This window comes from Stenotrophomonas sp. YJH_SMC_17 (assembly GCF_059371655.1).
Map to the genome: position 1 here is coordinate 1 of NZ_JCAFUU010000007.1, position 111,462 is coordinate 111,462.

Sequence of the window (111,462 nt, forward strand, 5' to 3'; positions counted from 1 at the left end):
CAGGATGTGCTCGCGGGTCTGCGGCATCGGGCCGTCAGCGGCCGAGCACACCAGGATCGCGCCGTCCATCTGGGCGGCACCGGTGATCATGTTCTTGACGTAGTCAGCGTGGCCCGGGCAATCGACGTGGGCGTAGTGACGGACCGGGGATTCGTATTCGACGTGTGCGGTCGAGATCGTGATACCACGAGCCTTTTCTTCCGGAGCGGCGTCGATCGAGGAGTAGTCCTTGAACTCGCCACCGAAGCGCTCGGCACCGATCTTGGTCAGTGCGGCGGTCAGCGTGGTCTTGCCGTGGTCGACGTGACCGATGGTGCCGACGTTGACGTGCGGCTTGGTGCGCTCGAACTTACCCTTGGCCATGGCTGCTTATCTCGAATTCGTCTGAGAGGTGATGCTTAAGATGGTGCTCACGAAAGGAATCGAACCTTCGACCTCTTCCTTACCAAGGAAGTGCTCTACCGACTGAGCTACGTGAGCCGAGTTTTGCATTATGACATGAACTCGATAATATTCAAAGTTCATTCAATGGAGCGGGAGACGGGAATCGAACCCGCACCATCAGCTTGGAAGGCTGAGGTTCTACCATTGAACTACTCCCGCGCCGGGAATGTCACAACGTGAAACTGGTGGAGGGAGGTGGATTCGAACCACCGAAGGCGTAAGCCAGCAGATTTACAGTCTGCCCCCGTTGGCCGCTTGGGTATCCCTCCTTACCACCCCATCCCGTTGCCGCCGAAGCGTTGCGGTGTGTGGTGGTGAGCCGCTTATTCTGCTGATGGGACGGGGGCGTGTCAACGCTTTTTTCCATCTTTTTCACACGTTGTCGCAAACCCATTGATACGCAAGGTTATTGCCCGGGGACCGGCAGGGTCTCGCTGGCGAAAATTGCGACATGGGGGACGCCGTCGGCGCCGATCCAGCCCCGGTACATGCCCTGGGTGTTGAACGGCGTGGCCATTTTTCCGTCTGCGGCAAGCACGATCGCACCGCCATCGCCGCCCATCTGCGGGATCGTCTCGTTGATCACGCCCTTGCCGGCCTGTTCCGGGGTCTGCCCCTGGTAGCGCATGCGCGCGCAGATCTCATGCGCGGCGGCAGTACGGATGTAGTACTCGCCCCAGCCGGTGCCAGACACCGCGCAGCGCGCGTCAGCCCAGGTACCGGCGCCGATGATCGGCGAATCACCCACACGCCCATAGCGCTTGTTGGTCATGCCTCCGGTGGAGGTGCCCGCCGCGAGATGCCCCTGCGCGTCCAATGCGACCGCACCCACGGTGCCGAAGTGCTTTGCGGTCTCCAGGTCGGCATGCGCCTGGCCGCTGGCCTCCTCCTTCAGCGCGCGCTGCAGCTGCTGCCAGCGCTTGTCGGTGCGGAAGTACGACGGATCGACCAGGGTGATGCCCTGCTCCACCGCAAATGCCTCGGCACCCTGCCCGACCATCATCACGTGCTTGGATTTCTGCATCACGGTCTGCGCCAGCAGGATCGGGTTGCGCACCCGCTGCACGCCCGCGACCGCGCCCGCCGCCTGGCTCGCGCCGTCCATGAGAGCCGCATCCAGCTCGTTGCGACCGTCGTGGGTGAACACTGCACCCTTGCCGGCGTTGAAGGTGGGATCGTCCTCCAGCACGGTGATCGCTGCGGTGACCGCAGCGAGCGCCGGACGACCCGCGGCGAGTTCGGCATGCCCCTTCAGCAGCGCCGCCCGCAGCGCGTCGCGTGCCGCCCTCTCTTCGGCCGGCGACAGATCCTTGCGCTCGACGCCGGCGCCACCGTGGATGACCAGCATCGGCGCGGTGGCCGGCGCGGCCTGGGCGAGCAACGGCAGGGACAGCAGCGCGGACAGCGCCAGGCGCAGTTTCATCGGGTACGTCTCCAGCAAGTGGGCAAGGGAGGCATCATGGTAGGGCCGAGCGCATGCTCGGCTGATGCCTCGATTGAAAGGCAGCCGAGCGCGGGCTCGGCTCTACAGCATCCCATGCGTGACCACAGGATCGCCGGGTCACTGGCGGATGACTTCGATCTCGCCATCGCTGACGTCGGCCACGGCCTGGTAGTCAGCCTCGGCCTGGAAGTCATCCAGGCGCATGCGACTGCCGCTGGCGACCACGGTCACCGGGACGGCATGGAAGCGCAGTGGCTCGCCCTCCACCAGGCGGTCGGCATCACGGCCGGGGCTGACCACCCAGACCTTGCCGTCGCCGTCGACGCTGTAGACCTGGGCCTGGCCATCCGGCTCCACGCACAACGCGGTGTCCTCATCGACACCGATGCCGACGATGTCGGGGTCGCCACTGTCCTGTGCGGCGCGCGCCACGAACACGATCAGGCGTCCGAGCCGGTCACGCTTGTCGAAATGGGTGTCGGTGACCACACGCTGCAGGTAGGGCATCTGCAGGAAGCCGCTGTCCATGGTCACCGCACTGCCCATCGGGTCTGCCAGCGCACCGGCAGAGGTGATGCTGCCGCCATCCATCGCGCCGTAGGCATAGCCACCGAGTATCGCCAGGCCAGCACTGGTACCGGCAATCGGCTTGCCTGCGCGCACATGCGCGTTGAGCGCGCGGTTGAGCGCGGTGCCCTTCCAGAAGCGGATGTAGCGCGACTGGTCGCCGCCGGCGATGAAGATGGCATCGGCCGCGGCAACCACGCGCAGCACGGCAGGATCGTCGGCGCCGCGGCGGCTGTCGAAGACCAGGGTCTGTACCGCGGTGGTGCCGCCGATCTCGTGATAGAGCCGCTCCTGAAGTTCGTCGCCGCCGGAGGCGCGCAGGATCAGCACGCGGCCGTTGCCGGCCTGCTTCAGCCACCACCGGAAGGCTTCGGGCACCCATTCGCCACCTCCCATCAGCATCATCGCCGGTGCGCGCGGGCCGGATCTCGGCGCCTCCAGGTCACCCACTTCGTAATAGGCAAGGCCCGGCCCCTGCAGATCCTGCGCAACGGCCGCCAGCGGCCAGGCCAGGACCAGCAGTGCCAGCCAGAGAAAGGGTCCGCGCAGGGGGCTGTGGAGGCGTCGCATCTTGATCTCCCTGAACAAAATCGACTTGCAAGCGTTTTCACTCTTTGCCAGATAGGGACCCAGTAGTCAAGGGCATGAAAAAGGCGTTAAATGCGCGCGCCCATTCCGGAAATCTGAATGGGGGACAGGGCTCCTCCTCTGCGGGCCGGCTTCAATACCGAGAATTCCTCATGCGTAGAAAGGCGATGGCGTGGTCGATCCAGCTGGCGTTGATGGGCGTGGCTGCTTCCGCGGCGGCCCAGGCTCCGGCTTCCTCTTCGGTTCAACAACTGGATGCGGTGCAGGTCACCGGTTCGCGCATTCCCCGCGCCCAGGTGGAAGGTCCTGCCCCGATCACGGTGATCAGCGCCGAGCAGATCCGCTCCAGCGGCTTTACGACCGTGCCGGACGTGCTGCGCGCGATGACCCAGAACGGCGGTGAGACGCAGAGCCAGCAGTCTTCCAGTGGCGCCGACTTCTCGCCGGGCGCCCAGCAGGTGGACCTGCGCGGCCTCGGCCCCAACCACACGCTGGTACTGGTCAACGGCCGCCGCATCGCCGACTTCCCGATGCCGTTCAAGGGCCGCAGCAACTTCACCGACGTCTCCAACATCCCGCTGGGAATGATCGAGCGCATCGAAGTGCTGACCGGCAGTGCCTCGGCCATCTACGGCTCGGACGCGATCGCCGGCGTGGTCAACTTCATCCTGAAGAAAAAGGCCGACGGCACCACGATCGACATGCGCATGGGCACCACCAGCGAAGGCGGTGGCGAGTCGTTCGACATGAGCCTGGCCAGCGGTTTCAGTCGTGGCAACTTCAACGCCGTGTACAGCGTCGAGCTGCAGTCGCAGACGCCATTGTGGGCCTATGAGCGCGACATCCAGGATTCGACCCAGGATGCGCCGACCGAAGGCTCGCGCATCGCGCGCCGCGCCTACCTGCGTACCGATTACAACGATGACTACCTGGACCCGGGCGCCGCCACCTGCGAGGCGCTGGCCGGCCAGAACCAGGGCACCACCTACCATGCCTATCGGCCGAAATACGGCTACTACTGCGGCAGCGACGCGTCGATCGGCTACGGCACCATCCTCAGCAAGCGCCGCGGCGCCAATGGCTACGCCTCGCTGAGCTACGACTTCGACAACGGCCAGCAATGGTTCGCCGACGTGCAGCTGGGTTACCACACGATGTCGCTGATGCGCGACGTCACCAGCTGGGGCCGCATGGACGCCAGCGGTGACGAGTCGGGCTACTTCAACAATGAAGCCACCGGCGAGATCGAATTCTGGCAGCGCCAGTTCTCACCCGAGGAAATGGGCGGGCTGCGCAATGCAATGGTGCGCAGCACGCAGAAGACCTTCAGCGTGACCACCGGCTTCAAGGGCAACCTGACCGGCAACTGGGATTACGAAGCGGCATTGAGCCATTCGCAGTACCAGTCGCGGATCAGCTGGGCGCAGATCATCGCAGCCAAGGCCAATGACCTGTTCCTGGGCCCGCAGCTGGGCGTGGATGACGATGGCTTCCCGATCTACAACGCGGACCTGTCACGCCTGTACCGGCCGCTCACCCGCGCCGAGTACGATTCGATCGCCGCACGCACCACCTATTCGCCCAAGTCGCGCACCGAGACGGCCGCGTTCACCCTGACCAACTCGGCACTGTTCGGCCTGCCGGGCGGTGACGCCGGCTTCGCCGCGACCGTGGAAGTGGGCCAGCAGGCGTACTCGCTGAATCCCGATCCGCTGGCTACCCAGTACTACTACTACAGCTGGAAGGATTCGGACGGCAACGGCTCGCGCAACCGCTGGGCCACGGCGGCCGAGCTGCGCATGCCGCTGCACGAGACGGTCAACCTGAGCGTGGCCGGCCGCTACGACCAGTACCGCTATTCCGGCCACACCATCGGCAAGGCCACCTGGAGCGGCGGCCTGGAATGGCGCCCGATCGATACCCTGCTGGTGCGCGGCTCCTACGGCACTGCATTCCGCGCACCGGACCTGCACTATGTGTTTGCCGGACCGGGCAACGACGAGACCAGCGCCGAGGACCTGTACACCTGCCGCCTCGAGGAAGCCAGCGACTGTTCCGATTACGAGCGCAACCTGATCCGCAGCCGCACTGGCAACCGCCAGCTCGACCCGGAAACCAGCACCTCGTGGAGCGCCGGCTTTGTCTGGTCGCCGGCAATCGGCCTGGACCTCTCGGTGGACTGGTTCGACATCGACATGCGCAAGCAGGTGCAGGACATGGACGTGCGCACGATCCTGGCCAATGAAGCGAACTGCCGGCTCGGCAGCGCGGACATCAACTCGCCGACCTGCGTGGATGCACTCGACCGCATCACCCGCACCAGCGACGGCCGCTTGTATGGCGTGCGCGTGGCCCCGATCAACGTTGCCCGCGAGTCGACCTCCGGCATCGATGTCGGCCTGCGCTACCGCGTGCAGACCGGCATCGGCGACTTCATCCTCAACGGCACCCACACTTGGGTGAAGAAGCACGATTTCCAGCGCTACCCCGGCGATCCGACCCTGGACCAGTTCGCGGTCAACAGCGGCTTCGACATTCCGCGCACCAAGACCAGCCTGAGCGTGACCTGGGAGAAGGACGCGTGGTCGGCCACGGTCTATGGCTCGCGCCTGGGCAAGCTGCCGACTTCGGACAACTACGACCAGTCGTTCGACTGGGACAGCGGCGACAGCCCGTACGTGAAGGCGACGTACCGCTACAACGCCTCGGTGCAGTACCGCTTCGACGACCATTCGCGCCTGTCGCTGGCAGTGGTCAACGTGTTCAACAAGATGCCGCCGAAGGACGCCACGTACACCGCCTACCCGTACTACGACGTGTCCTGGTTCGACAGCGTCGGCCGCACCATCAACCTGCAGTACACCCACAAGTTTGGTGGCAGCGCGTTGTAAGGCACGCCGCACTGCAGAACGTGGACGACAAGGCCCGCCATTGGCGGGCCTTGTCGTTGGGGAACCTGGCTCTGCCAGATGCCCACGTTGGTAGGCACTGATCTGCCACGCCCCGCCAAGGTGGGCGACTACCAGAGCGGGCCACGCGGGTTTTCCACATCGGACGTGGAGAGCGATGGGAACTAGGTGTGGACAAGTGGGCGCGATCGTTGTCCCACAGGCATTTCCGGGCGTGGTGATTTTTTATCCATTCGCTTCGATTGTTTTCCACACCAGACGTGGAGAGCGATGGGAACTTGGTGTGGACAAGTGGGCGCGAGCATTGCCGCGCAGGCGTTTGGAAGCGTGGCGAATATTTGTCCACGCTTCGCGGACAAGCGCCGTATAGCCGAGCCCATGCTCGGCGCCGGCCGGCATCAGCCGATGCATGGGCTCGGCTCTACAGCGGCACACGGGGTTTTCCACACCGCGCGTGGAAAGTGGTGGGGGTTTGGTGTGGACAAGTGTGCGCGAGGCTTGCCGCGCAAGCGTTTCAATGCATGGTCAATTTTTCACCAGCCACCAGCGCGGCGCCGGAAACGCGAACGCCCCGCACAAGGCGGGGCGTCCAGGGTCGATCCGCTACCGCTGGATCAGACGTTGAAGCGGAAGTGCAGGATGTCGCCTTCCTGCACGCGGTATTCCTTGCCTTCCAGGCGCAGGCGACCGGCTTCCTTGGCACCGGCTTCGCCCTTGTACTTGATGAAGTCGTCGTACGCGATGGTTTCGGCGCGGATGAAGCCCTTCTCGAAGTCGGTGTGGATGACCGCGGCGGCCTGCGGGGCGGTAGCGCCCTTGCGCACGGTCCACGCACGGACTTCCTTCACGCCGGCGGTGAAGTAGGTCTGCAGGCCCAGCAGGCTGTAGGCCGCGTTGATCACGCGGTTCAGGCCCGGCTCGCTCAGCCCCAGATCGGCCAGGAAGGTATCGCGGTCCTCATCGTCGAGCTGCGACAGCTCCTCTTCGATGGCGGCCGACACCGGCACCACCTGCGCGCCTTCGGCGGCGGCATGCGCGCGCACGGCTTCCAGGTGCGGGTTGTTCTCGAAACCATCTTCCAGCACGTTGGCGATGTACATCACCGGCTTCAGGGTCAGCAGGAACAGGTCACGCACCAGCGCCTTTTCTTCATCGTCCAGGCCGACCGAACGGCCAGCCTTGCCATCCGACAGCGCCGCCTGCAGCTTGGCCAGCACCGGCTTGCGCGCCGCTGCGTCCTTGTCGCCGCCCTTGGCTGCACGCTCGGCACGGTTCAGCGCCTTCTCGACGCTGTCCAGGTCGGCCAGCGCCAGTTCGGTATCGATGGTTTCGATGTCCGAGATCGGGTCGACCTTGCCGGCCACGTGCACGATGTCGCCGTGCTCGAAGCAGCGCACCACGTGGGTGATCGCATCGACTTCGCGGATGTGCGCCAGGAATTTGTTGCCCAGGCCTTCACCGCTGGCCGCACCGGCCACCAGGCCGGCGATGTCGACGAACTCGACCGCGGTCGGAATGACCTTCTGCGGGTTGATGATCCCTGCCAGTTCGCCCAGGCGCGGATCCGGCACCGGCACGATGCCGACGTTCGGTTCGATGGTGCAGAACGGGAAATTCGCCGCGGCGATACCCGCCTTGGTCAGCGCATTGAACAGGGTCGACTTGCCGACGTTGGGCAGGCCGACGATGCCGCATTTGATACCCATGGGTGACAGCTCTCTGGGGTGAAAGTGATTGGTGAAACAGCGCGCGCGCTGCTTGGCCAATCCATCTCGGTGTGGTCGATCAACAGCGGCGCCAACCACGGTTGGCACCTACCCAAAGCGGGTTATTTCGGGGTGTGCAGGCGCTTCATCGCTTCGCTGAAATCGCCCTGCACCGCCAGCGGCATCACGTCGATCGCATCGTCGATGGCGCGTGCGATCAGCACGTCGTCATCCCTGGACGGGCGGCCGAGCACCCAACCCACCACGCGGTCCTTGTGGCCGGGATGGCCGATGCCCACGCGCAGGCGATGGAACTTGCCGTGACCGAGCAGGCGGATGGTGTCACGCAGGCCGTTCTGGCCACCGTGGCCACCATCGAACTTCAGCCGCGCCACACCGGGCGCCAGGTCCAGTTCGTCGTGGGCCAGCAGGGTTTCTTCCGGTTCGATCTTCCAGAACCGCTGCGCGGCGGTGACCGACTTGCCACTGAGATTCATGAAGGTGGCGGGCTTGAGCAGCCACACCGTCTGCCCGGCAATCTCGACCTTGGCGGTCTCGCCGAACAGTTTGCTGTCCACATTCCATCGTGCACCGGCTTTTTCAGCCAGGGCCTCAACGAAATGAAACCCGGCATTGTGCCGGGTCCGGGCGTGTTCCGATCCGGGGTTGCCCAGACCGACGATCAGTCGCAGTCCTGCCATGGCTCCTTCCAATACGGTGCCTGCCCGGAGGCAGGCACCGTAGCGGTATTACTCGGCGGCAGCCGCTTCTTCGTCGGCCGCGTCGGCCTTGCCGGCCTTGGCGGTGACGATGGCGTCGTCGTGGTCCTTGCCCAGCGCCAGGGCCGGGATTTCCACGCCCTTCGGCAGCTTGATGTTGGACAGGTACACCACGTCACCGGCCTTCAGCTCGCCCAGGTCGACTTCGATCGACTCCGGCAGGTCCTTCGGCAGGCAGGTGATGGTCACTTCCTTCAGTTCGTGGGTGACCACGACGTCGGCAGCCTTGCCAGCCGGCGAGGTGTCTTCGTTGATGAAGTGCAGCGGGACCGAAGCGGTCAGGGCTTCGTTCTCGTTCACGCGCTGGAAGTCCAGGTGCATGATCAGCTGCTTGTACGGATGGCGCTGCATGTCACGCAGCAGGACCTTCTGCACCTGGCCGTCCAGGTTCAGGTCCAGGATCGAGGCATAGAACCACTCGTTCTGCTGGGCCAGCCAGATTTCGTTGTGGTCCAGGCTGATGGCGACCGGCTCGGCGTTGCCGCCGTACACGATGGCCGGGATCACACCGGCGTGACGCAGGCGGCGGCTCGCACCCTTACGCTGCAGTTCACGCTTGGTGACCTTGATTTCATGGGTCTTCGACATTTTCGACTACTCAGGTTGTTGCCCTGCCTTGCGGCCTGGCGGTTGAAGATGCTTCCGCGACCAGAAGCACCCGGGGCATGTCCCCGCCGTTGCCGGCAGGGACGAAAAACTCAGTCGACGTACAGCGAGCTGACCGACTCGCCGAAGGCGATGCGACGCATCGTTTCGGCCAGCATTTCCGCCACGCTCAGCTGGCGGATCTTGCTGCACACCCGCGCTGCGTCCTTCAGCGGGATGGTGTCGGTCACCACCAGCTCGTCGAGCTGGGAATTGGTGATGTTGTCCACCGCCGGGCCCGACAGCACCGCGTGGGTGCAGTAGGCGGCGACCTTGAGCGCACCGCGCGCCTTCAGGGCAGCGGCAGCGGCGCACAGGGTGCCGGCGGTATCGACGATGTCATCGACCATCACGCAGGTCTTGCCTTCGACGTCACCGATGATGTTCATCACGGTGGAGACGTTGGCGCGCGGGCGGCGCTTGTCGATGATCGCCAGGTCGGCGTCATCCAGGCGCTTGGCCACCGCACGGGCGCGGACCACGCCGCCGACGTCCGGCGACACAACGATCAGGTTCTCGGTGCCGTAGGCGCGCCAGATGTCGGCCAGCAGCAGCGGGGACGCATACACGTTGTCCACCGGAATATCGAAGAAGCCCTGGATCTGGTCGGCGTGCAGGTCGACGGTCAGCACGCGATCAGCGCCAGCGGTGCTGAACATCTTCGCCGCCAGCTTGGCGGTGATCGGCACGCGCGAGGAACGCATGCGGCGATCCTGGCGCGAGTAGCCGAAGTACGGCACCACGGCGGTGACGCTGGCCACCGATGCGCGCTTGAGCGCGTCGATCAGCACCAGCAGTTCCATCAGGTTTTCCGCGCTCGGCGCGCAGGTCGGCTGGATCACGAACACGTCCTGCTTGCGGACGTTCTCTTCGATCTCCACCTGCACTTCGCCATCGGAGAAGTGCGAGACCAGCGCCTTGCCCGGGCGGACCCCCAGTTCCTTGCAGATGTTCTGCGCCAGACGTTTGTTGGCGTTGCCGGAAAAGACCAGCAGGTTCGGGGACTCTTGCATCATGATTGTCTCGGGCGGGGACGAGTGGCGGGGATCCGGGGTCGGCAAGGACCCGATGGACCCTTGCTGCTGACAACACCGCGGTTGTTTCCACGTCCCGCGCAGGCGATGCGCTGGAAGGCGCGGACACAGCCGCTATTGGCAGGGGCGGTAGGATTCGAACCTACGAATGCCAGGATCAAAACCTGGTGCCTTGGGCCTCTTGGCGACGCCCCTGCAGTGATGAATCAGTGTTGCTCGAGTGCATCCAGCAGTGGCGAACGCGCAACGCCCGCCGCCACCCTTGCCCGCAACTCCTTCGGCAACTTCGACCGTCCCTGCTCTGCGGCAGACTGCGATGCGAACTCGACGAAACAACCACTTCCCGAACCGGTCAGCCGCGCCGTGCCGATGTCGCTCAACGCGGCGAACGCTGCCTCGACGGCAGGCTCACGGCGGCGCAGCACCGGTTCGAACGCATTCCCGACCAGGGTCCCGGAAGCGAAGTCCTCTATTTTCGCCACTGGGCTGTCGCGCGTCAAATCCGGGTCTGCGAACAGGGCCGGGGTGGGAACATGAACGCCCGGTTCAACCACCACATACCAGGCCGGTTCCAGCAAGATCGGCTGCAGGCGCTCGCCCACCCCTTCGGCCCAGGCATTGCGCCCGCGCACGAACACCGGCACATCCGCGCCCAGGCGCAGGCCCAGCGCGGCCAGGGCATCTTCGTCCAGGCCCGCCCGCCAGAGCCGGTTCAGCACCACCAGCACGGTGGCGGCATCGGACGACCCGCCACCGAAGCCACCGCCAGCCGAAACATGCTTTTCGACGATGATGTCTGCGCCTTGCGCGCTATTGGCCGCATCTTTAAGAAGCCGCGCAGCGCGGACCGCCAGGTCATCCGCCTCGGCCACGCCGGCCAGGCCCTCACCCTGCCGGCGCACCTGGCCATCTTCACGCAGGCGCAGGCCAATGCGGTCACCCCAGTCCAGCAGGCGGAACACAGTCTGCAGCTCGTGGTAGCCGTCGGCCCGGCGGCCGGTGATGTGCAGGAACAGGTTCAGCTTGGCCGGGGCCGGCCACCAGGACCAGCCCGCGTCGTCGGCTGCCCCACTCATGGGCCGCCCTGCCCCCACTGGTCCACCAGCAGGCGCACCTTGGCGTCGCCATTGCTGGCCTCGATTCGGCGCGGCAGCGCCGGGCGCCCAGCCTCGGCGGGATACCAGTCCAGGTACTGCACTTGCCAGCCCATCTGCTGCATGCGGCGCGGCCGGCCTTCACCGTCGCGCTCGACCTTCTCCGGACCGGCAGCATCGCCGGCTACCAGGCCGCGGATCCACTCCGGCAGCTGGTTGACCGGGATGTCCCAGCCAGTCGCCTCCAGCAGCAGCTGCTGGGCATCCTCGCCATCGCGCGGCCCGCCAGCCAGCCCTTCCAAGCGACCTGCTTCGGAATGGGTATCGCCGGTCAGCTTCCAGCTCTGCCGGGTCACCGGCGCACTCAGTTCGACCACGTAGCGGCGGCCTTCCTGCTTCCAGTCGATGCGGCCGCTGCCACCGTCCTTGCCCTTGCTGACCGCGACCCGGCCCTGGAACGTCCAGTCCGACTGTGCCTGCAACGCAGCCACGCGTGCGGCCTCGGTCTGTGCCGCTTCGGCAGACACGGTCTCGACCACGGCCGGCGCAGGGGTCTTCTGCGTGCCCACGCTGGTGCAGGCGGTCACCGCCAGGGTCGCGGCCGCCAACAGCAGCGGCCGGATCAGGGAAACACTCATGGATTGAATTTCTCGCGGGCGCGCAGCAGCGCGCGGTTTTCGGGATCGAGCTTGGCCGCTTCCTCGAAGAAGTGGCGCGCCTCGTCATGCTTGCCCAGCACCCACAACACTTCGCCGACATGGGCGGCGATCTCGGGGTCCTTGGCCAGGGTCCAGGCACGGCGCAGCTGCACCAGCGCCTCTTCCTTGCGACCCAGGCGATACAGCACCCAGCCATAGCTGTCGACGATGGCGGCGTTGTCCGGTTCGGCCACGCGCGCGCGGTCGATCAGCTCCAATGCTTCCTGCAGGCGACCGGTGCGATCGGCCAGCGTGTAGCCCAGCGCGTTCAGCGCCGGCACGTTCTCCGGGTCGGTCACCAGGATCTTGCGCAGGTCGGCCTCGGCGCGCGGGATGTCGTCACGGCGCTCCCAGGTGAGTGCACGGGCGTACAGCAGGCCGTTGTCATCCGGGTAGGCGGCCAGGCCGCGGGCCAGTGCATCCAGTTCGCCGCCGCTGTCGTCGGCGCGCTGGCGCAGTTCGGCTTCCAGCAGGTAGGCGTCGCGACGCACGTCGTCGTCGACCACCGCATCGGATTGGATCGCGTGGACTTCATCCAATGCCTGCGACAGGCGCCCGGCCAGCGCCTGGGCATTGGCCGCGCGCAGGCGCGCCTCGCTCAGCTCATCGCCACCGGGCACGCTGTGGTACCACTGCACGGCCTCGGGGTAACGCTTCAGGTATTCGGCGATCTTGCCCAGCAGCAGGCGCTGTGCCGGGTCTGGCTTGGCCGCCTGCCGGGAAAGTTCGTTGTAGAGATTGGAGAGCGCGGCCTTGTCGCCCTGCTTGGCCAGCAGCGAGGCGCGCATGCCCCAGGTCTGTACGTCCTGCGGGCCGAAGGCCAGTACGCGTTCGGCCGCGGCCGGCTGCCCCAGGCTGTCGTAGGCGATGGCCACCGCGTTGCGCAGTTCCGGATCCTGGCGCGTCTTCGGCTCGACGTCATGCAGCAGCGACAGCGCCTTGTCGGTCTCGCCAGCCTGCTGCAGCTGGCTGGCGCGCAGCAGTGCCACGCGCGGTTCTTCAGGGAAACGCTTGACCACTTCATCGATCATGCGCCGCGCCAGTTCGGGCTTGTCCATGCGCAGGGCAAGGCGGCCGAACTCCTGCCAGGCCTCGATCTTCGGCGGAATGGCGTTGGCATCGACCAGCTCACCCAGCACCTGCGCCGGTACTGCCGGGTCGCGGCCACCGCCAATCAGCGCGGCCAGGGCGAACTTCCAGCCACGTTCATCCGGGTCGGCCAGCAGGGCCTGCAGATCGCCACGCGCGGCCTTCACATCGCCCTGGCGCATGGCCAGCGCAGCAGCGGCGCTGCGCATCGTCAACGAGCTCGGTGCGCGCTGTTGCCACAGGGCCAGGCCCTTGGCGGCGCTGGCATCGTCGTTGGCCAGCATGGAAATGCGGGTGGCACGTTCGGCCAGGCCGGCATCGCCGTCGGTCTGCTGGGCCGCCTGCAGGTACCAGCGCGCAGCCTCGGCCAGCTTGCCGGCCTGCAGGGCGAATTCACCGGCCATCACCGGTTCCAGCGCCAGTTCCTCAGTGGCCGGCGCCCGCACAGGGGCCTTGGCCGGCACCGCCGCCAGGGCCTGGGAACAGGCCAGGGACAGCAGCAGAACACTGGGGATGCGAATCAATGCGGGCATCGTCGGCATCGGGGCCTTAAAATGTCGTCCAATGGCCAGCAGCTTATCGCAAGCAACTGAACAATGACCCTGTGGGTGCTCGGACTGAATCACCAGACCGCACCGGTGGAGCTGCGCGAGCGCGCGGCCTTCGCCGGTGAGGCGCTGCCGCGCGCGCTCGGTTCGCTGCGCGATACCCCGCAGATCGCCGAGGCGGTCCTGCTTTCCACCTGCAACCGCACCGAGCTGTACGCGGTGGCGGATTCGCCGCAGGCGCTGGACCAGTGGCTGCACAGCCAGGCCGGCGACCTGCAGGGCTACCTGTACCAGCATGCCGACGCCGATGCGGTGCGCCACCTGTTCCGGGTCGCCACCGGCCTGGATTCAATGGTGCTGGGCGAGCCGCAGATCCTGGGCCAGGTGAAGGATGCCTGGTCCACCGCGCGCGATCACGGCCTGCTCGGGCAGCGCCTGGACCGGCTGTTCCAGCAGACCTTCTCGGTGGCCAAGCGTGCGCGCACCGATACCCAGGTCGGCGCCAACCCGGTCTCGGTGGCCTCGGCCGCAGTGCGCCTGGCGCAGAACGCCTTCGCGCGCCTGGACGATTCCACCGTGCTGCTGGTCGGTGCCGGCGAGACCATCGAACTGGCTGCACGCCACCTGAGCGAGGGCAAGGTGCGGCGGTTGCTGATCGCCAACCGTACCCTCGCCCATGCCCAGGAGCTGGCCAGCCGACATGGTGGCGTGGCGCTGCCGCTGACCGAGCTGGACCGCCACCTCGGCGAGGCCGACGTGGTGTTCTCGGCCACCGCCGCGCGCGAACCGGTGATCCATCGCGAGATGGTGGCCAAGGCCCTGCGCGCGCGCCGGCACAAGCCGATGCTGCTGTTCGACCTGGCCGTGCCGCGCGACATCGAGGCCGAGGTCGGCACGCTCAATGACGCCTTCCTCTACACCGTCGACGACCTGGAGCGCGCGGTGGAAGACAACCGCCGTGGCCGCCGCGAGGCCGCCGCCGAGGCCGAGGCGATCATCGACCTGCAGGTGTCCCGCTTCGTCGAGACCCAGCAGGCCAGCGCCCACCAGGCACCGCTGCGGCAGTTGCGTGCGTTCGGCGAAGCCACCCGCGCCGAACTGCTGGAGCGCGCGCGCCAGCAGCTGGCCAACGGCAAGCCGGCCGACGAAGTGCTGGAACTGCTGGCGCACGGGCTGACCAATCGATTGCTGCACCCGCCGACCGCTGCCCTGCGCGCCGCCGCGCTGAGCGGCGATGCCGACCTGACCCGCGCCGCCGAGCGCCTGTTCCCGGCCACGCCGGGTTACCGCCACCCACCCGTGAGACCCGATGACGCCGACCCTGCGCCGTAAGCTGGAAGCGCTGGCCGAGCGCCGCGAAGAACTGGAACGCCTGCTCGCCGAACCCGACGTGGTCGCCGACAACACCCGTTTCCGCGACCTTTCGCGCGAATTCGCCCAACTTGAGCCGGTTGCCACCGCACTGGCCGATGAAGCCCGTGCCAAGGCCGACCTGGCCGCCGCCGAAGGCATGCGTGCCGACCCCGACCTGCGCGAGCTGGCCGACGAGGAAATCGCTGCCGCCCAGGCCCGCCTGCAGGAGCTGGAACAGGAACTGGCGCTGCTGCTGGTACCGCGCGACCCGCGCGACGACGGCAACCTCTTCCTGGAAGTGCGTGCCGGTACCGGCGGCGACGAAGCGGCGATCTTCGCCGGCGACCTGTTCCGCATGTATGCCCGCTACGCCGAACGCCAGGGCTGGAAGGTCGAGATCGAATCGGACAATCCCGGTGAGCATGGCGGCTACAAGGAAGTGGTGGCGCGCGTGGTCGGCCGCGGTGCGTTCTCGCGCCTGAAGTTCGAATCCGGCACGCACCGCGTGCAGCGCGTGCCGGCCACCGAATCGCAGGGCCGCATCCATACCTCGGCGGCCACCGTGGCGATCATTCCCGAAGCCGATGAGGTCGAGGACATCGTCATCAACCCGGCCGACCTGAAGGTGGATACGTTCCGCTCCTCCGGCGCCGGTGGCCAGCACGTGAACAAGACCGAATCGGCCATCCGCATCACTCACGTGCCCACCGGCGTGGTGGTGGAATGCCAGACCGAGCGCAGCCAGCACGCCAACCGCGACAAAGCGATGAAGCGCCTGAAGGCACAGCTGCTCGATGCCGAGCGCCAGCGCCAGGACGCGGCGCAGGCCGAATCACGCCGGCTGCAGGTCGGCAGCGGTGACCGCAGCCAGCGCATCCGCACCTACAACTTCCCGCAGGGCCGCATCACCGACCACCGCGTGGAAGGCCTGACCCTGTACGACCTGCCCAACATCCTGGCCGGCGACCTCGACGCGTTGCTGCAGCGGCTCAGCCACGAGCACCAGATCGACGCCCTGGCCCAGCTGTCGGCGGGCTGAGCACGATGTCGGCCTGGCAGCAGCGACAGCACCTGCAGCAGGCGATTGCCCGCCAGCCGGACGACTTCGTCGCCTGGGTGATGCTGGCCGACGTGGAACTGGAAGCCGGCGACATCGCCGCCGGCGAACAGGCCGCGCGGCGCGCGCTGCAGCTGCGCCCGAACCACCCCGAAGCACTGGCGCGGCTGGGCCGCGTGGCGTGGATGGCCGGGGCGCATGGCGATGCGGCCAAGCTGCTCGGCCAAGCCTCGGCGCTGGCACCGCAGCATCCCGGCATCGCGCTGTGGCTGGGCCACGCACTGGAAGATGCCGATGATGCCGAAGGCGCGTCGGCGGCGTATCGACGCGCCCATGCGCTGATGCCGAGCGAACCCTACATCGCCGCCCAGCGCCTGGCCTGGCAGCGCCGCCTGTGTGACTGGCAGGACCTGGACGAACTGGCCGCACAGGTGCGCGGCGCACTCGCCTCGGGACAGGGCGTGGTCGAACCGTTCGCCTTCCTCAGCGAGGATGCCAGCGCCGCCGAACAGCTGGCGTGCGCGCGCGCACGCGCCGCCGCGGTCGCCGCATCGGTACGCCCGTTGCCGCCGGTATCGGTGCGTGCGCGTGGCCCGCTGCGTGTCGGCTTCCTGTCCAATGGATTCGGCGCGCATCCGACCGGGCTGCTGACCGTGGCCCTGTTCGAGCAGCTGCGCCACGATCCGGCGCTGCAACTGCATCTGTTCGCACTGAACCGCGCTGACGGCAGCCGCATCCGCCAGCGCCTGCAGGCAGCGACGCAGCTGCATGATGTGGCCGGCCTGCGCCACGCCGACACCGCCGCACACATCCGCGCAGAGGGCATCGATCTGTTGTTCGACCTGCGTGGCTGGGGCGGTGGCGGCACGCCGGAAGTGCTGGCGATGCGCCCGGCCCCGCTGCAGTTGAACTGGCTGGCCTACCCGGGCACGTCGGGCGCGCCGTGGATGGATGCGGTGGTGGGCGATGCGTTTGCGCTGCCACCGACCCTGGAACCGCACTACAGCGAACGCGTGCTGCGACTGCCGCGCGCCTTCCAGCCATCGGACAACACGCGCGTACTGGAGCCGGCGCCGACCCGCGCCGACTGCGGCCTGCCCGCGCAGGGCGTGGTGTTCTGCTGTTTCAACAACAGCTACAAGCTCAATCCGCGCAGCATGGGCCGCGCCTTCGCGATCCTCCAGGCGGTACCCGACAGCGTGCTGTGGCTGCTGTCCGGGCCCGGACAGGCCGATGCGCGCCTGCGTGCGGCCGCGCAGGCCGCAGGCCTGGATCCAACGCGGCTGGTGTTCATGGCCAAGCTGCCGCATCCGCAGTACCTGGCCCGTTATCGGCTGGCCGACGTGTTCCTGGACACGCATCCGTACAACGCCCACACCACCGCCTCCGATGCGCTGTGGGCCGGCTGCCCGGTACTGACCTGCCCCGGCGACACCTTCGCCGCGCGCGTGGCCGGCAGCCTCAACCATCATCTGGGCCTGGCGCGGATGAATGTCGCCGACGATACCGCGTTCATCGGCACTGCCCGTGCACTGGGCAACGACCCGGCAGCGCTGGCCGCGCTGCGTGCTGAACTGGCGCAGGCACGCGAGGGCAGCGGACTGTTCGACATGGGCGGGTTTGCCGGTGATCTGTCGGCGTTGGTGCAGGAGCTGGCGCGCGAGCACGGATGGCGCGGAACAACCGAACCGGCTGGGTAATGTCGACTGGGTGATGTCGACTGGGTAGAGTCGACTGTCAGTCGACTGCTGTTGGCAAGAAGCAGAAACTCCCGCGCTGCGCGCAATCGTCGACCAGCAGTCGACCCTACCCGGCGTCGACATCGCCTGAGCGATCCCTGCGCTAGGCTTGGGCTTCCTTCCCGCGTGGTGTGACGATGGCCAAGCTCAAGCGCAAGGCGTACGACGAACTGCTGCTGCCACTGCAGTTGGAACTGACCGCGATGGCGCGCTGGGTGCAGCATAGCGGGCAACGCCTGCTGGTGCTGTTCGAAGGACGTGACACGGCGGGCAAGGGCGGCGCGATCCAGGCCATCAGCCAGCACCTCAACCCTCGCCAGTGCCGGGTCGTGGCGTTGCCCAAGCCGACCGACCGCGAATCCACGCAGTGGTACTTCCAGCGCTACGCCTCGCATCTTCCCGCCGCGGGCGAGATCGTGCTGATGGACCGCAGCTGGTACAACCGCGCCGGCGTTGAGCGGGTGATGGGCTACTGCAGCGAAACCGAGTACCAGCAGTTCCTGCGCCAGGCACCGGTGTTCGAACAACTGCTGGTGGACGACGGCATCCTGCTGTTCAAGTACTGGCTGTGCGTGGACCAGGAGCAGCAGGAGAAGCGTTTCTGCGAACGCCATGTCGATCCACTGAAAGGCTGGAAGCTGTCGCCGGTGGACCTGAAGTCGCGCAGCAAGTACAGCGCTTACACCGAGGCCCGCGAGGCGATGCTGCGCGCCACCCATCGTGAGGCGGCGCCGTGGACGCTGGTGGATTTCAACGACCAGCGGCTGGGCCGGCTGACCCTGGTGCGCAACCTGCTGGACCGGTTGCCGGACACGCGCGTGGATGCACCGTTGCCGGAACTGCCGAAGCTGAAGGGCAAGCTGCATCGCGAGCACTACGATGTGCTGAAGCCGATCGAAGACTTCCCGGTCGAGGAATAGGTTGGTCGGCAGGGCCTGCGGCCCTGCACCTGCAGAAGCCTTCAAGCAACGGCAACAGCAACAGCCAGAGCGGGATTTCCGTGGGATGGCGGGGCGGTGTCGGAGTGCGGGGACGCCGCAAGTACGTCCGTGTAGGCTTGGCAGCCGCATCCATGCGGCTGACACCCCGCACTCCGACACCGCCCCACCTCTGACAGATTCCGACGATCTGATGGATCCACGCCATGCGTGGATGAGTCCCAATCGAAATCGAAAATCTCGATATCTGTGAGATCTGAGCCGAGCATGGCTCGGCTCTACAGAAGAGCGGGCAGATCGCGGAGATCTTTCGAAGGCGGGGTGGGTCCGGTGGCGGGAGTGTCCGCGGCATGGATGCCGCGGCCAAGCCCCCATGGACGGGTTTACGGCGTCTCCCGCCACCGGACCCAGCCCGCCATCCCTCAGGAGACCCGCCGTTGCTTCGGCTGTTGCTCTTGCTGTTGCCCTGGCTCGTAGCGGGTGCAGGGCCGCAGGCCCTGCCGACCAACCCCCTACTTTACAGCGGCGATCTGCTTTTCGATGTCGGCGGCAGTCACCGGGCCAAGGAAGCTGTGCGCCAGCTTGCCCTGCGGGTCCAGCAGGTGCGTCAGCGGCAGACCGCGCGGCGTGGCGAAATCAGCCGGCGGGTCGAACGGGTCGACGATCACGATCGGATAGGTCACCGGATGCTTGGTCAGGAATGCCTGCATCTCCGGCGCTTCGATGTCCTCATACGCCAGGCCGACCACTTCGATGTTGCTGCGCATCGCATGCAGCGCCGACAACTCCGGCATCTCCTTGCGGCACGGCGCGCACCAGGTCGCCCAGAAGTTCACCACCACCCACTTGCCGCGGTGCGCGGCCAGGTCGTAGTCGCTGCCATCCACCGCCTTCATCTTCAGTGTCGGGAACTCGGCCGTGGTGCGCTCTGCCGGGGTTTCCTCGACCGGGGCCGGTGCGGCCGGCGTCGGTGCCTGTGCCGGCGGCTGGCTGCTGGACGGGGTCGGTTCCTGCGCCGGCTTGCAGGCGGCAAGGGCCAGCGTCAGGGCCAGCGGGAGCAGCAGCAACGGGGTCTTGCGGGTCATGGCGTGTCTCCGGAATCGGTATAGATATCGCTGACCTTGCGCTTGAGGCGTTCGCGCAGGGGCAGTCGCAGGTCGTCCAGTGCCGCCAGGGCGGCCCGGCCCAGGCTGTCGTCGCGGTACGGCAGGTGCTGCTCGGCCACCGGGATGCGCAGCTGGGTGCATTCGTACAGGTCAGCCAGGCTCACCTGGTCCAGGTCGCGGGACAGCAGCCACTCGCCGCGCTCGTCGCGGCGCAGCAGGCCGATCTCCTGCAGGTTGCAGGCCAGGTCATGCAGCAGGGAGTCGGTCAGCATCGGCTCCAGCCGCAGGATTTCATCATCGGCAAGGCCCCTGCCCTTCAAGCGTGCATGGTGGAAGCGGCCGAGCAGGCGCAGCAGGCCGTAGAACTCGTAGCCCTGCGGCAGCCGCAGCTCCACCGGCTGGTAGCGGAAGGCCGCCATCGACGATGACAGCGACGCGCCCAGCAGCACCGCCACCCAGCACAGGTAGATCCACAGCAACAGGATCGGCACGAACGCCACCGTGCCGTACAGCTTCTGGTAGGACTGGAAGCTGCCGAGGTAGGCGCCGATGCCCCACTTCACCAGTTCCAGGATCACCGCCGCCAGGATCGCGCCGGGGACCGCGTGCCGCCACTTCACCGTGTGGTGCGGCACCACCCGGAACATCAGGGTGATGCAGACGAACTCGATCAGGATCGGCGCCAGCCGCAGCGCCAGCTCGGCCAGCCAGCGGCCCTCCTGGGTGCCGAACAGGGGCATCGCGAACACCCGCGCCGATACCGCCAGCGACGCGGCGGCGAGCATCGCGCCCAGCGTCAGGACGGTCCAGTAGACGAGGAAGCGGGTCAGCTTGGGCCGGGTCGAACCGACCCGCCAGATCTGGTTGAAGGTCTCTTCAACACTGTTGAGGGTGATCAGCAGCGACACCACCAGCGCGATGAAGCCGGCAGCGGTGAGCTGGCCGGCACTGGCCGAGAACTGCCGCAGGTAGCCCTCGGCCGCGCGCGCGGCGTTGGGCACGAAGTTGGAGAAAACGTAATCGCTGAGCTGGTCGCTCCAGCGGTCGAAGACGGGGAAGGCCGAGAGCACGCCGAACACCACGATCGCCAGCGGCACCAGCGCGAACACCGTGGTGTAGGCCAGTGCCGCCGCTGCCTGGAACAGGCGGTCGTCGAGGAAGCGATGCCACAGGAAGCGGCCGAAACTGATGGCCCGTGCGCGATCCCGCGCGCGCTCCATCCACAGGTTGAGCGTATCCAAAGGTTCCATCGGTGGAAGGGTACCCGATGCGGAATGCTGGCAGGATAGCCATACTGATGGCTACACGACGAGGAGAAGCGGGCACGATGGGCGAGATTCTGGTGCTGTACTACAGCCGGGGCGGTTCGGTGGCACGGCTGGCGCGCCAGATCGCGCGGGGCATCGGCGAAGTGCCGGGCATGACCGCGCGGCTGCGCACGGTGCCGCCGGTGGCCGCGGTGACCCAGACCGCACAGCCGCCTGTGCCCGACGATGGGGCTCCCTACGTGAGCGTGCAGGACCTGGTCGAGTGCCAGGGCCTGCTGCTCGGCAGCCCCACCCGCTTCGGCAATATGGCCGCACCGGTGAAGCACTTCCTGGATGGGCTGGGCGCTGAATGGGTCAATGGCACCCTGTCCGGCAAACCGGCCGGCGTGTTCACCTCCACCGCCTCGATGCACGGCGGGCAGGAATCGACCCTGCTGTCGATGCAGGTGCCGCTGCTGCATCACGGCTGCGTGATCGTCGGCATCCCGTTCACCGAGCCGGCGCTGAGCCACACCACCAGCGGCGGCACGCCCTATGGCGCCAGCCACGTGGCCGGCGCCGCCGACGACCCGCAGCCGACCGACGACGAGGCGGTGCTGGCACGCGCGCTGGGCCGCCGGGTGGCCGACATCGCGCAGCGGTTGGCCCGATGAACCGCGCGCCGCGCACGGTCCTGCTGCTGGCCCTGATGGGGCTGGCCGCGCTGTTCGCCGGTTGGTTCATCAATGACAAGCACTGGCTGGCGACCCAGCTGGTGTTCACCGCGCCGCCGCTGGCGCTGGCCTGTGCGCTGCGCCTGGGCTGGCGCAAGGCCGGCTTCTGGGCCTCGGTGCTGGCGCTGGGCTGGTTCAGCCATGGCGTGATGAGCGCCTGGAGCCATCCGGAAACGCGCTGGCTGGCATTGATCGAGATCGCGCTGGCGCTGCTGGTGATCTTCAGCGCCAGCCTGCCCGGGCTGCGCGCCCGCTTCGGCAAGCGACGCTGACGCTGCGCCCGCCGGGCCGTATCATCTGTGTTCCTGGCCCCGCGCCGCTGCACCTGTCCTGGTTTCGCGCATGCACATGATGGAAGAGCTCCTGGTCGTCACCACCGGTGGCACGATCGACAAGATCTACTTCGACGACAAGTCGGACTACCAGATCGGCGACCCCCAGATCGGCATGATCCTGCGCGAGCTGGGCGTCACGTTCCGCTTCAACGTGATTCCGATCCTGCGCAAGGATTCTCTGCACATCAACGATGAAGACCGCGAGCTGATCCGCGCCACCATCGCCGCGCAGCCGACCCGGCATGTACTGGTCACCCACGGCACCGATTCGATGGTGCAGACCGGCAAGGTGCTGGCGACGATTCCGGACAAGACCATCGTGATGACCGGCGCGCTGAGCCCGGCACGCTTCCGGGGTTCGGATGCCGAGTTCAACATCGGCTGCGCGATCGGTGCGGTGCAGTCGCTGCCGAGCGGCGTGTACATCGCCATGAACGGCCGCATTTTCGACCCGCAGCACGTGCGCAAGAACGTGGCCGCGAACCGCTTCGAATCGGTCTGAGCAACAGCGTGCCGACCAGGGTCGGCACCCCACCATGGCGCGGCCGCACGTACCACTGCCGGCCCCATGAGAAAACGCCCCGGCCTGAGCCGGGGCGTGCCCATGGAGAGGGACTTGGGCTCAGTACTGGGCGCTGAGGGTCAGGCCCGAGAAGGTGCTGTACGCCTTCACCCGCACATACCAGGTGCCTGCGGCCGGGCTGTTGATGGTGCAGGTCTCGCTGTTGCCGCTCAGGTACGGACGGCAGGTGTAGGTGGTATCGGTCGGGGCACTGCCCTGGCGCACGTACAGGTCGGCATCACCGCTGCCGCCACTGATCGCCACGCGCAGCTGGGTGCTGCCGGCCGGAACCGCAACGGTGTAGTTCAGCTCGGCACCGGTGGCGGCGCCCAGGCCGGTCACCGGCACGTTGTTCTGCAGCACGTTGCCGCCCGGGTTGGTGCCACCGCCGTTGATCGCGGCAGCCACCGCGGCATTGGCGTCGATGATGCCGGCACCGCAGCCGCCCGAGCAGGCGCCCGGCAGCGGACGTGCCGTGCTCTTGATGATGCTCTCGACCTGCGCCGGGCTCAGCGGGCTCGGGGCGACCGACTGCATCAGCGCGACCACGCCGGCCACGTGCGGCGCCGCCATCGAGGTGCCGTTGTACGACGCGTAGGTCGCGCTGCCCGGCGTGGTGGTGCCGGTGTTGAGGGTGGACAGGATGCTCTGGCCCGGCGCCGAGATGTCGATGCCGGTGCCGTAGTTGGAGAAGCTGGCACGTGCACCGGCCGAGGTGGTCGCGGCCACCGCGATCACGTTCGGGCAGTTGGCCGGCACCGAGCTGGACACGTTGGTGTTGCTGTTGCCGGCAGCGACCACCACGGTGGTGCCACGGCCGACCGCCCCGTTGATCGCATTCTGGTAGGTGGTCGAGCAGCTGCCGCCACCGCCCAGCGAGAGGTTGATGACCTCGGCCGGATTGGCATTGGCCGGCACGCCACTGACGGTGCCACCGGACGCCCACACGATCGCATCAGCGATGTCGGAGGTGTAACCGCCGCACTTGCCGAGCACGCGCACCGGCACGACCTTGGCGTTGAACGCGGTGCCGGCGACGCCGCTGGCGTTGTTGGTCACCGCCGCCACGGTGCCGGCAACGTGGGTGCCGTGCCAGCTGGAGTTGGAGGCCGGGATGCCCGAGCCACACTCATTGGCGCCGTACCAGTCGCCTTCATCGTTCGGGTTGTTGTCGCGGCCGCCACCATCGCGCGCCATCGCGGCGTCGCTGATGAAGTCGTAGCCGGGCAGGATGTTGGCGTTGAGGTCGGGATGGTTGGTGATGCCGGTGTCGATCACCGCCACCACCACGCCGGTGCCGGTGGACTTGTCCCAGGCCTGCTGGATGTTGATGCCTGCGTTGGACGTACCGAAGCCCCACTGCTCGCTGAAGCGGGTGTCGTTCGGGGTCAGCGTCGCGCGCATGATCTGGTCGACTTCGACGTATTCCACGTTCGGGTCGGCCGCCAGCTTGCGCATCAGCAGTTCGGATTCGGCCTGGTCGAGCGGACGGTCGGTCCTGACCAGGGTCGGGCCGACGGCCAGCTTGCGGACCTCCTGCAGGCCCAGCGCGCGGCCCTGGCTGCTGGCCAGGCCAGCGGCGGCCGTCTTCAGCGACGAAGCCAACGCGGTGGTGTTGGCCACGGCGGCGCTGCCGTCGCGGTACTTCACGATGAAACGCTGGTGCGTCGGCGCGGACTGCAGGCCGCTGAGCTGGACATCACCGGCCAGCGCAGGCGTGGCCAGCAGCAGCGATGACAGAACGGACGCACCAAGGACCACCCACACTCGACGCACACGCGGTTGCGTTACCTGGGACATCGTATTTCCCTTTCTTGTGGTGTGAATGCCGGAATCGGCAGAAGCACCGGCCCGAACCATGGGCTGGCTTGCATTGGCGAGGTTCGAAGTCCGGTGAGTCAGCGGATCCCCCTAACGATCCGCCGTGCAGATGACGCTAATGGCCGAAACCGGACACCACAAGATTTTCAGCGTCTTTTCAGCAAGATGAAATGTTCGTTCTGAGACTTTTCGGGTCAATGGTTTGTGAAGGTGAAGGAACTTTCTCGTGTCCTGCACAGACCTGACTGGGTCTTCACGTGTCCCGGAATGACTTTGCCGACATCGGCGTCCGTTGTTTCGGGGCCAGCTCCTTGTCCCATGGAAAAGGGATCCGACCCCCAGGCCCATAACGCAGAAAGCCCGTCACGGGGGACGGGCTTTCCGGACAATCAGCCGAGCGCGGGCGCGGCTCTAAAGTTGACCGCAGGCGATCAGCCCAGCTTGACCAGCCAGTTATGGCGGTCCGGCAGGCGGCCGTACTGGATGTCGGTCAGCTCCTTGCGCAGCGACATGGTCACTTCGCCGGCCGGGGCGTTGATGTCGCCGACCGAGAAGCCCTCGCCCTTCAGCTGGCCGATCGGGGTGACCACCGCGGCGGTACCGCAGGCGAACACTTCGGCGATATCGCCCGAGGCCACGCCCTGCTTCCACTCATCGATGGTGACCTTGCGCTCTTCGACCTTCATGCCGCGGTCGCGGGCCAGCTGCAGGATGCTCTCGCGGGTGATGCCTTCCAGGATGCTGCCCGACAGTTCCGGCGTAACCAGCGTGCCGTCCTTGTAGACCAGGAACACGTTCATGCCGCCCAGTTCTTCCAGGTACTTGCCTTCGACCGGGTCGAGGAACAGCACCTGCGAGCAGCCCTGCGCCTGCGCCTTCTGCTGCGGCAGCAGCGATGCGGCGTAGTTGCCACCGCACTTGGCCGCGCCGGTGCCGCCCTTGGCCGCACGCGCATATTCGGTGGACAGCCAGATCGACACCGGGGCAACGCCCTTGGCGAAGTACGGGCCGGCCGGGCTGGCGATGACGTAGTAGCCAGCCTTGTGTGCGCCACGCACGCCGAGGAAGGCTTCGTCGCCAATCATGAACGGACGGAAGTACAGGCTCGACTCATCGGCCGACGGCACCCAGGCGCTGTCCACGGCGATCAGCTGCTTCAGCGATTCGACGAAGATCTCCACCGGCAGTTCCGGCAGCGCCAGGCGCTGTGCCGAACGCTGCAGGCGACGGCCGTTGGCATCCGGGCGGAAGGTCCAGATCGAGCCATCGGCATGGCGGTAGGCCTTGATGCCTTCGAAGATTTCCTGGCCGTAGTGCAGCACGGCCGCGGCCGGGTCCAGCTGCAGCGGGCCGTAGGCACGCACGTTGGCGTTGTGCCAGCCGGCGTCCTTGTCCCAGCGTACCTCCACCATGTGATCGGTGAAATGCAGGCCGAAGCCCGGCTTTTCCAGGATCTGGGCGCGCTCTTCAGCGCTGCGCGGGTGGTCCGAACGGGTGACGGCGAAGCTGGGAATGGACTGGGACACCGGAGGATTCCTGTTCTGGTTGCGGGTAGTGCCGGGCCCGCGTCACTGCGGGCCCTGGGTCAAAGCATGCCGGTCTCGAGCCGGGCCGCCTCGGACATCATGTGCTGGTTCCACGGTGGGTCGAACACCAGGTCGACGTCGGCCTCGGCCACCGTCGGGATCATTTCAAGCTTGCTGCGCACGTCGTCGACCAGGATGTCACCCATGCCGCAGCCCGGTGCGGTCAGGGTCATCTTCACGTCGATCTCGCGCTGGCCTTCGTCCAGGTGCTTGATCTCGACCTCGTAGACCAGGCCCAGTTCGACGATGTTCACCGGAATTTCCGGGTCGAAGCAGGTGCGCAGCTGCTGCCACACCAGCTGTTCCACCTGTTCGTCGGTGGCATCGGCCGGCAGCTCCAGCGGTGCCGGTGCCTCCTTGCCGATGGCGTCGCCGTCCTTGCCGGCGATGCGGAACAGGTTGCCCTCGACGAACACCGAATAGCTGCCGCCCAGCGCCTGGGTGATGTACCCATAGCTGCCGGCGGGCAGGGTCACGGTATCGCCCTGCGGGACCATCACGGCCTCGCAATCGCGTTCGAAGTGGACAGGTTCGCTGCTACGGGAATACATGGGGACCGATATGGGGCCGTGGCCGGGCCACGCAAGACGGCATTCTAGCCCAGCCGCCCCGGCACCGCCGGTGCACCGCGGCAAACCACAGTATCCTGTGGGTGATCTTCAGGGAGCTTCGATGTCCTCCAATGCCGCGCGTGCCAGGACCGTCACCTGGCTCTGGCCCCTCATGTTGTTGCTGGGCCTGCTTGTTGCTCCCCTTGCCTGGATGGTGCTGGCGCTGATGACCGGCCGGCAGGTTGGCTGGATGGCGGTTCTGACCGCCCTGGAACTGGTGTTCATGCTGCGCATGGGTACGCTGGGCCCGGGCCGGCTGCGCATTGCGCTGGTCGTGCTCGGCACCGTGCTGGTGGCCGCCGTGGCCAACTGGACCATCGCCAGCGCCTGGATGGGCGGCTCGATCGGGCTGGACCTGTGGGACGCCACCACGCGGATGGGCCCGCACCTGGCCTGGACCCTGATCAGCCTGGCCAACGGCGCGATGGAATGGATCTGGCTGGCCGTGGGTGTTGCCGTGGGCGCCTGGCTGGCGCGCTGAGCGCGATGCCCCCCGTGCGCGTTGTGCTTTCCGGGTAGATCCACGCCACGCGTGGATGAGGCTGCGCATATGGGGTCAGAGCCCTTTCCTGTGGAAAGGGATCCGACCCCGGATCTCAGTGCCCGCCGTCGAGCGCCTTCAACTCGCTCACCAGCGAGGCCGCCGCTTCGGCACCGTCGCCATACAGCATGCGGGTGTTGTCGGCGTAGAACAGCGCATTCTCGATGCCGGCAAAGCCGGTGCCCTTGCCGCGCTTGATCACCACCACGTTGCGGGCGTTCACCACGTCCAGCACCGGCATGCCGTAGATCGGGCTGGCCGGATCGGTGCGTGCCACCGGATTGACCACGTCGTTGGCACCGATCACCAGCACCACGTCGGTGTTGGCGAACTCCGGGTTGATGTCGTCCATGTCGGCGATCAGGTCGTAGGGCACGCCGGCTTCGGCCAGCAACACGTTCATGTGCCCGGGCATGCGCCCCGCCACCGGATGGATCGCGAACTTCACCTTCACCCCGCGCTGGCCCAGCCGCTGCGCCAGTTCCCAGATCTTGTGCTGGGCCTGCGCCACGGCCATGCCGTAACCGGGCACGATCACCACGCGCTCGGCGAACGCCATCATCGCCGCGACGTCGGCCGCGTCGATCGGCTTCTGCGAGCCGGTGATCGCCTGCGCTTCGCCACCGGCGCCAGCGCCGAAGTTGGAGAACAGCACGTTGCGGATCGGCCGGTTCATCGCCTTGGCCATCAAGCGGGTCAGCAGGATGCCGGCCGCGCCGACCATCATGCCGGCGATGATCAGCGCCTCGTTGCCCAGCACGTAGCCTTCGAAGGACACCGCCAGGCCGGTGAATGCGTTGTACAGCGAGATCACCACCGGCATGTCGGCGCCGCCGATCGGCAGCGTCATCAGCACGCCCAGGGCCAGCGCCAGCACGAAGAAGGCCACGATCGCCCAGGTGCTGAGCGTGCTGGCCGCGATGATCGCCAGCACCACCACCGCCAGCGCCACCAGCAGGTTCATCACCTGCTGGCCGGGCCAGGTCACGCGCTTGTCCAGACGCCCGTCCAGCTTGGCCCAGGCAATCACCGAGCCGGACAGCGACACCGCGCCGATGGCCGCGCCGACCACCGCCAGCAGCAGCACCGTGCCCGACGGCTGGCGCGCGGCCAGGTCGGCCAGTGCCTGTTCGCTCCAGTGCGTGGTGTCGCGGTGGGCCAGGAAGGCATAGCGCAGCAGTTCCACCGCACCGATCGCCGCCGCCGAGCCGCCGCCCATGCCGTTGTACAGCGCCACCATCTGCGGCATGTCGGTGATGGCGACCTTGCCGGCCGACCACCAGGCCAGGCCAGCGCCGAGCAGCAGTGCCACCAGGATCAGGGGAACGTTGTGCAGTTCGGGCAGGAAGAAGGTGGCCACCGTGGCCAGCAGCATGCCCAGCCCGGCCCAGCGGATGCCGCTACGCGCGGTGAGCGGCGAGGCCATGCGCTGCAGGCCGAGCAGGAACAGGGTGGCGGCCACCAGGTAGCTGGCCTTGACCAGCCAATCGAGCAGTTCGACGGTGCTGATGTTCAAGCCTGCGGCTCCTTCGTTTCGTCCTTGCCACCCTTGGGCGCGCTCGGCTTGAACATTTCCAGCATGCGCGCGGTGACCACGTAGCCACCGGCGGCGTTGCCGGCGCCCAGCACCACGGCGAGGAAGCCCAGGGCCTTCTCCAGCGGCGTCTGCGCGTGCCCCAGCACCACCATCGCGCCGATCAGCACGATGCCGTGGATGAAGTTGGAACCCGACATCAGCGGGGTATGCAGGATCACCGGCACCCGCGAAATGATCACGTGGCCGGCGATGGCGGCCAGCATGAAGATGTACAGCGCTACGAACCCGTCACTCACTGGCAACGCTCCCGCTCTGTCTTCGTCGGCCCATCATAACCACGGGCTGAACCCGGCGCGCGCCCACGGTCAACCGGAGGCGCGCTCACGCGTTGTCGATGGTGACCCCGAGCGAGGAACCGTACCCTGTGCTGGTGAGCAGCCCCGTCCCCTCGAGCGCCGAGACCGATGCCCTGCCGGCGTCGCTGGAGGCGTTCCTGGCCAGCGTCGGCCCGCGCGCATTCCGCTTCGCCGAGGCCGGCCTGCGCCAGCGCGACGACGCCCTGGATGCGGTGCAGGATGCGTTGATGCGCATGCTGGACTATGCCGACAAGCCGGCCGCCGAATGGGCGCCGCTGTTCTGGAGCATCCTGCGCCGGCGGGTGATCGACCTGCAGCGCCGGCGCCGCTTCCGCCTGCCGTTCTGGCGCGACAACCAGGACGCCGACGGGGGCGAGATCGACTGGGCCGATCCCGGCCCGGACCCGGCGCAGGCGCACGAACAGCGCCAGCAGTACCAGCAGCTGGTGCAGGCACTGCGTACCCTGCCCGCCCGCCAGCGCGAAGCCTTCACCCTGCGCGTGCTGCAGGACCTGGACGGGGCCACCACCGCCCGCGCCATGGGCTGCAGCGAAGGCGCGGTAAAAACCCATCTGGCACGCGCCCGGCAGGCGCTGCAGGACTACCTGGAGACTCACCTGTGAACCGCTCCCTGCCCTCCGATGACATCCTGCGCAGCCTGCACGCGCGGTCGCTGCAGGCCGTGTCGCCGGCCACGCTGGCACGGCTGCGCCAGGCCCGGCACGGCGCCGGCGCAGCCCATCGCGGGCGCCTGCGGTGGTGGCTGGCCAGCGCCTGCTCGCTGGTGGTGGCACTGGGTGTCGGCCTGCAGTTCAGCGGCCATGGCAATCTGGCGGGGCCCTCGCCGGCGCCGGTGCTGGCATCGGTGGAAGACAACAGCGCGCTCTACGACGAAAATCCCGATCTGTACCTGTGGCTGGGCGATACCGACCTGGCGATGGAGTGAACCATGCCCCGATCCAATCTCCTGCCGCTGCTGCTGACCCTGTCGCTGCTGCCGGCCGTTCCGGCGCTGGCGCAGAGCGCGGCCCCTGCGCCGGCCGCACGCCCTGCACCGGCTGCGCCGCTGCCGGCGTGGGAACAACTGAGCGAAGCCCAGCGTGAATCGCTGCTGGCGCCACTGCGCGACCGCTGGAACAGTGCCGATGCCGGCCAGCGCCAGCGCATGCTCTCGCATGGCCAGCGCTGGCAGTCGATGAGCCCGGAGGAACGCGACAAGGCCCGCCGTGGCCTGCGCCGCTTCGAGCACATGAGCCCGGAGCAGCGCGAGCAGGCACGTGCCCTGTTCGGGCAGATGCGCAACATGCCGCCAGCGCAGCGCGAAGCCCTGCGCGAACGCTGGTCGCAGATGACACCGGAACAGCGCAAGGACTGGGTGCGCGACAACCCGCCGCCGGCGAAGCCGAGGTAAAGGCAGCGTTCAACCCTTTGTAGAGCCGAGCCCAAGCTCGGCTGCTTTATCGCGCCTGCGCAAGCCGAGCATGGGATCGGCTCTACAGGAGGCATATCAGGTTCACGCCTGCCAGCGCGTCTTCGCCAGCAGCTCGTCGTCCCAGTCGAACGCCAGCTGCCCCTCGCGCACGAACAGCGCGACGAAGTTCAGCAGGTTGCGCGCATACATCTCGCTGGCCTGCGTTGCACCGCGGCTGGCCAGGCCCAGCGGGCCGTCAATGGTCACGCCCTGGTGTTCGATGCATTGCCCCGGCTGGGTCAGCGCGCAATTGCCGCCGCTCTCGGCGGCCAGATCCACGATCACGCTGCCGGTGGCCATGCCTTCCACCATCGCCGCAGTGACGATGGTCGGGGCCGGGCGACCCGGCACCGCAGCGGTGCAGATCACCACATCCACGCCGCGCAGGTGGTCGGCCAGCCGCCGCTGCTGCTCGGCGCGTTCCTCGTCGGTCAGCGCACGCGCATAGCCACCCTCGCCCGCCGCACTGACGCCCAGGTCGAGGAAGCGCGCGCCCAGTGACTGGATCTGCTCACGGGTTTCCGGACGCACGTCGAAGCCTTCCACCTGTGCGCCAAGACGTCGGGCGGTGGCAATGGCCTGCAGGCCCGCCACGCCCGCACCGATCACCAGCACCTTGGCCGGTCGCACGGTGCCAGCCGCAGTGGTCAGCATCGGGAAGAAACGGGGTGCGCGTTCGGCAGCGATCAGCGCCGCCTTGTAGCCGGCCATGCCGGCCTGCGAACTGAGCACGTCCATCGCCTGCGCACGGGTGGTGCGCGGCAGCTGCTGCAGCGGGAACAGGTGCAGGCGATCATCGGCCGCCAGTGCCGCCAGGGCCACATCACTGGCAGGGGTCAACAGGCCAACCACGGTGGCCCCCGGCTTGAGCTGCTGCAGCACCGTCGCCGGGGGCGCCTGCACGCACAGCAGGATGTCGATCTCGGCCCAGCCGGCGGCGTCGAATGCGCGGGCACCGGCATCGTCATAGACGGCATCGGTGAAACCCGCGGCCAGTCCGGCGCCGGGCTCGTACCACACAGTGATGCCCAGGGCGCCGAGCTTGCGCGCGGTCTCCGGCGTCAATGCCACGCGCCGTTCACCCGGCGCGGTCTCCTTGATCCCCAGCAACGCCACGGCCATGCAGGTCCCCGCTGATCGGTGAGTTTTCCCGATCCTAGCAGGCGGCTCCGCTCAGTGCAGGGTGGCGCTGCCCGGGTCCAGCCGATCGATCACGCCCTGCATGGCGCTGTCGAAGGCGCCGTCATCCACATGGGCGCGCAGCCGGCCCAGCCGCACCATCACTGCCAGCTCTTCCGGCGAGGCCACGCAGAAGCGCACGCCACGACGATTGACGAACAGCAGGCGCGAGGAGATCGGGCTGACCCAGGACAACTTGCCGGCCTGCACCTTGCCGTCCTTGTCGACGAAGTCCAGCCAGTTGCCGATCTCCATGCGGCGGAAGCGATCGGCATCGGCGTTGTCGAAATCATCGGCGTCGATCTGCCCACTCAGTTCCACCGCCGGCGATTCGGCCACCGGCGGCGCCGGCAGTGCGACCTGCGGCAGCTCCGGCAGCGCACGCTGCAGTTCCGGACGCGACTCGGCGATGCCCTGCAGGGTGTCGTGCAAGGCATCGATGGCGCCGGAGGCGGCGTCGCCATGCACGCCCACGCTGGCGAACACCTTGGCCAGCACCGGCTGCCAGGCCTGCAGCCACGGCTTGCCGACGATCTGGCGGCGGGCCTCGGCCACTTCCTCCAGCAGACCGTCGCCCAGGCTCAGGGCCTCGGCCACCGACGCGCCCTCCTCGCCCTCGCGCAGCAGCGCCAGGGTCAGGTGGTGCTGCCACGGCTGGCGCAGGAATTCGGCGATGGCCGGCGGCAGGCTGGCATCACCAATGCGGCGGTCCAGTTCGGCGCCGGCGCGGGTGCGGGCCATTTCCAGCTTCTCCTGGCCACGCTGCGTTTCGGCGGCGCGACGCTCGGCGATTTCCACGCGGCGGCGATGCTGCACCAGGAACTCGCGGAATTCTTCTTCCAGCGTCAGGAAGATCGCCAGGTTCTCGTTGAACTCGGCCACCAGGCGCTCGATGATCTCCTCGACCTTGGCCATCAGCATGCGCTCGGCCTGGCTTTCGCCGGTGTTGCCTTCGCAGGCCTCGGCCAGCGAGTTGAGCAGCTTGCGCGCCGGATGGGTCTTCTGCACGAACATGCGGCGGTCGAGCATCGCCACCTTGACGAACGGCACCACCAGGCGGCCGATCAGCTCCCGCGAGCGGCCTTCCAGTTCACGCTCGTCCAGCATCACGTCGAACAGCATGCCGACCAGATCGATCGCGTCCTCGTCCTGCGGGTCCAGCCGGGTCTGGCCCGGGTCGACACCGAGGCGGGTGGCGCTGGACAGCACCTCACTCTTCAGCCGTTGGGCCAGCGATTCGCCGTCCTCGCCGATCGCCGCGCGCAGGGTCGCACTGGGCGTGGCCTGCAGCAGCGACAGCACCGACATCATCTCGCGCTGGCTGAGCGGACGCTGCTGGCCGATCGCCACCTGCGCGGCCGAGGTCGCGTCCTCGCGCACATGCCGGGTCTGCTGCAGCAGTTCGTGCAGCGCCTCCAGCAGCATGCCCTGCTGCTGGCCCGCGTAGGCCTCGCCACCACCACCGTCGTCTCCGGGCAGATGCTGCTGCATGTGGCCACGGCGTTCGGACCAGCGCGCGGCGAAACGCTGCGCCCAGGCCGGCGCGGCCTGTTCGTCATCACCGAAGGCGCCGTCGAAGCCCGCGCCGGGGCGCTGCTCCACCAGATCGTCCAGGACCGACGCCATGCGCGGGTCGGGCGCCGCCGACAGCGGACGCCGCGGCGCTCCCGTCTGCGACATGACACCGGCCGCGGCCAGTTGCTCGTCCAGCTTCTCGTAGATGCGGCCGACCGGCGCGCGCAGGTCGCGTTCGCACAGCTTGATCAGCACCAGGTGCACTTCCGGGGCCAGTTCACAACCAGCGAAGGCTTCGTGGATGGCCACGCCCAGGTGCTCGGGGCTGATCGGGTTGTGGTCGGCATCCAGTTCGGCGCCGCCGATCAAGCGGCCCAGGCGGCGATCCAGCCGCGCCAGTACCGGCTTGAAGTCGCGCAACAGCACGGTGGCGAAATTGCGCACCGCCAGCCGCGATTCCAGTACGTGTTCGGCCAGCAGGCTGAGGCCATCCTCGGCCGGGCCGGACAGCGTGGTTTCCGCGGACAGCGGCTCACCACTGGCCAAGGCTTCCCAGGCGCGCTGCAGGTGGCCGGCAAAGGCGGCGGCGATCTCCTCGCGGCGGCGGCGCAGTTCACGCATCGCGTCCAGGAACAGCAGCTGCGACGAACCGGCATTGCCGGCCCGGTCGAACAGGGCATCGTCGAAGCGCGCCAGTGCCGCCCCGAAGGCCTGGCACAGCGCGGGCAGGACCATGTCCCGGGCAAGCTGGAGCTGGGCCGGGTCACGGCCCGGCGATCCCAACGGTGTGGGCGCGCTCATCATTCGGGAAGGCTCCCCACCTTCTCTGGTACGGCAGGCATCATGGACATCGCGACGGCCGGTACACCCCATGTACCGGTACGTCGATGGTAGGCCGGCCAGCCCGTCACGGACAGTGAAACAGTCCTCACTTCAAACCTCATGACCGGCGGCCCGGCAAGGTAGATATCGTAAGCCGTGCAAGGCCTGCGAGGCGAGGGGAAGCGGCTGCCCGTTTCCCGCCAGTGGCATGACGTTCATCACAGTTTGATATTCAGAGGCCAGACGCGACACAGACGGCGTCTTTGACCACCCCGACTATAATCAAACCTCCGTGATGACCGGTTCAGACACCATGCCCGACCCCGCTGCCCTGCTCGCCCTGGATGCCCGCCGCTCCGTGCCTTCGCGGCAGCTGGCCGAGCCAGGCCCGGATCCGGCCACCCTGCAGCGGATGCTGGCCTCGGCAGTGCGTGTTCCCGACCACGGCAAGCGCGTACCGTTCCGCTTCCTGAAGATTGCCGGCGATGCACGTCACACTCTGGGCGACTTCCTGGCCCAGCGCAGCCGCCAGCGCGACCCGCAGGCCGGCGAGGCGGTGTTCGAGAAGGACCGCCAGCGCTTCAGCCATGCGCCGCTGGTGATCGTGGTGGTGGCCAGCCCGCGACCGGACCCGAAGGTGCCCGAACAGGAACAGCTGATGACCGCCGGCTGCGTCTGCTTCGCGCTGCTGCAGGCCGCTCAGGCCTTGGGCTTCGGCGCGCAGTGGCTGACCGCCTGGATGGCCTTCGATCCAGCCGTGCAGGCCTATCTGGGGCTGTCCGAGGGCGAAGGCATTGCCGGTTTCATCCATATCGGCACGCCGAAGGCCGCCGTCCCCGAACGCGAGCGCCCCGATCCGGCGGCCCTGCTGCGCGACTGGACGCCGCCGGCATGACCCTCCCGGCAGCGCCGCCCTCGCTGTACCTGGTCGACGCCAGCATCTACGTGTTCCGCGCCTGGCACTCGCTGCCGGACCAGTTCCAGGATGCGCAGGGCTGGCCGACCAACGCGGTGCACGGCTTCGCCCGCTTCCTGCTGGACCTGCTCGAGCGCGAGCGCCCGCGGCACATCGCCATTGCCTTCGACGAAGCGCTGGACAGCGGCTTCCGCCACCGCCTGTATCCGGCCTACAAGGCCAACCGCGACCCGGCGCCGGAGGCGCTCAAGCGCCAGTTCGTGCACTGCAAGGCGCTGTGCGCGGCGTTGGGCCTGGCGGTGCTGGCGCACCACGAGTACGAGGCCGACGATCTGATCGGAAGCGCACTGCACGTGCATCGTGGCAGCCATCGCGGCGTGATCATCTCCGCCGACAAGGACCTCTCGCAGCTGCTGCTCGACCACGACGAGCAGTGGGACTACGCACGCAACCAGCGCTGGGACGTGGCCGGGGTGAAGGCGCGACACGGCGTGCATGCGCACCAGATCGCCGATTACCTGGCGCTGTGTGGCGACGCGGTGGACAACATTCCCGGTGTCAGTGGCGTCGGCAGCAAGTCCGCTGCCGTGCTGCTGGCCCATTTCGGCAGCATGGACGTGCTGTACGAGCGACTGGATGAAGTGCCGTTCCTGCGCCTGCGTGGCGCCGCCCAGATGGCCGTGCGCCTGCGCGAGCAGCGCGAGCACGCCCTGCTCTGGCGCCAGCTGACCACCATCGCGCTGGACGCGCCGCTGGAAGGCAGCCAACCCGGCCTGCTGCGCCAGACCGCCGATCCCGAGCTGCTCGGCGGCCTGTGCCAGACCCTGCGCTTCGGCCCGATGACCCGCCGCCGGCTGTTCGATGCCGCTGGCGTGCCCGATATTCTTCCCACCCACAGCGAGCCCGCATGAGCCAGCGCAACACCGAAGCCCCGCGTGTCGTCTATGAAGGCAAGTACCAGCGCATGCTGGTGCGCGGCACCTGGGAATACAGCGAACGTACCCATGCCGGTGGCCTGGCCGCGATCATCATCGCCGTCACCCCCGAGGACAAGGTGCTGTTCGTCGAGCAGTTCCGCGTGCCGCTGCAGGCCCCCACCATCGAGATGCCGGCCGGCCTGGTCGGCGACATCCACGCCGGCGAGTCGATCGAAGTCTCGGCGGTGCGCGAGCTGGAGGAAGAAACCGGCTGGACCGCCGATCACGCTGAAGTGCTGATGATCGGCCCGACGTCCTCTGGCGCCAGCAGCGAGAAGATCGCCTTCGTGCGCGCCACCGGCCTGCGCCGTGTCGGCGAGGGCGGTGGTGATGACAGCGAAGACATCACCGTGCACGAGATTCCGCGCAGCGAAGCCGCAGCCTGGCTGGTGCAGAAGATGGGCGAAGGCTACGAGCTGGACGCCAAGCTCTGGGCCGGGCTGTGGATGATCGAGCACCACCTGGACGGACGCCCGCGTGGCTGACGCCGACCTGCACGCGCTGCCGGCCCTGCTCGGCGCAGACGACCCGGCGATCCACACGATCCACCGGCCGCAGGGCGCCTCGCCGTTCCTGCTGCTGGCCGACCATGCCGGCCAGCGGGTGCCGCGCGTCCTCGCAGGCCTGGGCTTGCCGCAGACCGAACTGGACCGCCATATCGGCTGGGACATCGGCATTGCCGGCACCACCCGTGCACTGGCCGAACGACTGGATGCCTGGGCGATCGAACAGACCTATTCGCGGCTGCTGATCGACTGCAACCGCCCGCTGGCCTCGCCAACGCTGATTCCGGAAGTGAGCGACCACACCGTGGTGCCAGCCAATGCCGGGCTGTCAGTGGCGCAGCGGCAGCAACGCATCGAGGCGATCCATGCGCCGTACCACGCGCGCATCGACGCCGAGCTTGATACACGCCGTGATGCCGGCCGCCCGACCCTGCTGGTGATGATGCACAGCTTCACACCGGTGATGAACGGCGTGCAGCGGCCGTGGCACGCCGGCGTGCTGTACCACCAGGACACGCGTTTTGCCCATGCCCTGCTGCAGGCGCTGCGCGACGAGGGCGACCTGGTGGTGGGTGACAACGAGCCGTATTCGGTCAGCAGCACCAGCGATTACGCGGTACCGGTGCACGGCGAAGGCCGTGGCCTGGTGCACGTGGAGCTGGAGATCCGCCAGGACCTGATCGCCGACGTGGCCGGGCAGCAGGCCTGGGCGGAGCGGCTGGCGCGGATTTTCAGCGCGCTGCAGCCGCAGTTGCTGGCGTTCGGTTGAACGTCATCCACGCCCTGCGTGGAGGGTGTTGCTCAAGGCAATGCGGGCGCGTCCATCCACGGGAACGGCTTGTAGCCACGCACCTGCAGCGTCGCGCCGATGTCGGCGAAGTCATCCTTGATCGCCTGCGCGCGGCGACGATCCAGCGCTTCACCCAGCAGCAGCGGTAACGCGCGGCAGCGCGCCAATGCATCGCTCACCGGAATCTCCAGCAGGCGCGCCACGCGTTGGGCCGCCGCTTTGACCTGCGCCTCCGGGCACGCGTTCAATGCCAGATCGAAGGACGCGAAGATGCCTGTCCCCACTCCCGCCTCGCGCGCAGCCGCCTGTTCCGCAGCTTCCGCTTCGCCCAGCACCTCGTCGATGCCTTCGACCTGCCGGAACGCGTCGTACTCGGCGTAGTACGCCAGCGCCTGCGCGTAGTCCCGCAGCGAAGACAACGGGCGCTGCCGCTTCTGCACGTCGAGCACATCCGCAAACGTCGCAGGTTCCAGGAACGCGCCCAGGCCCAGCGCGCGTGCCTCAGCCGGGACCTCGCTGTCCTCATCGAAGGCGGCATCCTCATCGGGTGGCAACCAGAAGCGCGCCTGCAGCAGGTCGCCCTCGGTGGCGTGCACCCAACCGAAGGAGCCGTACACCTCATCATCATCGTTGCAGGCTGCGAAGGCATGCAGGGTCTGTTGCAGGTCCAGCAGTTCGATCATGCGTCGGTGCCCAGGCAGGTAGTGGCAGCCGAGTCTACCGGCGCCGGGCGCAGGCCCAGCGCGATGACCACGCCGAGCGCGGCGAACAGCGCGGCGCCGTACTGGGCATTGACCATGCCCTGCAGGGCATCGGCACTGGTTGCTGCCTGCGTGCCGCGCGCGGCGTTGGCCACCATCACCAGCACCGCCAGTCCCAGCGCGCCGCCGATCTGCTGGGCGGTGGCGGCCATGCCGGACGCGACACCCTGCTGCGGTCCCGGCACGCCCTGACCGGCCACGATCCACATCGCTGTCCAGCTCATGCCCTGGCCGACGCTGAGCACCACGATGCCCGGCAGCAGCGGCCAGTAACCAGCGCCATGCGGCATCGCCAGCGCCACCGCAGCGATGCCGATGGCACCGGCGGCGAAGCCCCAGGCCAGCACCTGCCGTGGCGAACGACGCCGCAGCATGCGTTCGGCAAGACGAATGCCAAAGGTGCACACCAGCGTCGGCAGCAGGAAGGCCATGCCGGCCTGCAGCGGGCTCCAGCCGTAACCATCCTGGAAGTACAGCGCCAGGAAGTAGTACTGCACGCCGTAGCTGCTCATGAAGGCGAAGGTCAGGCCGAGTGCCGCACGCAGGCCCGGCAGGCGCAGCAGCGCGAACTGCATCAGCGGGTCACGGCTGCGCTTCTCGATCTGCACGAACACCGCCAGCAGTACCGCTGAGAGCAGCAGGCACATCATCGTGGCCGGTGCCGTCCAGCCCCACTCCGGCCCCTGCACCAGGGTGGTGACCAGCAGGCTGCCGCCGGCGGTGACGGTGAGGCAGCCGGCCAGGTCGAATGAACGCCCCTGCACCCGTGGGCCATCGCCCGGCAACCACGCACCGGCAGCGACCGCACACGCGGTGGCCAGCGGCACGATCACCGCCAGCACCGCCGGCCAGCCGAACGCCTGGGTCAGCACGCCGCCGAGCAGCGTGCCCAGCGCCAGGCCGACCGCGCTGGCCATGCTCCAGATCGCCAGTGCGCGGTTGCGCACCGGGCCTTCGGCGTACAACGTGTTGATCAATGCCAGCGTGGCCGGGAACAGCAGCGCCGCACCGACGCCCTGTGCGGCACGCGCGATGATCAGCAGGATCGCATTCGGCGCCAGCGCACCAAGCAGCGAGGCCAGTGCGAACAGCAGCATGCCCAGCCGGTAGAAACGGCGGCGACCGATCAGATCGGCGGCGCGGCCACCCAGCAGCAGGCTGCCGCCGAAAGCGACGGTATAGGCGCTGACCACCCACTGCAGCTGCTGCGCGTTGATCTGCAGCGCGCGGCCCATGTCATGCAGGGCGACGAAGATGATGGTGGCGTCCAGCGCGATGATCAGCTGCGCGGTGGCCAACAGGGTCAGCGCCCAGCGTGGATAGTTGAGGGGAGGCATCGGTGGGTTGGAGCGATGGGGGGAGCGCAGTCTCATTGATGCGGACAATTCAATAAACCCCTTTCCGCCCATATCTGTCATGATTTTTCGCATGAATGGAGCTTCGATGGACCTCAATGCGGTGCGCATGCTGGTGCAGGTGGCAGAAGCGCGCAGCTTCACGGTGGCCGCCGGCCAGCTCGGCCTGAGCCAATCCGGGCTGTCGCGCGCGATCGGCCGGCTGGAGGCGACGCTGGGGGTGAAGCTGCTGCAGCGGAACACCCGCAACGTGGCGCTGACCCCGGATGGCCGCCAGTTCGTCGAACAGGTGATGCCGCTGCTGGCTGGCCTCGACGATGCCGAGCGCCAGCTGGCCGACCGACCCTGCACGCCCTCGGGCACATTGAAGATCAGCGCGTCGTCGATGTTCGGGCGCAAGGTGCTGGTGCCGATGCTGGCGCCGCTGCTGCAGCAGCATCCGCAGTTGCAGGTGGAAGCGGTGCTGAGCGACCGCCTGGTCGATCTGGTCGAGGAAGGCTTCGATGCAGCGCTGCGCACCGGCGTGATTGCCGACCAGCGCATTGTTGCGCGGCCCTTGCGGCCGCTGCGCTGGGTGACCGTGGCCAGTCCGGACTACCTGGCCCGCTGCGGCGCGCCGGTCGATGTCGCCGCGCTGCGGGACCACGCCTGCCTGGCCGTGCGCAACCTGCGCAGTGGCCGCGTGGTCGACTGGCAGTTCCTGCAGGACGGCCAGTTGCGGGAAGTCACGCCGCCGACGCGGATGGTGTTCGACAGCGGTGATCCACTGGTGGAAGCGGCCATCGCCGGCATCGGTATCGTGCAGGTCATGGATTTCGCCGTGGCCGACGCGCTGGCCGATGGCCGGCTGCAGCGCGTGCTGCAGCCGTATGAAGGCCGCAGCCGTGCGTTGTCGTTGATCTATCCGCCCTCGCGGCAGCACTCGCCGAAGCTGCAGGTGCTGGCTGACGCGTTGCTGGCCGGTAACTGGTAGATCGGTGCATTCGGGCCAGGGTCAGATCCCTTTCCTCGGGAAAGGGATCTGACCCTGGCGTCGCCGGCCAGCGGCCGGCACTCCCGATCAAGCAAAGCTATCGGTGGCGCGTACCAGTGCGTCCACGTTCTCGGCTTCAAACGCCGAGTGGCCCGAGGCCGGGGTGATTTCCAGCTTCGCCTTCGGCCACACCTTGGTCAGGTCCCAGGCGTTGGCCAGCGGGCAGACCACGTCGTAGCGACCGTGCACGATCACGCCCGGAATGTCGGCAATGCGGTGCGCGTCGCGCAGCAGCTGGTCTTCCACCTCGAAGAAGCCACCGTTGACGAAGTAGTGGTTCTCGATGCGGGCGAAGGCCAGCGCGAAGTGCGGGTCTTCGTGGCTGTTGATGAAGTCGTCATCGACGTGCAGGAAGCTGGTCGCGCCTTCCCACACCGCCCAGGCCTTGGCCGCTTCCAGGCGGGTGGTTTCGTCGTCGCTGGTCAGCCGGCGGTGGAAGGCCGAGATCAGGTCATGACGCTCCACCGACGGGATCGGCTTCAGGTAGTGCTCCCAGGCATCCGGGAACAGGCGGTTGGCACCTTCCTGATAGAACCATTCCAGTTCCCAGCGGCGCAGCATGAAGATGCCGCGCAGCACCAGCTCGGTCACGCGCTGCGGGTGGGTTTCTGCATAGGCCAGCGCCAGGGTCGAACCCCAGCTGCCGCCGAATACCTGCCAGCGATCCACCTTCAGGTGCTCGCGCAGCTTTTCGATATCGGCAACGAGGTCCCAGGTGGTGTTGTCCACCAGGTCCGCGTGCGGGGTGGAACGGCCGGCACCACGCTGGTCGAACAGGATGATGCGGTACTTCGACGGGTCGTGGAACTGGCGCATCTTGTCGCTGCAGCCGCCGCCCGGGCCACCGTGCAGCATCACCACCGGCTTGCCATCCGGGTTGCCGCACTGTTCGAAGTACAGCGTGTGGCGGTCATCGACCTTCAGGGTGCCGACGTCGTAGGGGGTGATGGCGGGGTACAGCGTACGCATGCTTGCAGCTCCAGGGTGATGCCCTGCCGGGGCAGGAGAACCTCCATTCTAGGCCGGACGCCGGCCCAGGGTGATGCGGTCGCGCTGCTCCAGGTCCTGCACGGTCTGCACGTCGGCAAAACCGGCGGCGTCGAACAGCGCGCGGATCGCCTCGCCCTGGTCCCAGCCATGCTCGATCAGCAACCAGCCACCGGGCAGCAGATGCGCCTGGCCGCCGTCGACGATGCGGCGGATGTCATCCAGCCCATCCAGGCCGGACGCCAGTGCGGTGGACGGCTCGAAGCGCAGGTCGCCCTGCTGCAGGTGCGGGTCATCGCTGGCGATGTACGGCGGGTTGCTGGCAATCAGGTCGAAACGCGCCCCCTGCAACGGCGCATACCAGTCGTGCCCGCCCTCGGCGAAACGGACGTTGCCCAGTTCATGACGGGCGGCATTGCGCGCGGCCACGGCCAGCGCGCCCGGGCTGGCATCGGTGGCCAGCACCTGCGCCTGCGGCCGTTCGCTGGCCAGCGCCAGCGCGATCGCGCCGCTGCCGGTGCCGAGGTCGGCCACCTGCAGGTCACGCTCCAGCGGCAGGCGCTCCAGCGCCAGCTCCACCAGCAACTCGGTTTCCGGGCGCGGGATGAGGGTGAAGGGGTCCACCTCCAGATCGAGGGTCCAGAAGCCGCGGCGGCCAGTCAGGTAAGCCACCGGCTCACCGGCCACGCGGCGGGCCAGCAACGCGTCGAAGGCAGCCTGTTCGGCATCAGCCAGCGGATCGGTGGCGTGCGCGAACAGCCAGCTGCGCGGGCGGTCCAGCACGTGCAGCAGCAGCAGTTCGGCCTCATGGCGGGCGTCGATGCCGCCCAGGCGGGCACTGGCGTCGGCCACGACCTGGCGTAGGGAGGATTCGGTTTTGACAGACATTCCGCAATTGTAGAGCCGAGCCCATGCTCGGCTGCTTCTGGGACAGCCGAGCGTGGGCTCGGCTCTACAGATCCGCAACCGAGCGTAGGCTCGGCTCTACAACGCCGGAATCCGTTCAGGTTCTGGCAAACGGAATAAGGACGGGCTATCGGCCGCGTTCACCTGCCGGGAAGAATTTTCCTTGTCATACAGGCAGTTGCAGGATGGAAGCAGCAAGGTTCAGTGCCGGCTCATGACCCCTTGATAGACTCTATCTATCAAATAGATGCAATCAATGGATTGTTCTTATCGCCAGCGAGTCGGTAACCTAGCTCCTGTCGATTCACCCACTCCCCTTCACCAGAGGAAAAACGATGTCCCTGATCAACACCCAGATCCAGCCGTTCGAAGCCAACGCTTATCACAATGGCGAGTTCATCAAGGTTTCCGATGCCAGCCTGAAGGGCCAGTGGTCCGTCCTGATCTTCATGCCGGCCGCCTTCACCTTCAACTGCCCGACCGAGATCGAAGACGCAGCTGACCATTACGCCGAGTTCAAGAAGGCTGGCGCCGAGGTCTACATCGTCACCACCGACACCCACTTCTCGCACAAGGTGTGGCACGAAACCTCGCCGGCCGTCGGCAAGGCCCAGTTCCCGCTGGTCGGCGACCCGACCCACCAGCTGACCAACGCCTTCGGCGTGCACATTCCGGAAGAAGGCCTGGCCCTGCGCGGCACCTTCATCATCAACCCGGAAGGCGTGATCAAGACCCTGGAGATCCACTCCAACGAGATCGCCCGTGACGTGTCCGAGACCCTGCGCAAGCTGAAGGCTGCCCAGTTCACCGCCGCCAACCCGAACCAGGTCTGCCCGGCCAAGTGGAAGGAAGGCGAGAAGACCCTGACCCCGTCGCTGGACCTGGTCGGCAAGATCTAACGCAGTACCGGCCTGCCGTGGCCCCACGTCACGGCGCGCCCTTCATCCCCGTGCCGGTCCCCCCGCCGGCGTGGGGGTGAACCCAAGACAGCCAACGCGCGCCAGCCTTGGCCAGCCAGCCCCTTCCACGGTCGCTGTCTTGGGTTCACCCCTACCCCCTGCTGGTCCGCTACCTTCTACAGCGGTGCCACGCCCCCTGTTTGCCTGAAGCCAGGAGATGACCCGATGTTGGACGCCAACCTGCAGTCGCAGCTGAAGACCTATCTGGAGCGCGTGACCCGCCCGATCCAGATCACCGCGCACGCCGACGATGGGGCCAAGTCGCAGGAAATGCTGGAACTGCTGCAGACCCTGGAAAGCCTGTCGGACAAGATCTCGCTGCAGGTGCTGCGCGACGGTCAGGGCCGCGTGCCCTCGTTCGACCTGGGCACCCCGGGCCAGGACATCCACCTGACCTTCGCCGGCCTGCCGATGGGCCACGAGTTCACCTCGCTGGTGCTGGCGCTGCTGCAGGTCGGCGGTCATCCGTCCAAGGCCACCGCCGAACTGATCGAGCAGGTGCAGAATCTGGAAGGTGAGTACCGGTTCGAAACCTATTTCTCGCTGTCCTGCCAGAACTGCCCGGACGTGGTGCAGGCGCTGAACCTGGCCGCAGTGCTCAACCCGCGCATCCAGCACGTGGCCATCGACGGTGCCCTGTTCCAGGACGAAGTCGAGAAGCGCGAGATCATGTCGGTGCCGACCGTGTACCTCAACGGTGAAGTCTTCGACCAGGGCCGCATGACCCTCGAGCAGATCGTGGCCAAGCTGGATACCAATGCCAGCAAGCGCGATGCCGAGAAGATCGCCGCCAAGGATGCCTTCGACGTGCTGGTGGTGGGCGGTGGCCCGGCCGGCGCTGCAGCGGCGATCTATGCCGCACGCAAGGGCATCCGCACCGGCATCGCCGCCGAGCGTTTCGGTGGCCAGGTACTGGACACCATGGCCATCGAGAACTTCATTTCGGTGAAGGAGACCGAGGGCCCGAAGCTGGCCACGGCGCTGGAACAGCACGTGCGCGAGTACGAGGTGGACATCATGAACCTGCAGCGCGCCAGTGCGCTGGTGCCGGCCGGCGAAGACGGCCTGGTGCAGGTGCAGCTGGAGAACGGCGCGGTACTGAAGTCGCGCTCGGTGATCCTGTCCACCGGCGCGCGCTGGCGGCAGATGAACGTGCCGGGCGAAGACCAGTACCGCAACAAGGGCGTGGCCTACTGCCCGCACTGCGATGGCCCGCTGTTCAAGGGCAAGCGCGTGGCGGTCATCGGCGGCGGCAACTCCGGCGTGGAAGCGGCCATCGATCTGGCGGGCATCGTGTCGCATGTGACCCTGCTGGAATTCGATTCCAGCCTGCGCGCCGATGAAGTGCTGCAGAAGAAGCTGCGCAGCCTGGGCAACGTCACCGTGCTGACCAGTGCGCAGACCACCGAGGTACTGGGCGATGGCAGCAAGGTCACCGGCCTGGTCTACAAGGACCGCGTCGGTGGCGATGCCCACCGCGTCGAGCTGGAAGGCATTTTCGTGCAGATCGGCCTGCTGCCCAACACCGAATGGCTGAAGGACACCGTGGCGCTGTCGCCGCGTGGCGAGATCGTCATCGACGACCGCGGCCAGACCAGCCTGCCGGGCGTTTTTGCCGCCGGCGATTGCACGACGGTGCCCTACAAGCAGATCATCATCGCCATGGGCGCCGGCTCGACCGCCGCACTGAGCGCGTTCGACCACCTGATCCGCTCGTCGGTAAGCAACAGCAGCGGTGCCGTTGCTGAAGCGGCCTGATCCACCGTTCCCAGATCACCGGGAACCTTGTCTGCCTGTCGGGTAACCACGCCGTCAGCCGGTCCGTTACCCCTGGGGTGTAAGGATGAACCTACGTGATCTGAAGTACCTGGTAGCCCTGGCCGACCACAAGCATTTCGGTCGGGCTGCCGCCTCCTGCTTCGTCAGCCAGCCCACGCTGTCCACGCAGATCCGCAAGCTGGAAGAAGAGCTGGGCCTGCCGCTGGTGGAACGCGCGCCGCGCAAGGTGATGCTGACCCCGGCCGGGCAGGAAGCAGCCGCGCGGGCACGGGTGATCGTGTCCGAAGTGGAACAGCTGAAGGAAGCGGCACGGCGCAGCCGCGATCCGGAAGCCGGTACGGTGCGCCTGGGGATCTTCCCGACCCTGGGCCCCTACCTGCTGCCGCATGTGATCCCGCGCATCCGCGAGCGTTTCCCGGAGCTGGAACTGCTGCTGGTCGAGGAAAAGAGCGATGTGCTGCTGGACCGCCTGCGCGAAGGCAAGCTCGATGCTGCGCTGCTGGCCCTGCCGGTGATCGACGATCAGCTGCACGCCGAGTTCCTGTTCGAGGAGCCATTCCTGCTGGCGGTGTCCGGGCGCCACCCGCTGGCCCGTCGCGAACACCTGGACGTGCAGGAACTGGCCACGCAGAAGCTGCTGCTGCTGGAAGACGGGCATTGCCTGCGCGACCAGGCGCTGGAAGTCTGCCGCCTGTTCGGCGCCAACGAGAAGTCCGAGTTCCGCGCCACCAGCCTGGAAACCCTGCGCCAGATGGTCGCCGCCGACGTCGGCATCACCCTGCTGCCCAGCCTCTCCGTGCAGCCGCCAGTGCCGCGCTCGAACAACATCCGCCTGCTTGATTTCACCGGCGAAGGCCGTCCCAGCCGGCGTATCGCCATGATCTGGCGCCGCAGTTCGGCCATGAACGAGTTCCTGATGGAGCTGGCCGACCAGTTCAAGCGCCTGCCGCAGGCGCTGTTCACGCTCGATGCGCTCACTGCCACCGACGAGGCTGCGGCCCTGCCCGGCCCTGCGCTGAACGGCTGAGCCCCCGCAGCACCGGCCCGGAATCGGCAGGAGTCGATTCCGGCCGCATTTGTCCCCACAATACAGACAGGCGGCGCCAGCAGGCGCCGCCTTTTGCATGGCTTTCAACCAAGGAGCTTCACCATGAACACCGCCAGCGGCCTGCCGCCGTCGATCACCGTTTCTACCTTCGACATGGACCGCTTGGACGCCATGCTCGAATCCCCTGCGCTGAGCCAGACGCCTGCCGCGCTCGCGCTTGCTGAAGAACTCAACCGGGCCACCGTGCTGGCACCGGACCAGATTCCCGAAGGCATCGTCATGATGCATTCGCGCGTGGAGTGCGAAGATGAGGTGTCGGGCGAAACGCATGTCCTGACCCTGGTCTTCCCCCGTGAAGCCAACGTCGACGAAGGCAAGGTCTCCGTGCTGGCTCCGGTCGGCAGTGCCCTGCTCGGCCTGGCCGTTGGCCAGAGCATCGACTGGAATGCGCCCGGCGGCCGCAAGCTGCGCCTGCGCGTGACCGCGGTCCACAACGACCGTCCCTGATTACCGCTGCGCACCGCGCGCGATTCGATCCCCCTGCACCAGGAGCCGTAATGAGTACCCCGTCCAAACTGTCCCAGCTGCGCGAACTGTCCGTGGTCGTTGCCGATACCGGTGACTACGAGGCGATCAAGCGCCTGCAGCCGGTGGACTGCACCACCAACCCGACCCTGGTGAAGAAGGCGCTGGACCTGCCGGTCTATGCCGAGCTGATCGAACGCGAACTGGCCTGGGGCCGGCAGCAGACCGGAGACCGCGAAGCCGTGGTGCACGCCGTGGCCGACCGCCTCACCATCGGCGTCGGCGCGCTGCTGAGCACGCTGGTGCCGGGCCGCGTGTCCACCGAAGTGGATGCCGACCAGGCCCACGACACCGCCGCCACCGTGGCCAAGGCCCGCCAGTTCATCCAGATGTACGCCGATGCCGGCGTGCCGCGCGAAAAGATCCTGATCAAGATCGCCGCCACCTGGGAAGGCGTGGAAGCCGCGCGCATCCTTCAGGCCGAGGGCATCGACTGCAACCTGACCCTGATCTTCAACCCGACCCAGGCGCTGGCCTGCAGCGAAGCCGGCGCGTTCCTGATCTCGCCGTTCGTCGGCCGCATCCTGGACTGGTACGTGGCCAACGGGCAGACCCCGGCCAGCATCGACGAAGACCCGGGCGTGAAGTTCGTGCGTGGCGTGTATGCCGAATTCAAGCGTCGCGGTTCGCCGACGGTGGTGATGGGCGCCTCGTTCCGTTCGACCGCGCAGATCGAAGCGCTGGCCGGTTGCGATCGCCTGACGATTTCGCCGGACCTGCTGGAGAAGCTGGACGCCGACCATGGCGAGCTGCCGCGCAAGCTGGTGGCCGGTGCCGCCGATGGCGTGGCGGTGACCCCGATCGACGCAGCGAAGTTCGCGGCGGACCTGGCCGCCGATCCGATGGCGACCGAGAAGCTGGCGACGGGTATCGATGCGTTTGCCAAGGATCTGGAAGCACTGCGCGAGCGGATCCGCGCGGCACTGTGATTCCGGCCAACGGCTGAGCCCCTCGTGGCGGGCTGCTCGGTTCGGTAGAGTCGACTGTTAGTCGACTTGTATCGCGCTGGGTCGGGCGGGTTGGGTTCGCGGGAGACGCCGTGAATCCATCCCTGGAGGCTTGGCCGCCGCATCCATGCGGCGGCCACTTCTGCGAACCCAACCCGCCCGCCCTCTGACAGTTTCCTGTGGCCGCCCGCCACGGAAGAAAGAAAGAAGAGCAACAGCGGGTCGCGCGCTTCGCTTGCTCGGAGCCGAGCATGGCTCGGCTCTACAAGGGCAATGCAGAACCAAAGAAAAAGGACGCGGCGAACGCCGCCTCCTTTTTGTTTCCCATCAGTTCGTCAGTAACCCAATGCTCTTTCCCACCGTCACCGGGAAACTGTCGGGGGGTGGGGCGGTGTGGGTTGGCAGGACCGTTGTCGCCATGGGCCCGAGGCATGCCTCGGGCGGGTTGGGCAGGACGCCCAACCCCGGTCTTGCCGTGTGCGCAGGACAGCGCACACGAGCAAGGCGCCATCGAGCCCCCAGGGGTGAGGGCGCTTTGCTCGCGAAGCACTGCTTCGCAAGCGCCCGAACGCCCAGCCGCCAGCGGCTGGGCCGGACCGCGGAGCGGGGTTTACGGCGTGTCCTGCCAGCCGTCCCCGTCCCGCCAAACCATCAGCACCCCAGAGCCGCTTTGGATGTTGATGTTGACGTTGCCCGCCGCAGGCGGACCTCCACGCGTCAGCGCGGCGCCTCCACATCCAGCCCGATCGGGCAGCTCACGCCGGTGCCGCCAATGCCGCAGTAGCCGTTCGGGTTCTTCGCCAGGTACTGCTGGTGGTAATCCTCGGCGTAGTAGTACGCCGGCGCCGGGTACACGATCTCGGTGGTGATCGGGCCGTAACCGGCCGCATCCAGTTGGGCCTGGTAAGCCTCGCGGCTGGCCAGCGCGGCCTTGTACTGGGCCTCGTCGGTGGCGTGGATCGCCGAGCGGTACTGGGTGCCGGTGTCGTTGCCCTGGCGCATGCCCTGGGTCGGGTCGTGGCTCTCCCAGAACAACTGAAGCAGCCGCTCCAGGCTCACCACCGCCGGGTCGAACACCACCTGCACCACTTCGGTGTGGCCGGTCAGGCCCGAGCAGACCTCTTCATAGGTCGGGTTCGGGGTGATGCCGCCGGCATAGCCGACCGAGGTGCTGTACACGCCCGGTTCGGTCCAGAACTTGCGCTCGGCGCCCCAGAAGCAGCCCAGCGCAAAACGGATCTGCTGCAGGCCGGCGAAGCGGTCCTTCAGCGGATGGCTGTTCACGAAGTGCTGGTTGCTGTGCAGCGGCAGCGGTTGCTCGCGTCCCGGCAGCGCCTCTTCCGGGCGCGGCAGGCGCTGCTTGAAGGCGCCGATGCCGAGGATGCCCTGGCCAATTCCCAACATGATGCGCTCCTACGCCGGAAGGCCGGCTATGTCGTCTGCATCTGAAATGGGGGCGTCCGGCGCGTGGCCCAAGTCCAGCGCCGCCACGATGTCTTCGGCCTGCGGCCGCGCCGCGTCGGGGATACCCACCCGCAGCACGCCGAACAGCGGCAGCTCGCCCATGCCGCCCAGCAGCTGCTCGCCGAACACGAAGGCGGGGATGCCCGCGTCTTCCAGTGCGTGCTTCACAAGGTGGGCGTCGAACAGATTGTCGGCCTTGTACACGATGTGCATGGGCGGCTCCTTGAGTCAGGGGTCCAGCATACGCCCGGGGGCTGAATCGCGCCGCCGCGCTCGCCGGGCGTGGCCCGGCGCTACCGTTCCGGACCGGGCAGCCCTGGCCTGTACGCGCTAGACTGTTGGTCTTTCTGCCCTTTTTCGCCCCAGACTCATGTCCGAGCACACCCCCGCCAGCCCCGAGACCCCCGCCGACAGCCACGAAAAGCGCGATTTCATCCGCCAGATCGTGCGCGAGGACCTGGCCAGCGGAAAGCACCAGGCGATCAAGACCCGCTTCCCGCCCGAGCCGAACGGCTACCTGCACATCGGCCATGCCAAGTCGATCTGCCTGAACTTCGGCATCGCCGGTGAGTTCAGCGGCGTCTGCAACCTGCGTTTCGACGACACCAACCCGGCCAAGGAAGACCCGGAGTACGTGGCCGCGATCCAGGATGATGTGCGCTGGCTGGGCTTCAGCTGGAACGAGCTGCGCCACGCCTCGGACTACTTCCAGGCCTATTACCTGGCCGCCGAGAAGCTGATCGAACAGGGCAAGGCCTACGTCTGCGACCTGTCGGCCGAGGAAGTGCGCGCCTACCGCGGCACCCTGACCGAGCCGGGCCGTCCGTCGCCGTGGCGCGACCGCAGCGTCGAGGAAAACCTCGACCTGTTCCGCCGCATGCGCGCCGGTGAATTCCCGGATGGCGCGCGCACCCTGCGTGCGAAGATCGACATGGCCAGCGGCAACATCAACCTGCGCGATCCGGCGCTGTACCGCATCAAGCACGTCGAGCACCAGAACACCGGCAACGCGTGGCCGATCTACCCGATGTACGACTTCGCCCACGCACTGGGCGATTCCATCGAGGGCATCACCCACTCGCTGTGCACGCTGGAATTCGAAGACCACCGCCCGCTGTACGACTGGTGCGTGGACAACGTCGATTTCGCCCATGACGACGCGCTGACCCAGCCGCTGGTCGACGCCGGCCTGCCGCGCGAAGCAGCCAAGCCGCGCCAGATCGAGTTCTCCCGCCTGAACATCAACTACACGGTGATGAGCAAGCGCAAGCTGATGGCGCTGGTCACCGAACAGCTCGTGGACGGCTGGGAGGACCCGCGCATGCCGACCCTGCAGGGCCTGCGTCGCCGTGGTTACACCCCGGCCGCGATGCGCCTGTTCGCCGAGCGCGTGGGCATCAGCAAGCAGAATTCGCTGATCGATTTCAGCGTGCTGGAAGGCGCGCTGCGCGAAGACCTGGACAGCGCCGCACCGCGCCGCATGGCGGTGGTCGATCCGGTCAAGCTGGTGCTGACCAACCTGCCGGAAGGCCACGAAGAACAGCTGACCTTCAGCAACCACCCGAAGGACGAGAGCTTCGGCAGCCGCGAAGTACCGTTCGCACGTGAAGTGTGGATCGACCGCGAGGACTTCGCCGAAGTGCCGCCGAAGGGCTGGAAGCGCCTGATCCCGGGTGGCGAAGTGCGCCTGCGCGGCGCCGGCATCATCCGCTGCGATGAAGTGATCAAGGATGCCGACGGCACCATCACCGAGCTGCGCGGCTGGCTGGATCCGGAATCGCGTCCGGGCATGGAAGGCGCCAACCGCAAGGTCAAGGGCACCATCCACTGGGTCAGCGCCGTGCACGGCGTGCCGGCCGAGATCCGCCTGTACGACCGCCTGTTCTCGGTGCCGAACCCGGACGACGAATCGGAAGGCAAGACCTACCGTGATTACCTCAATCCGGAATCGCGCCGCACCGTCACCGGTTATGTCGAGCCGGCCGCAGCCAGCGCCGCCCCGGAGCAGTCGTTCCAGTTCGAGCGTACCGGCTACTTCGTTGCCGACCGCCGCGACCACACCGAGGCCAAGCCGGTGTTCAACCGCAGCGTGACCCTGCGCGACACCTGGTCGGCCTGAGGACCTGCGCGGGCGCCGGCATGGCGCCCGCACGACCGCGACGATGATCACCGCCCCGTCCGCCCTGCTCTGGTTCATCTCGCAGCATCCGCTGCTGACGTTCTTTGCAGCAATGGTGCTGGCCGGGCTGGTCTCGTGGTGGCGGCGTTCGCCGGTCTACGCCATCGTGGTGTTTCCGCTGGCGATGCTCAACATCTTCCTCGGCAGCTTCCTCAACGCCACTTTCCTCAATGCGGTGGGCGAGCGCGGTGAAGCGGTGATCGTCAAGGCCGAGGAAACCAATTCCACGCTCAACGAACAGTACATCTGGCGTTACGAAGCGGTGTTGCGCACCGCCGAGGGCCGCGACGTGGAGGTGGTGTTCCATACCAACACCGCCTCGCTGTGGCCGCTGGAGAACGCCATCCGCATCCCGGCGCGCGACCAGCCGTTCGTGGTGAAGTACACGCCGGGCTTCCCGCGCAACTTCGTCATCCTCACCAACGAATCGCCGCACGGCATCGCGCAGGCCCGTGCCAGCGCGCGCGAGCGGGTGGAGGTGGCGGCGCGCAAGCTGCACTTCAGCCCGGGCAACGCCGACTTCCGTGCGGACTATCGCCGTGAACTGGATACCTGGCTGCGTGATCATGGCAACGATCCGCAGCAGCAGTCCGACGCACTGCGATATCGCGCAGAACGCGAAGCGCTCGATCACTAGCACCAGGCCCGGCCTGGATGCTCCACCCGATCCATCCACAGGCCTGACATGACCACGACGTCCACCGCCCTCCTCCCGCTGCTGCAGCAGGTCCTGCAGGACGCCGGCATCGCCAGCCGCGTCGACGGCGGCGCGCTGCTGCTGGACAGCGGCCTGCGCCTGACCCCGCACGCGATGGCGGCACACGCGCGCGACAACGGTGGCTGGCAGACCTCCACGGTCATCGAGGTGCAGCACACCACTCTGTTCGCCGATGGCCTGTTCGAGTACCAGCACGCCAACGGTGCCGATGAGCAGGCGTCGCTGCAGTCCGGCTTCCAGACCTGGGTGCGGGTGGACCTGGCGACCCTGCAGACCGCGATCGGCGCCAAAGATGCCCAGGGCCTGCCGATGATGGGCCTGACCTATCCGGCCAGCGACGACGGCGAGGAACACGAACGCACCGTGGTGCTGGGGCCGCTGGCGCACTACCGCGCGCAGGAGGTGGATGCCTCCACCTGCAGCGAGGACGACCACGGTTCCTGCCCCTGCTGTCTGTTCACCAGGAGCATGGATGCCTTCGACGACCTGCTGAAGGCGCGCCAGTTCCTCGCCATCCGCCTGTTCGCCTCGCGCGATGCCGACGGCCTGTGCGAGGCCGATTGCCGGGTCAATGGCCACGACTTTGCCGCTGCCCTGCCCCTGCTGCGCGCCTACGCGGCCAGCTGGCCGCAGGCCGGGCTGGAATTCCGCAAGCAGTACGTGGTGATCCGCACCGGCTCACCCGGCTGACCCGCGCCCACACCCGATACAGGCCGGTGCGGCTACACTGCGCGCCGGTTTCCCCAAGCAACCGCACTTTTCCCATCCCACACGAGGCACCCCCGCGATGCTGTACGCGCAAGTCCACCTGACCCTTCCCGCCTGGATCCACGACCAGATCGACCTGGATCGTCGATATCCGGGCGATGAGGCCAAGGTCGCGCTGGCGATCGAGCTGTCGCGGCTCAACGTCGAGCACGCCAGTGGCGGTCCGTTCGGCGCCGTGGTGTTCGGCCCGGACGACAACGTGATCGCTGCCGGCGTGAACCGGGTGATGCCGCACGCGACCTCGCTGGCGCACGCCGAGAACATGGCCTACATGCTGGCCCAGCAACGCCTGCAGACGCCGCGCCTGAACGCGGTGCTGTCGCCGGTCACCCTCGCCACCAGTTCGCAGCCATGCTGCCAGTGCTACGGCGCCACCGTGTGGGCCGGCATCGACCGCCTGTTGATCGGCGCCAACTCGGCCGACGTCGAGGAACTGACTCCGTTCGACGAAGGCCCGCTGCCGGCGGACTGGGTCGGCGAGCTCAACAAGCGTGGCATCGAAGTCGTGCAGGGCCTGAACCGCGACGCCGCGCGCAGCGTGCTGCGTGCCTATGGGGAAAGCGATGGCGCCCGTTACTGAAACCGGCATCGGCCTGCTGTGCCTGTGCCGGCAGGGATTCGAGCCCGAGCTGGCCGGCGAGCTGCAGTTCCGCGCCGGTGAAGCCGGTTTCGCCGGCTACGCGCGCACCCAGCGCAATGATGGCTACGTGCTGTTCATGTGCGACGAAGCCGCCGCGCTGGCGCCGCGCCTGCGCTGGCGCGAGCTGATCTTCGCGCGGCAGAAGCTGGTGGTGCTGGCCGAACTGCCGCAGCTGGACCCGGCCGACCGCATCACCCCGATGCTGGAGGTGCTGGCCGATGCGCCGCGCTTCGGCGACCTGTGGGTGGAGCACCCGGATTCGGATGCCGGCAAGCCGTTGTCCGGGCTCGCCCGCGCCTTCGGCAATGCGCTGCGCCCGGCGCTGCGCAAGGCCGGCAAGCTGACCGACAAGCCGAACACCCGCCTGCCGCGCCTGCACGTGGTATTCGTCGACGGCACCCACGCCTTTGTCTGCGTGGCCGACCCGGCCGACAGCGCTCCATGGGCACTGGGCATCCCGCGCCTGAAGCTGCTGCCCGAAGCGCCTTCGCGTTCGGCGCTGAAGCTGGACGAAGCGTTGCTGACCCTTCTGACGCCGGAGGAACGTGAGGCGCTGGCCAAACCCGGCATGCGCGCGGCTGACCTCGGCGCCGCACCGGGCGGCTGGACCTGGGTACTGACGCGCCAGCACATGCACGTGCTGAGCATCGATAACGGCCCGTTGCGCCAGCACGTGCTGGACACTGGACTGGTCGAGCACCTGCGCGCCGATGGCTTCCACTGGCATCCGGAACAACCGCTGGACTGGATGGTCTGCGACATGGTCGAGCAGCCGCGCCGCGTCGCCGAACGCATGGCCACCTGGTTCCGCGAAGGCTGGTGCCGGCACGCGATCTTCAACCTGAAGCTGCCGATGAAGAAGCGCTGGGATGAAACCCGGCTGTGCCTGGACCTGTTCCAGGACCAGGCCGGCAAGCCACTGGTGGTGCGCGCCAAGCAGCTCTATCACGATCGTGAAGAGATCACCGTACTGGCTTCGCCGCTGCGCTGATGCGCGATGTCCGCCGGGCATGGCCCGGCGCTACCGGGAACAAGACTGCATGCACTTTCGACTGATTCCACTCCTGCTGGCCCTGCTGCCGGCGGCTGCGTCGGCGCAGGTGGCCCTACCCCAACCGGCACAGAGCGCACCGCTGCGCGATGACAGCGGCGTGGTCCGCCAGCAGTCACTGGCCAGTGGCCGGGTGACCGGCAGCGTCGACATCGCCGTGCCGCTGGGCGAAACGCCGGTGACGGTGCGCTCGGTCAGCCCGGCCAGCGTGGTCGGGCAGTACCGCATCCACTTCGCTGCGCTAGACGTGGACGGCGATGGTTTCATCAGCCGCGACGAGGCACAGGCCAACCCGGCGCTGGGCGATGAGTTCACCTCGCTGGACGAGAAGCATCGCGGCAAGCTGGACCGCACCGACCTGGCCGGCTGGCTGATCGACTGATCCGAGTCACGCGTGCCAACCAAGGTTGGCGACTACCGCGCTACGCGCTCGCCGGGCATGGCCCGGCGCTACCCGCTCAGACGCCGGCGGCGCGCTTCCAGAACGCCTGCACCAGCGGCGGCCATTTGCCGACACAGCCCAGCGCGCGTCCACGGGCCAGGGTCAGGTGCATTTCGTCGTTGGAGAACAGGCGGTTGATCGCGTCGAAGCTGTAGGCGGCGATCTGGTTGTCACTGCGCCGTTCGCGCGCCCAGCGTTGCAGGCGCTGCGGCGACAGGCGTGGCTGCCCGCGGCGTTCGGCCGACGGCGCCAGCCACTGCTGCAGGGCGGCGACATCGCGCAGGCCAAGGTTCACGCCCTGCCCGGCCAGCGGATGCACCACATGTGCCGCATCGCCCAGCGCCAGCACGCGGCCGGCGACGTAATGACGGGCGAGCTGGCGCCGCAGCGGGAAGGCCGCACGCGGTGACGCCAGCCGCAGCTCACCCAGGCGCGCCGCGAAGGCGCGGGTCAGTTCGCGGTTGAACGCCTCTTCGTCCAACGCCAGCACGCGAGCCGCTTCGTTTTCGGGCAGGGTCCAGACGATCGAACTGCGGCGCTCGGCCACCGGCAGCAACGCCAGCGGTCCGGTCGGCAGGAAGCGCTGCCAGGCCGTGGCCTGGTTCGGCAGCTCACTGTCCACATAGGCCACCACGCCACGCTGGTGGTAGTCATGGCGCTCGATCTCGATCCCGGCCAGCTGGCGCAGGGTCGATTCGGCGCCGTCGGCGGCCACGGCCAGCGCCGCTTCCAAGCGGCGCCCGTCATCCAGCCGCAGGCGCACGCCGTCCTCGTCCTGCTCCAGCGCTTCCACCCGTGCGGGGCAATGCAGCTGCACGCCAGCGGCCGGCAGCGCCGACCACAGGCGATCCTGCAGCAGGCCGTTCTCGACGATGTAGCCCAGCTCACGCCGACCGAAGCGGTCAGCGTCGAACAACAGATCCTCGCCACCGGCCGCATCCCACACCTGCATGCGCCGGTAGGGCCACGCGCGGGCCTGCGCGATGGCCGGCCACACCCCCAGGCGGTTCAACAGCTGCACGTTGTCGGCGGCAAAGGCGAACACCCGCAGGTCTGGCTGCGCGGCCTGCCACGGTGCCGGTTCACGGCCCTCCACCAGCGCAACCGACAAGCCGGCATCGGCCAGCGCCAGCGCACAGGCGGCACCGACCACGCCGCCACCAACAATGGCGACGTCCAGGCGCGTGCGCCGGCTCATGCAGCTTCTCCACGGCATAGGCGCGGCACTTCACCGCGGAAGCCCATCGCACCACCGACCAGCATCGACTGCACCGAGGCGCGTTGTGCGGCCACCAGGCCGAGGCTGCGCAGCGGCCGCATCAGCGGTGCCGGATTGCTGGTCAGGCGTGCCAGGCCACCCGAGAACGCCACCGTCTGCCGTCGGTCTTCCTCGCGGCGCGCGACATAGGCCTGCAGCAGCGCATCGCTGCCGGCATCCTCATGTGCATCCTCCAGCAACTCGGCCAGGGTCAGCGCATCGCGCAGGCCCAGGTTGAAGCCCTGCGCACCCAGCGGATGGATGGTCTGCGCGGCATTGCCGAGCAGCACTGTGCGTTCACCGGCCAGCGCGCGCGCCAGCACCTGGATGAGCGGGTAAGCGCTGCGCGGACCGGATTCAAGCAGGCGGCCGGCACGCCAGCCGATCGCATCCTGCAGCCGCTGCAGCCAGGCCGCGTCGTCCAGCGCCATCACCGCATCGGCCTGGTCGCGTGCCACGCCATGCACGACGCCGAAGTGGCGGTCACCCCGCGGCAGCAGCGCGGTCGGACCGGTATCGGTGAAGCGCTCCCAGGCCGTGCCGTCCGGCGCGCGCTGGCTGCGCACGCGCGCCACGAACAGGGTCTGCTGGAAATCATGGCGGTCGACCTCGATGCCCAGCGCATCGCGCACGCCGCTGTTCGTGCCATCGGCACCGACCACCAAGCGTGCCAGCAGCACGCGCTCGCCGGCCGCGTCGGCCACCCGTACCTGGCGGTAGCCGTCAACCACCTCGCCCAGCCCCAGGAACCGCATCGGGCGGTAACGGTGCAGCCGCGGCAGCTCCTGCAGGCGTGCCTCCAGCGCCTGGCCGAAGTCACGGGCGACCACCACCTGGCCGAACCACGGCCGGTCGTAATCGGCTGCTTCCAGCTGCACACGGCCGAAATCGCCGGCGCGGCTGACATGGATGCGGCGGATCGGGCCCGGCGCCATCGCCAGTTTCTGCATCACCCCCAGCGCGGTCAGCGCGTTGACGGTGGCGGCGGCGAAGCTGAGGTTGCGCTGGTCGAACACCGCCGGCAACTCGCCGGCCGGGCTTGCCTCGAGCAGGCCCACGTCGCGGCCGAGGCGGTCCAGGGCAATGGCCAGGCTGGCGCCGACCAGGCCACCACCGACGATCAGCACGTCATGTCGTTCACTCATGCGTTCATGATACGCGCTCGCCCCGTCTGTACGCCGAACGGCCGGCTCTGCGCCAAGTCGCGCGGCGGGCTAGAATGAAACCTGAATCCGCTCCGGGCCCGCCACCATGTCCGACACTGCCAACCGCGCCTTCGTCCTGTCCGTGCTCGTTCTGGTGCTGGCAGCGACCCGGGTCAACCACTTCGCGGCCATCCCCGATGCCTCGTGGGCGGTGTTCTTCATCGGCGGCTTTTACCTTGCGCGCTGGACGCGCTGGGCGTTCCCGCTGCTGATGGTGTTCGCGGTGCTGGTGGACTGGATCGTGATCCGCAGCAGCGGCCTGGACTTCTGGCAGCACTACTGCGTGTCGCCGGGCTACTGGATGCTGCTGCCAGCCTATTTCTCGCTGTGGGCCGGTGGCATGCTGCTGGGCCGCAACTACCAGAGCGCGCGCTGGCCGGTGCTGGCCAAGGGCGCGCTGCTGCTGGTCGCCTCGGTGGCGGTCTGCCACCTGCTGGCGCAGGGCGGTTTCTACTGGACCACCCGCAACGTGGCCGAGCCGACCCTGGCCGGCTGGGCGCAGAACTATGCACAGTGGTTCGGCCCCTACCTGCGCACCACGGCCATCTACGTGGCGCTGGCCGCCGCGCTGCAGCTGGCCGTGGAGCAGGTGCTGAAGCTCCAGCAGGCCCGCCGCGACATCCGGCACTGAGCCGCGCCATGGGTCATCGCCTCTCGCGCATCTACACCCGCACCGGCGACGACGGCAGTACCGGCCTTGGTGACGGCCAGCGCGTCGCCAAGGATGACGCCCGCGTGGCGTCCTACGGCACCGTCGACGAGGCCAACGCCGCGCTCGGCCTGCTGCTTGCGGCACCGCTGCCGGAGGACGTACGCGCGCTGGTCGTACACCTGCAGCACCAGTTGTTCGACCTCGGTGCCGAGCTGTGCATCCCCGGCCATGCGGCGATCCACGCCGCTGATGTCTCGGCGCTGGAGCAGCAGCTGGACCATTACAACGCCAGCCTGCCGATGCTGAAGGAGTTCATCCTGCCGGCCGGGGGCGAGGCCGCTGCACGCTGCCACCTGGCCCGTACCATCGTCCGCCGCGCCGAGCGCGAGACCGTCACCCTGGCCCGCCTTGAGCCCGTGCGCAGCGAAGCGCTGCAGTACCTCAACCGGCTGTCGGACCTGCTGTTCGTGCTGGCCCGGGTCCTGGCCCGTGCCGACGGCCAGGGCGAGGCGCTGTGGCAGCCACAGCAGCGCCAGCGCTGAGTCGGCACGATGCTGGTCTACACCCATCCGTCCTGCCTGCTGCACGCCCCCGGCCCCGGCCACCCGGAGTGCCCGCAACGCCTGCAGCATGTCCTGGATGCCCTGCATGCCGCGTTCCCCGGCCAGCTGGACTGGCGCGAGGCGCCGCCGGCCAAGTTCGGCGAGCTGACCCGGGTCCACGACAGCGCCCTGCTGGACTTCGTGCTGCAGCCGCAGACCGTGCCGCTGCGCCAGCTGGACATGGACACCTGGACCTCGCCCGGCTCGGCCAGTGCCGCCGTGCATGCCGCTGGCGCCGGCGTGGCGGCGGTCGATGCGGTGATGCTGGGCGAGGACCCGCTGGCCTTCTGCGCGGTGCGTCCGCCCGGCCACCATGCCACCAGCAGCACGGCGATGGGCTTCTGCCTGCTCAACAACATCGCCATCGCCGCCGCCTATGCCCGTGACCGGCATGGCCTGGAGCGGATCGCGGTGGTCGATTTCGACGTGCACCACGGCAATGGCACCCAGGACATCTTCCAGCACGATGCCCGGGTCTCGTACTACAGCACCCACCAGGCCGGCCTGTTCCCCAATTCCGGCCTGCGCCGCGACCGGGGCGCCGGCAACCTGATGAACATCCTGCTGCCCCCCGGCAGTGGCGGCTTCCGCTTCCGCAACGTCTGGGCCGACGAAATGCTGCCGGCCATCGACGACTTCCGTCCGCAGCTGCTGCTGATCTCGGCCGGCTTCGACGCCCACCTGCGTGACCCGCAGGCGGACCTGATGCTGGAGACCGACGATTTCGCCTGGATCACCCGTGAACTGCACGCGCTGGCACGGCGCCATGCGGCCGGCCGGGTGGTCTCGATGCTGGAGGGCGGCTACGACCTGCAGGCGCTGGCCGAGTGCAGCGTGGCCCATGTCCAGGCCCTGATCTCGGCGGCCAGCGGTGGCACGTCTGGATGAACCCGAACCGGCGGCCACCGGCGCCCTTCATTGCCCCTATGCAAGGGATGGGGCAAGCTACCGTCCGTTTTCGCCCGAATCCGAACCGCGTGCGCCGAGCCCTCCGCCTGCTTCCCCTGCCTCTGAGCATCGCCATCAGCCTGCCGGCGATGGCCGATGAAAAGCCGCTCAACTGGGGCCTGTGCCCGGCTACCGATGTCATCCCCGCGTTCACCGACGCCCCGACCCCGGTCCCCGCCCAGGACAAGGCCAGCGCCGCTGCCGCGCGCGAACAGCAGCCCACTGACATCGAGGGTGACCAGCTGCTGGGCACCACCACCGTGCCGCAGTACGAAGGCAACGTGGCGCTGCGCCGCGGCGACCAGTTCGTCGGCACCGACAAGCTCAGCTTCGACACCGAGACCGGCAACTACATCGCCGACGGCAATGTCCGCTACCAGGACTCCTCGATCCGCATGGTCGCCAAGCGCGCCGAGGGCAACCAGGAAAGCGACACCCACAAGATCAGCGACATCAAGTACCAGCTGGTGTCGCGCCGTGGCAACGGCGATGCCGAGTCGGTGGACCTGCAGGGCGCGGTCGGCCAGATGCACCGCTCCACCTACACCACCTGCGACCCCTCGCAGCCGGTGTGGAAGCTGTCGGCGCCGCAGATCGAAGTGGACAACGACGAGGGCTTCGGTACCGCCCGCAACGCCGTGCTGCGCATCGGCAAGGTGCCGGTACTGTGGGCGCCGTACTTCAAGTTCCCGATCAATGACCGCCGCAAGACCGGCCTGCTGTTCCCGCAGCTGGGCATGTCCGGCCGCAACGGTTTCGACTACGCGCAGCCGATCTACTTCAATCTGGCGCCGAACTACGACGATACGCTGACCCCGCGCTACATGAGCCGGCGCGGCCTGCTGCTCGACAACGAGTTCCGCTACCTCTACAACGGCGGCCGCGGCGAACTGCTCACCGCGTTCATCCCCAACGACAAACTGCGCGACCGCGACCGCGGCCGGGTGATGTTCAGCGGCTACCACAACGTGGACAGCCACTGGCAGGCACGCGCCAACCTGGCCTGGGTCAGCGACGAGCGCTATGTCGAAGACTTCGCCAACCGCCTGGTCGGCGTGACCGCCTCGAACCTGCAGAGCACCGTGGGCCTGTACGGCACCGGCAACAACTGGACGGCCGGCATCATGGCCGACCGCTGGCAGCTGACCGACTACACCCTCAACGAGAGCGCGCTGCCCTACAACCGCCAGCCGCGCCTGTACTTCAACTGGGACAAGCCGGTCCTGCCGTGGCTGGAAACCGGCATCTACGCCGAAGCGGTGCGCTTCACCCACGACGACATCAACTTCAAGTACGGCCCGGAAGCCGGCGAGGACCTGCAGTACACGCGCAACGGCCAGACCCAGCGCATGTACGGTGGTTCGCGCCTGGATGTGAAGCCGTACGTGTCGTTCCCGATCAGCGGCGCGGCCTGGTACATCACCCCCACCCTGGCCTACCGCTACACCGGTTACGAGCTGGACCGCGGGCTGGCCGATGCCACCCGCAGGAGCATCCTGGTTTCGCAGGGCATCGACCCGGCCACGGCCACGCCCGAGCAGCTGCGCGGCAATACCTCGCCCAGCCGCAGCCTGCCGATCGGCAGCATCGACGCCGGCCTGTTCTTCGACCGCGAGACCAGCATCGGCGGAAAGTCCTTCCTGCAGACGCTGGAACCGCGCCTGTTCTACCTGCGCACGCCGTACCGCAACCAGGACGAGCTGCCGATCTTCGATACCCGTGACTTCACCTTCAGCTGGGGCCAGCTGTTCCGCGATTCGCGCTACACCGGCGCCGACCGCCAGAACGACGCCAACCAGCTGACCCTGGCGCTGGGCACCCGTTTCATCGACCAGACCACCGGCAAGGAACGCTTCTCGGCCTCGATCGGCCAGATCCAGTACTTCGATGAGTCGCGGGTGACCGTCACCCCCGGCGGCGAGCCGGTGGAGAAGGGCAAGTCGGCCTGGATCGCCGACGGCAACTACATGATCAACGACCGCTGGACCCTGGGCGCCACCTACCAGTGGGACCCGAAGTACAAGCGCGAGGATCTGGCCAGCGTCCGTGCCCGCTACCTGATGCCCAACGACGGCGTGGTCAACCTGAGCTACCGCTACCGCATCAATGCCGGCGCCGCGCCGGGCGCCAACAAGCATGACCGCACCCTGCTGGAGCAGGCCGACCTGTCGTTCCTGTACCCGCTGAATGCGCGCTGGAGCCTGGTGGGCCGTTATTACTACTCGCTGCAGGACAAGGAACCGCTGGAAATCATCGCCGGCGTGCAGTGGGACAGCTGCTGCCTGGCCGTGCGCGCGGTTGCCCGCCGCTACGTCCGCAACCGCGAAGGCGAGATGAACAATGCCATCCAGGTCGAGTTCGTCCTGAAGGGCCTGAGCTCCATCGGCCAGGACACGGACCGCACCCTGCGCCGTGCTATCCTCGGCTACAACCGCGACGACCTCTATCTCGTGCCGCCCAGCAACACCGGGGCGACCCGGGATGACTACGATCCGAATCTGATCCCATGACCAAGCGCTTCCCCGTTCTACTCGCCTCGCTGCTGGCGGTGTCCAGCGTGTCCGCCCCCCTGCAGGTGCTTGCCCAGGAGGCGCAGCCGCTCGACCGCATCGCCGCCGTCGTCGATGAGGAAGTGATCCTGCAGAGCGAACTCCAGCGTGCGATCGCCAACATCAAGGCGCAGTACGCCGGCCGCGAGAACCAGCTGCCGCCGGAAGACGTGCTCAGCCGCCAGGTGCTCGAGCGCCTGGTGCTGGTCAAGCTGCAGGTGGCCCGTGCCCAGGGCAGCGGCATCCGTGTCGGCGACCAGGAGCTGAACCAGGCGATGAATGCCATCGCCCAGCAGAATGGTTCGACCCTGGACGCACTGCGCCAGCGCCTGGCCCATGACGGCATCGATTTCAACGATTTCCGCGCCTCGGTGCGTGACGAGATCACCGTGCAGCGCCTGCGCCAGAGCTTCGCGCAGAGCCGCATCAGCGTCAGCGAGGGTGAAGTCGACGCCGCGCTGAAGCAGCAGGCGACGGTAGGCAACCAGTACCACCTGGCGCACATCCTGATCGCCCTGCCCGACGGTGCCAACGCCGACCAGATCGCCACCGGCCAGAAGAAGGCCGACGGCGTGAAGGCCTTGCTGGACAAGGGCGAGCTGGACTTCAATGCAGCCGCGGTGCGCTATTCGGACAGCCCCAACGCGCTGGAAGGCGGCGACCTGGGCTGGCGCAGCCTGGACGAGATTCCGCAGGCGTTCGCGCAGATGATGGAAAAGATGAAGCCCGGTGAAGTGGTCGGCCCGATCCGCGGCCCCAGCGGCTTCCAGCTGCTGAAGCTGGTGGACGTGCGCGACGCCAGCGCCAGTGCTGGCACCCACACCGTCACCGAGTACCACGGCCGCCACATCCTGGTGCGCGTGGATGACCACCAGACCGACGCGGCCGCCAAGGCCAAGATCGATACCCTGCGTGCCCGCATCGCTGGTGGCGCGGACTTCGAGACCGTGGCCAAGGAGTCCTCCGAGGACAACAACAGCAAGGGCCAGGGCGGCGATCTGGGCTGGTTCCCGGCTGACGCGTTCGGTCCGGCGTTCGGCCAGCAGGTGTCCGGCATCCAGGATGGTGGCGTCAGCCAGCCGTTCCGTACCGATGCCGGCTGGCACATCGTGCAGCGCGTGGCCACCCGCCAGACCGACGTGACCAGCGACAACCAGCGCGCCCAGGTCCGCGAGACCATCGGCCGCCGCAAGCTGGAAGACGAGTACAACCGCTTCCTGCAGGAACTGCGTGGCGAAGCCTACGTCAGCTTCCGCAGTGGCGACCGCGCGGAAAATACCGCCACCCCGCCGCAGTCCTGACCGATGCGCCCCGAGCTCGCTCTGGTACCGGGCGAGCCCGCCGGGATCGGCCCGGAGCTGTGTGTCCGCCTGGTCCAGCAGCCGCGTGAAGACTGCCGGCTGCTGGCCTTCGCCGACCCGGATACCCTGCGCGCGGCCGCCGCCGCGCTGAACCTGCCCCTGCAACTGCTGCCCGAGGACGCCGAAGCACGCGTCCCCGGTGACCTGCGCCTGCGCGTGGTGGCCAATGCTGCCCCGAGCCGCTTCGGCCAGGCCGACCCGGCCAATGCGCCGGCCGTCATCGGCGCCCTGCTTGGCGCTGGCCAGGCCTGCCTGTCCGGTGAACTGCACGGCGTGGTGACCGGCCCGGTGCACAAGGCGGTCATCAACGACGGCGGCATCGCCTACAGCGGAACCACCGAACTGCTGGCCGACCAGGCCGGGGTAAAGGTGGTGATGATGCTGGCCAATGACATCGTGCGCGTGGCCCTGGCCACCACCCACATGCCGTTGCGCGCGGTGGCCGACACGATCACCGCGCCCGGCCTGGAACACACCCTGCGCACCGTGCACGCCGCGCTGCGCCGCGAGTTCGGCCTGCCGGCGCCACGCATCGCCGTGCTCGGCCTGAACCCGCACGCCGGCGAAGACGGCCATCTGGGCCGCGAAGAACTGGACCTGATCATTCCCCTGATGCTGCGCCTGCGCGCAGAGGGCATGGACCTGGTCGGCCCGCTGCCGGCCGATACCGCGTTCCTGCCAGCCAAGCTGGCCGGCTTCGACACCGTGCTGGCGATGTACCACGACCAGGGCCTGCCGGTGCTGAAGTACTCGGGCTTCGAGCAGGCGGTGAACCTGACCCTGGGCCTGCCCTACCCGCGCGTGGCGGTGGACCATGGCACCGCGCTGGACCTGGCCGGCCGCGGCATCGCCGATCCTTCCAGCCTGCAGGCGGCAACGACGTTGTGTGCGCAGCTTGCGCGGCAACGTACACTGAGCGCATGAATTTCCCGCATTCCCCCTCCGGCCCGGTGTTCACCGCACCGGCCAAGAAGCAGCTTGGCCAGCATTTCCTGGCCGACCGCCACTACATCGACAAGATCGTGATGGCGGTCAACCCGAAAGATGGCGATCGGCTGGTCGAGATCGGCCCCGGCCAGGGCGCGATCACCCTGCCGCTGCTGCGCGTGCACCCGAAGCTGACGGTGATCGAGTTCGACCGTGACCTGATCGCGCCGCTGACCGCCGCCGCCGAACCGCTGGGCGAGCTGACCATCGTCCACCGCGACGTGCTGCGCGTGGACTTCACCGAGCTGGCCGATGGCCAGCCGATCCGCCTGGTCGGCAACCTGCCCTACAACATCTCCTCGCCGATCCTGTTCCATGCGCTGGAGCACGCCGCGGTGATCCGCGACATGCACTTCATGCTGCAGAAGGAAGTGGTCGACCGCATGGCCGCCGGCCCTGGCAGCAAGGTCTACGGCCGCCTGAGCGTGATGCTGCAGGCCTACTGCCAGGTGACCTCGCTGTTCGTGGTGCCGCCGGGCGCGTTCCGTCCGCCGCCGAAGGTCGATTCGGCCGTGGTGCGGCTGGTGCCGCGCGACCCGGCCACGGTCAGCATCAACGATCACAGGCGCTTCGCCGAGGTGGTCAAGGCCGCCTTCGGGCAGCGCCGCAAGACCCTGCGCAATGCGCTCAACAACGTCGTGACGGCCGAGCAGTTCGTGGCCGCCGGCGTGCGCCCCGATGCCCGCGCCGAACAGCTGGATGTGGCTGAATTCATCGCTTTGGCCAATGCCTCCTGATTACACTGCCGGTATGGAAGACGCTGACGTTTACGCCATCTCCGTCGAAGTCGCACCGCGCTTCCTCGACGATCAATCCACCCCGGAAGACGGTCGCTACGCGTTCGCCTATACGATCCGCATCCACAACCAGGGGCGCGTGGCCGCGCGCCTGGTGGCGCGTCACTGGCGCATCACCGATGCCAATGGCCGCGTCGAGCATGTCGATGGCGACGGGGTGATCGGCGAGCAGCCGCGCCTGCGTCCCGGTGAAGACTTCCGTTACACGTCCGGTGTCATGCTGGGGACCGATCACGGGACCATGCAGGGCCACTACGACATGGTCGCCGACGACGGTACCGAATTTGCCGCGCCGGTCGCACCTTTCGTGCTGGCCATCCCGCGTACCCTGCACTGACACGGAGGCCGAACGATGAGTGTGTGGGCGATCGGCGACCTGCAGGGCTGCTATGACATCACCCAGCGGCTGCTGGAGAAGATCCGTTTCGACCCGGCACAGGACACCCTGTGGTTCTGCGGCGACCTGGTCAACCGCGGCGGGCAATCGCTGGAAACCCTTCGCTTGGTGCATTCGCTGCGCGAGCACAGCGTGGTGGTACTGGGCAACCATGATCTTTCGCTGCTGGCCGTGGGTGCGCGCACCGAAGAGGAACAGCGCAAGGTCAACCCGGACCTGCTGCGCATCGTGCAGGCCGAGGACCGCGACGAACTGCTGGACTGGCTGCGCCTGCAGAAGCTGGTGCATGTGGATCGCGAGCTGGGCTGGATGATGGTGCACGCCGGCCTGGCACCGAAGTGGACCACGCAGATGGCCGAGAAGCATGCGGCCGAAGTCGAGGCACAGCTGCACGGCGCCGGCTACCGCAAGCTGTTCCGCAACATGTACGGCGACAAGCCGAGCTGGGCGCCCAATCTGTCCGGCTACGACCGCTCGCGCGCAATCATCAACGTGCTCACCCGCATGCGCTACTGCACCCCGCGCGGGCGCATCGGCATCGAGGACAAGGGCACGCCGGGCACGCAGGAACAGGGGCTGTACCCGTGGTTCGAAGTGCCGGGCCGGGTCGAGCGTGACCTGAAGGTCGTCTGCGGCCACTGGTCGGCGCTGGGCCTGACCATCACCCAGGGCGTGCACGCCATCGACACCGGTGCGGTGTGGGGCGGCAAGCTCACGGCGATCCAGCTCGATACCGATGAACTGCGCGTGGTGCAGGTGCCGGGCCGCGATGTACCGGCACCGGTCCCGAACGCCCGTCCGCCGGCGCGACCGGCGCACGAGCGCCCCGCCGCAGCGGCGCAGGGCAAGGAACAGGGCAGTGGCAACGCCCCCGCAACCAACCCGGGCAATCGTGGCCCGCGTCGTCGCCGCCGTCGTGGTGGTGGCGGGGGTGGTGGGGGTGGCTCCGCCGGACCCAACAACAACGGCACAGCGCCACAGGCATGACGCGGCTTCGCCGGGCACCATGGACGGTGCTGCTGCTGACGCTGGCCCTGGCCAGCGGCTGCCAGCCCGGTTCGGCCCCCGCGCCGACGGTCGCGGAAAATGCCGACCACACCCCATCATCGCAACCGCAGCCGCCTTCGCCGCCGCTGGTGGCCGCGGCACGTGCGCAGATCGGCGTCACCACCCGCTACGATCCGGCCTACCGGGTGCTGGCCTACCCCGGCGGCGACGTTCCCGTGGACCGTGGTGTCTGCACCGACGTGGTGGTGCGCGCGCTGCGCAGCCTGGACGTGGACCTGCAGGCCCGCGTGCATGAGGACATGCGCGGCAACTTCAGTGCCTATCCGGCGATCTGGGGCCTGTCACGACCGGACCGCAACATCGATCATCGCCGCGTACCGAACCTGATGCGCTGGTTCGAACGGCAGGGCTGGCAGCAGCCGATCACAGCCGCCGCCGCCAACTACGCGGCCGGCGACATCGTCGCCTGGAAGCTCAACGGCAACGGCCTGCTGCATATCGGCATCGTCTCTGACCGGCGTCTGGCCAATGGCACGCCGCTGGTGCTGCACAACATCGCGCGCGGCACGCGCGAAGAGAACCTGCTGTTCCAGCACACCATCATCGGGCACTACCGGATGCCGTAGGCAATCCTGTAGAGCCGAGCCATGCTCGGCTACGGGATGTGTCCGGCAACAGCAGCCGAGCATGGCTCGGCTCTACAGGAAACCATCTTCAGCGGCGCACGTAGTGCACGAACCGGAACGCATACGCGTGGCGCGCATCGGCCGGGTGCGGCTCGCTGCTCACTTCCTGCCACACCGCGGCATCCACCTCAGGGAAATGGGTATCGGCAGGGACTTCGGCATCCACCCAGGTCAGGTACAGGTCACTGGCCTGGTCGAGCAGCTGTCGGAAGATCTCGCCGCCGCCGATGATGCACAGTTCACTGGCACCTTCGCCTTCGGCAATCGCCCTGGCTTCCTCCAGCGACGCCACCGCGCGCATGCCCTCGAACGGCACCTGGCCGCTGCGGGTCAGCACCAGGTTGGTCCGCCCCGGCAGCACGCGGCCGATCGACTCGGCCGTCTTGCGCCCCATCAGGATCGGCTTGCCCAGGGTGAGCGCCTTGAAGTGCTTGAAGTCGTCGGGCAGGTGCCAGGGCATGGCGTTGCCCTGGCCGATGCCACGATTGCGGTCCAGCGCCACGATCATCGAAAGCTTCATCGCAGTCACACCGCCACCGGCGCCTTGATGGCCGGATGCGGATCGTAGCCGTCGATGCGGATGTCGTCGAACTGGAAGCCGAACAGGTCGGTCACCTCCGGGTTCAACCACAGCTTGGGCAGCGCGCGCGGTTCGCGCGACAGCTGCTCGCGGGCCTGCTCGAAGTGGTTCGAATACAGGTGCGCATCGCCCAGCGTATGCACGAAGTCGCCCACGCCCAGGCCGGTGGCCTGCGCCACCATGTGGGTCAGCAGCGCGTAGCTGGCAATGTTGAACGGTACGCCGAGGAAGATGTCGCCGCTGCGCTGGTACAGCTGGCAGCTGAGCTTGCCGTCCACCACGTAGAACTGGAACAGGTTGTGGCACGGCATCAACGCCATCTGCGAGAGCTCGCCCACGTTCCAGGCGCTGACCACCAGCCGCCGCGAATCGGGGTTGCGCTTGATTTCATCGACCAGCCACTGCATCTGGTCGATCTCGCGACCATCGGCGGTGGCCCAGCTGCGCCACTGCTTGCCGTAGACCGGGCCGAGGTCGCCGTTCTCGTCGGCCCACTCGTCCCAGATGCGCACCTGATTGTCCTTCAGGTAGCCGATGTTGGTGTCGCCCTTCAGGAACCACAGCAGCTCGTGGATGATCGAGCGCAGGTGCAGCTTCTTGGTGGTGACCAGCGGGAAGCCTTCGTTCAGATCGAAGCGCATCTGCCAGCCGAACACGCTGCGGGTGCCGGTGCCGGTGCGGTCGCTCTTTTCCGCGCCGTGCTCGAGCACGTGCGAGAGCAGGTCCAGGTAGGGCTTCATGCCTTGCCCTCGGTGGCCACCGGCAGCTGCGGCTGCAGCACCGGCGCGCGGCGCGACATCACCAGCAGCACCAGGCCGAAGGCGATCAACGGCACGCACAGGATCTGGCCCTTGGTCAGCCAGCCGAAGGCCACGTAGATGCCGTTGTCAGGCATGCGCACGAACTCCACTGCGAAGCGGAAGATGCCGTACAGCAGCGCGAACAGGCCGCCGACCAGGTAACGGTGGCGCGGCTTGGCCGACACGGCCCACAGCACCACGAACATCACCAGGCCTTCCAGAAAGGCTTCATACAGCTGCGACGGATGACGCGCGAACTGGTTCAGCGCGCCGCTGGCGAACTGCGCCTGCAGGGTTGCATGGTCCAGCTGGTTCAGCGGCGCCGGCAGGCCGGACGGGAACACCACGCCCCACGTGCCGTCGGTGTACTTGCCCCACAGCTCGGCGCCGATGAAGTTGCCGATGCGGCCGAAGCCCAGGCCCAGCGGCACCAGCGGCGCCATGAAATCCATGGTGTCGAAGAAGTGCAGCGCGTGCTTGCGCGACCACCACCAGCAGGCCGCGATCACGCCCAGCAGGCCACCGTGGAAGCTCATGCCGCCATCCCACACCTTGAACAGCAGCAGCGGGTTGTGCAGGAAATCGCCCAGCGCGTAGAACAGCATGTAACCGATGCGTCCGCCCAGCACCACGCCGAGCATGGCGTAGAACAGCAGATCGGAGAAGCCGTTGGCGTCGACGCCCGGCAGGCGACCGGCGGCGATGCGCTTGCGGCCCAGCAGCCAGGCGGCGGTGAAGCCCAGCAGGTACATGATGCCGTACCAATGCACCTTGATCGGCCCCAGCGAGAGGGCGATGGGGTCGATGTCGTGGAAATAGATCATGGAAGGTGCCTTGCGGTTGAACGCCTATTCTCGGGCCAGTGCCGCCCCGGCTCAACCAAGGATCTGCGGCGAGTTCGGCAACGCGTCATCGTTCGACCGCGTCGAGGCCGGAAAGTGCCCTTCCACCAGGCTGGAGACTTCATCGATCGCATCCTGCAGCGCCTCCACCGGGTTGGACCCGCGCAGGCCCTCGCGCAGATGGGTGCAGACCCGCTGCCACTGCGCCGGGCTGACCCGGCCGTGCAGGCCCCGGTCGGCAACGATCTCGATGGCGTGGTCGGCCAGCAGCAGGTAGATCAGCACCCCGTTGTTGTGGGCCGTGTCCCAGGTGCGCAGGCGCGCGAAGGCGTGTTCGGCCGCTTGGCGCGGGGTGACCTTGTGCCACAGCGCGGCCAGTGGCAGGTCCGCTTCCACCGCGAACATCACCTGCCCGCCGTGGCGCTGCTCACCGGCCGCGATGGCCTCGGTGATCGCCTGCAGCGTGGCCGGCGGGAACGCGCGCCGTACCGACGGCGAAAACACATGACGACACAGTCGTTGGATCATCACCAGCCCCCCGAAGCGCCGCCACCGCCGGAGCGGCCACCACCGCCGCCCCAACCGCCGCCACCCCCGAATCCACCACCGCCACCGAAGCCGCCTCCGCCGCCCCAGCTGCCACCGCCCCAGCCGCCGCCACCGGCAAAGCGGCCCGGGTGGCCGGAGAGCATGGCAACGATCAGGCCCACGATGCCCGCCAGGCCACTGGCCAGCACGGTTGAGGTGAACAGGAACGCCGCCACCGCTGCACCGGCACCGCCCAGCACGCCACGCAGCGGCCGCGGCACCCGCGAGAACACACCGCGCAGGATGCTGCCGGCGAACACACCGATGAACAGCGCCAGGAACCAGGTGTCGCCGCCCCCCTCGGGCTCACGGCCACGCTGGCTGCTGACCGGTGCAGGCAGTGCTTCACCCTCGACGATCTTCACCAGCACGGCCGTGGCATCGGTGATGCCGCCGGCGTAGTCGCCGCTGCGGAAGCGCGGCACCAGGTATTCCTGGATGACGCGGTTGGCAATGGCATCGGGAATCGCTCCCTCCAGGCCGTAGCCCGGTTCGATGCGCACGCGCCGGTCGTCCTTGGCCACCACCAGCAGTACGCCGTCATCCACGCCCTTGCGGCCGATCTGCCACTGGTCGAAGACGCGGGTGGTGTACTGCGCGATGTCTTCAGGCTGGGTCGTGGGTACCACCAGCACCTGCAGCTGGCTGCCCTTGCGCTGCTGAAGGTCCAACGCCTGCTGTACCAGCGCCTGCTTCTGCGTGGCATCCAGCGTGCCGGTGGTATCGACCACCGGCGAATCCAGCGCCGGAATCGGCGCCAGCTGCTGCGCCTGCGACGCCAGCGGCAGCCACAGCAGCAGGGCCAGCAGCGCAGTGGCCAGGCGCATGGGTCAGTGACCCGGCTGCGGGGACGGCTGCTGCTGCGGCGCGTTGCCGAAATCGACCGCCGGCGCGTTGGAGATCTGCGCTTCGTTGTCCACGGTGAAGTTCGGCTTGGTCTTGTAGCCGAAGATCTTGGCGGTGATCACCTGCGGGAACGAGCGGATGTAGGTGTTGTAGTCCTGCACCTGCTGGATGTAGCGGCCACGGGCGACGGTGATGCGGTTTTCGGTGCCTTCCAGCTGCGCCTGCAGGTCGCGGAAGTTCTGGTCGGACTTCAGCACCGGGTAGTTCTCGGTGACCACCAGCAGCCGCGACAGCGCGCTGCCGAGTTCACCCTGGGCCTGCTGGAACTGCTTGAGCGAGGCTTCGTCATCAGCGTTGACATTGATCTGGCCGACTCGCGAACGGGCGTTGGTGACTTCGGTCAGCACGCGCTCTTCCTGGCTGGCGAAGCCCTTCACGGTCTGCACCAGGTTGGGCACCAGGTCGGCGCGGCGCTTGTACTGGTTGAGCACTTCCGACCAGCTGGCCTTGACCGCCTCATCCTTCTGCTGGATGGCGTTGTAGCCGCAGCCGGACAACAAGGAGGCCAGCAGCATCAGGGACAGGACACGGGTGAACAGGCGCATGGCGGAGGTTCCGGGTGGGCTTGGCGCCGAGCATGCCACGGTTGGGGTGAAAGACCGGCCATCGGGCGCCGCCCTCCGCGGTGGTTGGCGAGGAAGCGCTATCGGGGTCGGCCGGGAGGGTGGGATGGCTGGGGGGCGCTGCAAGTACATCCATGTAAGCTCGGTCGCGCTTGCTCGTGTGCGCTGTCCTGCGCACACGGCAAGACCGGGGTTGGGCATCCTGCCCAACCCGCCCGTGGCATGCCTCGGGCCCATGGCGCTCACGCCCCCAGCCGACCCACCCTCCCGACCATGGACGGTTTCCTGGCACCGCGGGAAAGATCAAAAAAGAGCAAGAGCAAGAGCAAGAGCAAGAGCAAAAACAAAATCCCATGCTCCAGGCATTCGTGCCGACCAACGGCCGGCACCTACCAAAGCAGAACCAGGGTCAAAGCCCGTTGCGCAGCAACGGGATCCGACCCCGGTCATTGCGGCAGAGCGCAGGAAACTGTCGAAGGCGGGGTGGGTCCGGTTGCGGGGGTGTCCGCGGCATGGATGCCGCGGCCAAGCCCCCATGGAAGGGTTTACGGCGTCCCCCGCCACCGGACCCACCCCGCCATCCCACGGAATGCACGCTGTGGCTGTGGCTGTGGCCTCGGCGGGTGCAGGGCGCAGCCCTGCCGGAAACCCTCCCCTCTCAGCAGGCTTCAGCCACCGCAGTGCGGGGACGCCCCAGCCATGCCAGCAGCAATCCCGCCGCCGCCAGCAGGCCACCCGCCACCGGAATGGCGGCATAGCCCAGGCCCAGGCTGATCACCGCACCGCCCAGCGCCGCACCCAGCGCGTTGCCCAGGTTGAACGCACCCACGTTGATCGACGACGCCAGGCCCGGCGCCTCGCTGGCCGCCTGCATTACCCGGATCTGCAGCGGCGGCACGATGGCGAACGTCGCCGCACCGAACAGCAACACACCCACCGCCGCGGTGGCGTGACTCATGAAGGCCAGCGGCAGCACGAACATCAGCACAGCCAGTGCCGACAGCAGGATGCGGGTGGCACCATCCAGCGACCAGTCGGCCATGCGGCCGCCGATGCCGTTGCCGACGGTGAAGCCGATACCGATCAGCATCAGCGACATCGAGATGAAGCCGTTGGAGGCACCGGTCAGTTCGGTCAGCACCGGCGCTACGTACGTGTACAAGGTGAACATCGCACCCGCGCCGAGCACGGTGGTGCCCATCGCCAGCAGCACCTGCGGCTGCAGGATCGCCCGCATCTCGCGACGCACGTCCGGACGCGCATCCGGCGCCGAGGCCGGCAGCGCCAGGCCCAGCGCGGTGATCGCCACCACGCCCAGTACCGCGGTGCCGGCGAACGACAGGCGCCAGCCCAGCTGCTGGCCCACCCAGGTGGCCAGCGGCACACCGCCGATGTTGGCGATGGTCAGGCCCATGAACATGGTAGCGACGGCCGCCGCTTGCTTGTCCTTCGGCACCAGGCTGGCGGCGACCACCGCGCCGATGCCGAAGAAGGCACCGTGGTTGAGGCTGGTGACCAGCCGTGACAGCAGCAGCAGGCCGTAGTTCGGTGCCAGCGCGGACAACAGGTTGCCCACCACGAAGATCGACATCAGCAGCATCAGCGCGGTGCGCTTGCCGAAGCGTCCCATCAGCAGGGTCATCACCGGCGCGCCCAGCATCACGCCCACGGCGTAGGCGGTGATCAACATGCCGGCGGTGGGGATGCCGACACCCACGCCATCGGCGATGACCGGCAGCAGGCCCATCGGGGCGAATTCAGTGGTGCCGATGGCGAAGGCACCGACGGCAAGGGCCAGCAGGGCGGCTCTGGAGTTCATGGGGGTTCCTGGGGGCGGAAACGGGCAGGTGCGTAGCCTGCGCGCTTTGCCACGGGCGATTAAGCCTCGCCCCGGGAAAACACTGTTGATCCTGGTTCACAAGTGGAGGCCGCAACCCCGCCACAGATGCAAAAACCGCAGCGCCGGTGAGCCGAGCCCATGCTCGGCTGACCGGCAGGAAGCAGCCGAGCATGGGCTCGGCTCTACACGACCTCGCATCCACAACGAAGAACCCCCGGCAGGGCCGGGGGTTCGGGGTCACGCACTTACCAGTTGCCGGCGCCCGGCACGTTGTGCTCGCGGGCGCGACGGCGCATCAGCAGGTTCAGCCACTCCACCAGCACCGAGAAGCCCATCGCGGCGTAGATGTAGGGCTTGGGCACGTGCACGTCCAGGCCGTCCAGGATCAGCACCGCACCGATCATCAGGATGAAGGCCAGGGCCAGCATCTTCACGGTCGGGTTGGCGTCGATGAAGCGGCCCAGCGGGTTGGCGGCCAGCAGCATCACCAGCACCGACAGCAGGATGGCGGCGACCATCACCGGGATGTGGTCGGCGATGCCGACGGCGGTGATCACCGAGTCCAGCGAGAACACGATGTCGATCACCGCGATCTGCGCGATCACGTAGCCGAACACGGCCGAAGCCTTGGTGGTGCTGGGATCTTCATCCTCGCCGCCGCTGATCAGTTCCTTGATCTCCATGCAGCCCTTGATGATCAGGAACAGGCCACCAACGATCAGCACCAGGTCGCGGATGGAGATGCCCATGCCGGCCACGGTGAACAGGTTGGCAGCCATGTGCGCCAGGTAGGCCAGCGACACCAGCAGGCCGATCCGGGTGATGCAGGCCACCGCGATGCCGAGCTTGCGCGCGAACGGACGGCGTTCTTCCGGCAGCTTGCTGACCGCGATGGAAATGAACACCAGGTTGTCGATGCCGAGCACGATTTCCAGCGCGCTGAGGGTGAACAGGGTCACCCAGGCATTGGGGTCGGCGAGGAACTCAAAGGACATGGAAACTCTTCAAGGCAGTGGGGGAATGGGGTTTCAGCCGTAGCTGCCGGCCAGCGCGTGCGGAACCACGACCAGCGCCCAGCACAGCAGCACGTTCATCATCAGCACGAACACCGCCGCCGAGCCCATGTCCTTGGCGCGACCGGCCAGTTCGTGGATCTCGCTGCCGTAGCGCTCGATCACCGCCTCGATGGCCGAGTTGGCCAGTTCCATCGCCAGCACCAGCAGCATCGAGCCGATCAGCAGCGCGCGCTCGACCGGGGTCTGGCCCAGCCAGATCGCGACCGGGGTCAGCAGGATCAGCAGGTAGACCTCCAGCCGGAACGACGATTCGTGCAGCCAGGCGGCGCGCAGGCCCTGCCAGGACCAGCGAGCGGCCTGGAAGATGCGGCGCGGGCCGCGGGGCAGATGACCGAACTGGTCAGCCACGGGTGGAACATCCAGCAACAGGGGCGCGGCGCAGCGACCGCTCAGACGCACGGCAGGGAATCATGGGTGCACAGGAATAGGCAGATGGCCGCCATTTTGCCACAAGGCCGCCGACCATACCCCCGGCCGCTGCGGCGAACGGCCTGCCCGGGGAAAGCGCCACGCCGCGTCCTGCTCCTATGATGGTTCCCCCTTCCCTGCTGGAGCGCCTGATGTCCCGTCGCCGTACCTGCCTGCTGATGCTGGGCCTGCTGACCGCCGCACCGCTGGCCCAGGCCCTGGGCCCGGCCACGTCGCCCAAGGTGCCCGAACAGGTCTCCAACGTGGCCTGGGCGGGCGACATGGCCCGCTTCGCCAGCGCCGACCAGGCCAACCCGCCGCCGCGCGGTGGCATCGAATTCATCGGCAGCTCCTCGATCCGCTTCTGGGAGAGCCTGGCCACCGACTTCCCCGGCCAGCCGGTGTTCAATCGTGGCTTCGGCGGTTCGGAAGTACGCGACAGCACCTGGTACGCCGACCGCATCGTAGTGCCGTATGCGCCATGCAAGGTGTTCTTCTACGCCGGTGACAACGACCTCAACAGCGGCCGCAGCGCGACCCAGGTGCGCGACGACGTGGTTGCCTTCGTGCAGCGCGTGCACCGCGATCTGCCGAAGACCACGGTGGAGTACCTGTCGATCAAGCCGAGCCCGTCGCGTGCCCACCTGCTGCCGGCGATCAACGAGGCCAACACGCTGATCAAGGCTGCCCTGGCCAAGCTGCCCAATACCGGCTTCATCGATATCTACACGCCGATGCTGGGTGCCGACGGCCAGCCGGATGCGAAGCTGTTCCGCGAGGACATGCTGCACATGACCCCGGCCGGCTATGCGATCTGGACCAGAGCAGTGGCGCCAAAGGTCAACTGCAACTGAGGCACTGCGGACGCCGGGCCTGGCCCGGCGCCACCGCACACCACCCACGCATGGCGTGGATCTACCGGGATTCCAGCGGGAGGGGGTCAGAGCCGGTTGCGCAGCAACGGGATCCGACCCCGGCAGGCCGCCGCGTCAGCGGAAGATGACCGTCGCTTCGGTACCCTGCCCCGGCTCGCTGGCCAGGCTGACCTTCCAGCCGAAGCGGTCGCACAGCCGGCGCACGATCGACAGGCCCAGGCCGGTGCCCTGCGGGCGGCTGGGTTCAGCGCGGTAGAAGGGCTCGAACGCGCGCGACAGCGCTTCGGCGGACATGCCGATGCCGGTATCGCGCACCACTACCCGATCGTTGTGCACCTGCACGTCGATGCGCCCTTCGTCAGTGTAGCTGCAGGCGTTGCGCACCAGGTTGCTGACCACCACCTGCAGCACCCGCGGCGGCGCATGCAGCTGCACCGGGCCATCGCTGTGCAGGTGCACCGACACCGGCCGGGACCCCAGCAGTTCGTTGGCGTTGTCCACTTCATAGCGGACGATGTCGTTGACGTCGAACAGCTCGATCTGCGGCTCGACGTCGGCCTCACGGGCCAGGATCAGGAACGCATCGATCACCGCTTCCATGTCGCGGCCAGCCCGCTGGATGCGCTGCAGGCTGCGGCGCAGGCGCGGCTGCAGGGTTTCATCGCCCAGTGCCATGTCGCTGGCCACGCGGATGACGGTCAGCGGCGTACGCAGTTCGTGGCTGGCATCGCGGGTGAAATTGCGCTCGCGGGCGACGTGCGCACTGACCCGGTTGGCCAGCGAATGCAGCGCGGCCGCCAGCTGCCGGGTCTCACCCTGCATGTCGGCGGGCAACTTGTTCGGCTCCAGGTCGGCCGCTTCCGGGTGGCCCGGGTCCCAGCGCGAGACGCGCCGTGCCAGCCAGTTCACCGGCGACACCAAGCGTTTGGACGCGCGGTAGGTCACCCAGCTGGCGCCATACACCGCCAGCAGGGTCAGCAGCACCGGCACGATGCCGAACCAGAACGCCAGCATCTCCGCGCGCGAGCGCAGGAACACCAGGTACAGGCGACCGGCCGGGCGCACGTCGACCAACACCAGCTGGTCGTCCTTGGGCAGCTCGTGGAAGCCGGGTTCCAGATTGCGCAGGTTGGCCGGCAACGACAGGGCCGACTGCCCGCTTTCCAGCAGATAGCCGCGGATGTTCTGGGTGTTGGGGGGTGGCTGCACCGGCGACGCTTCGTGCAGCGTCCAGTAGTACGCCGCCTCTTCGCGCAGGGCAGCGCCCACCAGGCTGTGCTTGATCACCAGCGACACCAGCCACGCACCCAGCAGGATGCCCAGGCTGGCCAGCACTGCCTGCAGGATGAAGGCGATACGGATCTTGCGCGGCAGGCCGTGCGGCATTGCGGGGTCCCGGTCAGAGCGCTGCGATTATAGGCAGCGCGCCACGCCGTGCGGGTGCATGGGCGATGACCGGCGACAATGCCGGCCGGTCATGCCCTGCCCTCGTACATGGCCACCACCCAGCCGGGCCTGCTGCTTCACCGGCGCGTGCCCTGCTCAGGCCATCGGCTGGGCAATGTCGGCAATGCGGTAGCCGGCGCTCTGCACGGTATGCAGCAGCGGACGGTCGAACGGCTTGTCGATGATCTTGCGCAGGTTGTACAGGTGGCTGCGCAGCGTGTCCGAATCCGGCAGGCCATTGCCCCAGATCTCGCGCTCGATCTCCTGACGGGTGACCACGCGCGGCGATTCGCGCATCAGGATGGTCAGCAGGCGCAGACCGATCGGCGAAAGCTGCAGCTCGGTGCCGGCACGGGTGGCACGCATGCTGACCGGGTCGAGCACCAGATCGGCCACCTTCAGCACTTCCGAACCGACCTGGCGACGTTCGCGACGGATCAGCGCGCGCAGGCGGGCTTCCAGCTCCTGGATCGCGAACGGCTTGGTCAGGTAGTCATCGGCACCGAACCCCAGGCCGGTGAGCTTGTCGTCCAGCGTGTCGCGGGCCGTGAGCATCAGCACCGGGGTGGACTTGCGCGCATCATTGCGCAGGCGACGGCACACTTCGATGCCATCCAGGCGCGGCAACATGAGATCGAGCACCACGACGTCATAGCTGTTCTCCGCCGCAAGGCGGTAGCCATCCAGGCCGTCCTGTGCATAGTCGACTTCAAAGCCGCGACCTTCCAGGTATTCCCCGATCATCTCGGAGATGTTGCGGTTGTCTTCGACCACCAGCACCAAGCCGGAGGTCTCCTTCGTCTGACGCATGTGATTCCCTCTAACTTCAGCTTTGTGAAACATGCCGGATCGACGGTGGACGCGATGTGAAGTTCCGTCAAGAGGAAATCAAACGGTTCAGAGCAGCGGCCTGAGCAGCGGCCAGACGTTGTCCAGCACCTTCGGCTGCGCCTGTGCCGTGGGGTGCAGGCCATCGGCCTGCATCATGCCCGGCTGCAGGGCCACGCCCTCCAGCAGGAACGGCAGAAGCGGCACCTTGTACTGCGTGGCCAGCGCCCTGTAGGCCGCCGCCAGGCGCTGCCGGTAGGCCGGCCCGTAGTTGGGCGGCACGTCGATGCCCAGCAACAGCACCTTTGCGCCGGCCTTCTGGCTGGCCTGCACCATTTTCTCCAGGTTGCCCTGCACCTGGGCCGGGGTCAGTCCACGCAGCGCGTCGTTGCCCCCCAGCGCGATCACCACCACCGTCGGCTTCTCTTTCGCCAGCAACCCTGGCAGTCGCGTCAGCGCGCCAGCGGTGGTCTCGCCGCTCATGCTGGCGTTGACGATACGCGGTGGGGTTTTCGACTGCTGCCTGACCCGCTGCTGCAGCAGGCTGACCCAGCCGGCGTCGGCGGGGATATTGTGGGCAGCACTGAGGCTGTCGCCGAGCACCAGCACGGTACCGGCCGGACCTTTGGCACAGGCCAGCCCCGGCAGCAGCAGCAACGCTAGCAGCAGCACCATCATCGCGCCGGCTTGCCGGCTCCATCCCGTCTTGCGCATTGGAGTCTCCTCATCGACAGCCTGTCCCCCCGCAGCGCGCCCGTCGCCATCGCCGTCGACCAGGTCGGCAAGTCCATGCAGGGCCCGGAGGGTGAAGTCCACATACTGGACAACATCACCCTGACCGTCCATGAAGGCACCAGCGTGGCCATCGTCGGCGCCTCCGGTTCCGGCAAGACCACCCTGCTCGGCCTGCTGGCTGGGCTGGACCTGCCCAGCCGCGGCCGCATCAGCCTGGCCGGGCACGATCTGGGAAACCTTGACGAGGAAACACGCGCCCAGCTGCGCGCGCGCGAGGTCGGCTTCGTGTTCCAGAGCTTCCACCTGCTGCCCGCGCTGACCGCCGCCGAGAACGTGGCGCTGCCGCTGGAACTGGCCGGGCGCGAGGACCGCGTACGGGTCGAAGAGGTGCTGGCCCAGGTCGGCCTGTCCCACCGCGCCCGCCACTACCCGCGCCAGTTGTCCGGCGGTGAACAGCAACGCGTGGCACTGGCGCGTGCCTTCGTCACCCGCCCACGCATCCTGTTTGCCGACGAACCGACCGGCTCGCTGGACCATGCCACCGGCCAGCACATCAGCGACCTGTTGTTCGAGTTGAACGCCGGCAGCGGCACCACCCTGGTGCTGGTCACCCACGACCTGCGCCTGGCCCAGCGCTGCCAGTACATCCACCGCATCGACGACGGCCGCCTGCTGCCGGTCGAGCGCGGGGCCCAGGCATGAACGTGCTGCGGCACGCGTGGCGCGCGTTGCGCCGCGAGGCCCTGGCCGGCGACCTGCTGACCGTGTTCGCTGCGCTGGTACTGGGCGTGGCGGTGATGACCGCAGTCGGCACTCTGGTGAACCGGGTCAACCTGGCGCTGACCGGTAGCGCGGCGGAGATGCTCGGCGGCGACCTCGGCATTGCCGGGCGCGATGATCCGTCCCAGGCATTCGCAGAGGAAGCGCAACGCCGTGGACTGGCCCACACCCGCATCGCCAGCTTCGGCAGCGTGCTGTTCCATGGCGAGGCCAGCCAGATGGCCAGCATCAAGGCGGTGCAGGCCGGCTACCCGCTGCGCGGCACGCTGCGGGTGCGCGCCACGCCCGGGGGTGCCCTGATCGCCAACGCCGGCATGCCCCCCAAGGGCCAGGCCTATGCCGACCCGCGCCTGCTGCAGGGGCTGGGACTGAAGGCCGGTGATGATCTCGAGTTCGGCGCTGGCACGCTGCGCATCGCCGGCATCATCGAGGCCGAACCGGATACCGGCGGCGACCTGCTGACGCTGTCCCCCACCCTGCTGGTCAACCGCGCCGATGTGGAAGGCACGGGACTGCTTGGCCCCGGCAGCCGCATCAACTACCGGCTGATGTTTGCAGGACCGCCCGCGCAGGTCGCGTCCCTGCGTGAGTGGCTGCTGCCACAAGTGAAGGGCCTGCGCCTGCTGAGCGTCGATGACACCCAGCGCGGCGTGCGCCAGGCCTTCGATCTGGCAGGGCGCTTCCTTGGCCTGAGCGCGCTGCTGGCGGTGCTGCTGGCGGGCGTGGCCACCGCATTGGCGGCCAACCGCTTCGCTCTGCGCCGTATCGACCAGGTGGCGATCCTGCGCTGCCTCGGTGCGCGCCAGCGCGACATCCTGCTTGGCCTGGCACTGCAGTTGCTGATGCTGGCGGTGCCGGCCTGCGCGCTTGGCATCGGCCTGGGCATGGCCGCGCAGGAAGGGCTGGTGCAGGTGCTGGGCAGCCTGGTGCCGCAGCGCCTGCCGCTGCCGGAAGCGATGCCGGCGCTGACCGGTGCCGGCATCGGTCTGTTGCTGCTGTTCGGCTTCGGCCTGCCACCGCTGCTGCGCCTGCGCGGGGTGCCGCCGATGCGCGTGCTCAACCGTTCCTTCGCCTCCCTGCCGCCGGCCTCGCTGCTGGCCTATGTGGCTGCGCTGGGGGCGAGCCTGTTGCTGGCGGTGCAGGTCACCGGTGACCTCACGCTGGCGCTGTGGGTGCTGGGTGGTCTGGCCGCGCTGGCGGTGGCGGCCGGGGTGGTCGGCTTCGTGCTGCTGCAGTTGCTGCGCGGCCTGCAGCATCGCCTGCATGGCAACTGGCGACTGGGCCTGGCCGCACTGACCCGGCGCCGCCTGCTGGCGGTGATGCAGCTGGTCGGGCTGTCGCTGTCGCTGTGCGCGCTGTTGCTGCTGGCTGTGACCGGCCCCGGCCTGCTGCAGCAGTGGCGCGAGCGGCTGCCCGCGGACACGCCGAACTACTTCCTGATCAACATCCAGCCCGAACAGCGCGACAGTGTGCTGGCAACGCTGCGCGGGCTGGGTGCCAACGACGCCAGCATCGAACCGATGGCCACCGGCCGCCTGATCGCGATCAACGGCAAGCCGCCGCTGCGCGTGGACCGCGAGCCGGGTCAGGACGGGCAACCGGCGCAGGGCGGCCAGCGCGACGACGATGACGAGAACCGGCCACTGAATTTCAGCTGGCGCAGCACGTTCCCGCCGGCCAATACGCTGGTCAATGGCACGTTCTGGAAAGCCGACAGCACCGCACCGGAAGCCTCGGTGGAGATCGGCTGGGCCAAGCGCTACGGCGTGTACCCCGGCGACCGCATCACCATTGCGGTGGGCGAGCAGGAGCGCGAATTCGCCGTCACCAGCGTGCGCAAGGCGGACTGGAACACCTTCCGTCCCAACTTCTTCGTGCTGTTGAACCCGAATGCCGTGGGCGACACCCCGCACAACCTACTGTCGGCATTCCACCTGCCGGCCGGCAAGGCGGCCGGGCTGGGCGAGCTGGTGCGTGCGCAACCGAACCTGTCGCTGCTGGACGTGGATGCGGTGATCTCGCAGGTGCGCGATGTGATGGAGCGGGTGGCGCAGGTGGTGCAGCTGGTGATGGTGTTCAGCCTGCTGGCCGGTGTGCTGGTGCTGCTGGCCGCGCTGCAGGCCACGGCCGGCGAGCGCCGCTACGACAGCGCGGTGCTGCGCACGCTGGGCGCGACCCGTCGCCAGCTGCGCGGTGCGGTGCTGGTTGAGTTTGGTGCACTGGGCACGCTGGCCGCGTTGCTTGCGGTGGGTGCAGCCGCCGCCATCGGCGTGGCGGTCTCGCAGAAGGTGTTCGAGCTGCCGTTGCTGCCACCCTGGCCGGGACTGCTGCTGGGCGGCGTGGCCGGCATCGGATTGAGCCTGCTGGCCGGCTGGTGGGGCACGCGGCGCATCCTGCACACCTCGCCGGCCCTTGCCCTGCGCGAGGCCTGACGCGGCCGCTGGCGCACCCGGGGGGGCGCCAGCGCTGTGCTGCGCGCCCCAATCCCACGAGATCACCCGGATGCGCTGATGACGGTGATCCTGGTCAGCTGGGGCATCGCCTTCTTCGAATACTGCCTGCAGGTGCCGGGCAACCGGCTGGGTTCAAGGAATGAAAGCATCCACGCATGGCGTGGATCTACTGGGGGTTACCCGGCAGATCCACCCGATGCGTGGATGAGGTGCCGGCCACGACCGGCACCTGGACGTGCCGATCAACCTTCCTTCGGTGCCTTTTCCACGTACTTGGCGAACACTTCGTCGATCTGCGTGTCCTTCACCTTCTTGCCGGCCTGGATCTCTTCGGCCTGGGTGAACAGCGGAATGATCATCGCCATGCCATCGATCTTGGTCTTCAGGTGCACGCCCGGAGCCTGGCCGAGGAACCCGTCCCAGCGCTGGCGCACCTTGGCCCAGTACCCGGCGGTCGCCTTCCAGTAGTTGCGCGCCGGGGTGAAGTCGATCTCGGTGGTCTTCACGTAGTCGTTGAAGCCGAACTCGCGGGCGATCTCCGCCTGGCTGCCGTCGGCATTGCGCTGCACCTTGGTGTTGAACTGCTCGTGGGTCCAGCCGTTCGGGGTCAGGGTGTGGCGGTTGACCACAGCCAGCGCGTTGTAGTCGCTGCGCTTGGTGTACTCACGACGCGGCAGCGGACGCCAGCTCAGGTCGCTGGTCCAGCTCGGCACGTTGTTGGTGTAGGTCCATCTGCCGGTGCCGCAGTAGCGCGGTGCATCGCTCACTTCATACACGCACTGGGTCCAGGCGCCCTGGTTCACCGCCGCCGGAATGCTGCGCACCTGCCAGGTCTGGTCGGCACTGAATTCGAAACGGTTGGGCGCTTCGTACACCCAGTCCTGGCGCCAGTGCTTGGTGATGTGGCCGCTCTTCTCGTCCAGCAGCAGGTGCTGCAGCACGATGCGCCTGGGGGTGTCCTCGACCACGATGACCACTTCGTTGCCACCGCTGCGCATCGCCGGCGCACGCTCATAGCCCGGCTTCAGCAGCACGGTTTCGTCGAAGGCGAAATCCACGGTGTACTCGCCCTGCATGGCCAGGATGCTGTCGTGGTCGCGGGCGATGTCGGAGGGCTGCGCGCTGGCCGCGCCGCTGGCGGCGAGCAGCAGCAAGGCGCAGGCTGTCTGGAGCTTCATCGGGGTCTTCCTTCGGGGTTGCAGATTCATTGAGGGGCCATCCGTGGCCAATGGGCGTTCCATCAGGACAGGATCAGAGTCGGATCAGCGGCAGGTCGCCTGGAATCCGGGGGGCCGGCCGGCGCGCTGCGTCGGCACAGCAGCAGTCATCGATGGCCAGCTCGCCCTCGGCGCCTTCCAGGCGGGCGATGCGGCGTGCGGTGACCGCGCCCAGCGACGACAGCGTCGACAGGCTGGCGGCCAGGGTGCGGCCATCGTCGGCGGCGTGCAGGCGCAGCGCGCACAGGCGCCAGCGCTGGCCGCCGAGGTGACCGGCCAGGCGTCGCCACAGGCGTTCACCGACGCTGCCGTCGCTGTCGTGCTGCGGGCCCGGCGCCAGCGAGGCCACCAGCCGGTCCCAGGCCAGGAAATCGCTGTCCGGCAGCAGGTACAGGCGCCACACGCAGCGGCCACGGCCATCGAGGAAGCACAGGCTTTCGCGCAGCCCCTCGCTGTCCACGCCCTGGCAGGCATGCACGCGCACCGCCTGTCGCCAGCCGCCAAGCTCGTTGCCGTCGGCGTGGTAGAGACACAACACGGTGCCAAGCGTGGCCAGCTGTGCCGGGGTCGGCCAGACCGCGCGATGTGGCGCGGCGATGGAGTCATTCCTGCGTGCGGACAGTGCTCGGCTCATGAGGTCACCAGGAAACGGCAAGGCTGGCGGAGAAGGTACGGCCCGGGCTGGTGTAGCGATCCAGCACGCGGCTGGTCGGCGACAGCGTCGAACCCACGTTGGACCAATCGATGTAGCGTTTGTCGCCCAGGTTGAACACGCCTACGTTGAAGGTCGCACCGGGGGCGAAGTTCCAGTGCGCCATCAGGTCGGCCACACCGTAGCCGGCCGGGCGGTACACCGTGGCCGAAGCGACGCGGTCCTTGCGCTTGACGAACGTGCCGGCCAGTTCCACGCCCCAGGTATCGGTGTCGTACATCAGGCCGACGGTGCCACGCAGGGGATCAACCGAATCCAGCGGGGTGTCCTCGGTCTTGTTGTCGCCGCGCGACCAGGCCACCGCACTGCGCAGCGCCCAGCCCTGCAGCGCCGGGCTGATCTGGCCGAAGTCGACGCCGGCCTTCAGTTCGGCTCCGTAGATGCGTGCGTCGGCGATGTTGCGCGACTGGAACACCATCAGGCCCTGTGCGTTGGTACCCACCAGCGACTGCGACTCGATGAAGTCCTTGTACTCGTTGTAGTAGCCGCTGACGCTGACGTAGGCGGCCGGCGACAGGAAGCGCAGGCCCAGCTCCATGCCATCACTGGTTTCCGGCTTCAGGTCCGGATTGGGAATGGCGGTGTAACCGAAGGCGAAGTTGGTGAAGCCCAGGTTGACGTCGTTGTACGGCGGCGAGCGGAAGCCATGCGAATAGCCGGCAAACAGCGACCATTCGTCGGTGAAGCGATAGACCATGCCGAGCTTCGGCGAAACGCTGGTCTTGGTCAGCTTGGCCACCGGCACACCAGGATTGTCCTCGGCAAAGATGCTGTCCACCTCCGGCTTCAGCTCGTAGCGGTCCACGCGCACGCCCGGCACCAGCGACAGCTTGCCGCCGGCCATGCGCATTTCATCCTGTGCGTACAGGCCAAGCTCGGTGGTCTTGCTGATCGGGAAATCGCGGACCGGGAACGCGTCGGGCAGGATGGTGGTGCTGGTCTGGCCGTTGGCCAGGACCTGGAAACCATCGCGCTTCTGGCGGATCTCGGTGCGCGCACCCTCGAAGCCATAGGTCAGCGCGTGCTCGACGCTGCCGGTGCTGAAGGCCTTGTTGAACTGTGCCTGCAGGCCGTACACGCGCTGGTCGAAATTGAACTCGCGGTGGCGACGGCTGCGGTTGGCGCGGTCCTCGTCGGTAACCTGGGTGGTTTCGCTGTGCTGGGTGTAGACCTGCCAGTGCAGGCTGTCGGCGAAGGCCTTGTCCAGCGCATCCATTTCATGCGCGAACGACACGCGGGTGCGGTTCTGCTTGTCGCGCGCCTTCATGCCGGTGGTGGTGGTGTGGTCGATCGAAGACAGCACGTTGGTCTCGGTCTTGTCTTCGTTGCCTTCCACGGTCAGGCGGAAACGCTGGTCCTCGCTCGGCGCATAGACCAGCTTGGCCAGGCCGCTGCGACCGTCGCGGTCCTGCGGGTTGGGGGCGGTGCGGGTGTTGTCGTTGCTGCGCACGTCACCCTTGTTGTCGGTTTCCTGGCCCTGGCGGTGGTTGATGTTGACCATGCCGCTCCAGTGTTCGCCGCCGAACGCGGTGGTGACACCGCCGAGCAGGCCCTTCCATTCGCCGTCGTAGCCGAACTTCAGGCCGACGTAGCTGTCCTTGCCGTCCTTCAGGTAGTCGGCCGGATCCTTGGTGACGAAGGCGACGACACCGCCCAGTGCGTCCGAGCCATACAGCGAGCTGGCCGGGCCACGCACGATCTCCACACGCTTGAGCGTGTCCAGATCGGTGAAGTTGCGGTTGGCATTGGAGAACGAACCGATGTTGAAGCTGGTCGGCATCGCGATGCCGTCGGTCTGCACGCGCACGCGGTTGCCGTCCAGGCCACGGATGCGGATGCTGCCCAGGCCGAAGCGCGCGGCGCTGCGGTTCACCGACAGGCCCGGCTCATAGCGCAGCAGGTCCTTGATGTCCTGTACCAGGTGCCGTTCCATCTGCTCGCGATCGATCACATCGACCGTTGCGGCCACGTCGCTCACCGCACGTTCGGTGCGCGTGGCAGTGACCTGCACGCGATCAAACTCGCGTGCATCGGGCGCGGCGCTGGCAGCGGCAGCGGCGTGGGCGGACAGCGGCAGGGCCATCCAGACAGCAAGGCAAAGGGCGGTATGGCGGGTCATCGGGTTCGTTCGGTCAGGCAGGGGAACCCCCGGTTACCGGCACACCCGGAAGGTGCACGCGGTAGGCCGAGGGGGAGAGAGCAGGAGCGGACGGGGCGCCCACCCTGCCGGCGCAGCCGGCAGGAGGGAGGGAGGCGGGCGACCAGACCGCGATTACTTGGTCAGGATCAGCTTGTCGTTGCTGGTGTGCCGCAGGCGATAGAAGCGGTCGCCGTGCTGGATCAGGATTTCACGACGGCCCTTGAGCAGGGCTTCGCTGTCGATGACCTCTTCCGGCGGAACGACACGGACCGGGCGATCGCGAAGGGTCAGCGTTTCGGGGCGCAGCAGTACAGGTTGAGCATTCATGAGCATCTGGACTCGTGCGAGGGACGAGTCAAATGATAATGATTCTCAGTTGACAATCAACAACCATTCTCACTTTCATTGACGGGATTAATGATCGAATTATGAAATTCGATAGCTGCCATCAATCAAAATTTGGGCGCGGCACCTTTGTAGCGTCGAGCCACGCTCGACTGCTCTTGGCGCCGTCGCCAGGAAACGCCCGCGCTGCGCGCGGAGTCGAGCATGGCTCGACTCTACAAAGTCCCGGTCAACCTGAAGTCGAGCGTGGCTGGACTCTACAAAGGGCTGTCAGGCGAAGACGGCTTCGACCTCGGCCCAGCCGGCTGCGTCAACCTGCTCCAGCACGTCCAGCGCCTGCAGGTTCTGCAGCAGCTGGCTGACCCGGCTGGCGCCGAGGATCACGCTGGATACATTCGGGTTGCGCAGGCACCAGGCGATGGCCAGCGTGGCCGGGGCCTGGCCCAGCGCGCGCGCCGCCTCGCTGAAACGGCGCACCTGGCCCAGGCGGGTCTCGGCGTCGGCACCCAGGACCAGGTCCTGCAGCCAGCCCATGCCCTCGCGCCCAAGTCGTGCATCAGCCGGAATGCCCTGGTCATACTTGCCGGTCAACAGGCCCGAGGCCAGCGGCGAGAAGATGGTGGTGCCCAGGCCGGCGCGGGCGTACAGCGGCGCATACTCGACCTCCACCCGCTCGCGGTGCAGCAGGTTGTACTGCGGCTGCTCCATCGACGGTCCCTGCAGGTTGTGCACTTCAGCGATGTCCAGCGCCTGCTGGATCTGCGCCACCGACCATTCGGAGGTACCCCAGTAAAGGATCTTGCCCTGGCGCACCAGCGTATCCATCGCATGCACGGTCTCGGCGATTGGTGCGTCCGGGTCCGGGCGATGGCAGTAATAGAGGTCCAGGTAGTCCACCTGGAGGCGCTTGAGCGCGGCATGGCAGGCGTCGGTCACGTGCTTGCGCGACAGCCCGCGCTGGGTCGGTCGCGGGTCCTTGGCGCTGCCGAAGAACACCTTGCTGGACACGCAGAAGCCGTCGCGCGGCAGGCGCAGGTCGCTGATCACGTCGCCCATCACCTGTTCGGCGCGGCCGTTGGCGTAGCCCTCGGCATTGTCGAAGAAGTTGACGCCATGATCCCAGGCGGCGGCCACCAGGTTGCGGGCCTCGTCACGCGGAATCTGGTCACCGAAGGTCACCCAGGCGCCAAAGGACAGGGCGGAAATCGGCAGGCCGGTGGAGCCGAGGCGACGGTATTGCATGCGAATCTCCTGCTGCGGGCCCGCATCCGGGCCGGGATCGATCCTCATTCTACCTGCCGTCACCGGCCGCAAGCCCTTGCCGTTGCTGGCCCGATCGGTACCGATGGGTGCGCGCACGCTGCTTTTCCTTGCCCCGGCCCCGGCCCTGCACTAGGCTTCCCGTTTTTCGCGACGCCCCAGGGGAGTCACTCACATGGTCGAAGGTTTGGGCAGGATCGGCTTCGGCCTGTTCGGGTTGGCGGTGCTGATCGGCATCACCTGGTTGTTTTCCAACAACAAGCGCGCGGTGGACTGGAAGCTGGTTGCCACTGGTATCACCCTGCAGATCGCCTTTGCGGCGCTGGTGATCCTGGTGCCGGGCGGGCGCGACGTGTTCGACGCGCTGGGCCACGGTTTCGTCAAGGTGCTGAGCTTCGTCAACGAGGGCTCGGGGTTCATCTTCGGCTCGCTGATGGACACCAAGAACTACGGCTTCATCTTCGCCTTCCAGGTGCTGCCGACCATCATCTTCTTCTCGGCGCTGATGGGCGTGATGTACCACCTCAACATCATGCAGGCGATCGTGCGCGTGATGGCGTGGGCGATCACCAAGGTGATGCGCGTGTCCGGTGCGGAAACCACCAGTGTCTGCGCCAGCGTCTTCATCGGCCAGACCGAGGCGCCGCTGACCGTGCGCCCGTACATCGCCAAGATGACCCAGTCCGAACTGCTGACCATGATGATCGGCGGCATGGCGCACATCGCCGGCGGCGTGCTGGCGGCCTACGTGGGCATGCTCGGCGGCGGCGACCCGGTGCAGCAGGCGTTCTACGCCAAGCACCTGCTGGCAGCCAGCATCATGGCCGCGCCGGCCACCCTGGTCGTGGCCAAGCTGCTGATTCCGGAAACCGGCACCCCGCTCACCCGCGGCACGGTAAAGATGGAAGTGGAGAAGACCTCCAGCAACATCATCGACGCGGCTGCCGCCGGCGCCGGTGACGGCCTGAAGCTGGCGCTGAACATCGGCGCGATGCTGCTGGCCTTCATCGCCCTGATTGCGCTGCTGAACGCCCCGCTGACCTGGATCGGTGATGTTACCGGCCTGGCCGCGATGATCGGCAAGCCGACCAACCTGTCGACCATCTTCGGTTACGTGCTGGCCCCGATCGCCTGGGTGATCGGCACCCCGTGGGCCGATGCCACCACCGTCGGTTCGCTGATCGGCCAGAAGGTCGTGATCAACGAATTCGTGGCCTACACCGAGCTGTCGCAGATCGTGAACGGCCAGGTGGCGGGCGTCAGCCTGTCCGATGAAGGCCGCCTGATCGCCACCTACGCGCTGTGCGGCTTCGCCAACTTCAGCTCGATCGCGATCCAGATCGGCGGCATCGGTGGCCTGGCCCCGGAACGTCGCCACGACCTGGCCAAGTTCGGCCTGCGCGCGGTGCTGGGCGGTACCATTGCCACCTTCATGACGGCGACCATCGCCGGCGTGCTGACGCACTTCAGTTGAACCCTTGGTTGAGAAAAGATTCCCTATGAGCAGCAGTGTCGTTGTCGTCGGTTCCTTCAATGTCGATCACGTGTGGCGGTGCGAGTCACTGCCGGCACCGGGTGCGACCATTGCCGGCCGCTACAGCACCGGCCCGGGTGGCAAGGGCTTCAACCAGGCCGTGGCCGCCTGCCGCGCTGGCGCCGAGACGCACTTCGTGTGCGCGCTGGGCGATGACGCCGGCGGCGCCACCGCACGCGAACTGGCCGCTCAGGACGGCTTCGGCCTGATGGCCGAAGCCAGCAGCGAGCCGACCGGCACCGCCGGCATCTATGTGGACGCGCGCGGCCGCAACACCATCGTGATCGGCCCGGGCGCCAACGCCGCGCTCAGCACCGACTTCCTGCAACAGCAGCAGGCATTGCTGACCGGCGCCAAGGTAGTGCTGGTGCAGCTGGAATCACCGGTGCAGACCATTGAAGCGGCGCTGGCCACGGCCCGCGAGGCCGGTGTGACCACCGTGCTCAACACCGCACCGGCCGACGCGCCCTCGACCATCGGCCTGCTCAAGCTGGCCGATGTGATCACCCCGAATGAAACCGAGTTCGCCGCCCTGCTCGGCCGTCATGTGGGTGAGCGCGTGGATGCCAACGACGTGGCCGCGCTGGATGGCGCCAGCCTGCATGCGCTGTGCCGCAAGCTGGTCGGCAACGGCACGGTGGTGGTGACCCTGGGTTCGGTGGGCGTGTTCGTCTCGCATGCCGACGAGAACCTGCGCGGCGATACCCAGCCGTACTACCGCGTCGGCGCCGAGCAGGTGCAGGCCATCGACACCACCGGTGCCGGTGACGCCTTCAACGGTGCGCTGGCCGCGTCGCTGGCGCAGGTGGCCGACGCCCCGTTCGCCCGCCACGTACGCTTTGCCAACCAGTTCGCCGGTCGCTCGACCGAGAAGGAAGGCGCCGCTGCGGCGATGCCGCGTTTCACCCCGGCCGACTCCGAAGTGAAGTAGATCCACGCCATGCGTGGATGAGAAGGGCCGGGTGCGCTGGCACCCGGGCCTTTATTTTTGCCCATTTCCCAGCGGCTGCGACCGCCTGTCGCATTGCCCACACCCTGCTCCCGCGCCCACCATCCGCGCAGCTTCCTTGCACGGACAGGACGTGGACGGATTCCCTTGGCTGCTGGTCGCGGCCGCCGGCAGTGCCCTCGCGGCGCTGCTGCACATTGGCTGCATTGCTTTGGGCGCACCCTGGTATTAGCGTTTCGGCGCTGGCCAGCGCATGGTCCGGCTGGCGCACGCGGGGCACTGGTGGCCCCCGCTGATGACGGCCGGCATCACCGCCATGTTGGTGGCCTGGGCCTTGTACGCACTGGCGGCCGCCGGCTGGCACTCGCCGCTGCCGGCCAGCCGCCTGGTGCTGCCTGGCATCGCCGCGCTGCTGTTGCTGCGTGCCGCGTCGGGATTCGGCCTGGCGTTGTTCCGCCCGGGATACAACGGCGCGCGCTTCTGGATGGCCAGTTCGCTGGTCTGCCTGGGTCTGGGCCTGGCCTTTGCGCTGGGCGCCCGCCAGGCGTGGGAAACGCTGGGCTAGCCGGCGGAGGCGGGGCGACCGGGTAGAGTCGACGGGTAGCCGACGGCTTTCCGGCCAGGTCGTGGAAACCCCGCGCTTCGCGCGATAGTCGACTGGCAGTCGACTCTACCCCCTCTCGCCGCGTCCCCAGTCCGGCGGCATCGGCCTTCACCAAGCCGCCTACCATCACCCGCCCGTGGGGGCGGTGGAAGCAACCGTCAAGCATCTGCTGATGCCGGTACGGCATGAGGTCGGTGCCGATCGGCCTGAACCGGGTCCGCGTGGACACGGCCGCTCCGTCGTCCGCGCTTTACAATGAGCGCATGCAGATCGGCCCGTACACCATTGCCCCCAACGTCGTGCTGGCGCCCATGGCCGGCGTTACCGACAAGCCCTTCCGCCTGCTGTGCAAACGGCTGGGCGCGGGCTTGGCTGCCTCGGAAATGACCATCAGCGACCCGCGCTTCTGGAACACGCGCAAGTCGATCCACCGCATGGACCATGAGGGCGAGCCGGCGCCGATCAGCGTGCAGATCGCCGGCACCGAACCGCAGCAGCTGGCCGAGGCGGCGCGCTACAACGTCGACCACGGCGCGCAGATCATCGACATCAACATGGGCTGCCCGGCCAAGAAGGTGTGCAACGCCTGGGCCGGTTCGGCGCTGATGCGCGACGAGCAGCTGGTGGCACGCATCCTCGAAGCGGTGGTCAACGCGGTGGACGTTCCGGTCACGCTGAAGATCCGCACCGGCTGGGACTGCGACCATCGCAATGGCCCGCTGATCGCGCGCATCGCCGAGGACAGCGGCATCGCGGCGCTGGCGGTACATGGCCGCACCCGCGACCAGCACTACACCGGCCAGGCCGAGTACGGCACCATCGGCGAGATCAAGGCCGCGCTGCGCATTCCGGTCATCGCCAACGGCGATATCGATTCGCCGCAGAAGGCGGCCCACGTTCTGAAGGAAACCGGCGTGGACGCGGTGATGATCGGCCGTTCCGCACAGGGCCGGCCGTGGATCTTCCGCGAAGTGGCGCATTACCTGGCCACCGGCCAGGAACTGCCGCCACCGTCGCTGGCCGAAGTGCGCGACATCCTGCTTGGCCACCTGCACGCACTGCATGCGTTCTATGGCGAACCGCAGGGCGTGCGCATCGCGCGCAAGCACCTGGGCTGGTATGCCAAGGATCGACCGGAGAACGCCGCCTTCCGCGCGGTGGTCAACCGCGCGGAGGACCCGCAGAGCCAGATCGCGCTGACCACCGAGTACTTCGACCGCCTGATTGCCGCGGAACCGGCGCTGTCTTCGGCCGCCTGAGCCGCCAATCCCGCGTTTCCGGACAGTCGAGCCCGCTCGACGCTACGAGAGCCCGCCCCATGACCCCGCCGATTTCCTCCCCGACTTACCTGCACGGGTTCTCCGGCACCGAGCAGCAGCGCCTGATGACCCAAGCGCGCCTGCTGGAGTCGAGCATCTTCGGCCAGATCGACTACAGCGGCGCCCGGCGCCTGCTGGAAGTCGGCAGCGGCGTGGGTGCGCAGACCGAGATCCTGCTGCGCCGCTTCCCGGAACTGCACGTGACCGGCGTGGACCTGAGCGAGACCCAGCTGGCCACCGCGCGCGAGAACCTGGCGCGCACCCCGTGGTGCAGCGATCGTTACACCCTGCAGCAGGCCGATGCCGGCGAACTGCCGTTCGAGGCCCGCAGCTTCGATTCGGCCTTCCTGTGCTGGGTGCTGGAACACGTTCCGTCACCGGCACGCGTGTTGAGTGAAGTCCGCCGCGTGCTGGCTCCGGGTTCACCGGTCTACATCACCGAGGTGATGAATGCCTCGTTCCTGCTTGACCCGTATTCGCCGCATATCTGGCGCTACTGGATGGCCTTCAATGATTTCCAGTACGACCACGGTGGCGACCCGTTCGTCGGCGCCAAGCTGGGCAACCTGCTGCTGGCCGGCGGCTTTCGCGACGTGCACACCGAGATCAAGACCATCCACCTGGACAACCGCGAACCGGCACGCCGCAAGACCATGATCGCATTCTGGGAGCAGCTGCTGCTCTCGGCCGCCGACCAGCTGCTGCAGGCCGGTTCGGTGGACGAGGAGACCGTGGAAGGCATGCGCCGCGAATTCCGGCTGGTGCAGAACGACCCGAACGCGGTGTTCTTCTACTCGTTCGTGCAGGGCCGCGCGACGGTGTATTGAGCCGACGCGGCGCTGCCGATGTTCCCGTCATCCACGCATCGCGTGGATCTACTCGGGTGCATGCCAGATGCGCTGCCACATCGCCGACAACCGGCGACCGGCATCGGCTCGCGCGGCCGGGCTGCTGTAGTCCGCCCGTGTCTGCTCGGGCACGATCGCCCGCCATTGCCCGTCCGCCTGCTCGGCCACCACGAAGTTGAAGGTGTAGTCCGGTTCCAGGCCCATGCGCAGATCGCTCAGTACCAGCTGGCCGTCCACGACCTGTGCACGCATGAAACCGCGGTTGAACCACTGAAGCTGCTGCACCGCCGGAATCGCCTGCGCCTCGCGCAGCGCCTGTACGTTGGACGGATGGCCTTCGAACCGCATCGGCCCATGGTCGGCCGCCAGTGAGCGATCACCCACCACGTAGCCATTGGGCGTCATCGCCACCACCCGCCACAGCAGCGTATTGAACGGCATCGGCACCGAGAAGCGCGGCGCGTCACCCAGGCCCATCGCCGCCAGGCTCTGCTGGGCGGCACGGTCGACCTGCGCCTTGGCGATCAGGCCCCAGCCGAGGTAGCCACTGCTGAGCACCAACGCCGTGCCCAGCACCTTGCCCGCCCAGGGCCGCGCACGACCGAACCAGGCGAGCACGCAGCCCAGCAGCAGCCACACCGTGTAGCCGGGGTCGATGATGAAGACGCTGGAGCCCATGGTTGGGTGGGGCTGCAGCGGCCACCACAACTGGGTACCGTAGACGGTGAACGCATCCAGCAAGGGATGGGTCACCAGCGCCAGCTGGATCGCCCAGAACCAGCGCACCGGTGACTGCGCGACGCGGCCGTTGCCGAAGCGCTTGAACAACCACCAGATCAGCGCCGCCACCCAGGGCAGCACCAGCAACGAATGGCTGAAGCTGCGGTGTTCGGTCATGTTGGCCACCGGGTCGGCAGCGGTGAGGCCGAGCCACAGCGCGTCGAGGTCCGGCAGGGTGCCGAGCGCGGCACCGGCCAGCAGGGCCGCACGGCGATGGCCGGGCGGAGCGATGGCAGCGGCGACGGCGCCGCCGAGTACGATCTGGGTCAGGGAATCCATCGGCAGATGCTAGCGGCTTGCGGGCGGTGCATGTAGAGCCGAGCCCATGCTCGGCTGCTCTTCGTTGCGTATAACCGCAGCCGAGCATGGGCTCGGCTCTGCAAGAGGCCAAGGGCGAGTTACGCCGCCTGCGACAGGCGCGCGCCCGGCAGCTCCACCAGCGTCTGGCCGTTGTGGTCCAGCAGACGCAGCGCGCCGTCGTGGTCTTCGACCAGCGCGGTCAGGCTTTCCACCCAGTCACCATCGTTGGCATAGACCAGGCCATCGCGCTCGACCAGCGCCGCGCGGTGGATATGCCCGCAGACGATGCCGTCCAGGCCGCGCCGGCGCACGTCGTCCAGGCCGGCCTGCACGAAGCGCTCGATGTAGCGTTCAGCCGCACCACTGCGCTTCTTCAGGAACTCCGACAGCGACCAGTAGCGCATGCCAAGCTGGCGGCGCACGGCGTTCAATGCCTGGTTGCCGGTGAGGATGCGGTAATACAGCCAGTCACCGAACTTTTCCTGCAGGCCGCCGAAGTGGGTCACGCCGTCATAGTCGTCGCCATGCGCGACCAGCAGCCGGCGGCCATCGGCGGTCACGTGGATGGCGCGGCGGCGCACCTGCATCGCCGGCAGCATCAGCCCGCACACCTGGCGCAGCGATGCATCGTGGTTGCCGGGGATGTAGATGATCTCGGTGCCGGCGCGACGCAATGCGTGCAGTGCCTGGATGACCTCGCTGTGTGACTGCCGCCAGTTGGCACGGCGGTGCGCCATCCACCACAGGTCGATGATGTCGCCGACCAGGTACAGCCGTTCACAGCGCAGCTGCGAGAGAAAGCGCGCCAGCTCGGTTGCATGGCAGTGACGTGATCCCAGGTGCACGTCGGAGACGAACACTGCGCGCCGGTGCGGCGACAGGTTCGCCAGCGTGCTCATGCCGGCGTCCCCGCCTCGCGCAGGTAACGTTTGCGCTTGTTCGGCCGGATCGCACACAGGTCCACCTCGATCAGGCCGTCGATCGAATCGCTGAAGTCCGGATCCACCCCGAAGGCGAGGAAACGCGCGCCGCCCGGTTCGCACAGATCGGTGTACTGGCGGTACAGCGTGGGTACGCCGGTACCGAGCGCAGCCAGGTTGGCCTTGAGCACGTCGAACGCGGCGCCTGCGTCCAGCTCACCGAAACTGGGCGGTGCGGCGAAGTACTGGAACGGCCGGTTCGATTCGGCCAGGCCGGCGGTGCCGCTGTAGTAGCGCTGGTAGTACGCCACCAGCTGCTCGCGCGCATCGCGCGGCAGCGCCGCACTGATCGACACCGCGCCGAACAGGTAGCGGATGCCCGGCCGGCACTGCAGGTAGGCACCGATGCCCTGCCACAGGTAATCCAGGCTGCGGCTGCCCCAGTAATCAGGCACCACGAAGCTGCGGCCCAGTTCCAGGCCTTCGGCGATGTGGGTGATGGCGTCGTCGGAATAGCGGAACAACGACGCACTGTAGAGGCCGGACAGGCCGTGCCGGGCCAGTGCCTGGGCGCCGCGCATGATCCGGTAGGCGCCGGCGATGCGCTGCGCGGCCGCGTCCCAGATCACGATGTGTTCGTACTGCGGATCGTAATCGTCCAGGTCGCGGCTGCGCCCGGTGCCCTCGCCTACCTGGCGGAAGGTCAGTTCCCGCAGGCGGCCCAGCTCCAGCAGCAGCGGCGAATCGGCGCTGCAGGTGGCCAGCAGGATCTGCTTGCCATCGGCGGTCTGGCCCAGCTGGGTGGCGGCAGCGACGCCGACGGCGACCTGGGAAGGCGGCACCGGGGACGCCAGCGGTTCGGGCCCTGCAATGGCAGCGGCATCGCCCGCCGCACCGTTACGGCCCAGCGCATACAAGGCGCGGCGCACGGCCAGCAGCTGGGCACCGGGGTCGCCGCCCTTGCCCAGCTGCATCGGCTCACCGATGCTCAGGCGCAGCGGGCGGCCACGGCGGGTGAACATCTCGCGCGCCAACAGCGCGGTGCCGGCCGGCTTGAACAGGGTGGAGGCACCGTAGAACAGCGCCGAGTTGCGCGCTTCCACCCGCACGGGCAGCACCGGCGCGCCCGCGGCACGGGCAAAGCGCACGAATCCGCGCTGCCAGCGACCGTCGCGGATGCCGCGCAACGAGAGGCGCGAGACCTCGCCGGCCGGGAACACGATCACGCACTGCTCGGCCGCCAGCGCCTCCTCGACCGCATGCAGGCTGCCGCGCTGCGCCTTGCCGCCAAGGATGCGCACCGGCAGCAGCAGATCCTGCAAGGGCGCGATCGCCCCCAACAGATCGTTGGCCACGATCCGCACATCGCGTCGGATGCGACCAACCGCGTCCAGCAGGGCCAGCGCATCCAGCGCCCCGGACGGGTGGTTGGCGACGATCAGCAGGCGGCCGGTGGCCGGGATCTTCGCCAGCGCGGCCGGGTCCACCTGGTACTGGCCATCGATGAACTCCAGGGCGGCGGCGACGAAGCCGAATCCGCGCAACCCTGCACTGCGCTGCAGGAAAGCTTCGATCTGGTCCAACCGCGACCAGCGACCGACGCTGCGCAGCAGCGGCCGCGCCAGCTGGCCACGGCGGCCATGGAACCAATCGGGAAAGCGTTGCTGGAGGCGCTGTTCAAGTTCCTGCATGGCGGATCCACTCATGCCCGGCGGCCGGATTGGCCGACAGCCTGCGCCCGGCAGGCGGCAGCCCGATGGCGGTTTCTGGACAGAACGATGACGGCCGCCAGGCCATGCGGCCCTGACGCCTGCGCATTCCAGGCCGGTCGGCAGCCTGGCTCGTCGTCACGCTGGTGGAACACTGGGCGTCGAGGCTGGGCCCCAATCCCGGCAGGACGGCCCCTGCCGGGCCTACACGGGCTTAACCACCGGCAACCGGTACCGGTTCACAATGCACAGGCGGCGCACCCCGTGTATGATGCGCGCCCATCTTTCCATCCGAATCAAGGGATATACCGCCTGATGTCCAGCTATCTCTTCACCTCCGAGTCGGTCTCCGAAGGCCATCCGGACAAGGTTGCCGACCAGATCTCCGATGCGGTGCTGGACGCGATCCTGACCCAGGACCAGCGCGCCCGCGTGGCCTGCGAGACCATGGTCAAGACCGGTGTTGCCATCGTCGCCGGTGAAATCACCACCAGCGCCTGGATCGACCTGGAAGCCCTGACCCGCAAGGTCATCACGGACATCGGCTACGACAGCTCCGACGTCGGCTTCGACGGCGCCACCTGCGGCGTGCTGAACCTGATCGGCAAGCAGTCGCCGCACATCGCCCAGGGCGTGGACCGCAAGAAGCCGGAAGAAATGGGCGCTGGCGACCAGGGCCTGATGTTCGGCTACGCCACCAACGAGACCGACAGCTTCATGCCGGCTGCGATCCACCTGTCGCACCGTCTGGTCGAACAGCAGGCCAAGATCCGCAAGAAGCGCAACTCGCCGCTGTCCTGGCTGCGCCCGGACGCCAAGAGCCAGGTCACCCTGCGCTATGAGAACGGTGTGGTTTCGGCGATCGACGCCGTGGTCCTGTCGACCCAGCATGCCCCGGGCATCAAGCAGAAGGACCTCATCGAGGCCGTCCGCGAAGAAATCATCAAGCCGGTGCTGCCGGCCAAGTGGCTGCACAAGGGCACCAAGTTCCACATCAACCCGACCGGCAAGTTCGAGATCGGTGGCCCGGTGGGTGACTGCGGCCTGACCGGCCGCAAGATCATCGTCGACACCTACGGCGGCTGGGCCCGTCACGGTGGTGGCGCCTTCTCCGGCAAGGACCCGTCCAAGGTCGACCGTTCGGCAGCCTACGCGGCCCGCTACGTCGCCAAGAACGTGGTTGCCGCCGGCCTGGCCGACCGTTGCGAAGTGCAGGTTTCCTACGCCATCGGCGTGGCTGAGCCGACCTCGATCTCGGTCACCACCTTCGGCACCGGCAAGATCAGCGACGACAAGATCGAGAAGCTGATCCGCAAGCACTTCGACCTGCGCCCGTACGGCATCATCAAGATGCTGGACCTGGTGCACCCGATGTACCAGCAGACCGCGGCCTACGGTCACTTCGGCCGCAAGCCGAAGGAGTTCAGCTACCTCAACGGCGAAGGCGAGACCGTCAACGCCACGGCCTTCTCCTGGGAGAAGACCGACCGCGCCGCCGCCCTGCGCGCCGATGCGAAGCTGAAGTAAGAAACACGAAGGGCCGCTCACGCGGCCCTTCTGCTTTCTGTAGAGCCGGGCCCATGCTCGGCTGCTCTTGGCGCAGGCGAAGGAAAGCCGAGCATGGGCTCGGCTCTACAAGAGCTACGCCACGCCGATACAATCGGTGCATGTCGACCGAACTGAAAACCCACCAGCTGTCCATGACCGTGCTGATGTCGCCGGACATGGCCAATTTCTCCGGCAAGGTCCACGGTGGCGCCATTCTGCGCCTGCTCGACCAGGTTGCCTACGCCTGCGCCAGCCGCTACGCGGGCAGCTACGTGGTTACCCTGTCGGTGGACCAGGTGATGTTCCGCCAGCCGATCGCGGTGGGCGAGCTGGTCACCTTCCTGGCCTCCGTGAACTACACGGGCACCTCGTCGATGGAGATCGGCATCAAGGTGGTGGCCGAGGACATCCTCAAGCGCAGCGTGCGCCACGCCAACAGCTGCTTCTTCACGATGGTGGCGGTGGACGAGGAAGGCCGGCCGACGCCGGTACCGCCCTTGCAACCGGCCACGTCCGACGAGAAGCGCCGCCAGGCCGCCGCACAGATCCGCCGCCAGCTGCGCCAGGAAATGGAGCAGCGGCACCTGGAACTGCTGGCGTCGAATCCGCCGTCGCCGGAGGAGTGAGGGCGTGCGGGGCATGCCCCGCACCCACCGAGGCAGGTAGCGCCGGGCCACACCCGGCGGATACGCATCACCCGGTGTTCTGCACGCCCTGCGAGACACCGTTCACGCAGGCCACCAGCGCGCGCAGCAGGTCCTCGTCTTCGCGCCCGCTGGCCCGCCAGCGCTGCAACAGATCCACCTGCAGCACGCTGATCGGATCGACGTAAGGATTGCGCAGGCGGATCGACAGCGCCAGCCGCGCATCGTGGTCCAGCAGCGTCTGCTGGTCCATCAACGCCAGCAGCCAGTGCCGGGTCAGTTCCAGCTCGCGCTGCACCTGCGGGAAGAAGCGCCCATGCAGGTCGCCCGACAACCGCGAGAACTGCTCGGCGATGGTGATATCGCCCTTGGACAGCACCATCGCGATGTCGTCCAGGAAGGTGCGGAAGAACGGCCAGTCACGCGCCATCCCGCGCAGGGTCTGTTCGTGGCCGGCATCAACCGCCGCCTGCATGCCACTGCCTACACCGTACCAGCCGGGAATCACCGCCCGCGCCTGGCTCCAGGCGAACACCCAGGGAATCGCACGCAGGTTGCCCAGCGCCGCGTCCTGGCCGAGCCGGCGCGATGGCCGCGAGCCCAGCGTCATCCGCTCGATCACGTCGATCGGCGTGGCCGTGCGGAAGTAATCCATGAAGCCCGACTGGCCGACGAAGCCACGGTAAACCTCGCTGCTGGCCGAGGCCACCGCGTCCATCACCGGCCGCCACTCATCCTCGCGCGGCTCGGCGGCACGCGGGCGCAGGCTGGCGCGCAGCACTGCACCGGTGGCCTGTTCCAGCGAGCGCAGCGCCAGCGCGCGGATGCCGTACTTGCGATGGATCACCTCGCCCTGCTCGGTCACCCGCAGGCGGCCATCGATGCTGCCGCGCGGCGACGCATCGACCGCGTGGGTGGTTTTGCCACCGCCACGGCTGATCGAACCGCCACGGCCATGGAAGAAGGTCAGCCGGATGCCGGCCTCGGCCGCCACTTCCAGCAGTTCCACCTGCGCGCGCTGCAGGCCCCAGCGCGACGCGGCGATGCCGCCGTCCTTGCTGCTGTCCGAATAGCCCAGCATCACCATCTGCACGTCCCCGCGCGCACGCAGATGGGCGCGATACACCGGGTCGGCCAGCAGGTCGCGCAGGGTCGCCGTGCCGCGCTTGAGGTCATCCACGGTTTCGAACAGCGGTGCGATGTCGAGCGGCACGCCGCCATCGGCATCGACCAGACCACCGCGCCGCGCCAGTGCCAGCACGGCCAGCACGTCGCCGCGATCGTGCGCCATCGAGATGATGTAGCTGCCCAGCGCATCGCCACCGTGGCGTGTGCGCGCATCGGCCAGTGCAGCGAACACCGCATCCAGCCGCTGGTTGCCCTCGTCATCGCCCTTGGGAAGCGGTACTTCGCCGCTGGCATGCGGGCCCAGCAGCCGTGCGCGGCCCAGCGCATCCAGCGCCTGCCAGGCCTCCTCGCCGCCCAGCACCGCGGCCAGCGCGCGCGCATGCACGCTCGATTCCTGGCGCACGTCCAGCCGCGCCAGATGGAAGCCGAACGTCTTCACCCGCCACAGCAGGCGCTGCACGGCAAAGCCACCGGCGTGCTCGCCACGGTTGGCGCGCAGGCTGTCGAGGATCAGCTGCAGGTCGTCGATCAGCTCGTCCGGGCCAGCATAGTTGCCTTCGCCATCATCCAGCGTGGCCTGCAGACGCGCGCGCATGCGGTCGTTGAGCAGGCGGTACGGCATGTCGGCATGGCGTGGGCGCGACTGCACCTGCGGCAGCAGCTGCTGGTAATGCGCCACGCGCGCCTGCAGCGCATCACTCACGCCCACCCGCTCAGTGGACTGGCTGAGCAGGCTGGCCAGCTGCAGCAGTTCCTTCTGGTAGCGCCCGAGCACCGCCTGCCGCTGCGCATCCAGCGTGTTGCGGATGGTGGTCGCATCCACGTTCGGGTTGCCATCCATGTCGCCGCCTACCCACGTGCCGAAACGCAGCAGGCGCGGCAGCGGCAGCTCCTCGCCGTAGGTATCGCGCAGTGCCTGCTGCAGCGATTCGTACAGCACCGGAATCACGCGGTACAGCACCTGCACCAGATAGAAACCGACGTGCTCACGTTCGTCATCCACGGTGGGCCGCACCGGCGAGGAATCGGTGGTCTGCCACGACGCGGTCAGCGCCATGCGGAAGCGCGCGGCATCGGCGGCAGCTTCCCCCGGCGTGCGCTGGCCATCAAGGTTGTCGACCAGGCTGGCCACCATCAGCTGCTCTTTCTCCAGCAGCGCGCGGCGCACCGCCTCGGTCGGGTGGGCGGTGAACACCGGTTCGATGTCGATGCGCGGCAGCCACCGCGCCAGCTCGTCCAGGCCCACGCCCTGCGCCTTCAGGTGCTGCAGCGCATCCTGCAGGCCATCGGGCTGTGCGCCTGCGGTACCGGCACGCTGGTAGTCGCGGCGGCGGCGGATGCGATGCACGCGCTCGGCGATGTTGACCACCTGGAAGTAGGTGCTGAACGCCCGCACCATGGTCTCGGCCTGCTGCGGCGTGCGCCCGGCCAGGCCATCGGCCAGCTCGGACAGGGGCGCCTGGTTCTCGCGGCGGGCGATGGCGCGGGTGCGCACGTCTTCGACGTCGTCGAGAAACGCGGCCGAAACCTGTTCCACCAACAGGTCGCCGACCAGCGCGCCAAGCCGGCGCACGTCATCGCGAAGCGGAAGATCGGGAGAAGCGAATTCGATGCTGCTGCGGTACTCGTTCATCGGCGACGCACAGGCCTCGGTCAACGGATCCAGACCCCAAGCCTAAACCAGATTGCGCACCATGCTGCGACGCAAGAATGGTTTCATCTGCACGCATCCATGGCGGACGCAGCCGAGCATGGGCTCGGCTCTACAAGCGTCGTGGCGCGTGACACCGTGTAGCGCCCGAGCCCATGCTCGGGCGGCAGCGCAGCCGCACAGGCGGCCCCGTTGCGGGGGCCGCCCTCATGCAGGTATCAGCGCTTCTTCTTCGCCTTGCCCTGCTCGGCCGGGCCGATGGTCTGCTCCAGCCAGCGCTCGCTCTCGGCCAGCATGGTCATGATCGATTCGCGTGCGCGGTAGGCATGCGATTCGTTCGGCAGCATCACCAGCCGCGCGGTGCCACCCAGGCCCTTCACCGCGGCGAACATGCGCTCGCTCTGGATCGGGAACGTGCCGGAGTTGTTGTCGTCCACGCCGTGGATGAAGAGGATCGGATCCTTGATCCTGTTGGCGTAGTTGAACGGCGCCATCTTCTGGTAGACGTCCTGCGCCTGCCAGTAGTTGCGTTCCTCGGCCTGGAAACCGAACGGGGTGAGCGTGCGGTTGTAGGCACCGCTGCGCGCGATGCCGGCCTTGAACAGGCGGGTATGCGCCAGCAGGTTGGCGGTCATGAACGCACCGTAGGAATGGCCACCGATGGCGATGTGCTCGCGATCGGTCACGCCACGACGTACCACTTCATCCACCGCTGCCTGCGCGTTGGCCACCAGCTGTTCGATGTAGGTGTCGTTCGGCTCCTTGTCGCCCTCACCGATGATCGGCATCGACGGGCTGGCCAGCACCACATAGCCCTTGGCCAGGAACGCCTGCGGGCCCCAGTAGCTGACCGCATTGAAGCGGTACGGCGAATCGGTCACCTGGCTGGCCGCCGCCGCGCTCTTGAACTCGCCCGGGTAGGCCCACATCAGCAGCGGCCGCGGGCCGTCGCGCTTCGGGTCGTACCCCGGCGGCAGCAGCAGGGTCGCGGTCAGGTCGACGCCATCCTTGCGCTTGTAGCGGATCTGCTCCTTCTGCACGCCCTTCAGCTGCGGCAGCGGATGGGCGAAATGGGTCAGCGCGCGCGGTGCGGCACCGGCATCGGCCAGCGACTGCACGTAGAAGTTGGCCGGCTCATCCGGGCTTTCACGGCTCAGCAGCAGCGAGCTGCCCTGGTCGTCCAGCAGCGCCACCGGCGCGGCGTAGTTGGGCGCCTGCGAGTGGAACAGGCGGGTAGCCTTGCCACTGGCAATGTCGAAGCGGTCCACGAACGGGCGGTCGCCCTCCGGCGAAGCACCGGCACCGGCCAGGTACAGGCTGCCGCCATCCGGGCTGGTCTGCAGCAGCGAACGCCCGCGGTCGTCGCTGGACAACAGCGGCCGACCCGGATCGGAATAGCGGTCCTGCGCGTCACGATCCCACAGCAGGCGCGGCTCGGCACCGGCATTGTCCGGGGCAATCAGCCAGGTCCTGGTCTTGCGCGTCTTCCACCACGACTCGGTCAGCAGGGCCAGGTCGCCACGGCCCCAGTTGATGCCCACCAGACGGCTGCCGAGCTGGGCCAGGGTCACCGGCGGCTTGTCGAACGGCGCGGCCTGCATCAGCACCGCATCGCGTACCTTGGCCTCCCGGTTCGGATCACCACCGTCCTGTGCCTCGGCCCAGACCAGGGTGGCATCGGCATCACCCCGCCAGCTGATATCGCGCACGCCGGTCACTTCGGCGTCGTTGCCGGTTGGCAGGCCTTCCACCAGCGGGCGCACGGCCACGGTATGCACCAGCTTGCCGCTGGTACGGTCGATCACTTCGATGCGGCGCGGGAAACTGCTCACCGGCACCACATAGGAATACGGGCGCTGCACCGGCTGGCGCAGCACGAAGCGGCCATCGGGCGACACCGAGAAGCCCATGAAGATGCCGGCCGCGCCGATCGCGCGGGTGCTGCCGTCCAGGCCGACTTCCATCGGCTGGGTGGTGGCGTAGTAATCGAACTGGCGGGCGTCAGCTTCGTTCTTCAGCAGGTCCTGGTAGGTACGGATCGACACGACGCCGCCGCCCTGGCTGGTCTGCTGCACGGCCGGACCGGTCGGAATGCCGTCGGCGGCCGGGGCCGCACCGAGGTTGGCCGGGCGGGTGAACACCACCAGGCCGCGGCTGTCCGGCAGCCACTGGTAGCCGCTGCCGATCACCGTGTTCAGGCCGGCAGCCAGGCGACGGGCACTGCCACCGGCCACGTCCACCAGCCACAGTTCATTGGCGCCACTGGCGGCGTCGACCTGGTTGAAAGCCAGCCATTTCTGGTCCGGCGACCACATCAGACTGGCGATCCACAGCTTGGCGGGCAGTCCGCTGATCTGCCGTTCCTTGCCGTCGGCCACGTTCATCAGCCACAGCTTCTCGCCGAAGCTGAAGCGGCTGTCGGAGAACGTTCGCGGGTTGATGCGCAGGCCGGCCAGCTTCAGTTCCGGCTGCGCCACCACCTGGATCGACGGCAGCGACGGCATCTGCATCATCGCGGCCACGTCGCGGCGTGGCGACAGGTACAACGAGGGCGCACGCGGGGCGTCAACCACCGCCTGCAGCGCGGCCGAGGGCAGTTCATAGCCGGTGACGCCCTGGGCCTGTGCGGCCACGGGCTGCGGCGCGGCCGCCCAGGCCAGCGGAGCCACCGCCAGCAGTCCCATCGACAGGACCAGGCCGGTCCAGCGCCGTGTGCGGCGCGCGTGCATGCTCATCGTTCCACCTGTGTGATGCGTGAAAACACCGACATTAACAGTCTGTGCACGCGATCCCATCTGCCGATGGTTGGGTCATCCGACGCCATGCCGGGGCCGCGATATACTGGGGGTTCTCCCCTGCCGAGGGGCGCTGCGACCGGATCCCACGAGGCCCGGCCAGGCTCGGTAAGGTGGCTTTGTAACAACGGCGCCCGGCTAGATGCGAGCACCCGCTCGTCCACAACCGGAGCACACGAATGAATGCTGTTGCCAAGACCTTCTCCACCGAAGGTGATTACAAGATCCGCGATATCACGCTGGCCGACTGGGGCCGCAAGGAACTGGACATCGCCGAGCACGAAATGCCGGGCCTGATGTCGATCCGCCGCAAGCATGCCGCCAGCCTGCCGCTGAAGGGCGTACGCGTGACCGGTTCGCTGCACATGACCATCCAGACCGCGGTCCTCATCGAGACCCTGAAGGACATCGGCGCCGACGTGCGCTGGGCCTCGTGCAACATCTTCTCGACCCAGGACCACGCTGCCGCCGCCATCGCCGCCACCGGTACCCCGGTGTTCGCCTGGAAGGGCGAGACCCTGGAAGAGTACTGGGACTGCACCTTGGACGCGCTGACCTTCACCCTGGCTGACGGCACCCTGACCGGCCCGGAGCTGGTGGTGGACGACGGCGGTGACGTCACCCTGCTGATCCACAAAGGCTACGAGCTGGAAAACGGCAGCGACTGGGTCAACACCGCCTCGTCCTCGCACGAAGAACAGGTCATCAAGAACCTGCTCAAGCGCGTCGCCAAGGAGCGCCCGGGTTACTGGGGCCGCGTGGTCAAGGACTGGAAGGGCGTCTCCGAGGAGACCACCACCGGCGTGCACCGCCTGTACCAGCTGGCCCAGGCCGGCACCCTGCTGATCCCGGCAATCAACGTCAACGACTCGGTCACCAAGAGCAAGTTCGACAACCTGTATGGCTGCCGCGAGTCGCTGGCCGATGGCCTGAAGCGCGCGATGGACGTGATGCTGGCCGGCAAGGTTGCCGTGGTCTGCGGCTACGGCGACGTGGGCAAGGGCTGCGCCGCCTCGCTGCGTGCCTACGGTGCGCGCGTGATCGTCACCGAGATCGACCCGATCTGCGCCCTGCAGGCGGCGATGGAAGGCTATGAAGTCAACACCATCGAATCGACCCTGGGCCGTGCCGACCTGTACGTCACCACCACCGGCAACAAGGACATCATCCGCATCGAGCACCTGAGCGCGATGAAGGACCAGGCCATCGTCTGCAACATCGGCCACTTCGACAACGAGATCCAGGTCGATGCGCTGGTCGCGTTCCCGGGCGTGAAGCACGTCAACATCAAGCCGCAGGTGGACAAGTACATCTTCCCGAACGGCAACGCGATCTTCCTGCTGGCCGAAGGCCGCCTGGTGAACCTGGGCTGCGCCACCGGCCACCCGAGCTTCGTGATGTCCAACAGCTTCGCCAACCAGACCCTGGCACAGATCGACCTGTGGGCGAACAAGGACAGCTACGAGAAGAAGGTCTACCTGCTGCCGAAGAAGCTGGACGAGGAAGTGGCGCGCCTGCACCTGGAGAAGATCGGCGTGAAGCTGACCACCCTGACCCAGGAACAGGCCGACTACATCGGCGTGCCGGTGGAAGGCCCGTTCAAGCCGGACCACTACCGCTACTGATCGTGCCCGGGTCGGATCCCTTTCCGCAGGAAAGGGCTCTGCCCCCAGCAACGGATGCAGACAGAACGGGCGCCTTCGGGTGCCCGTTCTGCGTTTGCGCACGGCCGAACATCACGCATCCACCAGAGTGGGGGCCAGTAGCCTCGGTCAAGGCAACGCGCCCAGCACGCGCTACGATGCCCCCATGACCCCGGCGATCAACCTGCTCAAGCGCGAGAAGATCGCCCACACCGTGCGCAGCTACGTGCACGACGCCCACGCCGAATCGTATGGCGGCGAAGCCGTCGACAAGCTCGGCCTCGACCCGGCCCAGGTGTTCAAGACCCTGCTGGCCAGCACCGAGGCACACGAACTGCTGGTGGCGATCGTACCGGTGGCCGGCCAGCTGGACCTGAAGGCCTTGGCCGAAGCGGCCGGCTGCAAGAAGTGCGAGATGGCCGCCGCCGACGCAGCGCAGCGCGCGACCGGCTACCTGGTCGGCGGCATCAGCCCACTGGGGCAGAAGAAGCGCCTGCGCACCTTCCTGGACGCCAGTGCGCAGGCATTGCCCGCGCTGCATGTCAGCGCCGGTCGCCGCGGCCTGGAAGTGGAACTGGCGCCGGCTGACCTGCTGCGGCTGACAACCGGCCACTACGCTGCCATCGGCAAGGCACGTTGATGCGCTGGCCGTGGTCCGCAGCACCGATTCCCCGGCTCGACGATGCACAGGCCGATGTGCTGCTGCAGGACCTGTTGTCGCGCGACGCAACGCGCATCACCGATGCCGCACGCACCGTCGCCCGATTGTTCACTCCCGCATCCCTGGAGGCGTTGAGCGCGCATGTGGATACGATTGAACGCAGTTGCCAGGGCGTCGCCCTTGGCGGCATGCTGATCAGCAACCAGGCTCACCTCAAGGCGGCCCTGCAACGGCTGCGCCACTGGCAGGCGCGCGAAGGCTGCCTGTGTGCGCTCTACCCTTCCTACGTGTTCTTCAACCCCGAGCCGCTGCTGGAACAAGGTCACGTGCAGCTGCGTGCACGGGGCGAAGCGGAGGACGGCTGGGGCGAATGCTACCGGCTGACGTGCACCTGCTGCGCGCAGCCATGGAGCGCGACCGAGCGCGAGTACCACTACCGCTGGTGGGAGTGGAAGGCCGAGCCCGCCCTGCAGACGCCCTAGTTGAGCTTGAACGTGACCGTTCCGCGTATCAGGCTCATGTTTGGCGCCTTGTCCGCCGCTTCACGCTCATAACGCCAGTCACGCGCGTGCTTGAGCGCCGCCGCATCGAGCAGTGGGTACGCACTGGACCGGGACAGGATGATCGCCTGGGTCTTGCCCTGTGCATCCAGCAGCAGCATCAGCTCGACAACGCCCTCCTGGGCTTCGCGCATGGCGGCCGCAGGATACATCGGGACCGACGAGAGCCGCCGCTGGTGCCAGCCTCCTTCCCGTGCAATCAACGGCGTGCTGGAAGAGAGTGGGCAACGCGCAGGCATCTGCAGGTCGAAGCCCGCAGCCCCTTGCGAAGGCCGGGTGGTGGCTGGCGCACCACAGGCGATCGCCGACACGCTCTGGAGCAACGACTGCTGACGCGAAAGCGCTGCTGCGTCATCCGCTTCCACATGGAACGTGCAACGCCCCGAGGTTGCCTGCGCCTGCAGTGAACCCACGCCCGCGTCGCGGATCTGCGTCACGTCGGACAGGGACCCACAGGCTGCGCCTGCATCGTACTTTGCTGCCGAGCTTTCACATGCGGCCAGCAGGCCTGCGGCGACCCATGCGAACAGCATCCAATGTCGAACATCCATCCCTGTGCTCCCTGCGTTGATTCACCGCCATGGTAGCGCTCCACTGCCGTTACCCTCTTCGCATGCCGGCTGTCCGGCCACAGCGTGGGCTCAGGGCCGCCAGTTGGCGTTGTTCTCCCAGAACGCCACCGAGCGCCGGTAAGCCTCGCGATCCAGCGGCACGCCGGACCCGCCCTCCTCTACGCCCAGTGCGTTGCGCATCATCGTGATCGGCGCCATCGGCACCTCTTCCGGTTCCGCGGTGTAGATGCAGCCGACAATGCCCCAATCGGCCTCGATCGGTGAACCTTCCTTCGCCAGCTGCTCGGCGCTGTACAGGATCACCACCAGATAGTTCGCACGCGGGGACTCCACGCCTTCGAACCAGCGCACCAGCACCGGCAGCTCGTCACGATTGCGCGCCTCATAGCCACTGCGCAGCTGGTGGCGGTTGGCCTCGGTGATCGGCACCGTCAGGCAGCGCGTGCTGGTCCAGTTGTCGTAGACGAACAGCTTGCAGAACGGCGCGTAGCCATCGAGCACCTTCAGTGGCGCGTGCGCATTGAGGTGTGCCTCGAACTGCTCGGCAGTGCAGTCCTGGATGGTGTTGCCGCGTGGCACGCGTGGGAACAGGCGGGGACGGGCGAAATCGGTGAGGACGATGGACATGGCAGGGCGTGATCAGGGATTCCACCGCACAGGGTAACCGCCCCGGAGGCAGGCCGGGCCGGATGCCGATGGTCACTGGCGCCCGCGTCCAGCTTGCAGCATCCTGCGGACGACCCATTACCAGGATGGCCGGCTCATGGATGCAGCACGCGGGTTGCCCCGTTTCGCCTGCCGTCGGCGGTGGCCGATCGTACTGGCCATCCTCCTGCTGGCGCCGCCATTGCTGTTCGCCACCGCTCTGGTCTGGCCACTGTCGGCTCCACCGCTACCCGAAACGGGCAGCAGCCGCGTGCTCGTCAACGTGCGGGTGGTGGACGTCGCGCGTGGCCAGGCCAGCGAACCCACCACTGTGACCGTGCGCGACGGCACGATCACGACCATCGGCGAAGGCGCGGTGGACACCACGCTGCCCATCCTCGATGCCGGTGGCCGCTGGCTGGTGCCGGGTTTCTGGGACATGCATACCCATGCGCTGCAGCTGTCACCGCAACTGCAGTTCCCACTGATGCTGGCCAATGGCATCACCGGCACCCGCGACATGATGGACTGCCCGCAGGCTACCGACCCGCTGATCGCCTGCGTGGCTGACAAGCGCCACTGGACGGCACAGGCCATCGCTGGGCAACAGGTCGCACCACGCTTCGTGCAGATCGCCAGCTTCTACTTCGAGGATCCATCAATCTCGCCAGAGGATGCCGCATTGCGGGCGCACGCGTACAGCGCCCGTGGCGTCGACGCGTTGAAGGTCTACAACAGGCTGCGTGCGGATACCTACCAGCGGCTGGCCACCGAGGCACGGCAGCTGCACCGTCCACTGGTTGGACACCTGCCCAGGGCGGTGCGGCTGGAAGAGGCCCTGCAGGTGGGGCAGCGCAGCTTCGAACACGCCCACCTGTTCGTACGGCATTGCTTCGACAACGCAGCGGCCTGGCGTGGCGGCACACTCGGCGGCGAAGACCCGACGGCTCTGGCCGAACGCATGGTCAGTGGTCATCATTACGCGCTGTGCAAAGAAGCCTTTGGCCTGATGCAGGCCAGCGGCGCAGCATTCGTGCCGACCCACGTCACCCGGGAAGAAGATGCGCGCGCGCGCGACCCCGCCTTCATCAACGACCCGCGCCTGGCCAATCTGGATCCGCTCTCGCGCTGGGCGTGGCGCGATGATCTGAAGGCAACGGTGGCGCGTTACCCCGGGCTGCGTGGCGAAGACGCGTTGAAGGCCTATTTCGCCCATGGCCTGGCGCTTACCGGTGCCGCGCATCGTGCGGGCGTCACCGTGCTGGTCGGCACCGATACCGGGCCGGGCGGCTTCCGCTACCACGATGAACTACAGTGGTTGCGGCACGCCGGGCTGAGCCAGGCCGATGTACTGCGTGCCGCTACCCTGCAGGCCGCGCGTCACCTGGACCTGCAGGCGTCCCATGGCAGCGTCGAGGTCGGCAAGGCTGCCGATCTGGTGCTCCTCGACGGCGACCCGCTGCAGGACACCGCAAACACCCGCCGCATCCACGCGGTGCTGCTGGCCGGCCACCTCTACGATCGCCCGCGGCTGGATGCTCTACTGGCGCATGCACGTTCACAGGCACGCTCACCCGCGGTGATGGCGCGCCTGCTCTGGGGCTTCATCACCAGCCCCGTCAGCGCCGAACTATAGCGGTCCCTACAACGCCATGCGCTCGCGCAGTTCCCGCGCCTGCCGCCGCGACACATCCACCTCGCTGCCGTCGTCCAGCGTCAGGTCGTAACCATCGCCGATGCTGGGCGTCACGCCACGGATGCGGCGCAGGTTGACCAGGGTATTGCGGTTGGCACGGAAGAACAGATCCTGCGGCAGGCGTGCTTCCAGCGCGCTCAGGCTGCGGGTCAGCAAGGCGTTCTGGTCACGGAACCACAGCCGCGTGTAGTTGCCGTCCACCACCAGCCGGCGGATCTCCGAGACGGCGACGAACCAGCAGCGTTCGCCCTCGCGCACGAATACCTGGTCCTGCGCGCCCAGCGCGCTGCGCGACTCCGGCGCCTCGGCTGAAACCACTTCGCGCTGACGTGCCCGCTCCAGCGACTCCAGCAACCGCGGCGCCTCCACCGGCTTCACCAGGTAGTCCAGCGCGTTGGCCTGGAACGCGCGCACGGCATAGGTGTCGTAAGCGGTGACGAACACCACCGCCGGCACCGTTTCCAGGCCGTCCAGCACATCGAAACCACTGCCGGAAGGCATCTGCACGTCCAGCAGCACCAGGTCCGGCGCCAGCGTGGCGATCGCCTCGCGTGCGGCAGGCACATCGTCGGCCTCACCCACGCACTGCACCCATGGCAGCACCGACAACAGCGTACGCAGCTCCTGCCGCGCCAGCCGAGCATCATCAACGATCAACACACGCAGCATGGCACTCATTGCGGAATCTCCAGCAGAGCCTGCATGCGGTCGTCGACCGGCTGCAGGGTGAAACGGCCGCGCGAACCGAGCTGCGCACGCAGGTAGGCCAGGCCGACGCCATGCCCGTCGGCAGGCTCGATGGCGTTGCCCAGCGGGTTGTCCACCCGCAGTCGCAATACATCGCCATCCAGCGTGGCCTGGATCTGCACCTCGCCACCACCGACGCGGCTGGCAATGCCGTGCTTGATCGCATTCTCCACCAGCAGCTGCAGCGCCATCGCTGGCAACTGCGCCTGCAGAGCGTCAGCATCGATGCGCCGGGCTACCTGCAGGCGCTGCTCGAAGTGGATGGCCTCGATCGCCAGATAGTCGTCCACCACCGCCAGTTCTTCGGCCAGCGTGACCTGCTCACTGCGGTTGTGCGCCAGCGCCTGGCGCAGCGTGCGCGACAGGCGTGTGACCATGTCGCGGGCGCGCTCGGGGTCTTCCAGGATCAGCGCGCGCAGGTTGTTCAGCGCGTTGAACATGAAGTGCGGGTTGAGCCGTGCGCGCAGTGCATCGCGCTCCAGTGCGCTGCGTTCGGCTT

Annotated in this window: 104 protein-coding genes, 4 tRNA genes, 2 pseudogenes and 1 riboswitch (1 of these 111 only partly in view); of the genes and pseudogenes, 53 read left to right on the plus strand and 57 right to left on the minus strand. The window is 67.7% G+C overall.

The features are described from left to right. From AC5P8Z_RS16400 to AC5P8Z_RS16425, 6 genes are all read right to left on the minus strand, one after another. Positions 1-363 (minus strand): GTP-binding protein (locus AC5P8Z_RS16400; protein WP_329754883.1); only part of this gene is annotated, 363 nt, incomplete at its 3' end. Positions 364-404: 41 nt separating this feature from the next. Then, positions 405-480, minus strand: a tRNA-Thr gene (locus AC5P8Z_RS16405). Positions 481-529: 49 nt separating this feature from the next. Beyond that, positions 530-603: transfer RNA gene (locus AC5P8Z_RS16410), tRNA-Gly, on the minus strand. A 24-nt stretch (positions 604-627) separates the two neighbouring features. Next, positions 628-713: transfer RNA gene (locus tag AC5P8Z_RS16415), tRNA-Tyr, on the minus strand. Between the two features lie 137 nt (positions 714-850). Further along, positions 851-1,867 (minus strand): isoaspartyl peptidase/L-asparaginase family protein, encoded by a 1,017-nt coding sequence (locus tag AC5P8Z_RS16420; protein ID WP_286071046.1) that lies wholly within the window; start codon positions 1,865-1,867, stop codon positions 851-853. A 138-nt stretch (positions 1,868-2,005) separates the two neighbouring features. After that, on the minus strand, positions 2,006-3,025 hold the full coding sequence (locus AC5P8Z_RS16425; protein WP_286071045.1) for a cyanophycinase: 1,020 nt from the start codon (positions 3,023-3,025) through the stop codon (positions 2,006-2,008). 170 nt (positions 3,026-3,195) lie between these two features. On the opposite strand from AC5P8Z_RS16425, the gene AC5P8Z_RS16430 reads away from it, so the two are divergent. Then, the gene (locus AC5P8Z_RS16430) at positions 3,196-5,934 is read left to right on the plus strand and encodes a TonB-dependent receptor plug domain-containing protein (RefSeq protein ID WP_495229531.1); all 2,739 of its coding nucleotides are present in this window, start codon (positions 3,196-3,198) and stop codon (positions 5,932-5,934) included. Between the two features lie 632 nt (positions 5,935-6,566). On the opposite strand, the gene ychF is transcribed toward AC5P8Z_RS16430, so the two are convergent. From ychF to AC5P8Z_RS16470, 8 genes are all read right to left on the minus strand, one after another. After that, positions 6,567-7,658: a redox-regulated ATPase YchF gene (ychF, locus tag AC5P8Z_RS16435; RefSeq protein ID WP_019338145.1), complete on the minus strand. Its 1,092-nt coding sequence runs from the start codon at positions 7,656-7,658 to the stop codon at positions 6,567-6,569. Between the two features lie 122 nt (positions 7,659-7,780). Beyond that, positions 7,781-8,359: an aminoacyl-tRNA hydrolase gene (gene pth, locus AC5P8Z_RS16440; RefSeq protein ID WP_495229532.1), complete on the minus strand. Its 579-nt coding sequence runs from the start codon at positions 8,357-8,359 to the stop codon at positions 7,781-7,783. Between the two features lie 48 nt (positions 8,360-8,407). Next, positions 8,408-9,025 carry a 50S ribosomal protein L25/general stress protein Ctc gene (locus tag AC5P8Z_RS16445; RefSeq protein WP_014036085.1) on the minus strand — a complete coding sequence of 206 codons (618 nt, stop codon included), beginning with the start codon at positions 9,023-9,025 and terminating at the stop codon, positions 8,408-8,410. Positions 9,026-9,135: 110 nt separating this feature from the next. Further along, the gene (locus tag AC5P8Z_RS16450) at positions 9,136-10,095 is read right to left on the minus strand and encodes a ribose-phosphate diphosphokinase (protein WP_005415400.1); all 960 of its coding nucleotides are present in this window, start codon (positions 10,093-10,095) and stop codon (positions 9,136-9,138) included. 139 nt (positions 10,096-10,234) lie between these two features. Then, positions 10,235-10,311: transfer RNA gene (locus AC5P8Z_RS16455), tRNA-Gln, on the minus strand. An 11-nt stretch (positions 10,312-10,322) separates the two neighbouring features. Beyond that, positions 10,323-11,192 (minus strand): 4-(cytidine 5'-diphospho)-2-C-methyl-D-erythritol kinase, encoded by an 870-nt coding sequence (gene ispE, locus AC5P8Z_RS16460; protein WP_295565131.1) that lies wholly within the window; start codon positions 11,190-11,192, stop codon positions 10,323-10,325. Further along, positions 11,189-11,848 carry a lipoprotein insertase outer membrane protein LolB gene (gene lolB / locus AC5P8Z_RS16465; protein WP_295565129.1) on the minus strand — a complete coding sequence of 220 codons (660 nt, stop codon included), beginning with the start codon at positions 11,846-11,848 and terminating at the stop codon, positions 11,189-11,191. The genes ispE and lolB overlap by 4 nt, the downstream gene beginning before the upstream one ends. Further along, complete coding sequence (locus AC5P8Z_RS16470) at positions 11,845-13,530, minus strand: tetratricopeptide repeat protein (protein ID WP_286071040.1); 1,686 nt, start codon at positions 13,528-13,530, stop codon at positions 11,845-11,847. The genes lolB and AC5P8Z_RS16470 overlap by 4 nt, the downstream gene beginning before the upstream one ends. A 63-nt stretch (positions 13,531-13,593) precedes the next feature. Between AC5P8Z_RS16470 and hemA the strand changes: the two genes are divergently transcribed. From hemA to ppk2, 4 genes are all read left to right on the plus strand, one after another. Next, on the plus strand, positions 13,594-14,877 hold the full coding sequence (gene hemA / locus AC5P8Z_RS16475) for a glutamyl-tRNA reductase (protein WP_495229533.1): 1,284 nt from the start codon (positions 13,594-13,596) through the stop codon (positions 14,875-14,877). Next, the gene (prfA, locus tag AC5P8Z_RS16480) at positions 14,855-15,937 is read left to right on the plus strand and encodes a peptide chain release factor 1 (protein ID WP_495229534.1); all 1,083 of its coding nucleotides are present in this window, start codon (positions 14,855-14,857) and stop codon (positions 15,935-15,937) included. Before hemA ends, prfA begins: the two co-directional genes overlap by 23 nt. A 5-nt stretch (positions 15,938-15,942) precedes the next feature. Beyond that, positions 15,943-17,655: an O-linked N-acetylglucosamine transferase, SPINDLY family protein gene (locus AC5P8Z_RS16485; RefSeq protein ID WP_495229535.1), complete on the plus strand. Its 1,713-nt coding sequence runs from the start codon at positions 15,943-15,945 to the stop codon at positions 17,653-17,655. Between the two features lie 176 nt (positions 17,656-17,831). After that, the gene (gene ppk2, locus AC5P8Z_RS16490) at positions 17,832-18,614 is read left to right on the plus strand and encodes a polyphosphate kinase 2 (RefSeq protein WP_495229536.1); all 783 of its coding nucleotides are present in this window, start codon (positions 17,832-17,834) and stop codon (positions 18,612-18,614) included. A 530-nt stretch (positions 18,615-19,144) separates the two neighbouring features. Here ppk2 and AC5P8Z_RS16495 read toward each other — a convergent pair. Both AC5P8Z_RS16495 and AC5P8Z_RS16500 read right to left on the minus strand, forming a co-directional pair. After that, positions 19,145-19,717, minus strand: coding sequence for a TlpA family protein disulfide reductase (locus tag AC5P8Z_RS16495; RefSeq protein WP_495229537.1), 573 nt, complete (start codon positions 19,715-19,717; stop codon positions 19,145-19,147). Next, positions 19,714-20,988 (minus strand): YihY family inner membrane protein, encoded by a 1,275-nt coding sequence (locus tag AC5P8Z_RS16500; RefSeq protein ID WP_286071035.1) that lies wholly within the window; start codon positions 20,986-20,988, stop codon positions 19,714-19,716. Before AC5P8Z_RS16500 ends, AC5P8Z_RS16495 begins: the two co-directional genes overlap by 4 nt. Positions 20,989-21,065: 77 nt before the next feature. Here AC5P8Z_RS16500 and wrbA point away from each other — a divergent pair, with 77 nt between their 5' ends. The 3 genes from wrbA to AC5P8Z_RS16515 all read left to right on the plus strand — a co-directional run bounded on the left by wrbA (position 21,066) and on the right by AC5P8Z_RS16515 (position 22,556). Continuing rightward, positions 21,066-21,659, plus strand: a complete 594-nt coding sequence (gene wrbA / locus AC5P8Z_RS16505) for an NAD(P)H:quinone oxidoreductase (protein WP_012510135.1) — start codon at positions 21,066-21,068, stop codon at positions 21,657-21,659. Next, positions 21,656-21,991, plus strand: a complete 336-nt coding sequence (locus AC5P8Z_RS16510; protein WP_049435186.1) for a DUF2069 domain-containing protein — start codon at positions 21,656-21,658, stop codon at positions 21,989-21,991. Before wrbA ends, AC5P8Z_RS16510 begins: the two co-directional genes overlap by 4 nt. A gap of 79 nt (positions 21,992-22,070) precedes the next feature. Further along, on the plus strand, positions 22,071-22,556 hold the full coding sequence (locus tag AC5P8Z_RS16515; protein ID WP_010481766.1) for an asparaginase domain-containing protein: 486 nt from the start codon (positions 22,071-22,073) through the stop codon (positions 22,554-22,556). Between the two features lie 120 nt (positions 22,557-22,676). Here AC5P8Z_RS16515 and AC5P8Z_RS16520 read toward each other — a convergent pair whose 3' ends face one another. The 3 genes from AC5P8Z_RS16520 to sufT all read right to left on the minus strand — a co-directional run bounded on the left by AC5P8Z_RS16520 (position 22,677) and on the right by sufT (position 26,574). After that, positions 22,677-24,416 carry a S8 family peptidase gene (locus AC5P8Z_RS16520; RefSeq protein WP_495229538.1) on the minus strand — a complete coding sequence of 580 codons (1,740 nt, stop codon included), beginning with the start codon at positions 24,414-24,416 and terminating at the stop codon, positions 22,677-22,679. A 452-nt stretch (positions 24,417-24,868) separates the two neighbouring features. Continuing rightward, positions 24,869-25,963, minus strand: a complete 1,095-nt coding sequence (locus AC5P8Z_RS16525; protein WP_286071033.1) for a branched-chain amino acid aminotransferase — start codon at positions 25,961-25,963, stop codon at positions 24,869-24,871. Positions 25,964-26,022: 59 nt separating this feature from the next. Further along, positions 26,023-26,574: a putative Fe-S cluster assembly protein SufT gene (gene sufT, locus AC5P8Z_RS16530; protein ID WP_012479222.1), complete on the minus strand. Its 552-nt coding sequence runs from the start codon at positions 26,572-26,574 to the stop codon at positions 26,023-26,025. A 121-nt stretch (positions 26,575-26,695) separates the two neighbouring features. Between sufT and AC5P8Z_RS16535 the strand changes: the two genes are divergently transcribed. Continuing rightward, complete coding sequence (locus AC5P8Z_RS16535) at positions 26,696-27,115, plus strand: hypothetical protein (protein WP_495229539.1); 420 nt, start codon at positions 26,696-26,698, stop codon at positions 27,113-27,115. Positions 27,116-27,230: 115 nt separating this feature from the next. On the opposite strand, the gene AC5P8Z_RS16540 is transcribed toward AC5P8Z_RS16535, so the two are convergent. After that, on the minus strand, positions 27,231-28,691 hold the full coding sequence (locus tag AC5P8Z_RS16540) for an NAD(P)(+) transhydrogenase (Re/Si-specific) subunit beta (protein WP_286071031.1): 1,461 nt from the start codon (positions 28,689-28,691) through the stop codon (positions 27,231-27,233). Further along, a complete protein-coding gene (locus AC5P8Z_RS16545; RefSeq protein ID WP_286071030.1) occupies positions 28,688-29,008 on the minus strand; it encodes an NAD(P) transhydrogenase subunit alpha part 2 in 321 nt (106 codons plus the stop codon). The genes AC5P8Z_RS16540 and AC5P8Z_RS16545 overlap by 4 nt, the downstream gene beginning before the upstream one ends. A gap of 98 nt (positions 29,009-29,106) precedes the next feature. On the opposite strand from AC5P8Z_RS16545, the gene AC5P8Z_RS16550 reads away from it, so the two are divergent. The 3 genes from AC5P8Z_RS16550 to AC5P8Z_RS16560 are packed head-to-tail and all read left to right on the plus strand — an operon-like array spanning position 29,107 to position 30,479. Then, the gene (locus tag AC5P8Z_RS16550) at positions 29,107-29,691 is read left to right on the plus strand and encodes an RNA polymerase sigma factor (protein ID WP_286071987.1); all 585 of its coding nucleotides are present in this window, start codon (positions 29,107-29,109) and stop codon (positions 29,689-29,691) included. Further along, positions 29,688-30,014: a hypothetical protein gene (locus tag AC5P8Z_RS16555; protein ID WP_286071029.1), complete on the plus strand. Its 327-nt coding sequence runs from the start codon at positions 29,688-29,690 to the stop codon at positions 30,012-30,014. The genes AC5P8Z_RS16550 and AC5P8Z_RS16555 overlap by 4 nt, the downstream gene beginning before the upstream one ends. 3 nt (positions 30,015-30,017) lie before the next feature. Beyond that, a complete protein-coding gene (locus AC5P8Z_RS16560; RefSeq protein WP_286071028.1) occupies positions 30,018-30,479 on the plus strand; it encodes a DUF3106 domain-containing protein in 462 nt (153 codons plus the stop codon). A gap of 102 nt (positions 30,480-30,581) precedes the next feature. Here the strand turns inward: AC5P8Z_RS16560 and AC5P8Z_RS16565 are convergent, their stop codons facing one another. After that, a complete protein-coding gene (locus AC5P8Z_RS16565) occupies positions 30,582-31,661 on the minus strand; it encodes an NAD(P) transhydrogenase subunit alpha (RefSeq protein ID WP_495229541.1) in 1,080 nt (359 codons plus the stop codon). A gap of 51 nt (positions 31,662-31,712) precedes the next feature. Continuing rightward, a complete protein-coding gene (gene pacR, locus AC5P8Z_RS16570; protein ID WP_495229542.1) occupies positions 31,713-34,037 on the minus strand; it encodes a PacR family protein in 2,325 nt (774 codons plus the stop codon). A 331-nt stretch (positions 34,038-34,368) separates the two neighbouring features. Here pacR and AC5P8Z_RS16575 point away from each other — a divergent pair, with 331 nt between their 5' ends. The 4 genes from AC5P8Z_RS16575 to AC5P8Z_RS16590 are packed head-to-tail and all read left to right on the plus strand — an operon-like array spanning position 34,369 to position 37,223. After that, positions 34,369-34,950, plus strand: a complete 582-nt coding sequence (locus AC5P8Z_RS16575; protein ID WP_286071025.1) for a nitroreductase family protein — start codon at positions 34,369-34,371, stop codon at positions 34,948-34,950. Beyond that, positions 34,947-35,882 carry a 5'-3' exonuclease gene (locus AC5P8Z_RS16580; protein WP_295569270.1) on the plus strand — a complete coding sequence of 312 codons (936 nt, stop codon included), beginning with the start codon at positions 34,947-34,949 and terminating at the stop codon, positions 35,880-35,882. The genes AC5P8Z_RS16575 and AC5P8Z_RS16580 overlap by 4 nt, the downstream gene beginning before the upstream one ends. Beyond that, positions 35,879-36,433, plus strand: coding sequence for an NUDIX hydrolase (locus tag AC5P8Z_RS16585; RefSeq protein WP_286071023.1), 555 nt, complete (start codon positions 35,879-35,881; stop codon positions 36,431-36,433). Before AC5P8Z_RS16580 ends, AC5P8Z_RS16585 begins: the two co-directional genes overlap by 4 nt. Beyond that, complete coding sequence (locus AC5P8Z_RS16590) at positions 36,426-37,223, plus strand: N-formylglutamate amidohydrolase (protein WP_286071022.1); 798 nt, start codon at positions 36,426-36,428, stop codon at positions 37,221-37,223. The genes AC5P8Z_RS16585 and AC5P8Z_RS16590 overlap by 8 nt, the downstream gene beginning before the upstream one ends. A 32-nt stretch (positions 37,224-37,255) precedes the next feature. On the opposite strand, the gene AC5P8Z_RS16595 is transcribed toward AC5P8Z_RS16590, so the two are convergent. Both AC5P8Z_RS16595 and AC5P8Z_RS16600 read right to left on the minus strand, forming a co-directional pair. Beyond that, positions 37,256-37,927: a DUF7716 domain-containing protein gene (locus AC5P8Z_RS16595; RefSeq protein ID WP_286071021.1), complete on the minus strand. Its 672-nt coding sequence runs from the start codon at positions 37,925-37,927 to the stop codon at positions 37,256-37,258. Then, positions 37,924-39,342, minus strand: coding sequence for an MFS transporter (locus AC5P8Z_RS16600; RefSeq protein ID WP_495229543.1), 1,419 nt, complete (start codon positions 39,340-39,342; stop codon positions 37,924-37,926). Before AC5P8Z_RS16600 ends, AC5P8Z_RS16595 begins: the two co-directional genes overlap by 4 nt. Before the next feature lie 106 nt (positions 39,343-39,448). Here AC5P8Z_RS16600 and AC5P8Z_RS16605 point away from each other — a divergent pair, with 106 nt between their 5' ends. Beyond that, a complete protein-coding gene (locus AC5P8Z_RS16605; protein ID WP_495229585.1) occupies positions 39,449-40,333 on the plus strand; it encodes a LysR family transcriptional regulator in 885 nt (294 codons plus the stop codon). Between the two features lie 87 nt (positions 40,334-40,420). On the opposite strand, the gene pip is transcribed toward AC5P8Z_RS16605, so the two are convergent. Next, positions 40,421-41,362, minus strand: a complete 942-nt coding sequence (gene pip / locus AC5P8Z_RS16610; RefSeq protein ID WP_014646006.1) for a prolyl aminopeptidase — start codon at positions 41,360-41,362, stop codon at positions 40,421-40,423. A 48-nt stretch (positions 41,363-41,410) separates the two neighbouring features. Then, a complete protein-coding gene (prmC, locus tag AC5P8Z_RS16615) occupies positions 41,411-42,268 on the minus strand; it encodes a peptide chain release factor N(5)-glutamine methyltransferase (protein WP_495229544.1) in 858 nt (285 codons plus the stop codon). Positions 42,269-42,621: 353 nt separating this feature from the next. Here prmC and ahpC point away from each other — a divergent pair, with 353 nt between their 5' ends. From ahpC to AC5P8Z_RS16640, 5 genes are all read left to right on the plus strand, one after another. Next, positions 42,622-43,185, plus strand: a complete 564-nt coding sequence (gene ahpC, locus AC5P8Z_RS16620) for an alkyl hydroperoxide reductase subunit C (protein WP_005408159.1) — start codon at positions 42,622-42,624, stop codon at positions 43,183-43,185. Between the two features lie 225 nt (positions 43,186-43,410). Further along, positions 43,411-45,003: an alkyl hydroperoxide reductase subunit F gene (ahpF, locus tag AC5P8Z_RS16625; protein WP_286071018.1), complete on the plus strand. Its 1,593-nt coding sequence runs from the start codon at positions 43,411-43,413 to the stop codon at positions 45,001-45,003. 85 nt (positions 45,004-45,088) lie between these two features. Continuing rightward, the gene (locus tag AC5P8Z_RS16630) at positions 45,089-46,051 is read left to right on the plus strand and encodes a LysR substrate-binding domain-containing protein (protein ID WP_295569282.1); all 963 of its coding nucleotides are present in this window, start codon (positions 45,089-45,091) and stop codon (positions 46,049-46,051) included. A 123-nt stretch (positions 46,052-46,174) separates the two neighbouring features. Then, entirely contained in the window at positions 46,175-46,579 is a 405-nt protein-coding gene (rnk, locus tag AC5P8Z_RS16635) for a nucleoside diphosphate kinase regulator (protein WP_286071016.1), read from the plus strand. A gap of 50 nt (positions 46,580-46,629) precedes the next feature. Continuing rightward, on the plus strand, positions 46,630-47,586 hold the full coding sequence (locus tag AC5P8Z_RS16640; RefSeq protein WP_286071015.1) for a transaldolase: 957 nt from the start codon (positions 46,630-46,632) through the stop codon (positions 47,584-47,586). 735 nt (positions 47,587-48,321) lie between these two features. On the opposite strand, the gene msrA is transcribed toward AC5P8Z_RS16640, so the two are convergent. Continuing rightward, positions 48,322-48,987 (minus strand): peptide-methionine (S)-S-oxide reductase MsrA, encoded by a 666-nt coding sequence (gene msrA, locus AC5P8Z_RS16645; RefSeq protein ID WP_286071985.1) that lies wholly within the window; start codon positions 48,985-48,987, stop codon positions 48,322-48,324. 30 nt (positions 48,988-49,017) lie between these two features. Further along, positions 49,018-49,281, minus strand: coding sequence for a putative signal transducing protein (locus AC5P8Z_RS16650; protein WP_005408153.1), 264 nt, complete (start codon positions 49,279-49,281; stop codon positions 49,018-49,020). Between the two features lie 157 nt (positions 49,282-49,438). Here AC5P8Z_RS16650 and AC5P8Z_RS16655 point away from each other — a divergent pair, with 157 nt between their 5' ends. The 6 genes from AC5P8Z_RS16655 (at position 49,439) to AC5P8Z_RS16680 (ending at position 54,806) form a co-directional block, all read left to right on the plus strand. Next, positions 49,439-51,187 carry a glutamine--tRNA ligase/YqeY domain fusion protein gene (locus AC5P8Z_RS16655; protein ID WP_295569284.1) on the plus strand — a complete coding sequence of 583 codons (1,749 nt, stop codon included), beginning with the start codon at positions 49,439-49,441 and terminating at the stop codon, positions 51,185-51,187. Between the two features lie 43 nt (positions 51,188-51,230). After that, positions 51,231-51,884, plus strand: a complete 654-nt coding sequence (locus tag AC5P8Z_RS16660; RefSeq protein ID WP_286071013.1) for a hypothetical protein — start codon at positions 51,231-51,233, stop codon at positions 51,882-51,884. A gap of 48 nt (positions 51,885-51,932) precedes the next feature. Further along, the gene (locus tag AC5P8Z_RS16665; protein WP_295569286.1) at positions 51,933-52,655 is read left to right on the plus strand and encodes a DUF6348 family protein; all 723 of its coding nucleotides are present in this window, start codon (positions 51,933-51,935) and stop codon (positions 52,653-52,655) included. Positions 52,656-52,752: 97 nt separating this feature from the next. Continuing rightward, positions 52,753-53,313, plus strand: coding sequence for a nucleoside deaminase (locus AC5P8Z_RS16670; RefSeq protein WP_295569287.1), 561 nt, complete (start codon positions 52,753-52,755; stop codon positions 53,311-53,313). Next, complete coding sequence (gene rlmM, locus AC5P8Z_RS16675) at positions 53,297-54,364, plus strand: 23S rRNA (cytidine(2498)-2'-O)-methyltransferase RlmM (protein ID WP_279915049.1); 1,068 nt, start codon at positions 53,297-53,299, stop codon at positions 54,362-54,364. The genes AC5P8Z_RS16670 and rlmM overlap by 17 nt, the downstream gene beginning before the upstream one ends. Positions 54,365-54,413: 49 nt before the next feature. Further along, complete coding sequence (locus AC5P8Z_RS16680) at positions 54,414-54,806, plus strand: EF-hand domain-containing protein (RefSeq protein ID WP_286071010.1); 393 nt, start codon at positions 54,414-54,416, stop codon at positions 54,804-54,806. A 76-nt stretch (positions 54,807-54,882) separates the two neighbouring features. On the opposite strand, the gene AC5P8Z_RS16685 is transcribed toward AC5P8Z_RS16680, so the two are convergent. Together AC5P8Z_RS16685 and ubiH are read right to left on the minus strand one after the other, a co-directional pair. Then, complete coding sequence (locus AC5P8Z_RS16685) at positions 54,883-56,064, minus strand: UbiH/UbiF family hydroxylase (protein ID WP_495229545.1); 1,182 nt, start codon at positions 56,062-56,064, stop codon at positions 54,883-54,885. After that, positions 56,061-57,269, minus strand: a complete 1,209-nt coding sequence (gene ubiH / locus AC5P8Z_RS16690) for a 2-octaprenyl-6-methoxyphenyl hydroxylase (RefSeq protein WP_495229546.1) — start codon at positions 57,267-57,269, stop codon at positions 56,061-56,063. The genes AC5P8Z_RS16685 and ubiH overlap by 4 nt, the downstream gene beginning before the upstream one ends. A gap of 106 nt (positions 57,270-57,375) precedes the next feature. Between ubiH and AC5P8Z_RS16695 the strand changes: the two genes are divergently transcribed. The 10 genes from AC5P8Z_RS16695 to AC5P8Z_RS16740 all read left to right on the plus strand — a co-directional run bounded on the left by AC5P8Z_RS16695 (position 57,376) and on the right by AC5P8Z_RS16740 (position 67,256). Continuing rightward, positions 57,376-57,960 carry a hypothetical protein gene (locus AC5P8Z_RS16695; RefSeq protein WP_286071007.1) on the plus strand — a complete coding sequence of 195 codons (585 nt, stop codon included), beginning with the start codon at positions 57,376-57,378 and terminating at the stop codon, positions 57,958-57,960. 8 nt (positions 57,961-57,968) lie between these two features. Then, entirely contained in the window at positions 57,969-58,523 is a 555-nt protein-coding gene (locus AC5P8Z_RS16700; RefSeq protein WP_295569295.1) for a cob(I)yrinic acid a,c-diamide adenosyltransferase, read from the plus strand. 9 nt (positions 58,524-58,532) lie between these two features. Then, entirely contained in the window at positions 58,533-59,471 is a 939-nt protein-coding gene (locus AC5P8Z_RS16705; RefSeq protein ID WP_286071005.1) for a histone deacetylase family protein, read from the plus strand. Between the two features lie 89 nt (positions 59,472-59,560). Continuing rightward, positions 59,561-62,041 (plus strand): LPS-assembly protein LptD, encoded by a 2,481-nt coding sequence (gene lptD / locus AC5P8Z_RS16710; protein WP_495229548.1) that lies wholly within the window; start codon positions 59,561-59,563, stop codon positions 62,039-62,041. Beyond that, the gene (locus AC5P8Z_RS16715; RefSeq protein ID WP_495229549.1) at positions 62,038-63,381 is read left to right on the plus strand and encodes a peptidylprolyl isomerase; all 1,344 of its coding nucleotides are present in this window, start codon (positions 62,038-62,040) and stop codon (positions 63,379-63,381) included. The genes lptD and AC5P8Z_RS16715 overlap by 4 nt, the downstream gene beginning before the upstream one ends. Positions 63,382-63,384: 3 nt before the next feature. After that, entirely contained in the window at positions 63,385-64,365 is a 981-nt protein-coding gene (gene pdxA / locus AC5P8Z_RS16720; RefSeq protein WP_286071002.1) for a 4-hydroxythreonine-4-phosphate dehydrogenase PdxA, read from the plus strand. Next, positions 64,362-65,165 (plus strand): 16S rRNA (adenine(1518)-N(6)/adenine(1519)-N(6))-dimethyltransferase RsmA, encoded by an 804-nt coding sequence (gene rsmA / locus AC5P8Z_RS16725; protein WP_495229550.1) that lies wholly within the window; start codon positions 64,362-64,364, stop codon positions 65,163-65,165. The genes pdxA and rsmA overlap by 4 nt, the downstream gene beginning before the upstream one ends. A 13-nt stretch (positions 65,166-65,178) precedes the next feature. After that, positions 65,179-65,562 carry a Co2+/Mg2+ efflux facilitator ApaG/CorD gene (gene apaG / locus AC5P8Z_RS16730; protein ID WP_286071000.1) on the plus strand — a complete coding sequence of 128 codons (384 nt, stop codon included), beginning with the start codon at positions 65,179-65,181 and terminating at the stop codon, positions 65,560-65,562. Between the two features lie 15 nt (positions 65,563-65,577). Next, positions 65,578-66,609: a symmetrical bis(5'-nucleosyl)-tetraphosphatase gene (locus AC5P8Z_RS16735; protein ID WP_495229551.1), complete on the plus strand. Its 1,032-nt coding sequence runs from the start codon at positions 65,578-65,580 to the stop codon at positions 66,607-66,609. Next, positions 66,606-67,256 (plus strand): DUF1287 domain-containing protein, encoded by a 651-nt coding sequence (locus AC5P8Z_RS16740; RefSeq protein WP_286070998.1) that lies wholly within the window; start codon positions 66,606-66,608, stop codon positions 67,254-67,256. Before AC5P8Z_RS16735 ends, AC5P8Z_RS16740 begins: the two co-directional genes overlap by 4 nt. An 88-nt stretch (positions 67,257-67,344) precedes the next feature. Here the strand turns inward: AC5P8Z_RS16740 and AC5P8Z_RS16745 are convergent, their stop codons facing one another. From AC5P8Z_RS16745 to AC5P8Z_RS16785, 9 genes are all read right to left on the minus strand, one after another. Next, on the minus strand, positions 67,345-67,836 hold the full coding sequence (locus tag AC5P8Z_RS16745; RefSeq protein WP_495229552.1) for a dihydrofolate reductase: 492 nt from the start codon (positions 67,834-67,836) through the stop codon (positions 67,345-67,347). 5 nt (positions 67,837-67,841) lie between these two features. Next, positions 67,842-68,636, minus strand: coding sequence for a thymidylate synthase (locus AC5P8Z_RS16750; RefSeq protein WP_495229553.1), 795 nt, complete (start codon positions 68,634-68,636; stop codon positions 67,842-67,844). Continuing rightward, complete coding sequence (gene lgt, locus AC5P8Z_RS16755) at positions 68,633-69,520, minus strand: prolipoprotein diacylglyceryl transferase (RefSeq protein ID WP_495229554.1); 888 nt, start codon at positions 69,518-69,520, stop codon at positions 68,633-68,635. The genes AC5P8Z_RS16750 and lgt overlap by 4 nt, the downstream gene beginning before the upstream one ends. Positions 69,521-69,571: 51 nt before the next feature. Then, positions 69,572-70,066 (minus strand): TPM domain-containing protein, encoded by a 495-nt coding sequence (locus AC5P8Z_RS16760; protein ID WP_286070995.1) that lies wholly within the window; start codon positions 70,064-70,066, stop codon positions 69,572-69,574. Further along, a complete protein-coding gene (locus AC5P8Z_RS16765) occupies positions 70,066-70,953 on the minus strand; it encodes a TPM domain-containing protein (protein ID WP_286070994.1) in 888 nt (295 codons plus the stop codon). Before AC5P8Z_RS16765 ends, AC5P8Z_RS16760 begins: the two co-directional genes overlap by 1 nt. Before the next feature lie 3 nt (positions 70,954-70,956). After that, positions 70,957-71,577 carry a LemA family protein gene (locus AC5P8Z_RS16770; protein ID WP_495229555.1) on the minus strand — a complete coding sequence of 207 codons (621 nt, stop codon included), beginning with the start codon at positions 71,575-71,577 and terminating at the stop codon, positions 70,957-70,959. Positions 71,578-72,253: 676 nt separating this feature from the next. Then, positions 72,254-73,414: an MFS transporter gene (locus AC5P8Z_RS16775; protein WP_495229556.1), complete on the minus strand. Its 1,161-nt coding sequence runs from the start codon at positions 73,412-73,414 to the stop codon at positions 72,254-72,256. A 266-nt stretch (positions 73,415-73,680) separates the two neighbouring features. After that, positions 73,681-74,430 (minus strand): TerC family protein, encoded by a 750-nt coding sequence (locus tag AC5P8Z_RS16780; protein WP_005408127.1) that lies wholly within the window; start codon positions 74,428-74,430, stop codon positions 73,681-73,683. A 33-nt stretch (positions 74,431-74,463) separates the two neighbouring features. After that, the gene (locus AC5P8Z_RS16785) at positions 74,464-74,859 is read right to left on the minus strand and encodes a diacylglycerol kinase (protein WP_049406112.1); all 396 of its coding nucleotides are present in this window, start codon (positions 74,857-74,859) and stop codon (positions 74,464-74,466) included. A 212-nt stretch (positions 74,860-75,071) separates the two neighbouring features. Here AC5P8Z_RS16785 and AC5P8Z_RS16790 point away from each other — a divergent pair, with 212 nt between their 5' ends. Next, positions 75,072-75,773 (plus strand): SGNH/GDSL hydrolase family protein, encoded by a 702-nt coding sequence (locus AC5P8Z_RS16790; protein WP_295569312.1) that lies wholly within the window; start codon positions 75,072-75,074, stop codon positions 75,771-75,773. Between the two features lie 135 nt (positions 75,774-75,908). Here AC5P8Z_RS16790 and AC5P8Z_RS16795 read toward each other — a convergent pair whose 3' ends face one another. The 3 genes from AC5P8Z_RS16795 to AC5P8Z_RS16805 all read right to left on the minus strand — a co-directional run bounded on the left by AC5P8Z_RS16795 (position 75,909) and on the right by AC5P8Z_RS16805 (position 78,782). Next, the gene (locus AC5P8Z_RS16795; protein WP_054171040.1) at positions 75,909-77,180 is read right to left on the minus strand and encodes a sensor histidine kinase; all 1,272 of its coding nucleotides are present in this window, start codon (positions 77,178-77,180) and stop codon (positions 75,909-75,911) included. Between the two features lie 156 nt (positions 77,181-77,336). Continuing rightward, on the minus strand, positions 77,337-78,050 hold the full coding sequence (locus AC5P8Z_RS16800) for a response regulator transcription factor (protein WP_002811889.1): 714 nt from the start codon (positions 78,048-78,050) through the stop codon (positions 77,337-77,339). An 87-nt stretch (positions 78,051-78,137) separates the two neighbouring features. Next, positions 78,138-78,782: an arylesterase gene (locus AC5P8Z_RS16805; RefSeq protein WP_286070990.1), complete on the minus strand. Its 645-nt coding sequence runs from the start codon at positions 78,780-78,782 to the stop codon at positions 78,138-78,140. 75 nt (positions 78,783-78,857) lie between these two features. On the opposite strand from AC5P8Z_RS16805, the gene AC5P8Z_RS16810 reads away from it, so the two are divergent. From AC5P8Z_RS16810 to AC5P8Z_RS16820, 3 genes and pseudogenes are all read left to right on the plus strand, one after another. After that, entirely contained in the window at positions 78,858-79,505 is a 648-nt protein-coding gene (locus AC5P8Z_RS16810) for an ABC transporter ATP-binding protein (protein WP_295569315.1), read from the plus strand. After that, positions 79,502-82,015, plus strand: a complete 2,514-nt coding sequence (locus tag AC5P8Z_RS16815) for an ABC transporter permease (protein ID WP_495229557.1) — start codon at positions 79,502-79,504, stop codon at positions 82,013-82,015. Before AC5P8Z_RS16810 ends, AC5P8Z_RS16815 begins: the two co-directional genes overlap by 4 nt. A gap of 75 nt (positions 82,016-82,090) precedes the next feature. Then, positions 82,091-82,171 (plus strand): annotated as a pseudogene (locus tag AC5P8Z_RS16820) (DMT family protein); the annotation flags it as partial. Between the two features lie 107 nt (positions 82,172-82,278). Here AC5P8Z_RS16820 and AC5P8Z_RS16825 read toward each other — a convergent pair. The 5 genes from AC5P8Z_RS16825 to AC5P8Z_RS16845 form a co-directional block, all read right to left on the minus strand. Continuing rightward, positions 82,279-83,214 carry a DUF6607 family protein gene (locus AC5P8Z_RS16825; RefSeq protein ID WP_495229558.1) on the minus strand — a complete coding sequence of 312 codons (936 nt, stop codon included), beginning with the start codon at positions 83,212-83,214 and terminating at the stop codon, positions 82,279-82,281. 73 nt (positions 83,215-83,287) lie between these two features. After that, entirely contained in the window at positions 83,288-83,887 is a 600-nt protein-coding gene (locus AC5P8Z_RS16830) for a Hemin transport protein (RefSeq protein WP_495229559.1), read from the minus strand. A 4-nt stretch (positions 83,888-83,891) separates the two neighbouring features. After that, entirely contained in the window at positions 83,892-86,084 is a 2,193-nt protein-coding gene (locus AC5P8Z_RS16835; protein WP_495229560.1) for a TonB-dependent hemoglobin/transferrin/lactoferrin family receptor, read from the minus strand. A gap of 153 nt (positions 86,085-86,237) precedes the next feature. After that, entirely contained in the window at positions 86,238-86,432 is a 195-nt protein-coding gene (gene hemP, locus AC5P8Z_RS16840; RefSeq protein WP_005412278.1) for a hemin uptake protein HemP, read from the minus strand. Between the two features lie 288 nt (positions 86,433-86,720). Then, positions 86,721-87,692, minus strand: a complete 972-nt coding sequence (locus tag AC5P8Z_RS16845) for an aldo/keto reductase (protein WP_286070985.1) — start codon at positions 87,690-87,692, stop codon at positions 86,721-86,723. Between the two features lie 193 nt (positions 87,693-87,885). Between AC5P8Z_RS16845 and AC5P8Z_RS16850 the strand changes: the two genes are divergently transcribed. The 5 genes and pseudogenes from AC5P8Z_RS16850 (at position 87,886) to AC5P8Z_RS16870 (ending at position 92,943) form a co-directional block, all read left to right on the plus strand. After that, positions 87,886-89,184 (plus strand): NupC/NupG family nucleoside CNT transporter, encoded by a 1,299-nt coding sequence (locus AC5P8Z_RS16850; RefSeq protein ID WP_286070984.1) that lies wholly within the window; start codon positions 87,886-87,888, stop codon positions 89,182-89,184. Between the two features lie 25 nt (positions 89,185-89,209). Beyond that, entirely contained in the window at positions 89,210-90,175 is a 966-nt protein-coding gene (locus tag AC5P8Z_RS16855) for a ribokinase (protein WP_495229561.1), read from the plus strand. 151 nt (positions 90,176-90,326) lie between these two features. Beyond that, positions 90,327-90,758 (plus strand): annotated as a pseudogene (locus tag AC5P8Z_RS16860) (hypothetical protein). Between the two features lie 302 nt (positions 90,759-91,060). Beyond that, positions 91,061-92,056, plus strand: a complete 996-nt coding sequence (dusB, locus tag AC5P8Z_RS16865) for a tRNA dihydrouridine synthase DusB (RefSeq protein WP_286070981.1) — start codon at positions 91,061-91,063, stop codon at positions 92,054-92,056. 59 nt (positions 92,057-92,115) lie between these two features. Further along, positions 92,116-92,943 carry a class I SAM-dependent methyltransferase gene (locus AC5P8Z_RS16870; RefSeq protein ID WP_005415318.1) on the plus strand — a complete coding sequence of 276 codons (828 nt, stop codon included), beginning with the start codon at positions 92,116-92,118 and terminating at the stop codon, positions 92,941-92,943. A 48-nt stretch (positions 92,944-92,991) separates the two neighbouring features. Here the strand turns inward: AC5P8Z_RS16870 and AC5P8Z_RS16875 are convergent, their stop codons facing one another. From AC5P8Z_RS16875 to olsF, 3 genes are all read right to left on the minus strand, one after another. After that, positions 92,992-94,023, minus strand: coding sequence for a metal-dependent hydrolase (locus AC5P8Z_RS16875; protein WP_495229562.1), 1,032 nt, complete (start codon positions 94,021-94,023; stop codon positions 92,992-92,994). A 119-nt stretch (positions 94,024-94,142) separates the two neighbouring features. Next, complete coding sequence (locus tag AC5P8Z_RS16880; protein WP_005415316.1) at positions 94,143-94,943, minus strand: UDP-2,3-diacylglucosamine diphosphatase; 801 nt, start codon at positions 94,941-94,943, stop codon at positions 94,143-94,145. Continuing rightward, positions 94,940-96,655: a bifunctional ornithine lipid synthase OlsF gene (gene olsF, locus AC5P8Z_RS16885; protein ID WP_286070978.1), complete on the minus strand. Its 1,716-nt coding sequence runs from the start codon at positions 96,653-96,655 to the stop codon at positions 94,940-94,942. The genes AC5P8Z_RS16880 and olsF overlap by 4 nt, the downstream gene beginning before the upstream one ends. 333 nt (positions 96,656-96,988) lie before the next feature. Here olsF and metK point away from each other — a divergent pair, with 333 nt between their 5' ends. Together metK and AC5P8Z_RS16895 are read left to right on the plus strand one after the other, a co-directional pair. Then, positions 96,989-98,200 (plus strand): methionine adenosyltransferase, encoded by a 1,212-nt coding sequence (metK, locus tag AC5P8Z_RS16890; RefSeq protein ID WP_079220656.1) that lies wholly within the window; start codon positions 96,989-96,991, stop codon positions 98,198-98,200. 140 nt (positions 98,201-98,340) lie between these two features. Then, on the plus strand, positions 98,341-98,847 hold the full coding sequence (locus tag AC5P8Z_RS16895; RefSeq protein WP_495229563.1) for an acyl-CoA thioesterase: 507 nt from the start codon (positions 98,341-98,343) through the stop codon (positions 98,845-98,847). A 67-nt stretch (positions 98,848-98,914) separates the two neighbouring features. On the opposite strand, the gene ppc is transcribed toward AC5P8Z_RS16895, so the two are convergent. Both ppc and AC5P8Z_RS16905 read right to left on the minus strand, forming a co-directional pair. Next, entirely contained in the window at positions 98,915-101,626 is a 2,712-nt protein-coding gene (gene ppc, locus AC5P8Z_RS16900; RefSeq protein WP_286070977.1) for a phosphoenolpyruvate carboxylase, read from the minus strand. Positions 101,627-101,862: 236 nt separating this feature from the next. Beyond that, a complete protein-coding gene (locus tag AC5P8Z_RS16905; protein ID WP_286070976.1) occupies positions 101,863-104,379 on the minus strand; it encodes a S9 family peptidase in 2,517 nt (838 codons plus the stop codon). 119 nt (positions 104,380-104,498) lie between these two features. After that, a riboswitch (S-adenosyl-L-homocysteine riboswitch) is annotated at positions 104,499-104,582 on the plus strand. 36 nt (positions 104,583-104,618) lie between these two features. Between AC5P8Z_RS16905 and ahcY the strand changes: the two genes are divergently transcribed. The 3 genes from ahcY to AC5P8Z_RS16920 all read left to right on the plus strand — a co-directional run bounded on the left by ahcY (position 104,619) and on the right by AC5P8Z_RS16920 (position 107,225). Continuing rightward, the gene (ahcY, locus tag AC5P8Z_RS16910) at positions 104,619-106,064 is read left to right on the plus strand and encodes an adenosylhomocysteinase (RefSeq protein WP_286070975.1); all 1,446 of its coding nucleotides are present in this window, start codon (positions 104,619-104,621) and stop codon (positions 106,062-106,064) included. Between the two features lie 184 nt (positions 106,065-106,248). Then, on the plus strand, positions 106,249-106,722 hold the full coding sequence (gene ybaK, locus AC5P8Z_RS16915; protein WP_286070974.1) for a Cys-tRNA(Pro) deacylase: 474 nt from the start codon (positions 106,249-106,251) through the stop codon (positions 106,720-106,722). After that, on the plus strand, positions 106,722-107,225 hold the full coding sequence (locus AC5P8Z_RS16920; protein ID WP_495229564.1) for a hypothetical protein: 504 nt from the start codon (positions 106,722-106,724) through the stop codon (positions 107,223-107,225). Before ybaK ends, AC5P8Z_RS16920 begins: the two co-directional genes overlap by 1 nt. Here AC5P8Z_RS16920 and AC5P8Z_RS16925 read toward each other — a convergent pair. Together AC5P8Z_RS16925 and AC5P8Z_RS16930 are read right to left on the minus strand one after the other, a co-directional pair. Then, positions 107,222-107,854, minus strand: a complete 633-nt coding sequence (locus AC5P8Z_RS16925) for an energy transducer TonB (RefSeq protein WP_286070972.1) — start codon at positions 107,852-107,854, stop codon at positions 107,222-107,224. The genes AC5P8Z_RS16920 and AC5P8Z_RS16925 overlap by 4 nt on opposite strands. Positions 107,855-107,944: 90 nt before the next feature. After that, positions 107,945-108,502 carry a DUF3228 family protein gene (locus AC5P8Z_RS16930; RefSeq protein WP_286070971.1) on the minus strand — a complete coding sequence of 186 codons (558 nt, stop codon included), beginning with the start codon at positions 108,500-108,502 and terminating at the stop codon, positions 107,945-107,947. Positions 108,503-108,638: 136 nt separating this feature from the next. On the opposite strand from AC5P8Z_RS16930, the gene AC5P8Z_RS16935 reads away from it, so the two are divergent. Then, entirely contained in the window at positions 108,639-110,156 is a 1,518-nt protein-coding gene (locus tag AC5P8Z_RS16935) for an amidohydrolase family protein (RefSeq protein WP_495229565.1), read from the plus strand. A 6-nt stretch (positions 110,157-110,162) separates the two neighbouring features. Here AC5P8Z_RS16935 and AC5P8Z_RS16940 read toward each other — a convergent pair whose 3' ends face one another. After that, the gene (locus AC5P8Z_RS16940; protein WP_495229566.1) at positions 110,163-110,894 is read right to left on the minus strand and encodes a LytR/AlgR family response regulator transcription factor; all 732 of its coding nucleotides are present in this window, start codon (positions 110,892-110,894) and stop codon (positions 110,163-110,165) included. After that, on the minus strand, positions 110,891-111,462 hold the 3' portion of the coding sequence (locus AC5P8Z_RS16945; protein ID WP_495229567.1) for a sensor histidine kinase. It continues 478 nt past the right edge of the window; the window shows 572 of its 1,050 coding nt (coding positions 479-1,050); its start codon lies beyond the right edge, outside the window; the stop codon is at positions 110,891-110,893. Before AC5P8Z_RS16945 ends, AC5P8Z_RS16940 begins: the two co-directional genes overlap by 4 nt.

Coding starts and splice junctions, on each gene's coding strand:
- AC5P8Z_RS16425 (WP_286071045.1), bottom strand. CDS start 3,025: ATGCGACGCCTCCACAGCCCCCTGCGCGGACCCTTTCTCTGGCTGGCA.
- AC5P8Z_RS16560 (WP_286071028.1), top strand. CDS start 30,018: ATGCCCCGATCCAATCTCCTGCCGCTGCTGCTGACCCTGTCGCTGCTG.
- AC5P8Z_RS16665 (WP_295569286.1), top strand. CDS start 51,933: ATGACCACGACGTCCACCGCCCTCCTCCCGCTGCTGCAGCAGGTCCTG.
- ahpC (WP_005408159.1), top strand. CDS start 42,622: ATGTCCCTGATCAACACCCAGATCCAGCCGTTCGAAGCCAACGCTTAT.
- ybaK (WP_286070974.1), top strand. CDS start 106,249: ATGACCCCGGCGATCAACCTGCTCAAGCGCGAGAAGATCGCCCACACC.
- AC5P8Z_RS16515 (WP_010481766.1), top strand. CDS start 22,071: ATGGAAGAGCTCCTGGTCGTCACCACCGGTGGCACGATCGACAAGATC.
- ahpF (WP_286071018.1), top strand. CDS start 43,411: ATGTTGGACGCCAACCTGCAGTCGCAGCTGAAGACCTATCTGGAGCGC.
- AC5P8Z_RS16715 (WP_495229549.1), top strand. CDS start 62,038: ATGACCAAGCGCTTCCCCGTTCTACTCGCCTCGCTGCTGGCGGTGTCC.
- AC5P8Z_RS16750 (WP_495229553.1), bottom strand. CDS start 68,636: ATGAAGCCCTACCTGGACCTGCTCTCGCACGTGCTCGAGCACGGCGCG.
- AC5P8Z_RS16695 (WP_286071007.1), top strand. CDS start 57,376: ATGTCCGACACTGCCAACCGCGCCTTCGTCCTGTCCGTGCTCGTTCTG.
- AC5P8Z_RS16845 (WP_286070985.1), bottom strand. CDS start 87,692: ATGCAATACCGTCGCCTCGGCTCCACCGGCCTGCCGATTTCCGCCCTG.
- AC5P8Z_RS16740 (WP_286070998.1), top strand. CDS start 66,606: ATGACGCGGCTTCGCCGGGCACCATGGACGGTGCTGCTGCTGACGCTG.
- AC5P8Z_RS16660 (WP_286071013.1), top strand. CDS start 51,231: ATGATCACCGCCCCGTCCGCCCTGCTCTGGTTCATCTCGCAGCATCCG.
- AC5P8Z_RS16485 (WP_495229535.1), top strand. CDS start 15,943: ATGTCGGCCTGGCAGCAGCGACAGCACCTGCAGCAGGCGATTGCCCGC.
- AC5P8Z_RS16770 (WP_495229555.1), bottom strand. CDS start 71,577: ATGCGCCTGTTCACCCGTGTCCTGTCCCTGATGCTGCTGGCCTCCTTG.
- ppc (WP_286070977.1), bottom strand. CDS start 101,626: ATGAACGAGTACCGCAGCAGCATCGAATTCGCTTCTCCCGATCTTCCG.
- AC5P8Z_RS16655 (WP_295569284.1), top strand. CDS start 49,439: ATGTCCGAGCACACCCCCGCCAGCCCCGAGACCCCCGCCGACAGCCAC.
- AC5P8Z_RS16835 (WP_495229560.1), bottom strand. CDS start 86,084: ATGACCCGCCATACCGCCCTTTGCCTTGCTGTCTGGATGGCCCTGCCG.
- AC5P8Z_RS16790 (WP_295569312.1), top strand. CDS start 75,072: ATGTCCCGTCGCCGTACCTGCCTGCTGATGCTGGGCCTGCTGACCGCC.
- pth (WP_495229532.1), bottom strand. CDS start 8,359: ATGGCAGGACTGCGACTGATCGTCGGTCTGGGCAACCCCGGATCGGAA.
- ubiH (WP_495229546.1), bottom strand. CDS start 57,269: ATGAGTGAACGACATGACGTGCTGATCGTCGGTGGTGGCCTGGTCGGC.
- prmC (WP_495229544.1), bottom strand. CDS start 42,268: ATGTCTGTCAAAACCGAATCCTCCCTACGCCAGGTCGTGGCCGACGCC.
- AC5P8Z_RS16640 (WP_286071015.1), top strand. CDS start 46,630: ATGAGTACCCCGTCCAAACTGTCCCAGCTGCGCGAACTGTCCGTGGTC.
- AC5P8Z_RS16920 (WP_495229564.1), top strand. CDS start 106,722: ATGCGCTGGCCGTGGTCCGCAGCACCGATTCCCCGGCTCGACGATGCA.
- AC5P8Z_RS16895 (WP_495229563.1), top strand. CDS start 98,341: ATGTCGACCGAACTGAAAACCCACCAGCTGTCCATGACCGTGCTGATG.
- AC5P8Z_RS16735 (WP_495229551.1), top strand. CDS start 65,578: ATGAGTGTGTGGGCGATCGGCGACCTGCAGGGCTGCTATGACATCACC.
- AC5P8Z_RS16550 (WP_286071987.1), top strand. CDS start 29,107: ATGGTGACCCCGAGCGAGGAACCGTACCCTGTGCTGGTGAGCAGCCCC.
- AC5P8Z_RS16870 (WP_005415318.1), top strand. CDS start 92,116: ATGACCCCGCCGATTTCCTCCCCGACTTACCTGCACGGGTTCTCCGGC.
- prfA (WP_495229534.1), top strand. CDS start 14,855: ATGACGCCGACCCTGCGCCGTAAGCTGGAAGCGCTGGCCGAGCGCCGC.
- hemA (WP_495229533.1), top strand. CDS start 13,594: ATGACCCTGTGGGTGCTCGGACTGAATCACCAGACCGCACCGGTGGAG.
- AC5P8Z_RS16575 (WP_286071025.1), top strand. CDS start 34,369: ATGCCCGACCCCGCTGCCCTGCTCGCCCTGGATGCCCGCCGCTCCGTG.
- AC5P8Z_RS16450 (WP_005415400.1), bottom strand. CDS start 10,095: ATGCAAGAGTCCCCGAACCTGCTGGTCTTTTCCGGCAACGCCAACAAA.
- AC5P8Z_RS16600 (WP_495229543.1), bottom strand. CDS start 39,342: ATGCCTCCCCTCAACTATCCACGCTGGGCGCTGACCCTGTTGGCCACC.
- AC5P8Z_RS16650 (WP_005408153.1), bottom strand. CDS start 49,281: ATGCACATCGTGTACAAGGCCGACAATCTGTTCGACGCCCACCTTGTG.
- dusB (WP_286070981.1), top strand. CDS start 91,061: ATGCAGATCGGCCCGTACACCATTGCCCCCAACGTCGTGCTGGCGCCC.
- AC5P8Z_RS16825 (WP_495229558.1), bottom strand. CDS start 83,214: ATGAAGCTCCAGACAGCCTGCGCCTTGCTGCTGCTCGCCGCCAGCGGC.
- AC5P8Z_RS16670 (WP_295569287.1), top strand. CDS start 52,753: ATGCTGTACGCGCAAGTCCACCTGACCCTTCCCGCCTGGATCCACGAC.
- AC5P8Z_RS16595 (WP_286071021.1), bottom strand. CDS start 37,927: ATGATCGAACTGCTGGACCTGCAACAGACCCTGCATGCCTTCGCAGCC.
- metK (WP_079220656.1), top strand. CDS start 96,989: ATGTCCAGCTATCTCTTCACCTCCGAGTCGGTCTCCGAAGGCCATCCG.
- ahcY (WP_286070975.1), top strand. CDS start 104,619: ATGAATGCTGTTGCCAAGACCTTCTCCACCGAAGGTGATTACAAGATC.
- AC5P8Z_RS16520 (WP_495229538.1), bottom strand. CDS start 24,416: ATGTCCCAGGTAACGCAACCGCGTGTGCGTCGAGTGTGGGTGGTCCTT.
- AC5P8Z_RS16500 (WP_286071035.1), bottom strand. CDS start 20,988: ATGGAACCTTTGGATACGCTCAACCTGTGGATGGAGCGCGCGCGGGAT.
- AC5P8Z_RS16700 (WP_295569295.1), top strand. CDS start 57,969: ATGGGTCATCGCCTCTCGCGCATCTACACCCGCACCGGCGACGACGGC.
- olsF (WP_286070978.1), bottom strand. CDS start 96,655: ATGCAGGAACTTGAACAGCGCCTCCAGCAACGCTTTCCCGATTGGTTC.
- AC5P8Z_RS16430 (WP_495229531.1), top strand. CDS start 3,196: ATGCGTAGAAAGGCGATGGCGTGGTCGATCCAGCTGGCGTTGATGGGC.
- AC5P8Z_RS16815 (WP_495229557.1), top strand. CDS start 79,502: ATGAACGTGCTGCGGCACGCGTGGCGCGCGTTGCGCCGCGAGGCCCTG.
- AC5P8Z_RS16905 (WP_286070976.1), bottom strand. CDS start 104,379: ATGAGCATGCACGCGCGCCGCACACGGCGCTGGACCGGCCTGGTCCTG.
- apaG (WP_286071000.1), top strand. CDS start 65,179: ATGGAAGACGCTGACGTTTACGCCATCTCCGTCGAAGTCGCACCGCGC.
- ychF (WP_019338145.1), bottom strand. CDS start 7,658: ATGGGTATCAAATGCGGCATCGTCGGCCTGCCCAACGTCGGCAAGTCG.
- AC5P8Z_RS16580 (WP_295569270.1), top strand. CDS start 34,947: ATGACCCTCCCGGCAGCGCCGCCCTCGCTGTACCTGGTCGACGCCAGC.
- AC5P8Z_RS16800 (WP_002811889.1), bottom strand. CDS start 78,050: ATGCGTCAGACGAAGGAGACCTCCGGCTTGGTGCTGGTGGTCGAAGAC.
- AC5P8Z_RS16810 (WP_295569315.1), top strand. CDS start 78,858: ATGCAGGGCCCGGAGGGTGAAGTCCACATACTGGACAACATCACCCTG.
- AC5P8Z_RS16535 (WP_495229539.1), top strand. CDS start 26,696: ATGTCCTCCAATGCCGCGCGTGCCAGGACCGTCACCTGGCTCTGGCCC.
- AC5P8Z_RS16775 (WP_495229556.1), bottom strand. CDS start 73,414: ATGAACTCCAGAGCCGCCCTGCTGGCCCTTGCCGTCGGTGCCTTCGCC.
- AC5P8Z_RS16630 (WP_295569282.1), top strand. CDS start 45,089: ATGAACCTACGTGATCTGAAGTACCTGGTAGCCCTGGCCGACCACAAG.
- AC5P8Z_RS16875 (WP_495229562.1), bottom strand. CDS start 94,023: ATGGATTCCCTGACCCAGATCGTACTCGGCGGCGCCGTCGCCGCTGCC.
- sufT (WP_012479222.1), bottom strand. CDS start 26,574: ATGTATTCCCGTAGCAGCGAACCTGTCCACTTCGAACGCGATTGCGAG.
- AC5P8Z_RS16605 (WP_495229585.1), top strand. CDS start 39,449: ATGGACCTCAATGCGGTGCGCATGCTGGTGCAGGTGGCAGAAGCGCGC.
- AC5P8Z_RS16585 (WP_286071023.1), top strand. CDS start 35,879: ATGAGCCAGCGCAACACCGAAGCCCCGCGTGTCGTCTATGAAGGCAAG.
- hemP (WP_005412278.1), bottom strand. CDS start 86,432: ATGAATGCTCAACCTGTACTGCTGCGCCCCGAAACGCTGACCCTTCGC.
- AC5P8Z_RS16685 (WP_495229545.1), bottom strand. CDS start 56,064: ATGAGCCGGCGCACGCGCCTGGACGTCGCCATTGTTGGTGGCGGCGTG.
- lolB (WP_295565129.1), bottom strand. CDS start 11,848: ATGAGTGTTTCCCTGATCCGGCCGCTGCTGTTGGCGGCCGCGACCCTG.
- rnk (WP_286071016.1), top strand. CDS start 46,175: ATGAACACCGCCAGCGGCCTGCCGCCGTCGATCACCGTTTCTACCTTC.
- AC5P8Z_RS16780 (WP_005408127.1), bottom strand. CDS start 74,430: ATGTCCTTTGAGTTCCTCGCCGACCCCAATGCCTGGGTGACCCTGTTC.
- pdxA (WP_286071002.1), top strand. CDS start 63,385: ATGCGCCCCGAGCTCGCTCTGGTACCGGGCGAGCCCGCCGGGATCGGC.
- AC5P8Z_RS16705 (WP_286071005.1), top strand. CDS start 58,533: ATGCTGGTCTACACCCATCCGTCCTGCCTGCTGCACGCCCCCGGCCCC.
- AC5P8Z_RS16765 (WP_286070994.1), bottom strand. CDS start 70,953: ATGCGCCTGGCCACTGCGCTGCTGGCCCTGCTGCTGTGGCTGCCGCTG.
- AC5P8Z_RS16880 (WP_005415316.1), bottom strand. CDS start 94,943: ATGAGCACGCTGGCGAACCTGTCGCCGCACCGGCGCGCAGTGTTCGTC.
- AC5P8Z_RS16470 (WP_286071040.1), bottom strand. CDS start 13,530: ATGCCCGCATTGATTCGCATCCCCAGTGTTCTGCTGCTGTCCCTGGCC.
- ppk2 (WP_495229536.1), top strand. CDS start 17,832: ATGGCCAAGCTCAAGCGCAAGGCGTACGACGAACTGCTGCTGCCACTG.
- AC5P8Z_RS16565 (WP_495229541.1), bottom strand. CDS start 31,661: ATGGCCGTGGCGTTGCTGGGGATCAAGGAGACCGCGCCGGGTGAACGG.
- AC5P8Z_RS16855 (WP_495229561.1), top strand. CDS start 89,210: ATGAGCAGCAGTGTCGTTGTCGTCGGTTCCTTCAATGTCGATCACGTG.
- AC5P8Z_RS16420 (WP_286071046.1), bottom strand. CDS start 1,867: ATGAAACTGCGCCTGGCGCTGTCCGCGCTGCTGTCCCTGCCGTTGCTC.
- AC5P8Z_RS16935 (WP_495229565.1), top strand. CDS start 108,639: ATGGATGCAGCACGCGGGTTGCCCCGTTTCGCCTGCCGTCGGCGGTGG.
- ispE (WP_295565131.1), bottom strand. CDS start 11,192: ATGAGTGGGGCAGCCGACGACGCGGGCTGGTCCTGGTGGCCGGCCCCG.
- wrbA (WP_012510135.1), top strand. CDS start 21,066: ATGGGCGAGATTCTGGTGCTGTACTACAGCCGGGGCGGTTCGGTGGCA.
- AC5P8Z_RS16830 (WP_495229559.1), bottom strand. CDS start 83,887: ATGAGCCGAGCACTGTCCGCACGCAGGAATGACTCCATCGCCGCGCCA.
- AC5P8Z_RS16930 (WP_286070971.1), bottom strand. CDS start 108,502: ATGTCCATCGTCCTCACCGATTTCGCCCGTCCCCGCCTGTTCCCACGC.
- lgt (WP_495229554.1), bottom strand. CDS start 69,520: ATGATCTATTTCCACGACATCGACCCCATCGCCCTCTCGCTGGGGCCG.
- rsmA (WP_495229550.1), top strand. CDS start 64,362: ATGAATTTCCCGCATTCCCCCTCCGGCCCGGTGTTCACCGCACCGGCC.
- AC5P8Z_RS16760 (WP_286070995.1), bottom strand. CDS start 70,066: ATGATCCAACGACTGTGTCGTCATGTGTTTTCGCCGTCGGTACGGCGC.
- AC5P8Z_RS16850 (WP_286070984.1), top strand. CDS start 87,886: ATGGTCGAAGGTTTGGGCAGGATCGGCTTCGGCCTGTTCGGGTTGGCG.
- AC5P8Z_RS16745 (WP_495229552.1), bottom strand. CDS start 67,836: ATGAAGCTTTCGATGATCGTGGCGCTGGACCGCAATCGTGGCATCGGC.
- AC5P8Z_RS16940 (WP_495229566.1), bottom strand. CDS start 110,894: ATGAGTGCCATGCTGCGTGTGTTGATCGTTGATGATGCTCGGCTGGCG.
- pacR (WP_495229542.1), bottom strand. CDS start 34,037: ATGATGAGCGCGCCCACACCGTTGGGATCGCCGGGCCGTGACCCGGCC.
- AC5P8Z_RS16495 (WP_495229537.1), bottom strand. CDS start 19,717: ATGACCCGCAAGACCCCGTTGCTGCTGCTCCCGCTGGCCCTGACGCTG.
- AC5P8Z_RS16805 (WP_286070990.1), bottom strand. CDS start 78,782: ATGCGCAAGACGGGATGGAGCCGGCAAGCCGGCGCGATGATGGTGCTG.
- pip (WP_014646006.1), bottom strand. CDS start 41,362: ATGCGTACGCTGTACCCCGCCATCACCCCCTACGACGTCGGCACCCTG.
- AC5P8Z_RS16445 (WP_014036085.1), bottom strand. CDS start 9,025: ATGTCGAAGACCCATGAAATCAAGGTCACCAAGCGTGAACTGCAGCGT.
- AC5P8Z_RS16510 (WP_049435186.1), top strand. CDS start 21,656: ATGAACCGCGCGCCGCGCACGGTCCTGCTGCTGGCCCTGATGGGGCTG.
- AC5P8Z_RS16680 (WP_286071010.1), top strand. CDS start 54,414: ATGCACTTTCGACTGATTCCACTCCTGCTGGCCCTGCTGCCGGCGGCT.
- AC5P8Z_RS16795 (WP_054171040.1), bottom strand. CDS start 77,180: ATGCCGCACGGCCTGCCGCGCAAGATCCGTATCGCCTTCATCCTGCAG.
- rlmM (WP_279915049.1), top strand. CDS start 53,297: ATGGCGCCCGTTACTGAAACCGGCATCGGCCTGCTGTGCCTGTGCCGG.
- AC5P8Z_RS16925 (WP_286070972.1), bottom strand. CDS start 107,854: ATGGATGTTCGACATTGGATGCTGTTCGCATGGGTCGCCGCAGGCCTG.